Source organism: Bacillus sp. COPE52 (assembly GCF_003355115.1).
GTDB classification, from domain to species: Bacteria; Bacillota; Bacilli; order Bacillales; family Bacillaceae_G; genus Bacillus_A; species Bacillus_A toyonensis.
In genome coordinates this window covers 1272473-1387815 of sequence record NZ_CP031292.1, presented here as the reverse complement: position 1 = coordinate 1387815, position 115343 = coordinate 1272473, and the positions used below count along the sequence as shown (strand labels likewise).

Here is a 115343-nt window from a genome sequence, read left to right as displayed (position 1 = left end):
GTTCAATTTTCTCTTCTGCTTCCAATCTTAACGTTTGATTAAAAGAACGCACAGTTCCCATTAAAGTTGCCGTATTGGGAATAATATTGTCAGCCTTTCCCCCATGAAATTGCGTAACTGAAACTACCCTCTGCATAAAAGCACTTGTATTTCTTGATACGATATGTTGTAAATTTGTAATAATCTGCGCTCCAATAGCAATAGGGTCTATCGTTTCTTCTGGCCGCGCTGCATGCCCTCCTTTACCGTGAATTTCAACTGTAAATACGTCTGGTGCTGCCATCATCGGCCCATATACAATTCCTATCTTCCCGCTTTCCAATCCAGACATAACATGTAAACCTATTACATAATCAACACCGTCCATCACACCCGCCTCAACCATTTCCCTAGCACCACCAGGATATACCTCTTCTGCATGCTGAAAGAATAGACGAATTTCCCCTACAAACTCTTCCTTCATATTTGACAGCGCCTCTGCTGTACTTAACAAAATAGCCGCATGTGCATCATGCCCACACGCATGCATCCTTCCTTTATGAACAGATGTATAAGATTTACTTGTCTCCTCTTGAATTGGTAAAGCATCAATATCAGCTCGAATCGCAACTACTTTACCTTGTTCCACACCCCTTTTAATTGCTAATACACTGTATTTCGTTGGCCTTGTTACTTCAAAAGAAGAAAATGAACATAACGTATCATATATAAATTGCGAAGTTTCTTTTTCATGAAACGATAATTCCGGATACTTATGAAAATGCCGTCTCCATTTCATAATATTTTCTTCTGAAATAAGACTCTTCCACACTCTATTCATGATAATTTCCTCCTTTTAAAAAAGAGCTAGAAATTTAAAGTTTACTCAGCCTTTGTTGATTGCATGAAAAAACAAATATTATATTTTTCACGCCTTCTCACAATCCACTTTTATGTATTCATACAATCCACTTTCTATTTACATGTCAAACCCATTACAAATTCATGCCGAATGTAATATAATTGCTAAGTTAGGGATTTTCTTTTTTAGTATTTAGTGCTAATATCAGAAAAGAGCCTTTTGTCTTATTTTTACCTAAAATGTGGAATTTTGTTTTTTTCACAATAATGTAGGACATGATACCTACAAAGAGCTATTATTTCATTAAGAGAGGGAAAGACATGGAAAGATTAAAAGAGATATGGTCTCGACCACTCACACAATGGGTTGCAAAGACGGTTTATTATCTTGCAATTTTATTTGCATTACTTTGGTTGTATGGATTCCATGATACAAACACAAGTACATTTATTTACAATGAATTCTAGGGTGGGAACGTTATGAAGTTATTAGAACAAATTGAAAAGTGGGCTGCAGAAACGCCTGATCAAACCGCTTTTGTTTGGCGAGATGCGAAAATTACGTACAAACAATTAAAGAAAGATTCTGATGCGTTAGCACATTGGATTTCTTCTGAATATCCAGATGATCGTTCACCAATTATGGTGTATGGCCATATGCAACCTGAAATGATTATAAACTTTTTAGGGTGTGTAAAAGCTGGACATGCTTACATTCCTGTAGATTTATCTATCCCAGCTGATCGCGTACAACGTATCGCTGAAAATTCTGGTGCGAAATTACTTTTATCAGCTGCAGAAGTAACTGTAACTGATTTACCAGTTCGCATCGTAAGTGAAGACAACTTAAAAGATATTTTCTTTACTCATAAAGGGAACATTCCAAATCCTGAACATGCGGTAAAAGGTGATGAGAACTTCTACATTATTTACACATCAGGAAGTACAGGTAATCCGAAAGGGGTTCAGATTACTTATAACTGCCTTGTTAGCTTTACAAAATGGGCTGTAGAAGATTTCAACTTACAAACAGGGCAAGTATTCTTAAACCAAGCACCTTTCTCATTCGATTTATCTGTAATGGATATTTACCCATCATTAGTAACAGGCGGTACACTTTGGGCAATCGATAAAGATATGATTGCACGTCCAAAAGACTTGTTTACTTCTCTAGAGCAATCGGATACTCAAGTATGGACTTCAACACCATCTTTCGCTGAAATGTGTTTAATGGAAGCATCTTTCTCTGAGAGTATGCTACCAAACATGAAAACATTCTTATTCTGCGGTGAAGTGTTACCAAATGAAGTGGCTAGAAAACTAATTGAGCGTTTCCCGAAAGCAACAATTATGAATACGTACGGTCCAACAGAAGCTACTGTTGCTGTAACAGGTATTCACGTTACAGAAGAAGTGCTTGATCAATACAAATCACTTCCAGTTGGCTACTGTAAATCAGACTGTCGCCTTCTTATTATGAAAGAAGATGGTACAATTGCACCTGATGGTGAAAAAGGTGAAATCGTAATTGTCGGTCCAAGTGTAAGCGTTGGATATTTAGGAAGCCCTGAATTAACAGAAAAAGCATTTACTATGATTGACGGTGAGCGCGCCTATAAAACAGGCGATGCTGGCTATGTAGAAAATGGTCTTCTATTCTATAATGGTCGTCTTGATTTCCAAATTAAGCTTCATGGTTATCGAATGGAATTAGAAGAAATTGAGCATCATCTTCGTGCGTGTTCTTACGTAGAAGGAGCAGTTATTGTTCCGATTAAAAAAGGTGAGAAATACGATTATTTATTAGCGGTTGTTGTTCCTGGAGAACATTCGTTTGAAAAAGAATTCAAATTAACATCTGCAATTAAAAAAGAACTCAATGAGCGATTACCAAACTACATGATTCCACGTAAATTCATGTATCAATCTTCTATTCCAATGACACCAAATGGAAAGGTAGATCGCAAAAAATTATTGAGTGAGGTTACAGCATGACCGCATATGGATCATTTTATTTTTTCGCTATAGTGGGCATTTTATTAATACCTACTATCATAGCTGGATTAAAAGGTAAAATGTTGCGTAAATATAATGCCGTTTTAACATTAGTCATGATTGCTATTATCTTCTCGGATAAACCGAAGCAAGCAATGATGTTAGCTGCATTTATTATTTGGCAATATGTCCTTATTAAAGGCTATTTAATTTTAAGAAAACAAAATAATAGTACATTCACGTTTTGTATAGCTGTTATTTTATCGATTTTGCCTCTTATTTTGGCAAAAATCGCACCGTTTGCATCGTTTTTACCTGAGTTAAAACTTGTTGTTTTTCTAGGTATATCTTACGTAACATTTAGAGCAGTTCAAATGGTATTTGAAGTTCGTGATGGTTTAATTAAAGAACTTTCTTTCTTTAACTTCTGGGAATTCGTTCTATTCTTCCCTGCGATTTCAACAGGACCTATCGATCGTTACCGAAGATTCCAAAAAGATATTCAAAAACCACCTAGTGCAGAAGAATATCAAAATTTACTATATACAGGGTTAAACCGTATTTTCCAAGGTTTCTTGTATAAATTTATTATTGCTTACTTAGTAAAGCAATACTTTATGGATCCAGCATTTGCTCAACAAGATACAATCCTTTCAAATATGATTTACATGTATAGCTATAGCTTATATTTATTCTTCGACTTTGCTGGTTATAGCTCATTTGTAATTGGTGTAAGTTATATGATGGGAATTAAAACGCCAGAAAACTTTAATAAGCCGTTTATTAGTCGTAACATTAAAGACTTCTGGAACCGCTGGCACATGAGCTTATCATTCTGGTTCCGTGACTTTATTTACATGCGTTTCGTCTTTTTTGCAACGAAGAAAAAGTTAATTAAGAACCGTTACACTATTTCGTATATCGGTGCATTTTTAAACTTCTTCATTATGGGAATTTGGCACATCCAAGGAAGCGCTGTTGCGCAGTATGTTATTTATGGTCTATATCATGCTGCACTGTTTATTCTATTCGATATTTTCGAACGAAAAAACAAGAAGCATAAGTTTTGGCCAAACAATAAATTTACACACGTCCTTGCGATTGTAATTACGTTCCACGTTGTATGTTTCGGTTTCCTTATTTTCTCTGGACACCTTAACAGATACTTTTAATGCACCCTTCTTATTCTATTAAGAAGTTGCACATATAATATATTCGGATATAAAGGAGATTTTAAAAATGGCAGAATTCAAAGAGCAAGTATTAGATATTTTAGAAGAAGTATGTGAGAACGATATTGTGAAAGAAAACTTAGATGTTCAATTATTTGAAGAAGGTATTCTTGATTCTTTCGCTGTAGTATCTTTATTAGTTGAATTCCAAGAGCGTTTAGATATTGAAGTTTCTATTTCTGATTTTGACCGTGACGAGTGGGCTACACCAAACATGGTTATTAAGAAGTTGGAAGAAATCCGATGAACAAAGCAAAATTTGGTCCGATGCTTTTAGCATTGGCCCTTTTTGCTGTATTCTTACTTATTCCGACGCGCTTCCTACTTCCACTTTTAAGTGATGAAAAAGTAGAACAAGCTGCAACTTCTTTGAAAGAAGAAAAGATTCAAAGTATGATTTTACAGCAAAAGATGTTAGCAGATCCGAAATATCTTCCGATGTACGGTTCATCGGAATTCGCACGTATGGATGCTTTCCATCCATCAAATTATTTCAAAGTAAAGCCTGAAGGGTTCACACCATTCCTTCTTGGACGCGGCGGAACACAAGACCTTGTACACGTATTAAACTTTGCATCTACAATGGATCAATTGAAAGACAAGAAAATGGTATTCGTTCTTTCTCCGCAATGGTTTGTGCCACAAGGTATTGATGAAACACACTTTGCACCTAACTTTTCAAAACAACAAGGCTATCATTTCCTTTTCAATGATGACTTAAAGCCTGAAATGAAAAAACAAATTGCAAAGCGTTTATTAAACTTTGAGATCGTTAAGAAAGAAACTTTACTTAAAGTTTCGCTTGAAGGTATCGCTTATGATGATACAAAGCATAAAGTAAAAGCACTTGCTGCTAAACCTTTCGCTTATGTGTATCGTAACATTTTAGATCGTAAAGATTTATTTACAGCAATGTTTGATATTAAACCGCATAAAGAAAAACTTGACCCTTCATTAAAACAAATGAACTGGGATGAAGCTCGTAAACATGCGGATCAAACAGGTGCAGCAGAATCAGGGTCTAATGAATACGGTATTGAAGACGATTACTTCAATAGCAAAATTAAGAAGAAATTAAAGCAGCGTGAAGGCTACTTAAAAAATGATGCTTATGACCAATCACCAGAGTATGAAGACTTACAACTTGTACTTGATTTATTAAAACAATCTGGTGCAAAACCACTCTTCATTTCTGTTCCTGTAAAAGGTCCTTGGTACGATTACGCTGGATTCCCGAAAGAACGCCGCGAAGCGTACTATAAGAAAGTTCATGAGCAAATTGAGAAAGCTGGTTATCCAATTGCCGACTTCTCAAACCATGAATATGATAAATACTTCTTAAAAGATCATATGCACTTAGGTTGGAAAGGCTGGGTTTACATCGACGAGGCCATCCAACAATTTTATAAAGCAAACTAATGAAAAGACCGCTTGAACTATTCAAGTGGTCTTTTTCTATATACATTTTGTAATTGTTCCATTACATCCTCTGCTTCTTTCACGACCCGCTCCACTACGTGCTGAGCTGGCTCAATTCTTGCTAATGCCGATGCTTGTCCCGCCCAAAGTGACATATATTCTCCCTTGTTTTGCGTCGCTGCTTCTTGGCGTATTTTAGAAGTTAATACGTTTTGCACTGGATACATCGGAAGCCCTTCTTCTTTTCCTTCGTGTCTCTCTATAAATTCATTACGAATACCCCGTGCATATTTCCCGGAAAACGCACGAGTTACAATTGTACTGGTATCTGTACTTTTTAATACAGCCTCTTTATATACGTCATGTGTAATACTTTCTTCACTCGTTAAAAAAGCTGATCCCATTTGAACAGCTTCTGCCCCTAACGCAAATGCTGCAACAAGCCCTTGTCCGTTCATTACACCACCTGCTGCAACAATTGGGATATGCGGAACTGCCGCTACTAACTGCGGAATTAACGCAAACGTACCAATCATTGCATCTTGTTCTTTCCCAATAAACGTTCCTCTATGACCTCCTGCTTCGCTACCTTGCCCGGCGATAATATCTACCCCTAGCTCGGCAAGTGCTCTCGCTTCTGCTACATGAGTCGCTGTTCCGATGACTTTTATTCCTCTTCTTTTTAATTCATCTATTTCTTCTTGTTCTAACGTTTGGAATGCAAAGCTAACGACCGGTACCTTTTCTTCTACTAACACTTGTAATTGTTCTTTATAACTTTTGGGAAGGTTTACTACATCCTCTTCCTCAATACCTAACTCTCTATTCACTCCATTAAGTAAGACTTTCGCCTCATTTATCTTCTCTTTTTCTATCTGCACCTCTTTCGTTAACAGTAAATTAACACCGAAAGGCTTATTTGTTAGTTCCCTTATTTTATAAATCGCTTTACGAATTTGTTCTGGGCTCATATAGCCTGCTCCAAGCGTTCCTAATCCTCCGCTATTACTTACAGCTGCAACAAGTTCTGGCGTTGTAATGGCACCCGCCATACCTGCTTGAATAATGGGATACTTAATTTGCAATATGTCTATTACTCGACTTGTAAACATCATTTCCCCTCCTATCCCCCTTATATCTTCTTTATTTGACAAGCTTTCCCCTTCTTTTACAAGGGTTGAACTTCATATGAAGCGAATATATTGAAAGAGAAGGAGGCTGAAAACAATGATTTATCCAAATGCGTTAAAACATGGTGATACAGTAATGATTATTGCACCGTCTGGTCCACCTACAATTGAAAGTGTATTAAAAGGTGTAAATGTATTACAAGAGATGGGATTATCCGTAATAATTGGGAAGAGTATTTATGAAAAGTATGGGTATTTAGCTGGAAGTGACCAAGTTCGTCTTGATGATATACATGAAGCCTTTACAAATAATGAAGTAAAAGCAATTTTCTGTGCACGAGGTGGTTACGGAAGCGCTCGTCTTCTCCCTCACATTCAATATGAAATCATTCAACAAAATCCAAAAATTTTTTGGGGATACAGCGATATTACAGCTTTACATACTGCTTTTTCACGTTATGCAAAGCTTGTTACGTTTCATGGTCCGATGATTGAAGAAGTAGGCAAAGGTATAGATTCTCTCTCTTTATCTTCTTTCAATCAGCTCTTCCACCCGTATTCTTCTATCTTATCTGCATCAGAATGTATCGTACCTAGCTCAGCCTGTACAGCTACCGGTACATTAGTTGGAGGGAATTTAGCTGTTTTAACGAGTGTAATTGGTTCACCCTATGAAATAAGTACAGCCAATACACTTTTATTGCTTGAAGATATCGGGGAAGAACCATACCGCATCGATCGTATGTTAAATCAACTACTTTTATCTGGAAAGTTTAATGAATGCAATGGCGTTATTTTTTCAAGTTGTCATGATTGCACCCCTTCTAAACCATCTCAATCATTGCAAACAATATTATATGAATATTTCATGCCATATGATATACCTGTCCTATTCGGTTTACCGATTGGACATATAAATCCAAATATCGGTATTCCCCTTGGAGCTACAGCAACAATAAATACAAATAATAAAACACTCTCTATTTCTTCAGGCGTAGCACTCCATGTTTAAATTAAAAAGGAAAAGCAATTAAGCTTTTCCTTTTACTTATAATAATTAAAAATTCGTCCAGATGCGATATCTGCAATTTCTTCCGGAATAAATGTTTTACTTATATCAGTACCAACATTTAATACAGCTGTTGCATCCTTCTCAATGCCACCAAATAATTCTTTTCCACGTATCGTAATAAGGGGTGTACCTTCTGGCAACACATCTTTTACAAATTTCAATTGTGTAAAGAACGGAACGATCCATCTACCCTCTCCTTGGAAATGACGCAAACGAAGTGTTCCTTCCGTTGCCCCGTCTTCTGCTTCAAGTGAACCAGCAACATAAAACTCCGTTGATAAGAGCAATTCATAAAATTCCTTTTGCTTTTGTTTATCCTCACCTGCTAAAACGAGTACTTTTTCTATTTTCTTTACTGAAATTTGCTCCATATGATGCCACCCCTATTTTCAAAATGATTATACTTAGATTATACGAAATATTCTTATTTTTTTCTACATAATTCCGTAATTATTTTCTTAAAATAATTTTAAGATATCTTCAGTCGTAACGATTTTAGCAAATTCATCATGTAAGTTTACAAGTGTCATATTGTGAATGTCCTCTGCACTATACTCTGCCCCGTCCAGACCTTTCCGATTGAATGTAGCCGTCGCATCGCTCACTAAATACGTTGTAAATCCTAAATTACCTGCCATTCGTGTTGTAGTCTCCACACAATGATTTGTTGTTAATCCTACAATCACTACCGTATTACATTTTTTCTCTCTTAATTGTTCTTCTAAATTTGTCCCAATGAACGCGCTATTAACGGATTTCTGGATAAGTATTTCATCTCGCAGTGGTTTCACTTCTTCTTTAAAGTTTACTGTTTCTGCTTGTTGATAAAACATCGACTGAACATTTTCTTTATTTACATGTTGAATATGAAAAACTGGTCGCTTCCTTCTTCTCCATTCTTCTAATAAACTTTTCATATTTTCTTCAGCAAAAAGATTATTTCTCTCCCCCCAGTATGGTAATTGAAACGCCTTTTGTACATCAATTATGATAAGTGCTATTTGATTAATCATCATTTTCTCCTTAATTTGGTTGTAGTTGAAATACAAAACCAAATTGCTGCGACGCAGTAATAAAACAAATATAAGCACACAGTTCTACAATTTCTTTTTCCGTCCAATATTGTTTTAATACATGAAACATATTATCATCTATCGCCTTTCGATCATGAACAAATGTATGCGCAAAAGTAACGGCTACACTAATCTCCTCTGCCTTTTGCACATCATCAGGTCTTCCCTTTGCCATGCAATACGGACATTCATTCCCATACGCTAATGTTCTTCTCACTTGCTCCTTCAACTCTGCTGAAAGTGTTCCTTTATTGTACAGTGTATCCTCTAACGTACTCCACGAATGTAATATGTCTGGATTATGGCCTAATAACTTTTGAAACTTTGTATCTCCTACATTTGATAATGAAATTCTCTCCATCATTTCCCCTCCTATTTCCTTCTATTTTATTGTAAAATAAATGAAGTTCACTTTACATTTCATATGAATCTTAATTCATATTTTTTCTTTACAAAAATTATCATTTTGCTGGAGGTATATTTACAAATGCAACTAGACCGTGTTGATCGAAAGATTTTAAATGAATTATATAATGATAGTCGCCTTTCCATGCGCGAATTAGCAAAGCGAGTAAACTTATCCGCTCCGTCTACTACAGAACGTGTTCGTAAACTTGAAAGTGAAGGAATTATTCAAAAATACACAATCGATATTGATTATAAAAAAGCAGGACTTGTTTTAGATTGTATTTTAGAAATCACTTTAAAAAATGGTGATACAACACGTATGCAACAGTTTATCCAATCTTATCCATCTGCAAGTTTTTGTTACCGGGTAACAGGAAGCTTATGCTACATTGTAAAAATTTCTGTTCCTTCACTCGTTGAACTTGAAGAATTTATCAATGATGTTTCTTCATATGCAACGACAGTTTCTCATATCGTATTATCAGAAGTATCTCTTACTCCAGACATTGAGCATATCTTCCCAGAAAATTAATTTATTTTTATCACGCTATTTGTTGGCAGTAAAACTCCCACCTCAAAATTCAGTTGTAGCCAAAAAGTTAATAGGGAGTCTGGCTACCCGTAAACGCCCAATTGGTGAAGGTTAATAATCGGTGAGGATGAATAAAACTCCAACTCATTAAAGTTTCACTTTATTCACAAAAAATCTAAAAACCCCTTACAAAAAGAATAAAAATAATATATTATGTATTAAAATACATAAAGTTCGAGAAAGGGGCTTTACATTGAAAATCTGGTTTTATGAAAAAACAGCACAATTAGATGACTTGCTTGGTATTTGGGACAATGTTCCGACGATCCCTCGAATTGGTGAAAAAGTGGAGCTTTTAAAAACTGTCCGCACTGTTACAGATATTAAATATGTAAAGAACGGTAATAATTTTCGTGTAGAAATTATTACGAATTAAAAAACATCTCTCCTTTTATACAGGAGAGATGTTTTTTAATTATCTATCATGTGCTTTTTTTATAACGATTTTATCTTCTTCTACAGAAACTGTTACATAATCATTTTCTTCTAACCGAAGCTTATTTACCGCTTCATCTGGTAGTTCTACAGCCATCAATCTATCTGTTACGATCACTTGACTATACAATTCATTTTCTTGTGATGCATTCACTACCTTTTCTTCATTTATGAAGCGCACTGGTGGCACACCCACTTCTTTTACTGTACGCCATTGTTTCCAAACATAAGGAATTAACCAAAGTAACCCAACAACTGTAAGACCGATACCAATCCATAAATTACTTTGTGCTTGTAATTCAGGAATTGAGATTGCAGTACCTTCTTCTCCACCGACAAATTGCATACTTGTCGCAATTAAATTATTAAGAGCATGCACAGCAATATTCGTCCATATATTTTTCGTTTTTATGTATAAAAGGCACATAACAACACCAAACATGAAAGCACCAATAACATCAAAGTGTCCTAAACCAAAAATAAGTGAAGATATAATTACAGCTTTTTTAATTCCCCATTTATAAGCCATTCGCTGTAAAAAGAATCCCCTAAAAATAATCTCTTCCATAATAGGTGCTAATACACATGCTGAAATGAAAGTAAATATCGTCATATATATGTTACTCGTATTAATAACAGTTCCATCTTCTAACATGGTAACTAAGAAATTCGGTAACGTATGTGCTAATATGTAAAATTGAATATGAGATATACCGACTGAAAAAATCATTCCCATTATCGTTGCTAATAAAATGAGTCCCCACGGTAAACGTCCTGGCTTATCAAAGAAACTTTTAAAAACAACATTATTTTTATTTGCTTTTACGTACAACCAAAATAACGGAAATACAAAAAATACAGTTATTTGTGAAATAACCTCTAACGTGCTATCAGAAACATTTGATAAACCTAATGGAATCATCGTAAGAAACAACCCTATCATCATCCATCCAAAAAAGCTACGTAGTCTTATACGTGAAAATGCATATTGCAATATTGCACACCTCCAAAGATTGTTAAAGTAAAACTTTAATCAGTTATAGGGAATCCTTCTCCTACAAATAGCAGGATAACTATATTATAATATGAATATAGTTGAAAATCTTCCTATTTTTCTCAAATACTTTCGAGCAACGTATCTCTTAACATATATAATAACGAATTTATTGGATATACCATATCACAGTTCTTCAACTTCGTTACAACTTACATTTGCTGTACTTAAATAGCTGGAGAAGATCCGGTATTCTATCGCTAACAGCATCTCAAATTAACAATACAGAATACTAGAAATGTAAAAAACTATGTAATAAAAATCCCCGTTTTTACAAACGGGGATTTCTTTTATTATAATACGTCACGTTTTTGGAATAATACACTTGATGCTACAAGTAATACAGCAAAATATGCAGCTAAAAGTAATAATGAAGTTGTAAACGTAAATTCTGCAAATGGTGGCTCCATTCCATCGCTTACCAATTTATTACTGTCGTAAGCTCTTAAATCTAAATGGAAGAATACTACAAACTTCGCTACACCTTTTGCAAACATCATTAGTGCAATAGTAATTGCTCCTTGCAAGAAATATAAGAACAACGTAATAATTAATGGCAATACGGATTTTCTAAATACATTTGCTAAGAAAAAGGCAAGTGTTGCAAAGAAAAATGGTGATACAAACTGATATAACATCGTTTTTAAAACAATTCCTAACGTTAAATCTGTTTTACTACCATCCATTACAATACCACCAATAATCGTTGCAATGAACATACCAGCAAATATGATAAATAGCATCGCTAATAACACAGTAATATATTTAGAAAATAAAACTGTAAGTCGTTTTCTTGGACGAATTAACAATTGTTTAATTGTACCTTTTTGGAACTCATCAGTAAGAGTACGGGCTGCAAGTGTGATCCCAAAAATTGTTGCGAATAAAACGATTAAACCAATCTCTGAGTTTGCATAATCTAAATACGACCCCTTAAACTCATCACCTTTTCCCCACTTCATCATTGCTAAATTCCCTAAAATTTCGAGTGCCGCAATGACACCGATTAAAATATACATACCTTTTTTCGCATGTAACTTTAAAAATTCATTTTGAATTAATTTAAACATTACGCTTTCACTCCCCCAGTAATCGCTAAGAATTCATCCTCTAACGTTTTATTTTGAACGGTAACACCATATACAAGCACATCAGCATGCACAAGTTTTTTTACAAGCTGTGGAATGCTCTCTTTTGTTACAGATGCCACAATTACATTCTCCTGTGCTTTACCCTTAATAATTTCATTCGCTTTCTGAACTTCATCTACTTCAAACGCTACTACTACTGTCTCATCATGTTTCGCTTGTTCATGTAAGTTGTACTCTTGTACAAACTCACCTTGTTTAATAATTACGACGCGATCACACATTAATTCAATTTCACTTAATAAGTGACTCGATACGATTACCGCGATATTCTCTTCTTTCGCTAGTCGTTGTAAATAATCACGAATTTGGCGAATACCAGCTGGATCTAATCCATTTGTCGGTTCATCTAAAATTAATATTTTCGGCTGATGAAGTAACGCCTGCGCAATTCCTAAACGTTGTTTCATACCAAGTGAGTATGTTTTTACCTTTTTATGAATTGCATGCTCTAATTCAACAAGCTTTACAATTTCAGCGATGCGCTCTTTATTAATAGGTGTAATTGCCATGTTCGCAAAATGCTTTAAGTTTTGCATACCAGTCATATAATCATATAGTTCGGGATTTTCTACAATCGCTCCAATTTGCTCTAACGCCTTTTCACGTTCCGTGCGAATGCTATGACCACAAATTGTAATATCGCCTTCTGTCATAGAAATAAGACCTGTCATCATACGAATTGTCGTCGTCTTACCACTACCGTTCGGTCCAAGGAATCCGTACACTTCCCCTTCTCGAACCTCAAATGATAAACCTCGAATAATTTCTGTTCTACCAATCTTTTTTCGAACATTTTCTAATTTTACTACTACATTTCCCAATGCTGATTCCTCCTTTAGACTTCTAGTTTTTTGTCGATAATATAAGCAATTACATATATTATTAGAGCACTAACAATTACCATAAAACTTATATTAAAAATATTAAATCCATTTTCTTGAAACATCTCAATAAAAAGACTTTTACTTTCACTACGATATTCTACTCTTCGCAATCCTTGGAAAGCTGGAGCTAATTTTCCTAGCAAGGTTACCGCTAAAGTAATCGTTATATTTACTACTAGAGAAATAATAACGATCAGTATATTTTGTGCTTTTTTCTTTTTAGTGAGCAACTTAACTAGAGTAATTACTAATAAGATTTGTAACGTCACAAACAAAAAATCAAACAAATCGCTTATTGCATATATTAAATTATTCATTATGCCCACTTGCATTATTTCTTTTGCCTCTACATATACAGAAGTCGTAGGAAAAGCTAATACATAACTTACGTAGAAAAGAACTCCACATACCCCATACCATATAGCCATTGCAATATATGAGAAAATAAGCATAGAAAACACATATTGTTTCCCAGATATTGCTGTAATCCGTAACATTGGATTGGTTAGTAAGCGAGAATATGACTTCATTGTTTGCAAAAACATATAAATTACATAAAAAAGAAAGATAACCATAATAATCCCAAATATGCCCTCTTGTCTATTGATGGCCGCATCACTCTTTCTTACAATCATTTGCGAAAATAAAACCGCTTCAATTAGCACAAAAAGTAAAAAAGTAACAATGTATCTTTTCTTATTTACATTCCACAAATAGGATAGTATTGACTTCACTTACTAAACACCTCCTTAAACAGTTCATGAATTGCTTTTCCTCTCTGAAAACGAAGTTCTTCTGTATTTTCATATAGAACAATTTCCCCATCTTTTAAAAAGATTACTTCATCAAAAATATTTTCAATTTCATTTATTAAGTGAGTTGAAATTAATATAGTACAATCTTCTCTATAAAACTGTAAAATTAAATCCAATACGTGTTCTCTAGAAAGAGGATCAATCCCGCCCAGCGGTTCATCCAGTACGTATAACTTCGCTTTTCGAGAAAATGTTAAAATGATTTGTAGCTTCTCAATCATCCCTTTTGACAATGCTTTAATTTTTTCTTCTAACGGTATTTTAAATTCCGCAATCGTATCTACCGCTTTTTGAATATCGAAGTCTTTATAAAAATCTCGATAGAAAAATAAAGCATCTTTTACAGTCATCCAATCATCAAAGACTGGCTTATCGGACATAAATGAAACAATTTCTTTCGTCTCTAACCCAACTTTTTTACCGTTAATTGTAATGCTACCTTCAGAAGGGTGCTGCAAACCTGCAATCATTTTCAATAACGTCGTTTTCCCGCTCCCATTATCTCCAACAAGCCCTATAATTTTCCCTTCCGTAATCTCTATGTTCAATTCACGAATCACTGCTTTTAACCCGTATCTCTTCCATAAGTTTTCTATTTTTAATAGTTCTGTCATTTGCTCTCCTCCCTCTTCTCATGTAAGGAAGAACGAAGAATTGAAAGGATTTCGTCTTCTGAAAACCCTAAGTTATCCATTCCATCTATAAAAGAATGAAGTAATTCTTTCGCCATATCTTTGCGCAGCTCCATAATTTTCTCCCCTTCATTCGTTACATATCGTCCCATTCCTCTACGCGTTACAACAACACCATCACGTTCCAATTCTTGAAATGTTCGTTGAATTGTATTTGGATTTACTTGTAATTCACTCGCTAATTCACGTACAGAGGGAATTTTATCACCAGGCGATAAATGCCCAACTACAATTTCTTTTTTTATGTATTCCATTACCTGAATGTAAATGGGTGTATTTGGAGAAAATTCTATTTTCATTTCTTCCCTCCTTCCGTCTTAGTGTACTAGTTAAATAGTACACTAAGACAGAATATATGTAAATACTTACAAATAAAATGTAATAAAAAGGCAGTGCAACTTTCGTTACACTGCCTCCTTGCAATCAAAACTAGTACAGTAAACAATATGATAGTTTTACTAGTTTGAATCCGTATATAATTTTATACAAAAATTACTTTCCTTTTACTTGCGCTAGTACAGATTTAAACGTATTAATAACTGTATCTACCTCTTCATAACTAATTGTAAGAGATGGTTCGATACGAATTGTTTTTGAGTTAATTAACGTTCCAGCAACGAGAATACCTTGATCAAACATTGCCTTTGACACTTCGTAACCAATCTCGTCTTTATGGAATTCAATACCAATCATTAAACCTTGACCACGAATTTCAAAGATTTTATCCTCGTGCCCTTCTGCTGCTTGTTTCAATCCATTTAAGAAATACGCCCCAACTTCAGCAGCACGTTCTGGTAATTTCTCTTCCAATAATACATGGATTGTTGCAATTGCAGCCGCACATGCCAGCGGATTCCCTCCAAATGTTGTTGTATGCATAAATGGATTTTCAAACCAACTTTGGAATACTTTCTCTTTCGCAACGATAGCTCCTGCTGGCATAACGCCTCCACCAAATGCCTTCGCCAGACAAATAATATCCGGCACAACATCATATAATTCCGCTGCAAACATTTTCCCTGTACGTCCCATTCCAGTTTGTACTTCATCGAAAATAAGGAGTGATCCAAACTCATCACAAAGCTCTCGTACTTGTTTCAAATAATTTTCTGGAGGTAAAATAATACCGCCCTCTCCTTGAATTGGTTCTAAAATAACTGCTGCAACATCTTCTCCCACTAATGCGCATGTCTCAAATGTTTTTCTCATCATATCAATATCGCCAAATGGGACATGACGGAAACCCGGAATTAATGGTAAAAATGGCTTGCGGAACATTCCTTTTGCCGTCCCAGATAAAGCACCAAGGCTCTTACCATGGAAAGCACGAGTTGTAGAAATGAAAGTTGTTCGTTCACTATACATTTTTGCTAGTTTTAATGCTGCCTCTACACTTTCTGTTCCACTATTTGTGAAGAAGGCATATTTCAAATCACCAGGTGTAATATCCGCTAAAATCTTTGCAAGAATCGCTCGAAGTGGATCTAGTAAATCTTGACTGTGTAATGCTTGACGCTTTAGTTGATCTGTCACAGCTTTTACTACTTTCGGATTACGGTGACCAACATTGTAAATTCCGAATCCACCTAAACAGTCAATGTATTTTTTACCATTAATATCCATAAAACAAGATCCTTCATCAGACCATTCTACTGCCGCAAATTGTCCATCCTTTGTTACTGTTTTTCTATATGCTAGAAAACCAGGATTCACATGCTCTCTAAATCCATCTACTGTTTCTTTTTGAATCCAGTTTGCTTCTTCTTCAGGAACTTTTTCTTTTTCAATTAACTGTAGTACTTTCGTAATATACTCATTTACATTTGAACCTTTTACATCTTGTTCATTCAATTTATTTTCCACGTTCGTTCCCATTTATTTCACTCCTATATTCTTTTTATTTGCAAACCAACCAATAGGTTCTACTTCTAGATTTATATTAATCTGCTTAATTTCTTGAAATTCCTCTAAACCAAACGTTCCTAGACTACGACCTATACCACTTTGCTTATATCCACCCCAAGGTGCTTCATTGTATGTTGGATGATAGCTGTTAATCCACGTAATTCCTGCGCGAAGCTTGCGAATTACACGCATTGCTTTCGCACCATCAACTGTAAATACCCCTCCAGCTAAGCCATAATCTGTACCATTTGCTAACTCAATTGCTTCTTGTTCATTTTTAAACTTTTGAATTACTACAACAGGACCGAAAATTTCTTCCTGTACAATGCGCATATCGGGTTTTACATTGACAAAGACCGTTGGTTCAATAAAGAAACCCTCACCTTTTCCATCTGTCAGTATTCGCTTACCTCCACAAGCAATGTCTGCGCCTTCGTCTTTCCCAATTTCAATGTAGCGTAATACTTTTTCCATATGTTCTTGACTTACAAGTGGTCCCATTTCTGATTCAGGATTATCACCAGGCCCAACGTTAATTTGCTGCGCTCGCTCCACAAAACTATTAATAAATTTATCGTAAACGCTTTCTTCAACAAGGATTCTCGATCCTGCTGAACATACTTGTCCGCTACCTGCATAAATACCAAATAGTGCATAATCAATAGCTGTTTCAAAATCTGCATCTGCAAAAATAATATTCGGTGATTTGCCTCCAAGTTCTAGCGAAATCTTTTTCATATTATCTGCTGCAGTTCTCATAATGTGCTTGCCTGTTTTTGTTCCACCTGTAAAGGAAATCATATCCACCTTACTACTCGCTGCAATTTCATTCCCTACTATTGGACCGGCCCCCATTACCATATTAGCAACACCTTTTGGTAGCCCTATTTTTTCAAGGATTTCGAATAGCTTTGTCGCAGTAATTGGTGTCACTTCAGAAGGTTTAAACACAATTGTATTTCCAGCTGCTAAAGCAGGTGCAATTTTCCATACACTCATCAATAGCGGATAATTCCATGGAACAATTAATCCACAAACACCAACTGGCTCTCTTACAACCATTGCTTGCATTGGATCGGCTACATGATATGTTTGCCCATCTGGCTTTGTAATCAATCCAGCATAATAGCGAAAACAAGCCGCTGCATCTCCAATATCTCCTTCTGCCTCACGGTATGTTTTTCCATTATCCATTGTTTCAAGATACACTAACTCTTCCATATTTTTATCAATTTCATCTGCTATTTTAAATAAATATGATGCCCTTTCAGCAGTGGATGTTTCTGACCAAATTCCACTATCGAAAGTCGCTCTTGCCACTTCGATCGCGTATTTTGTATCCTCAATTGTTCCCTCAGGTGCATATGCTATACCCTTGCCATTCGCAGGGTTAATTATTGTTCTTTTTTCTTGATTACTAGACTCTCTCCATTCACCGTTTACATACATTTTTAAATCTAGCACTATATTGAATCCTCCTTTATTGATCGTTTATATATTTATAAGCAAGTTTCATGCCAACATTTAAAGCACAAAGGAATCCTATAAAAACTAACTATATTCTTACGTGTAATAAAAAAGAAGTATGCGTTGTTGCATACACTATTCCACTTTGCATAAAACAAAACATAGATCAGTACCATTACCATCTTTCATTTTGCTGAAATGTGAGATGATAGTACTTGCCAACCACGAATAGCGGAAAACTCGCTAAACTAACAAAAAAGGAGAAGTCTATGTGACCTTCTCCTTTTTTAGGAATACGAGATTATATCAGTTGGCATTCCTTTTTCACTGACAATCCTTTGATATTTTCGACTCACTGAAGATTGGCTAATGCCAAGAGCTTTTGCTGCCTTAGTCGTTGTTTTATACTGCTTCATTGCAAGTAAAATCAATTGTTCTTCTACAGAATGTAGTGCTTCTTGTAACGGTAATACTCTCGTAATAACTGGTTTTGATTTTTTAAAGTCATAACCGGGGGTTAAAAACTTACTAACAAACTCAGCTTCAATTACTGGATCGTCTGCTGATACTACTAAACGTTCAATCATATTTTGTAATTCACGTACATTTCCTGGCCATGAATAAAACTCTAGTAAGTTAAGTGCATCCGGAGTTAAATGATAGTTTTTATTATATTTTTCATTTAACTGTTGTAAAAAATGAAAAGCGAGTACTGGGACATCTTCCATTCGCTCTCGTAGAGGAGGCACTTGCAATGGAATTACATTTAAACGATAAAATAAATCTTCACGGAACGTTCCTGCCTCTACCATCTTTTCCAGACTTTTATTTGTAGCGGCAATAATTTGTACATTTATTTTCGTAGGTATTGTACTTCCAATAGGAATTACTTCTTGTTCCTGCAGGACCCTAAGCAATTTCACCTGCAAATGTAGAGGCATTTCTCCAATTTCATCTAAAAATAAAATACCTTGATCAGCTCGCTTGAAATATCCTTCTTTTCCATTTTTATCTGCTCCTGTAAAAGCACCTTTCGTATAACCAAATAGTTCACTTTCTAACAAAGTTTCTGGAATTGCACCACAATTTAATTTTAAAAATGGCTTTGCAGATCGCTTTCCAAGTTGATGAATTGCTTGAGCAATTACTTCCTTCCCGACGCCCGATTCTCCGGAAATAAGAACATTGGAAGAGAAATCTGCTATTTTTTTAGCTTGGTTTATAATTTGCTCCATTTTCGGACTACAGTAAATAAGTTTCTTAAGAAAACGATCTTTATTTTTAAAATCATCTAATTCCTTCTTATATTGCTCTGATATTCTCTTTATTTCATGTAATTCCGTCTTTAATCTCGTAGCTTCTGTAATATCCCTTGAAGCAATAATAATACGATGAAGCTCTCCGTTTTCATCAAATACAGGATTTCCAACTGCCAATATTTTTCTTCCACTTTTTGTTTCTTGTACAACTGATACCTTTTTTTGTTGCTCCAATACTAATCGCGTAACAGATGGACTAAATAACCCTTTCTGTTCTAAGTCTAAAAGGTTTTTACCTAAAAGATCCTTCAAATTACTCCCCCAAAAATCATTAATAACGGTTTCACTGTAACGAATTAATTCCCCTTTATGATTAACAACTAATATTTCATCATAAATACTAGACAAAATTGCATGCAAATCTTTGTTTAAATCCTTTATATATTCAATTTCCATTGCCATGTCCTCAACCATCGGCAAATCTTGTACGATAATAACCATTCCTTCAATATTTCCATCAAAGTTTGGAATGGGACTGTAGTCAACTAATACACCCATCTCATTTGTGATTTGTAATTGATTCAAAATTGTCTTTCCCGTTGCAAATACGTTATTAATATGTCCTTCGTTAAAAATTTGTTCTGCTGGTACATTCATTACTCTTTCAGGTGTAGATTTAATCATCTTCAAACCAGATTCATTGCAATTTACAATTTTCTTTTCACGATCCACTACAAAAATCCCCATTGGAATAGACGTTAAAATAATTTTTAATATATCAACACTCTGATTTTCTTGTTTAAATAGTTCTGCAAAAACATCTTCTCTTCTTATATATCCTATTAACTCATCCATTTCATTTTTCACTATCGCAATCGGCGCTCCAATAATTTGAAACAGAGCTGTTAAAGAAATATTTTTACTAAGATAACATATTGTATCTAGCGAAACTGCATTTGCAAGCAATGCCTTGGAATGTAAGTCCTTACTGTTTGATAGCAGATCCTTGACATGAACGTATGCAAATAATTTCTCTCCCCTTTTTAAAAATAGAAAAGGTTCTTTTATATTTTCAACGTCTATATTCCATTCCTTTTCGGATTGATCGATAGGTAGAGAAACAATAGGTCTAATTTTATTACGAGCAATGGAAAACATTCTGCTATTCCTCCTTTGGGCTACTTAATTTGTATTGTATCATTAAATACAGATTTTTTTAATTAATCTGAAAATAAAACATTCTTTCCTTTACTTAATAAAAAAAGGAAGATGAGCACCTCCATCTTCCTCATTGTTCTATCATTAATCACTACCACTAACGAAAAGGTCTTCTTGAATATAAGCTAATACCATACCTGGAATTACTTTATCTCCTGCCTCTACTTCTAAAGAGTGAACTTCTCCGCTACATCCCATCTTAATTACTTCCAGTTTACCATTCATATCTTTAATCGAAAATAATGGCTCCCATTCATAAACTCGAGAATCCTTAACAATAGAAACTTTTTCAATTGTTCCATAGCATGGACTCGTAATAATATCATAGTACATAATCAATCATCCCCTTCTTTTATTCTATTAATATTGCTCTTCTAACCTTTGTGACTGAAGAATCATATAAAAAAAGCTTTGAAACTCTTCTATGTCTTCAATCTCAATTCCTAACCTCGGTGCCCAATATTGTTCCTCTACAATATCTTCTTGACTTAACAAAATCATTCTCCCATTTTGAATAGAGGTAACCATTGCTTTTCCAAGAAACTGTTGTGAATACGTAACAGCTATATCGTAACGATGACTTTTCGACAAAACACAATAATAACCGATTGGTTGTCTCTCCACTTCTTCTAATAAAATATCCAGTTTCATTTGAGCCCTCCTTTAGGTTAAAAATGCAACCAACCTCTTAGGCGCGATGCTTCTACAATCTTACGAACTCCTTCAATATAAGCAGCAATTTTCATATTTACTCCAAAGTGTTTTGAAGTGTCAAGTACGTTAGAAAAACTAGATGTAATTTTCTCTTTTAAACATTGATCAACATATTGCTCTGTCCAATAATATCCTTGATTATTTTGACACCATTCAAAATAAGAAACAATAACCCCACCCGAGTTTGCTAAAATATCTGGAACAACCAAAACTCCCTTTTCTTCTAACATCGTTATCGCCTCTTTTGTTGTTGGACCATTTGCAGCCTCAATGATAATCTTACATCCAAGCTTTCCTGCATTATGTTTCGTAATGACTCCCCCAATTGCCGCTGGAATGAGTACATCACATTCTTTTTCTAACAACTCCTGATTAGAAATTGTTTTACTAAAAAGATTCGATACTACACCGAAAGAATCTCTGTTTTCTAATAAATAAGGAACATCTAAGCCGTCTGGATTATAAATTCCTCCTATAGCATCTGATACCCCAACTACTTTCACACCAATATCATATAAATATTTCGCCAAATACCCTCCAACATTCCCAAATCCTTGAATAATAACTCTCATATTTTGTAATGGAATTTGTTTTAACTCACTTACTAACTGAAGCGTATACAATACACCTTTAGAAGTTGCTGTTTCCCGTCCTTGTGATCCTCCTAGCATTAATGGTTTCCCGGTTATAAAGCCTGGAGAGTCAAACTCCCTAATATGGTCATATTCATCTAGCATCCAAGCCATAATTTGCGCATTTGTGTACATATCAGGAGCCGGAATATCTTTCGTCGGTCCCACAATTTGACTTACTGCCCTTACATACCCACGACTCAATAACTCTAATTCTCTAAAACTCATCTCCTGTGGATTACAAATAATCCCGCCCTTTGCGCCTCCATATGGCAGTCCTGTCACTCCACATTTCAAGCTCATCCAGCCAGCAAGTGCTTTTACTTCTTCTGCCGTAACATCTGGATGGAATCTAATACCACCTTTCGTTGGCCCAGCTGCGTCATTATGCTGAGCACGATACCCTTGAAATACCTTTGTTGTTCCATCATCCATACGAACAGGAATACTTACTTCTAAAAAACGCATTGGTTTTTTCAGAAATTCAAATACTTCGTCTGGATAATGTAAAAAATGAAGCGCCTCTTTTAATATAGCTTGAAATTCCTCTAAAGGATTTTCAACCTCACCTGTATGTTTTTCTGACTGAATCGGCACGATAACACCCCGCTTTTTATTTTTACTAATTATACAAAGCAATAATCGTGCCAAGTGAAAATGCTACGATAATCATATTGTGTCACCCTCCTACTTATGACGCTTTGAATGACTTATGCAATACTGCATGATTATTAAATATAAAAAGCAAAAGACATCGGGATTTATCCGATGTCTTTTGCTTTTTACATTTCCTGCACTTCTTCAAAATGCATTTGCGGAGGAGCTAAGCGGAACATATTTGTAATATATAAAAGGTATCCCATTCCAATAGCAGCCCAGCAAATACCGAGAATAAGTGAATGAACATTGAGATTAAACCATAGTACTGCTACAGTACCAGCACCTAAAATAGGCATCACTAAAAAATTTAAACAGTCTTTTATCGTTTTATATCTTTTTTTCTTAATTACATAGTAGGAAATTACAGATAAATTAACAAATGTAAATGCAATAAGCGCTCCAAAATTAATAAGTGATGCTGCCGTTTCTAAATCAATGAATATCGCAGAGAGTGAAATAACTCCTACAATAATAATGTTATATACTGGCGTTCGCCAACGAGGATGAATGTATCCGAATATTTTTTTCGGAATGACATTATCTCGCCCCATTACGTACAATAATCTAGACACACTTGTATGAGAAGCTAAACCAGACGCGAGTGTCCCCATAAGCGTTCCTACTAAAAAGAAAGCTTGAAATAGTTTTCCACCAACATATAGCGCAATTTCTGGAGACGCTGATTCTTTATCTTTAAATACAGATGTATCTGGAAAGAAAGATTGTGTAAAATACGTAGTTGTAATGAATAAAACTCCACCGATTAAAGCAGTAAGAAAAATAGCCCGAGGTATTGTCTTCCTCGCGTTTGGTGTCTCTTCCGAAAATGTAGTTACTGCATCAAAACCTAAAAATGAAAAACAAAGAATTGTTGCACCTGCAACTAACGGTGATATTTGTATATCTGATTGAAAAAACGGCTGAATGGAAAAAACTTCTCCTGTTCCCTCTCCCGCTAATAAACCTTTTATAACTAGAAAAACAAACACGGCCATTACTAGCACTTGAAATATTACTAAAAACGTATTGAAGTTAGCAGTAACATTTACGCTAATAACATTTATAAGTGTAATCAGTAGAATAAAACCAATGACCCATATCCAATTAGGAACACTTGGAAAAAATGCTGACAAATAAATTCTCGTTAATAGTGCGTTCACCATCGGCAGAAACAAATAATCCAATAATGCGGACCATCCAACAAGAAACCCAAGTCTTGCACTAATTGTTTTCTGTGTATACGTATAAGCTGATCCTGCGGTAGGAAAAACCTTTACCATTTTGCCGTAGCTTGCAGCGGTAAACAACATCCCTGCTAATGCAATCAAATAAGCTCCTGGAACATGTCCACCCGTTTTTTCCGAAACGATTCCAAACGTATCAAATCCAACCATCGGTGTCATATACCCGACCCCTAGCATAACAATTGACCAAAGTCCTAATGAACGTTTTAAACCAACTACTTTTCCCACCTATCATTCCCCCTACTTTCTCTATCTCATTTTCATTTGAAAATTGACAGCAAAAAGGAAACGCTTTCAAATAGCTGTATACATCACACCAACTATTACAGTTCCCTTTTGTTTTTAAATATCATGCAATTTTCGAGCCAAAATGTATGTAATTAAAAAATTCAATTCGAAAGAAAACATATAGGTGGAATGAGGCCTCACTTCTTCTCATTTTTTATTCATTTTGACATAAGTTATTCAATCTCTCATACTGCTAAATATAAAAAATAAAACTTTAATTCGTGTTTTTTATTTTCACTCCCTTACAAATTTGGCTTTTATGAGATAGGAATATTTCCATGAAATAATAACATTATGTAAACTATCCATAGAAAAAAGCTGTCTTTTCTATAAAGACAGCTTTTTCTATGACACGATATTAAAAATTGAATGCGAAGTCATCGTCAGATAACTTTTCAACGTTCGTTGCTTTTACGTAACCATTTCCTTTTACAGAGAAGAAATCATGGTTTTTCGTATCTGTACGTAGACCATTTAAAACGATTGGGTTAATTTCTTCTTCTTCAAACTTCGGCTCAAGTCCTAAATTCATAAGTCCTTTATTCGCATTGTAGCGAACGAAACGATTTACATCATCTACAAGACCGATTGAAGTGTAAATTTCTTCTGTGTATGCCATTTCAATTTCATATAGTTCCATTAATAACTCTTGCGTTTCTTTTTGCACTTCTTGTTGATCTTCTGCAGAAAGCTCTGCGAAAAGTTGTTGTGCTAAAATACCGACGAATACGCCGTGAATGGACTCATCACGAATGATTAGATTAATAATTTCACCACTTGCCGTCAATTTACCTTGACCTGCTAAGTAAAGTGGATAGAAGAATCCACTATAGAATAAGTAACTTTCTAAGAACACACTTGCTACCATTGCCATGTATAACTCTTTTTTCGTTACTTGAGGCTTTAATAAACGACGATAGTAACGAGTAATAATACCAGCCTTTTTCTCAAGTAATGGATGATTGTCTACCCATTCAAAAATATCATCAATTTCTTCTTCCGTAGCTAACGTTGTAAAAATATGACTGTAACTCTTCGCATGTACTTCTTCCATAGCTCCCATGAAAGCTAATACACTTTTTGCTTGTAAATTTTCAAGATGAACAAGTACAAGTGGCATCCCTTCGCCACCTTGTTTCGTATCTAAAAGTGTTAAACCACCTAATACACGCTTATAAGCAATTTGCTCTTCTTTTGATAATTGTGCCCAAGTATTTTTGTCAGAAGACACCGCGATTTCTTCTTCTGTCCAAAACTGAGCGATGTTTTGCTTCCAAAACATTAAACTAAAATCATCTTCCTTTTTGTTCCAGTTTACCGCACGCATTCAATCGCCCCTTCTCTAAATAAACATGAAAAATTGATAACTAAGCATGAGCAGGGTTCAGAAAACCCTGCTCATAATGTCTCACTTTTTTATATTAAACGGTACAAGCTACGCACTCTTCCACGCTTAATTTACGTGTTCTCGTATAATACAGACTCTTTAAGCCTTTTTTATGTGCATAGATGTAGTAACGTGCTAACTCACGTGTTGAAATATCACTATTAACATAAAGAATTGTACTAATTCCTTGGTCAATATGCTCTTGAATTTCTGCAATTAAATCAATTAATTTAAACTGATTCATATCGTAAGAAGATTTATAATACCAGAACGTATCTTTTGATAAATACGGCATTGGATAATATGTTGTCGCATTCGCATACGTTCTTGATTCGATTTGACTTACGATCGGCATTACGCTTGAAGTTGCATTTTGAACGTAACTGATAGATTGTGTTGGAGCGATAGCAAGACGGTATGAATTATATAATCCATTCTTCTGCACTTGCTCTTTTAAACTTGTCCAATCTTCTTTTGTTGGAATATGAATTCCTTCAAATAGTTGCTGAACTTTTTCAGTTACTGGGCTGTAATCTGTCGTTTCATACTTCTCAAAGTATGTGCCGTTCGCATAATCAGACTTATCGAAGTCTTTAAATGTTTCGCCTTTTTCTTTAGCGATTTCCATACTTTTCTCAATAGAGTAGTAATTTAACATCATAAAGAATGTACGTGCGAACTCTTTCGCTTCTGCACTTTCATAACCGATTTTATTTTTTGCTAAATATCCATGTAAGTTCATTGCTCCAAGTCCAACTGAATGAAGCTCATCATTTGCTTTTTTCACAGTTGGTGCATTCGGAATGATTGTCATATCAGAAACAGCTGTTAAAGCTTCCATTCCTGCATGAACTGCTTCACGAATTTCTTTATTTTCCATTACATTTACGATATTTAGTGATCCTAAGTTACAGTTAATATCGCGGCGGATAATGTCATCTGTACCGTAATCATTTATTTCAGAAGTTTCTTGTAGCTGGAAGATTTCTGTCTCGAATGTTCAACCGAGTTCGCTACTCCTCAGTCCGTTGCTCATGCAACTGCTGTATGTCACCATACAGGACAGACTATATCATCACCTACAGCATTACCTGATTAGGTGCTCCGCTTTTCGAACGCCAATCACTTGCGCTCTACTCCCATAAGGGATAGTCGTTAGGCTTTTACTTATCTTAATCTTTCAGAAAGTCTCTTATTACTTTATGTTGTCCGATCACTCTGCTATACAAAATAATAAGATACATTCTGAACTTTTCTATTTTCATTCTAAGATAAGATTTAGCACGGTAGGTTACCTCAAACTTGAGGCTTTCCCCGTTTAACGGAGTTTTCGACTAGCATTTCTACTAGAAGGTGCTACATATTTAACACAAGTTCGACATCTTCACAGTTCCAATATCCTTCAGTGGATGCTGATTATTTGCATTTGATTTAAACATTAAGTATGGATAACCAGACTCAAGCTGAATCATTGCGATTTTAATAAGCATATCACGTGCACTAATATCTAGCGGCTTCTTCTTCACTTTCGGATTGCTCATTAATTCATCGTACATTTCATCAATGTCAATATCATCTAAATGCTTGCCATATTCTTTAAACACCGTATAAGGCGCGAAAACATGGAAAGGTTCGTTTTTTTCAGCAAGCTCAAAGAACTTACTTGGAACGATAATTCCGATTGATAGAGACTGAATACGGCTCTTCTCGTCGGCATTTATTTTCTTTGTATCAAGGAATTCGATAATATCCCAATGGAAGATGTTTAAGTATACTGCACCAGCACCTTTTCGTTGGCCAAGTTGATTCGCATATGAAAACGAATCTTCAAGCAATTTCATAACAGGTACTACACCACTTGCAGCGTTATCAATACCTTTAATTTGCTCACCACGTGCACGTAGCTTAGATAAGTTTAAAGCTACTCCCCCGCCAATTTTTGATAATTGCATTGCAGTATTAATGTTAAAGCCGATTGAATTTAAGCTATCGTCCATCTCTAACAAGAAACAAGACACCATCTCTCCTCTTCTGCTTCTTCCCGCATTTAAAAAGGTTGGTGTCGCTGGTTGGTAGTTTTGTTTTACAATCATGCTTGCGAATTGTTTTGCCTTCGCAACATCACCGCGTCCTAAGTATAATGACACAATTGCTACACGATCTTCATAGCTTTCTAAGTATTGTTTTTGATCATTCGTTTTTAACGCATAATCTTTGTAGAACTTAGATGCTGCCATATAAGATTGGAATTCGAAGTTTTCACCATAAGCGATGTTATATACTTCTTCTACTTCCTCCAAGCTATACTCGTCCAGAACGTTGTAATAGTAATCATGTTCTTTCATATACTCCATTCGCTCTGCCACGCTATTAAAAGGAACGGTATTCTCTCTAGCTTCTTCCATAAAGACTTCTAATGCCTCTTTATCTTTATGAAGCTGATAAAAACCGTCCTGCATTTGCGTGATTTCATTATTCAGTTCAATGTGTCGCAATCTCCCGCACCCTTTCCTTAAAATATTCTACATCGTTATTTGTTCCTGATAACTCAAATTTTGATACAATAGGCACTTCATATTTAGCAGAAATTTTGTCAGCACTTGCACCGAACATGTCTCCCCAGTTACGATTGCCGCTTGCAGATACGCCTTTTAATTTGTCATTATTGCGCTCTAAAAATTCTAAAACACGTTCTGGTACATTGCCAAAACCTGTTGTATACGTAATAAGAATAAAGTCTTCATCTATTACTAGATCTTCACCAATTTGAACGGCCGGCATATTTAATTTGTGAATGAAACGCTTCACGTTTCCTGTCATAGAATCATATGCAACTAACATTTCCGACCCTCCCTCTCCAATCTATACTCTTTGTATGTCGTTTCTTGATTTCTCTATATATTGTATTACGTTTCAAAACAAGACACAAGATATATGTATAAATTCTTTCTTTTTTTAACTTTTACTTTTCGACAAGACCGCCGATTTTTTTCAATACAATGACTATGAAACAACATTCTAAAACTCATGTCAATAAAGTGCTTTTCAAAAAAGTTGTCAACGAATTTAACCTCATTTTAAAAAAAGTTAACAATATATTTTGTCATAAAACGGCAAATGCTGGAGGAATATATTTCTCCAGCATCACGCAAAAAAGAACAGACATGAAACGATAATCTGTTCTAACAAACGATTACATTTATCAATTTTACTTTATTAAATATTATACATATACTTTCGTTGCTCGTTACATAATAAAAGATAACTATTATAGAAAAAGATTATTATTATGGCGTTTCAATTTATGTATGAAAAGTTTATTCAGAGTGCTCAATACGCAAAATATCTTTTACAAATATGTGATGCGGATTCTCATCTTTATCAAGCATTGTACATACAGGAGCTTCTTCATCAAAGTATACGATCATTCCTTCTACGTACTCATATGTCTGTTGAACTTGTACAGTTACTTTAATTTCTGCCGCTTGCTCATGCGCCCTTTTTATTTTCTGAAGCATTTTTGTTGAACATTTTCGTTTCTCTGGATACATAACCATTCCCATACATCTATTTCCGGCTCTATCTTTCCACATATAATCCCAATGCGGTAAAATGCCTTGTTTAAAATCGCCCATAATTCTCCTCCCCTTTATCTTCTATTTATGAACGTGGCGTTTTTGAATATGTATAAATTACCTGTCCGCCGCGTTGTGCGTTCCCAATAATATGTTTAAAATCTTCTCGACTTACTACAACTTTCCTAAACGTATAAAATACATCTTTCGTTACAACATACTCCTTTATCTCACCATTTTTCAGCTGATCCAAAATTGTATTTGCTAATTGTTCATCCATGTATTTCACCTCTATGCAATATTTTATTTTATCGTATCTTTTATCGGTCAACAACTGTAAATTTTTCCTGTTGCTATGCCTTCATTTCATTTTCATTATTTTACAAGCAGTATTGCTTTATTATATGTCCACTAAATATCATATACTAACATAGCTACTTCTCTATATCAAACATTTTGGCATTCAATCATACAAAGTTCCATACCACTATGTTACAATATATAAATAGAACTAGGAGGGATACTATGATTCGGAAAGCAACAAAGACAGATGCAAAGGCAATATCTCCTTTATTGTATAATGCTCTGCATGAAATTGCTGAAAAAATCACTGGTAGCACAGTTGAAGCAAATGTATTACTAGGACTTGAAAAATGGTTCGTAAAAGAAAATAATCGATTGAGCTATGAAAACTGTTTAGTGGCGGAACAAGATGGTAAGGTAGTTGGGGTTATTGTCGCTTATCACGGTAGTGACGTTGAACAACTTGATGCACCAATCATACGCCACTTAAGAGAACTACATGAAGATGAATCCATTACGTTAGAAAAAGAAGCTGAACTTGATGAGTATTATATTGACACGTTGTCAGTTTCAAATATGTACGGCGGACGTGGCATTGGCTCTAAGTTAATCGATGCAGCTGAACTTCATGCAGCTGAAACAGGTTATGAAAAAATCGCCTTACTTGTTAATTTAGAAAACAAGCGTGCTTTTTCACTGTATGAAAAACTAGGTTACAACAAAGATAAAACCGTAATGCTCGTTGGCGAACCTTATGCTCATCTAATAAAACCATTACGTACATTGGTTTCTATATCTTAAAAAAAAGCACACGATTTTATATAAAATCGTGTGCTTTTAAGTTAATTTTGTATTTAATACACTTCCACTCATCGCCTCATGGAACGTATACTTTGTATATCCCCACGGCTTTCGATGAAAAATAGGAGGTCCAGACCATCCCATCGCCCTCAGTTCCGCACCAATCATGGCATTAAAATAGCTATGTCCTACTATCGCGATTTTCCCGTGCACCATTGCATAGTGATGTAACATGTTAGCAGCTTCTTTTGCCCTTCCCCTTGCTTCCTTATACGACTCAACATCTTTATGATACCCAACCATCCATAAAGCACGTCCAATAAAAAACCAAGTCCCCGGCTTACATTTAAACCATTCTGGTGCAAAAAAACTTGACGGTACTTCTACTTCCCTAAACAGAGAATTTTGCACAAAGGACAAAGAATTCATTAACTCCGCTGCTGACTGTACAGCACGTCTTTGATCACTCGATACAATTAAATTTGCCGATTCTACTGCCTCAATTGTTTCAATCGGTATGTTACATTCCCTACTCATACTATCTACATCATATCTCTTCAGCCATTCATGAAATGAAGTAATTGTCATCGGTTCTATAGTACTATTCAAGCGACCATGACGAATAAAAGATATCCACATTCTTTTCACTCTCCATTCATCACTTACGAACTATATTATGTACTATTTCTTACATTCATCATAACATGCTGAAAATAAAAGTTACATATTGTTACATATCTCCGCCACTACTATGAGTAACTGAAGCATCTATTCCATCAAAATATGTATTCGTTTCATGTTGACGAATTTTCTTCAACTGTGTATAAGAAAATAAATATAAGAACAAAGCTATAAAGATCCCCATAATTTCAAACATTATTTTACCGCTCCTATTTCCCCATATTAAACAGACCAACATCCATTTTCATTATAAAGATATAAACACTTTTTCTCCAGCATCATATGAAATATGGATATTATCTTACAAAATATGAATATTTTTCGACTTTTTCCTTTGAAAACATTTACAAAACAGGAAACATAGTTCAAAATAAAGGAAAATAAAAAATCCCAAATTATTCTTTTTTGGAAAAACTGTAACAAGGAGAGTTGCTTATGCAGATCGCAGAAACTGGAGATATCATCGAATTTAAAGGTGGAATGCAAGGCCGTGTTCAAAAGGTAAATCAAAACTCTGTTATTGTTGATATAACAATTATGGAGAATTTTAGAGAACTAGATATGGAACCTCTTACAGTTGTAAGTCATAAAAACTATACTGTCATTAATCAAAATGCATAATATAATAGAAAGAAAAGTCCTGTATACTATACAGGACTTTTCTTTCTATTAACGATTATCAATCGTTTCCGGATATAGATCGTGGTTCATCATACGGTAATCTGCCATTTGTTCATACTTCGTTCCTGGTCGACCGTAGTTGCAATATGGATCAATTGAAATACCACCACGTGGTGTGAATTTACCCCATACTTCAATGTAACGCGGATCCATTAATTTAATTAAATCATTCATAATTACATTCATACAATCTTCGTGGAAGTCACCGTGATTGCGGAAGCTAAATAAATATAACTTTAAAGATTTACTCTCTACCATTCTTTGTTCAGGAATGTAGCTAATATAAATTGTTGCAAAGTCTGGTTGTCCTGTTTTCGGACATAAGCTTGTAAATTCAGGACAATTGAATTTTACAAAGTAATCACGGTTTGGATGGTTATTATCAAATACCTCTAAAATTTCTGGGCTATATTCAAATAAATATTTTGTATTTTGATTTCCTAATAATGTTACATCTTTTAAATCTTCATCTAATCTTCCTGCCATTTTAAACATCCCTTCTCTTTATACGCCTCGTTTATTTCCCCATACTAACGCATGAAGCTGCGGCAATACTTTCGCATCATTCATTTTTTTACAATTAACAGCTTTTTCAATAAGCCACTCATACTTATCTAATAATTTTTTAATAAGCATTGCATCATCCACTGTTTTCGTATCATCGTTCCCTACTTGTAAGAAAAATGGTACAGATGGATAACGTTCGTGCATCTTAACTGCATATTCAAAGTCGCGATCATCGAATACTACTACTTTTAAACTAATATCTTTTCCTGCTAGTTTCTGAATTACAGCATCTAACTTTTGATAATCTGTTTTCATTCCCGAACTTGGTGGTTTTGGCGAAATGGTTATCTCATCAATTTGAAGTAACCAATCTTGCCATTTACTCCCTTGTGTTTCTATCGCCGTTCGCATCCCATTCTCTTTTAATATAGAAAGAAGCGACTCAATATTTTTCAATAAAACAGGATTCCCACCCGAAATCGTAACATGAGAGAAATTTTCTCCTCCAATTTCAACAAGCTCATTCCAAATGTCTTCCGCTGGCATTTGTCTAATTTGATCTTTTGCCGATCCATCCCATGTAAAAGCAGAATCACACCAAGAACAGCTATAGTCACAGCCAGCAGTTCGAATAAACATAGTCTTTTGCCCGACAACCATGCCTTCTCCTTGAATAGTCGGACCGAATATTTCTAAGACAGGGATTTTACTCATCGAGCATCCACTCCCGTCTTACTTCCGCATAACTAGTTGGCGTCTCAAATAGACGAACAAATTCAACACGAGCTCCTTTATATTCGTTCACACGATTATCTTTCGTTAATGCTTCTGCCATTTTTTCATAAATCCAAACGACCATATTCTCAGCAGTCGTATTCATCGCTGGTAATGTTTCGTTTAAATAACGATGATCTAAATATATTTCAATTTCGTTTTTCCAAATTTCTTTTATATCTCCAAAGTCAATTGCAAGGCCTATTTCATTTACATATCCACTAATCCCAAATACAACTTTATATGTGTGACCATGTAAGTTTTTACATTTCCCTTCATAACAGTGTAAATGGTGTGCTGCATCAAATGTAAATTCCTTGCTGACCATTACTCTTTTATTATGATATTTGAGTTGTTTACGTTGAATATCCTTGTCCATTTTTTGCAAATTTTCTACGATGCGAAATCCAAAGAAATTATCCATTAGTTGTTCGCTCCTTCGCGTTCTTGTAAGTACGTATCTAATCCTGCTTTACGAAGTTGACATGCTGGACATTCACCGCAACCATCACCAATGATTCCGTTATAACATGTTAATGTTTTTTCTCTAACAAACTCGAATGCGCCAAGTTCATCAGATAATTTCCACGTGTCTGCTTTATCAATCCACATAAGTGGTGTATGAATGACAAATGGATAATCCATAGATAAATTTAATGTAACGTTTAACGATTTCACAAACACGTCACGGCAATCTGGGTAACCACTAAAATCAGTTTCACATACACCCGTTACAATATGACGTGCCTCAACTTGTTTTGCTAATACAGCAGCAAATGATAAGAATAGTAAATTTCGTCCATCTACAAATGTCGATGGCAATTCACCTTCTTCATGTGTAATCTCCATATCCGTTCTCGTTAACGCATTTGGAGCAAGTTGATTTAATAGACTCATATCTAGTACCGTATGTTTAATTCCTAGCTCTTTCGCAATTTCCACTGCACAATCAATTTCTAATTTATGACGTTGATTGTAATTAAACGTTACAGCTTCTACTTCTGCAAACTGCTCTATTGCCCAAAATAAACATGTTGTACTATCTTGTCCACCACTAAAAACAACAACTGCTTTTTCTTTTTTCATTTCACTCATTCTCCTTCTCTACTACGAATAAGAAGAAAGAACGTTCTTGAACTGTCACAATAAAAAAACAAAACAATACCTAAGGATATTGTTGTTTCCATAGTTTTTTATAGAGGGAGTTCGCGAACCTCTCCCATGCGATGCATGGAATTTCTTCTTTCATTGACAAAACATATTGTAACATATTGTATACTACCAGAAAAAATTTCTGATTTTTCCGCTATTTTATATTCCATTTCTTTCATTTTATAGTATGATTAGTTTACTATTCGGAGAGAGGAGGCATCCCACTGAAACACTTTATTATTTACCTCTTTTTAAATATTTTATCTATTCTCGTTACAATGCTTATTTATCACTTATTTTGGAATCAAAAAGGGAAACGGTCTCCTAAATTAAATTCAGCTATATTTATTGTGCTGTGTTGCCTCGCTACAATACTATGTATCACTTTTGCAGCAAAAACAAATAATGGTTTTCAATTTGATATGCGTCATATCGTATTAATTGTCGGTACATTGACAGGAGGACCTATTGCTGGTGGTTCTATTTTAGCTGTATTAAACATATATCGCTTCTTATTAGGAGGAATAGGTGTTTTCCCATCCCTTATCGCTTCTATTGTTCTATTTATTGTTCTACTATTAACGTACAAATTTTTCAATCGAACTTCTAATCGTATAAAAATAGCACTTGCTATTATTTACAGTCTCACATATGGATTTAGCTGGATACCCTTCTTCCTTTCAGAAGTTACAAATAAGGTAGATTATATACCCCATATTATTGTGTATGAGTTATGTACGATGCTTGGTACGATCCTTATTTTATATTTACTACACATATTACAAACTCAGGTTCGTCTCCAAAATGAGCTTATGAACGCTGAGAAATTTCATTTAATTGGTGAAATGGCAGCTTCCATCTCGCACGAAATTCGCAATCCTTTAACTTCAACGAAAGGATTTTTACAACTATTGCAGTCTGATACATGTACCGAGCAAGAACGGAAATTATATATCGATATAGCCATTAATGGTATCGAGCAAGCAAATCATGTTCTCACAGACTATTTAACCTTTGCAAAACCGAGTATTGAAAAAGAACAAACACTACAACTCGAGGAAGAATTACTGCATGCACTATCTTTAATTACACCACTTGCCAATTTAACAAATGTCCGTACTCATTACATAAAGCAAAGTACTTCTTTCTTTATCGCTGGAGAGAAGCAAAAACTAAACCAATGCTTATTAAATATTTTAAAAAACTGCATTGAAGCTATGCCAAAAGGTGGCGATCTTTATTTCACATTAGTTCCTGATCATAAGCATATCCAGCTATATATAAAAGATACAGGAGTTGGCATGGATCAAGAGCAGGTGAAGCGCCTCGGTTCTCCTTTCTATTCAACGAAAGAAAAAGGGACTGGTCTTGGAATGATGGTTGTATTCAGTGTTGTTCAAGCTATGAATGGAAAAATTGATATTATAAGTGAAAAAGGAATCGGTACAACCTTCTTATTAACCTTTCCACTCATACAAAAAACGTGATGAAATAATCATCACGTTTTTTCTGTTCCTTCAACTAATTCAGCAAAAGCTTTCACTTTTCCATGTGGTTTTTGATTCTCTTTACGTGCTTTCCAAGCACGCTCTTCTTCTCTCTTTTTCTTGGACATACTTTTCAACTCCTTCTTTTCTTTCTCCATGTAGTATTCCAAAGTAAGAAAGAAAACTATGCATGTATCAAAAAAGAAGTGGTTTCCCACTTCTTCCACTTTATCGCTGCAAAATTGCGTATTTCGCCTCTTTTAACTGTGTAAGATGTCTTTGTTCATGTAAATCAAGAAATTGAACCCACTGATACAAATTCAAATCATTAAAAACAGGATGCTTTAATCCATTTTCAACTAATTCTTTTTCATCTATGATACTATGAAGCGCATGTAATAGTTCTTGTCGTGAATGTTCTAGCAATTGAATTCCTTGCTGTTTTTTCATTAAAGTTTCTGTTGGTTGCATTTGCTGAGGAGCTTCTCTTTTATGTGTGCGATCAAGCGTAAGTTGGAGGTCTTTAAATGGAGTCGCATTTCTTTCATTTTTGTGTAGAGCATATACAAGGGCAGATGTGACAGATTGTTCAACTAAATGTAAGTGATGTAAAATTTGAATAATACTCCATTTATCACGGCGTGGCTTTACATTCACTTCTGTATCATTTAACATTTCAATTTCTGATAATAGCGTGCTTCGGGTAGACTGCAATGAGTTCACCAAACTTTCTAAACTCACATCCATATTAGATTGAAGCATACTTCTTTCCCCCCTTTTTGTTGGTGAAAAGAGGTGCTCCTTATTAGAAACACCTCTTTAGTATTCTGAATTTTCTTTTATTATCTCATCATTTTCCCATTATGTCGATGTTAAACATGTGAAAAAAAGCGCATGTTTTTTACAATTTTGTGTCGTCAATTGCATGTAACCATGCTTCAATTTCTGTAATGACACTTTTCACACAACCTTCAGCAAATGGTGATGTTAAATTTGCCACTTCTACTAATTCTAAGAATGATTTACTTCCACCTTGTTGGCAAAGGTTCACATAATCTTCCCACGCCTCTTGTCTATTATCTCTTGCACGCTTCCAAAATTGCAGTGCACAAATTTGAGCTAACGTGTAGTCAATATAGTAGAACGGCGAGCTATAAATATGTCCCTGACGTTGCCAGAAGCCACCGCGCTCTAAATAATCATTATCTTCATAATCACGATGCGGTAAATATTTCTTCTCTATGTTACGCCATGCTGTCTTACGCTCTGCTGGTGATGCTTCTGGATTTTCATATACATAATGTTGGTATTCGTCGACAGATACACCATATGGTAAAAATAGAAGTGCTGAACTTAAGTGTGAGAAATAATATTTATCTGCATCTTCTTCAAAGAATAGTTTCATCCATGGCCATGTAAAGAATTCCATACTCATAGAATGAATCTCACACGCTTCATATGTTGGCCAATTATATTCTGGAATTTCAAATTTACGACTTTCATATACTTGGAAAGCATGACCAGCTTCATGTGTTAATACATCAATGTCACCAGATGTTCCATTGAAGTTTGAGAAAATAAATGGCGCTTTATAATTTTCGATATATGTACAATATCCGCCACCAGCTTTTCCTTTTTTCGCAACTAAGTCTAATAAATCATTATCTAACATGAAATTGAAAAATTCATCTGTTTCAGCTGATAACTCTTTATACATCGTTTTCCCATGATTAATAATCCAATCTGCATCTCCTTTTGGAGTTGGATTACCTGTAGCAAATTCAAAGTTTTCATCGTAATATGCTAGCTTTTCTACACCGATACGTGCTTTTTGTCTCTTTCTTAATTCCGTTGTAACTGGAACGATATAATCAAGTACTTGCTGACGATAATTCGCAACCATCTCCGCATTGTAATCTGTACGATACATTCTTGCATATCCTAGTTCAACAAAGTTTTTGAAACCTAAAGATTTCGCAATTTTCGTTCTTACTTTAACAAGCTCATCATAAATACGATCTAGTTCTTCCTCATTTCCAGCTAAAAATCCGTAGTATGCTTCACTTGCTGATTTACGTTCACTTCTTTCTTTTCCTTGCATAAATGGAATCAGTTGCGACAATGTTCTTTCTTCTCCTGCAAAGTCAATTTTTGCAGATGCTAACAACTGTGTATATTGTGAAGACAATTTATTCTCTAATTGTAAATCTTTCACGATTTCATCTGAATATGTTTTTAAATCACATTCTGCTAGAGCGAATAATTGCTTTCCGTAATAGGATTCTAATTCTTCACGAAATGGAGAACTAATTAACGCCTTATAATATTTTGTTCCATATCCTTGTACAACTGGAGAGTATTCATCAAAGAAATCTTGCTCCTCCTTATAAAAAGCATCTGTCGTATCAACAGAATGACGAATGTAACAAAGATTCCCCATTGTACCAAAATCATTACGAATTTCATTAATTGAATTGATAACTTGTTTTTGTTCTTCTACAGTTTTTGTGTTATCAAATTTCTCTAAAGCAACAGTAAATTTCTCTTTTAATTCTTCAATATTTGGCCGTTTATATTCATAGTCTTTAAATGACATGAACGAGCCTCCTCTCCATTATGTATACCTTTACTATAATTCAATACTTATTCCCAAATTCCCTCTTAGTTTTCAACAAAATTCGGCAGCTGCCATCTTACTTATATGCAAAAAAGCCTTGGATTTTTTTATCCAAAGCTCCTTTGGAACATAGTATCACTTTTCATACTTTCCAATTTTTTTCAACAGATCAAGTAATTCATCCTTTTCATCCTTCGTTAACATTTCAAAAGACTGATGTATAACTTGCTCATGACCTGGAAAAATAGAAGCAATGAAGCTCTCCCCAGACTCCGTTAATTGCGCATAAATAACACGTCTGTCATTCGGACATGGGATTCTCTTTACTAATCCCTTTTTTTCCAATTTATCTACAACATATGTAATGCTGCCACTAGCTATTAAAATACGCTCACCAATTTGCTGAAGTGGTTGACCACCTTTATGATATAGCAGTTCTAATACAGCAAATTCAGTTGGATTTAACCCGTTACTTTGTATAGATTTATTTGTAGTATCCATAACAGAACGGTGTACACGAGATAATGCAATAAATACTTTTAAAGATTGAGAAATATCTTCTCGTTCATTATTTGATGTCATACAACTTTCAACCCTTCACTTAAATTCTCAGCAATAAAAAGAAAATACAGCTTAATACTTCATGTGAGTTCCGAATGAGCATTCACTCATCCATTTCTTCTCCCCTAATATATTACGAATGATTCTTCAATAAAAACATGACAATTTTAACATAGTTTATATATAATGATAATAAAAAAAGAAGGAGTACCACATTTGAAAGTCAAATTCCAAAGCATAGTTTTATATATATTGCTTGTTATCCTACCAACGATAGTGATTGGTGCTACATTTTATTCCTATCATACGTATAAAATGAAGCAGGAAAACAAAACATCTGCTCATACGGTTCTCTTTTTATATAGAGACTATTTAGATCATCACCTTGGTGAAGCAATTTCTGCCTTAGAAATGCTTGCAAAAGTCGTAGGTACCGAAACTGGTAACATAAATGGGATTAAACAAATTGTGCATGATACAGATGGAAACGATGCGCGCTTTTCTGGTCTATATTACGTTACACCAGAAGGAATCATTACCATCGCATCAGAAAGCGAATCAAGACCTGTAGACGTCTCAGACCGCAAGTATATTCAAGACGCATTACAAACTAAGAAAACAACTGTATCATCCGTCATTACAGACCGCGTCCTTGGACATCAAGCTATTATAATCGCTTCCCCAATATTTAACAAACAGAAGGAACTCTCAGGCTTATTGTTAGCAAGTTTACGCTTTGACTACATTTCATCTTCTTTAAATGCTATTAAACCACAATACCATTTCGAAGTAACTGATAAACATGATGTAGTTTTTCTAACTGATGACAATAATGAAACAAGCGATGCGCATTCTAATATGCTCACTACCCCACTCCAAAGGTTAAATTGGAAGGTCTCTGTTTCTCCATTACCTATCCACAAGCAAACTTTATACCAATGGGTTGCAATAGAATGTATAGCTACTTTATTTTTAATGTCTATCTTATTTTTACTCGCTCAATATATGTTATTAAAACGGCAAACAAAACTGGAAAGACAACAAAATGAACTGCAAAAAATTGAATTGGTTGGAACTTTTGCAGCGAGTACAGCCCACGAAATCCGCAATCCTCTTACGGGAATTAAAGGACTCGTTGCGCTATTAAAAGAAAAATATAAAGATGAACAGGATCAGTTTTACTTTTCCATCATCGAACAAGAAATAGAGAGAATTAATGAAATTGTAAGTGAATTCCTTATTCTTGGAAAGCCAACTGCTATCATTGAACAAACATATGATGTGAGAACTATTCTAAATGAGGTAGCATTGATTATTCAATCTGAGGCGAATCTACATAACATTGTATTCCATCTACATTTGCCAGACCATCCTGTTCATATCCGTTGCTCAAAAGACCATATGAAACAAGTGGTTTTAAACATTACAAAAAATGCAATTGAAGCCATGACTTCTAGTGACACACTAACCATTGTCGTAACAGACAATGAAACACACGCACAATTGCAAATTATTGATACTGGAAAAGGTATTCCAAAACATATTCAAAAACACCTCTTTCATCCGTTCTTTACTAATAAAGATACTGGAACAGGTCTTGGACTTGTCATATGTAAACGAATTGTAGAGATGTACGATGGGCATATTTTTATTGACAGTAAAGAAAACGAAGGAACGACAGTTCATATCGAGATACCGTTACATAAAGTATAATTATCCTTATCACAAAAGGGTAATTATACTTATTTCATAAAACCCGCCACAAGCATTCGCCAAAAATTATTCGATTTTCCTTCATATCCGATTTGGAAAATAGGTACCTTTATAATGGAAAACCATTTTGGTGTTTGTTTTTCTTTATAGCGCTGGTATTGTAAAATAAGCTTGTCCAATTCTTGACTAACTTGAATTGTTTCCCTACTAGTTAACCCGCTTGTTAATCCTAGTTGAATCATTTCTTCACGCTTCATATGAATATCACGTGAAAGCTTTTCTAATGTGTACTTCCTTTTTACAGTAAACATCCATATCCCCCTTATTATTCTTCCATGCTCTCAACTTCACTATTGACCTTTTACCTGCTTAATCATATTCAAATTTGAAGAATCAGAAAATTAAACATTTTCTCCCTGTAATTTACAAATCTTTACCCTCACTTTGAGAATTATTACAAATTATTCTATCTTTGTAAATACATTCGCAATAATAGACATTTTTTTCATCTTCTTTTTTTACAAATACCAATTAAATAGCGGTTTCTCTATTTAACATATACTTTTCTTCGACATTTTTTGTTTAATTTATATAAAAACGCAAAACATAATGATGATTGATAAAGTGAAACTTTAATCAGTGGGGGGTGTTCATCCCCCACTGATTATTAGCACTCACCAATCGGGTGTTTACGAGCAGTGGATCTCCCCCTAACTTCTTTGCTCCAGCCGAATTTTGAGGTGGGAATCTTACTGCCCGCAAATAGCGGGATAAAATAGAAAGGAAATATTTATATGCGCAAATATACGATTGCATTGCTCATTTTTACTATGTTCTTACCATCCTTCTTGTTTCCGATTCAAGCCAATGCCCATACAAATAAAGTAGCTATTGTCATTGACGACTTCGGAAATAATATGAAGGGAACTGATAAAATGTTATCACTTCCCATTCCACTGACTGTTGCTGTTATGCCTTTCCTTCCTTCTACAAAAGAAGATGCAATAGCAGCCCATAAAAAAGGCCATGAAGTTATTATACATATGCCAATGGAACCTATTAAAGGTAAAAAAGAATGGCTTGGACCAAAAGCACTTACAACTGATTTAAGCGATGAAGAAATAAACAACCGACTCGAACAAGCGATTAAAGAAGTACCACATGCAATTGGAATGAATAATCATATGGGATCAAAAGTAACAGCTGACGAAAGAATTGTACGTCTTATACTTACAGCTTGTAAAAAACACGGTTTATTTTATTTAGATAGCAAAACAAACCCTAATAGTGTCGTCCCACAAATCGGAAAAGAATTAGGGGTGCCTATTATTGAAAACCAACTATTTTTTGATGATGTTTATACAGCAGGACATATTTCAAAACAAGCTCAATTACTTATCAAAAAAATTCAAGAAAAACCAATTATGGTAGCTATCGGACACGTTGGGCCTCCAGGTGAAATTACATCACGTGTTATAGAAACCTCTATTCCCAAAATTCGCGAGCATGCAGACTTTATTTTTTTATCTGATTTAGCATTATCTCCACCTGCTGTTTCAAAATAAAGTGAAACTTTAATTAGTGGGGCACTCACCACTAATTATTAGCCCTCACCAATCGGGCGTTTACGGGCGGCGGTGCTCCCAAAAATAGTGGGAGACAATTCATCACTTACACGAAAAAAAGGTACCACTCTACATATAGCAGATTGGTACCTTACCTTTTCACTTAAATATAATCTACATGACTCACTCTGAATCCTTTTTTTTCTATTTTTTCGATTAATTTCTTTAATCTTTTTTCATCTAACTCATCTGATATATTTACGATAATACGGCGAATATATTGATCACCGTTATCTAGCGTAAACAACCCACCGATATTATATGCTTTTAACAATGTCCCAAGCTCTTTAATCGTTCCCTTACAATCTTGTGTTGCAATTGTTAATATATAACCACCCGTCCGCATACCGAATGAGTCTTCAATAACATCAAATACATTGGAATGTGTTAAGATACCAACAAATTCATTATAATCATTTAGCACCGCTAAAAATGGGAGACGACGAATCACATAAAAAGCTCTGAAGAAAGAATCCTTTTCAAAAATAAATGCAGAGGAATTTTCTAACATATCTCCTGCACTTACATGCTCTAATCCGCTATTACACTTCTTTTCTAATAAATCTACTTTATAAATAATCCCCATGAATAGCTTCTCATCTTCTGCTAATACAGGGATTGCTCGAAATCCCGTTTCATTCATAATTTGTAATGCTTTTTCACCAGTATCATTTATCTTGCAATAAGTCACCTGCTGTTTTGGCAGAAAATGATATTTAACTCGCAAAATATGTTCCTCCTTACATGTCAACATGTAATCTATATATAATAAGGAGACCTATATTTTATGAGTAAAATTATTTTTAAAACGCTTTCATTTATTTATGGAATTGTAACAACATCTCAAACATTTTTATATAACAGAGCTCTTCGCACCTTTTATCATTAACAACTTTACATGATAGTTCATTAAATATTCTATACCCTCTAGCCATTTTTTCGCTTCTTCTGGCGTTTTCCCCCACACAATCATGCCGTAATTATGAACGAGAACTACTCCTCCACCTTCAATAAAATTCGGAACATTACTTTCTAACAAATCAGCAAATTTCTTTTCATCTTCTACAATTGGAATTGTCATTTCTGTTATACCTTCTTTTCCAAAAACACGTTCCACGCTACGTTTATCGAATGTTACTTCTCTTTCTTCTCCGTATAACTCTGATATTAAATGGCTATCTACAGTCTGTACTTGTAAAATACATTCCGCACTGCTTTTTTTATAAATATCCGCATGCATGAATGACTCTACCGCTGGTTTTTCCTCGTTTTCAAACACTGGCTCACACATGCAATTGACAACAATAAAATCCTCTTCTGAAAACAATCCTTTATCTCTTCCCTCGACATTCACTAAAAATGTTAATGGCTCTTTTGACGTACATAACGATAAACTAATTTTTGTACCATAAAACCAATCACGAAGTGCCAATTCAGATTTCACATCTTTTAATTCATTCCATTTCTTCAGAAAAAATAACATTTCGTCACCCCCGTCGTAATATTTATATAATGTTCGAATCCTTTCTATGTAAAAGGAGTATTTTTTGATTATTCTAAAAATTTAATTGAATTATCACATGAGAATGCTTTTTTGTCAATATGATTTCAACGCTCCTCGTAAAAATAGGCTACTCACATACCAATCCCGCCGTCCATGTCCTACTTCATTTTACAATAAAAAATACGTTATTCTTCTAATGAAAGAATAACGTATTTTTCTCATTTGCTTTAAGTTCGTAAAGAATGACGGATCTTTTATCTTCGCATTCACAACTGTTAAAAATTTAAAATTCGGCATATATTTCAATGCACGATAATCAATAATCTCATTCGTATTTAAAAACAAGTCCTTTACTTGCAATAACTCTTCTTTCGTAATTGGTGTATTTAAATCTTTTCTATTACATACTTTTTTATTAACAAATTCTCTTAATTATTTATCTGTTATCATATTTTGGCTATCTACTTGATTCTTTGTTTCCGTATGGCATGAATTAGAGTTATCATCTGCTTTCTCTGTTTCTTTGTCGCCTAATGTTACTACTACTAGCGCCTTAATATAATTTTTTCAAAATAAAATTCCCTTATATTGATAACTGCAATATTACATGTAAAATATGTTTCTAGCGATACACAATAAAAATCCCTTTATTCAAAGGGATTTTTTACCTATCGTATGAAGAATTTCACTTTTTTCTTTCTCATTAATAAAACCAATTTTTTGTAAAATATTTGCATACAATACAAGTTTATTATATATGCGTTCTGACATATTCTCCCTTCTTTCCTTCAGCCAACTTTTTTTATATTGGTAAATTATATGAAGGAAATGAGAAAATGTGTCCACTTTTTGCATGAATGCAAACCTTTTATTTCATTACTGCTTTCACTTTATTTAACACACTGTCCATTGAATATTATGCTTCTTAACTTCTTCTTCAAAACTATATGGCATTTTCTTATCACAAATAACATGTTGAATACGAGAAAATCCTGCTATTCTATAATTCCCTTTTACACCTACTTTTGTATGGTCGCATAAAATATATGTTTTCTCAGCTAATTTCATCATCGCTTCCGACAGTTTTGCTTTTTCTAATTCAAAACTGGAAACGCCAAAACTAGGTAATAACCCATCAATCGAAACAAACGCTTTATGAAAATGAAATTGATGAATCACTTGCTGGGAAATAGATCCTGATACACGCGAATGCTTTGGGGATACTTTTCCACCAATAAATAAAACTTCACCGTGAAACATCTTTTTATTAATAGAAGAGATTAATTGTGTCGCTACTGGAAAAGAACTCGTAACAATCGTTAAATTTTTTCGATGAACAAGATATGGAACCATCTGAAGTGGTGTACTTCCGTCATCAATTGCAATGACATCACCATCTTCTACAAATGTTGCTGCTTTATAACCAATTCTTTTCTTCTCTTCTATATGTAGCATTTCTCTTTCTAACATCGGCGCCTCTATCCCGGCACCTGGAAGTTGAACAGCTCCACCATACACTTTCTTCAACTTTTTTTCACGATCTAACTCTTCTAAATATCGACGAATTGTTTCTGTTGATACAGCGAATTCTCTCGCTAATTCTGAAACCTTTACTTTTCCTTTAAACTCTACTTTTTCAAGAATAGTCCGCTTTCTTTCTTCTCCTACTACAGACATAGCTTCACCCCATTTGTATCTACCTCATAAAGTTCCTTGCTTATACAAAATTATAATTTTCTTTGTAAGTAGAAACCTCTTCATGAATATAAATGCCGCGCTTTTCTAGTTCATCAAAAACAAGTTGTGGATTTTCGAAAGCTTCTTCAGGCGTAACAACACCCATTTTATTTACATTCCCATTTGCAATTAACTCGGTAGCAATTCCAAATGGAATACCGACGTTTCTCGTATAAGCTCTTAAATTTTCCCATCCTACAATAGATCCATCAGATAACGGATGTGTATGATATAATACATGTCTCTGTTTCTCATTATTTTTCATACCTACTACTTCTACATGAAGTGCATAACCGTATACTTCCGTCTCTTGACCTTCTTTCGATTGTAATAAATACTGCGAAATACAATCCATAATGCCAATTTCTTTCCCGTTTATTTCAATTTGATCATTACGCAATATGCCGTAATCATATAAAGCACGTACGAGCTGCATATTTTTCTTTGGCCAAGTTCCTCTTGTCTCTATCAGTTTGACACCTTTATTTTCTAGTGCCTTTGCTAACGTAATCGTTTCAGAATGCGGAATGATATACTGCATTGTTTTACCATAAGGCGCTGGCAATTCAATTTCTCTTGGTCGCGCAAAAGGAGGTACTTGCTTAAATTTACCATCTTCATATACTGTACGCGATGGTAAATTTGGATCATATTCATATGTCGTTGTTTCTGTAATTGATGCAGAAAAAGCAATTGGACGATACGAACCGTGACTTACACGAACAGACTCTACAGTATCTAGCTGATTTGCTGCATGCATGGCCATCATTTGCGTTACACCTGGTGTCATACCAAATCCGGGTAAACATGTTTTTTCATTTTGAACAAATATAGCATGTGATTCATTTTCTTCACCAAATCCATTCAAATTGACACCGTGACACCCAGCTTCCGCAATACAACGAGTAGACAATCCATTTAACTTTATCGTCGTACCATCCATTACAATGTCATAGCCTTTCATTTTTGCAACTATATCCTCATGATTTGTCACATCGACTTTCACAAAATCAACACGAGGATCGTTGAGCCATTCTACTACTTTACGGCCTTCTTCTTCGTTAAAATCGGCTACTGTAATCGTCTCAAAAGATGAAAATTGAACTAAATCCAAAATCGCTTCACGACAAATTTTACCTGCTCCACCTAAGCAAAATACTTTCAACCTATAACAGCTCCTTTGGCGATACTATCAACTAAACGATTTATATCTTCCTCATGTACATCACCAATATTTCCAATACGGAACGTATCTACTTTCGAAATTTTCCCTGGATAAATTACAAATCCATACCTCTTTAACTCGTTATATAACTCCTGAAATTCAAATCCCTCTGGGTAAATAAACGATGTAATAATAGGAGATTGATATTTTTCATCTACTAATGATTCGAATCCAATTTCTTCCATTCTGTTCACCAATAATTTTTGATTGTTATAATATCGATTGCAACGTGCTCTTACTCCGCCCTCTTTTTCTAGTTCAAGCAAGGCTTGATAAAAAGCGTGTACAACATGCGTAGGTGAAGTAAAACGCCATTTCCCATTTTGCTCTTCCATCGTTTCCCATTGATCATATAAATCAAGAGATAAAGAGCGTGCTTGCCCTTTACACTTTAATAATTCATCACGATTTGCGATAACAAAACCAAATCCAGGAACACCTTGAATACATTTATTCGCACTACTAATTAAAAAATCAATTTGCAAATCAGCAATGTCTATTTCAATCCCGCCGAAACTACTCATTGCATCAACAATTGTAACCTTCTCGTATCGCTTTCCTAATTTACATACATCTACAATTGGATTAATAATACCTGTAGTTGTTTCACAATGAACTACTGCAATATGAGTAATCTCTTTATCTTCTTGCAATAACTTTTCTACTTCTGCAATATTAGTAGGTTCCCACTCTTCTGTTTGACTCACGACCACATTTATATGTAACATCTCTGCCATTTGCACAATCCTCTTACCGTATGCACCATTTGTACAAACAAGAAGCTTTCCGTTTTTAGGAACGACAGAACCAATCACTGCTTCAACTGAAAACGTACCGCTTCCTTGCATTAAAACCGTTGTATATTTCTCTTCTTCTTTCGTTGCTAACGATACAAGTTTAGCTCTTACATCTTGCACCATTGTGTTATATTCAACATCCCATGTACACCAATCGTATAGCATAACTTCTTTTACCGTTTTTGTTGTCGTCAATGGTCCTGGCGTTAATAATAAGTAGTGATTTCCATTCATGATCCTTTGCCCCTTTTATGAAATAATAAGTTCTTGTTTCTCGATATGTTCAATTACGTTCTCGAGTTCTTGCATCGTTTCAATCGTAAAATGAGCTCCGTTTTCAACGAAACGATTACGAACTATTTCCATCTTTTCATGAAGTTCTACCGGATCCATAGTTTCAACTTCCCACTCGCTTAAGCCGAGCTCGCTACTACCGAGAATTACGCCAACAGTCCACATCCCAGCATTTCTGCCCTCGTTCATATCTGACACCGTGTCTCCCACTTTTATCATATGATTCATCGGATACACACCAAGTTCCATCGCATTTTTATAGCACATCCACGGGTACGGACGACCTGCTGGAACATCATCTGGCGTCACAAGAAAATCAGGTTTATACCCTTGTAATTTTGCTTCTTTTGCAACAATATCCATCATTTCTCTCGTATAGCCAGTTGTTGAGCCAATTTTAATGCCGCTTTTACGTAATGAAGCCATCACTTCTCTTATCCCATCAATTGGCGTGGCATAGTTTGGCAGAATAGCAAAGAGAATTTCTTCAAATTCTTTATACATCTCTTGAATGTCTGCTTCTGTTGGTAATTGTCCGAAAACACGCTTCCACTCATTCGCAATACGAGGCATTTCTGTTAGTGCTCTTACATGATCTATTTTTAATAATCCCATTGGCTTACGTGCTTCTTCTGCTGTAACTTCAACACCACGTTTATGAAAAATTTTCATGAATACTTCCAGTGGTGCAAAACATCCGTAATCAACTGTCGTACCTGCCCAATCAAAAATAACTGCTTCTATTTTCATTCTATCCATCACCCTTCTTATTTATCTCGCTGTTCGCCAGGCAGTAAGACTCCCCCTCGCAAAGAAGTTATGCGGGGATCATACTGCCTTAAAAGTCCGATTGGTTCAACTATTAATCAGCGGGGGATGCCCCCCACTGATTAAAGTTTCACTTTATCTTTGTTGCCATTTTGACGTTCGGTTATGAAGTGCTTTCGTTCCCCATTCATATACAACTCTTACTACAATATTAGTAACAACAATAAGTACACTCATCGCAGCTGCTGGTGCCACATTTCCTGCATCATCCATATTTACAATTGACACAGCAGCTAGTTTAAAATCAGCTGCGTATAAGAATACAACTGCCGAGACAGTCACCATGGAATTTACGAAATAGTACATTACCATTTCTAAAATGGCTGGTAGACACATCGGTACCGTAACTCGAAAGAATGTTTTATAAAACGGGATCCCCATCGACTGTGAAACTAGTTCAAACTCTCGATCTAATTTCTTTAAAGCTGTCGTTGCCGTAACAAATGTTACAGAATAAAAATGAATGATATTAACTAGTACTAACACAGCAATTGTTCCGTATAGAGAATGAAACGGGTTCGTTACGGAAAGTCCAAATATTTGTATTGTTGGTTGACTAAAGAAGAAAACGTAGCCTAACCCAAGTACTAAACCTGGTATTGCTAAAGGTACGATAGAGAAAAAGTAACCTGTTTTTCGGAAAAATTGTAGCTGGTCTATTTTCTCAATTGCATACGCGAATACAAATGTTAAAATTGCCCCAATAACCGCTGTAACCGCTGAAACAATTACACTATTTTTAAACGCTTCAAGTCCATCTCCCGTTAAACTTGAAAAATTAAAATGCTCAAATGTAAAACTCATATTATACGGCCATACTTTTACACTTGCAGCAATACCAACTGCAACGAATAAAAGAATAATCATAAGCGTTATTACGCTACAATATACGAACGAAATAACATCTCTTTTCTTATTATTTATTATTCTGTAAGGTACTGCTTTTGAAGATAAAAAATTCGCCTGTTTTCTTTGCGTAATACGATCAACTGCAAAAGCAAAGATAGCTGGGATTAATAAAATCATTCCGACAGTTGCCCCCATTGGCATATTTTGCTGTCCAATTACTTGTTTATATACGTCAGTAGCAAGCACATTATATTGTCCTCCTACAATTTTTGGCGCCCCAAAATCAGTGAAACTAAGTGTAAATACAACGAACATTGCACTAATTAATCCGTACTTTACACTAGGTAAAGTAACAGTAAGAAACTGCTTTGTTTTACTCGCTCCTAACATATTAGAAGCTTCATATAAACGATAGTCAGATCCTTGAAAAGCAATTAATAAAATAAGGAATGCTTGCGGAAATGTATACATAACTTCAGCCATTACAATTCCTACCGGTCCATATAACGGTATTTGGATTCCTTCAAATAAACCAAACATCCCTTTCGTTATTAATCCTTGATTACCAAATAAATATGTAAGTGCTATACCGTGCATCATCGTTGGCGCGAATAATGGTAATAACGCTACGTACTGAAATATGCGCTTTCCAAAAACATTCGTACGAGCGATCGCATATGCGTAAACGAAAGCGAGTGTAACGGAAATAATTGTTGTCGCGCCCGAAATCCATATCGTATTTTGTAATGATTGAACTAAAGTTGATGTTGTGAAATATTTACTGAAATTCGCAACACCAACGAAAGCTCCATCTTTATCGTAAAAGGCTTGTGTAAACAATTGTAATAAAGGCAATACAAGTATGATAAGAAATGAAAGAAGCATACCGATAATTACTAGTCTCTGTATCCACTCTTCTTTACCGATACGTCTCTTAATCTTTTTTTTCGTATTTTCTACCTGATAATTTTCTAACATCTCCATCTATACAATGACCTTCTTTCCATATGACAACATATGATTTTCTGAGAAAGAGATTTGAATTTGCTTTCCTTTCCTAATAGAAGTTGCTTCTACTTCTGATGCCAATATATCCACTACGATTTTCTCGTTATAAAGGTGTGTTTTCTCTTCTATGACCCGCACTTCCGTCCGGTATACAGCCCCCCGGAATTCCATGCTTTCTACAACAGTTTTCATACCATTATTGTGCACAACTGTTACATGTTCAGGACGAATTGCATGTTCTTCATTATTTTTTGAAAAGAAATTAATAGAACCAATAAAATCTGCCACAAACGGATTGGCTGGTCTTTGGTAAATCTCCTCTGGTGTTCCAATCTGCATAATTTCCGCATGATTCATTACAATAATTTTATCAGCCATCGTTAATGCCTCTTCTTGATCATGCGTTACCATAATAGTTGTTACTCCGACTTTTTCTTGCAAATCACGCATTTCTCTACGTAACTTTTCACGCACTTTTGCATCTAAAGCAGATAACGGCTCATCTAGTAACAAAATATCGGGAGACAGAGCGAGCGCACGTGCAAGTGCTACTCGCTGCTGTTGTCCACCAGATATTTGAGCAGGATATTTATCTTTTACATTCAGTAAGTCAACAAGTTCTAACGCCAATAGCGCTTTCTCTTTTACTTCTGCTTTTCCATATTTTTTTGTCTTTAAGCCGTATTCAATGTTTTCAAGCGCCGTTAAATTCGGAAATAATGCATACGATTGAAAAACCATTCCGAAGTTCCGCTTACCAGGCGGCAATGCTGTAATATCTTTCCCATTCACAGCTATACTACCTGTTGTCGCTTCTTCTAACCCTGCTAAAATGCGAAGCAACGTCGTTTTCCCACAACCACTCGGGCCTAATAAACAAACAAACTCATTTTTTTTCACTGTAAAAGAAATATCTTTTAACGCTGTAAATGCATCAAACTGTTTTTGAATGTGTTGAATTGATAAATATTCGCTCATTTTTCTCTCTCCCACTCACTTACTTTTTCGGTTCTGCTTTTTGACCAAACTCTTTTTCCCAACGCTCTAAAATTTTGTCACGATTTTCTGCTGCCCATTTAAAGTCATTCTTTTTGTATAACTTTTCTGTCACATCTTTCGGGAATCCATCTGGAAGTTTATAGTCATTTTTAATTGTCGCAAATCCATTTTTCTCGAAGTATAACTTCATTACATCATCTGTAATTGCCCAGTCTAAAAACGCTTGTGCTAATTTATCATTTTTCGCATTATCTTTCTTAATAAGTGCATTCGCTTCTACTTCCCAGCCTAGTCCTTCTTTCGGCAGTACAACTTCAACTGGTGCACCTTTTTGTTTCTCTTTTAAAGCGCTATAAACCATTGACACACCAACTGGATATTCACCTGCACCTGCTAATTTCGCTGGTTTTGAACCGGAATGCGTATAAGATGCCATATTATCATGAAGTTTTTTCATGTAATCCCAGCCCTTATCTTCACCCATAATTTGCAACCATGCAGAAACTGTTAAAAATCCTGTTCCAGAAGAAGCTGGATGTGGCATAACAAGTGTTCCTTTATATTCTGGTTTCGTTAAATCTTCATATGATTCTGGCATCGGTAAATTTTTCTTCTTTAATTCTTCTTTATTTACAGCAATCCCCGTCATAAACGCAGTATTACCTACCCATTTTTCAGGTTTCTTATCATCTTTAAATTGCGGAAGGACACGATCCGCTCCTTTTGGAGAGTATTCTTTTAACATATCTTTTTTCTCTAAAGCTAATAGACTAGACGCCGCAGTTCCCCACACAACATCTGCTTGTGTATTTTTTCCTTCAGCTAGCAATTTCGCTGTAATAACTCCTGTTGAATCACGAACAATGTTCAACTTCACATCCGGGTATTTCTTTTTGAAGGAATCAAGATAAATCGGTACAAGCTCTTCTTCAATCGCTGTGTAAACAGTTAACGATCCAGATAATTTATCATCTTTCACTTTTGCTCCAGCACTTTCTTCTTTCTTTGCACCACACCCCATTAATAACGAAAATACCATTCCAGTTGCTACAGCTTTAAAGATTGTTTTTTTCACTGTCTCTCTCTCCTTTTACAAATCTTATGTACAACTCAAATATAAACAATTAGTGTAAAAGCAGTATTAAACCAACATTAATCTTTTGTTTGTTGTTTGTTTTTGTGTAATACGTTGCTACTTCTATGTTTTTTCACATTTTTCTGCTAATAGAAAATGTGAAATTTACAAATAATTAAAAAAACCTTTATAATCCCACAAAAAAATGAGGCGTTTGTAAAAAACGCCTCATTTTTGTTTACCTTTTTTTGAATTTCGATTTGCATACTTTGCACTGTTTTCTCCTTCATACTCTAATGCAAATTCTGCATCTGGTAAGCTTTCTTTCGGAGTTTTATTATTGTTAATTGCCGCATTTTGTTTTACTTTTCTTTTTACCAATACGTTCACCTGCTTTCAAGAAATTACTTTCTACTCTAGTTTGGAGCAATCTGAAATAACTATTACTGGCAAGTGTTAACAAGTACATAAGAGCTTATAGATGGAAATACTACATACGAACAAACCATTACAAAAAGGAGCGATTACTTTGAAAGAGAAAGAAACAATCCAATCGCCAATTTTAGACGAGACGCTCCCTCATCAAATGAACTTCCCTTCTTTTAAAGGAACAGGAAAAAAGATGCAACAACCTTTTGTAAATCAATATGATGTTGTAATTGGAGACAGTAAATACAATTCCGAGAACAGCCCCTTAAACAATTGGAGTGATGAGGTAGACCCTGCCATTATGGCTGGGGATGAATGGATCCATCCTACAAATGATATCGGGTGGATTGCAGAAGAAAATCAAGAATTACTTAAAAAAGAAGTTGATAATAAAAATGACGCTTTTATGCATCCCCAATTCGGAATTAACGATTAAAAAAACCATTCTACCTAACGCAGGTAGAATGGCTTCATGCTATCCAATAATAATTCTTTCTTTCGGATATTTATAGCGAGGTGGTTGTTCTCTTCCACCACTAGCTAATATAAATGTTAAAATACCGACGCGTCCGATAAACATGAGTACAATAAGTACAAGTTTACCAACAGTTGTTAAATCTGGCGTAATACCTGTCGATAAACCTGTCGTCCCGAAAGCAGAACAAACTTCAACAATCAAACTCATAAGCGGTACATTTTCCGTAATGGATAAAATAAATAGTGCCGTGGCACATAATAATATTCCCATTGTCATAACGACAGATGCTTTTAATACATCCTCTTCATGTAGCTGTCTTTTAAAGACTCGAACCGTTCTACCGCCCCTTGCAAATGTATATAACGATAATATACTAACCGCAAATGTTGTCGTACGTATCCCGCCCCCAACCGAACTTGGAGATGCTCCAATAAACATTAATATACTCATAAATAAAAGCGTTGGTTGTGACAATTCACGTATATCCATTGTAGCGAGTCCACCGCTTCGCGTTGTCACAGATTGGAATAACGTATAGAAAACCGTTTCATGCCATGACTTTCCTACTAAAAAATGATTTCGTTCTAGTAAAAAAATCATGATGGTTCCAACAACAACAAGTGCAAAAAATGTTGTTGTCGTCAATTTTGTAAATAACGAAAAACGAAAAAGTTGTTCTCTCTTCTTACTAAGAAATTGCTTCACTTCCATTAACACAGGGAAGCCAATCGCTCCTAAAATAATGAGTAACATATGAATCATTTGAACGATATAATCTTTTTTGTACGGGATTAGCGATTGTCCTGTTAAATCGAATCCACCGTTCGTCGTTGCACTAACAGCGGCAAAGAAACCGTGAAAATAAGCTTCTTGCCAAGTCGGAAAGTACAGTAAAAATCTTGTACCTAACAGGATCGCTCCAATGATTTCTATCGAAATAATTACAATTAAAATAGAACGCATTAATTCTACAAGACCCGATAAATTTCCTTGATTATGGTCTGCCATAATTAATCTTCTTCGCTGCAAACCAATCTTTTTACCCGTTATAATCCAAACGAATGTGCCAAGTGCCATGATGCCTAATCCGCCTAATTGTAAAATTAGAGCTAATACAATAATTCCTGCTGTTGTAAACGTATCTGAAATCGTAACAACTGAAAGTCCTGTAACACTTACCGCACTAACAGATGTAAATAGGGCATCGATAAATGTCCATTTCACATCAGCCTTCGTAACAAACGGTAAACTAAGTAATATTACCGATACGACTACTGCTAATAAATAAAACAAAACAATAAGTTGTACGGGACGTAATTTTTGTAAAAACTTTTTTATATCTCTCATTCCATCACTTCGCTACCTTTTTTCTATCGATTAAATAAAGAAAAATCATCACTTTCTTTATTTGTAAATAACTGCTGAAATAGTTTTGCAAATACCATTCCGTATACAGTTCCATTTCCCCCATATGGCAGTGCGTAATATAAATTATGTATCTTTTTATCTTCTTTTAAAATAGGAAGACCATCATGACTACCACCAAATGCTGCTGCCCAATAGTACTCTGCCTCTATATTATTAAATTGCGGGAACATTTCTTTTACAATATTAATAAGGATATCACGCTTATGCAATAATTTCGAATCGCCGATATTTTGAATTTTCAGCACCTCATCTAACCCGCCTACAATAATGCGGTTTTGATACGTTCGAAAATATAGGTAAGGCCGTGCCGTTTCCCAAATTAATGATTGCTCATGCCAACCTTCGAACTGATCTATCTTATTTGTAACAACTGCATAAGACGTTTCTACTATTGTATTTTTTTCTTTCTTTCCAAAAAGCGCTTCATAACCTGTCGCCATAATAATATTCTTTGCTGCTATTTTATTTCCTGTCTTCGTGTAACAAATTAGATCATTTTGCATTCGTTTAATATGTATTGCCTCTGTATGTTCATATATAGTAGCACCCATTTGCTTTGCTTTATGCAAAAGACTATGTGCTAACAAATATGGATTCACTTCTGCGTCACCGCTTGTATATAATGCTGCTTGTTTTGCAAATGAATAACGTTTCTTAATATCAGACTCTGTAAAATATTCAACCGGAAATTCATAATAGCGTAACGTATTATATTCTTCTTGTAAAAATGAAATATCCTCATCTCTACTCGCATAATACAAACTATTTCGCGGAATAAAATGGGGATTAATATCGAGAGTCGGTACAACCTTCTCCATTGTTCTAAGGGCTTCATAACAAAGCCTATATGCTCGTACCCCTTTTACTTTCCCAAATGTATGAATAAGAGAGGTTAACGATTTATCATGAAGAAATTGTAATAAACCTGTATTGGCAGCTGTGCTACCACATGCAATTGCTCTTTTTTCAATGAGCGTAACACGCATTCCTATCTTCGCTAATGAATACGCTATATGAGCACCCGCTTCGCCACTTCCGACTACGAGCACATCACATATCATATCATTTTCTAACGTTGGATAACAAGGTACAGAAACTCCTCTATTCCAAAACAACTTACCAGTCATAAGCTTCATAATTATACTCCTAAAATGTAAATTTCTCCTTTCTATGTTTTGTTATTTTCCATAAAAAAATCCAACTAACACAACGCTAGTTGGATTTTTTATTTTTAATTGGAACGCTCTTCAAGCCAATTTCCAATCGTCGGATATGTTTGTTTTACAGCTGTTCCACCGTAAACGATAGACATATGTCCTGTTGGTAAACATACATATTGTTTATCTGTGCTAGAAATATGATCTAGTAAAGCTTCCACTTGACATGGCAGAGCGATATGATCACGTTTCCCGGAAATATTTAAGACATTCGCCTTAATATTTGCAAGGTCTACCTTTTGTCCACGAATAACGAGTTCACCTTTAACCAATTTATTATTTTGATAAAAATCACGAATCCACTGTCTGTATGATTCACCCGGGAACGGAATGCCATCGCCAACCCACTTTTGAACTAATTTCCAGCTTTCGACGAAGCGCTCATTTTCTGAACGATCAACTAAAGCAACGTATGGACCAACAAAATTCGTAATTGGCTTTAACATCTTATTTCCGAAATCAATCATTTCTGGCGGAATATTTCCGAATGTATCAACCGCCTTATCTAAATTGAAATATTTCTCATCTAATAAAGGACCATATAATCCTGTTTCAGAGAAATCGAAAGGACTTGTCATAAAAATTAAGTTCCGAATTGGCATATGCGGATGAAGTGCCGCATAAATAGACGTTAGCGTTCCACCCATGCAATAACCAAGTAAAGAAATCTCGTCCGATTTTGCAGTTCGCATTACTTTTTTCACTGCTTTTGCAATATAATCGAACACGAAATCATCAAATTTCAAATGACTATCTTCTAAACCAAATGTGCCCCAATCAAGCATATACACATCAAAACCACGATCTACTAAATATTCCACTAAACTATTTCCAGGAGTTAAATCCATAATATATGGCTTATTAATAAGAGCATATATTAATAAGATTGGGACTCTCTGTGTTTTTTCTTGTTTTGGAATGTAACGATAAAGCTTCGTTTTATTCTTCGTCCAAATAACCTCTTTCGGTGTTAAACCAACTTGTGGTTCTGGTTCGCGTAATAAAATTTCGCTCGCTCTTTTCACACGGCGATATGCTTTGCGATATTCTTCTGGGTACAACTCCAATTGCTTTTCCCATTCTGTTACGAATGTAGTCATTTTTCTATCTCCTTTTCGGTCGATTTCTTTCTAAAAAAAGAAGTGCATTCCTGATATGGATATGCACTTTTTTCTTACTTCATTACATGTATAATCCACCGTTAATGTTTAATTGCTGACCAGTGATATACGCACCGTCACGGCATAGGTATACTACACCTTTTGCAATTTCATCAGCTTGTCCAAAACGTTTTTTCGGGATTTTCGCAACGATTTTTTGACGCACTTCTTCTGGTACCTCTGCTACCATTTCAGTATCGATAAATCCTGGGCAAATTGCGTTTACAGTTACATTTGTTTTTGCAAGTTCTAACGCTAATGATTTTGTAAATCCTAGCATACCTGCTTTTGCTGCTGAGTAGTTTGTTTGTCCAAATCCACCAGCTTGACCAATAATAGAAGAAATACTAATGATTCTTCCTTCTTCTGCTTCCGATATGTATGGAAGTACCGCACTTGTCGTATTAAATACACTACTTAAGTTCACGTCAATTACGCGTTCCCAATCTTCACGATTTAATTTTTTGAATGTACGATCTCTTGTAATACCAGCATTATTAACAAGAATATCCACTTTACCAAAATGATTCACAGCTTCTTCTACAAGTCGGTTTGCATCTTCTACTTTAGAAACATCCGCTTGAACTGCATAAACGTCATGCCCTTCTTTTCCTAGTTCATTTACTAAGTTTTCAGCTGCTTCTTTACTGCTGTTATAGTTAATAACTACTTTTGCTCCCTCTTGTGCTAATGCTACTGTAATTGCTTTTCCAATTCCTTTTGCCCCACCTGTTACGATTGCTACTTTGCCATTTAATTGAACCATTTCTTTTCCCCCTTAAATGAATTTGTGAACGATTATTATGAATCATTTTGGTACTCATACTAATAGAGTCCATATATTAATTATGTTTCGTTGTTTATACGTGAAAAAGAGATTCTCCCTCTCTCTTTTACACGTTGTAAACAAACGCTATTATCATTTTTTATTTTCTGGCTTATTCGCCGGCTTTACTTCTTCTTTTACAGGTACTTGTAGTTTAGCTAGTACTGCATTTTGCTTTTCTAGCAATTCTAAAATTTGATCAACTTTTGCTTCTAACGTGCGAATATCTTGTTTTACTTTCGTAACATCACGCTTTAATGTAGGAGCTTGTCCTAACAAATCCACTTTCTCTTCTAGAACTTCCTCAATATTATCAACTTTATTTTCTAAGTTAATAACAAGCGTAGCTACTCTAGCGATATCCTCTTTCGTTGGCACGTTCACTTGTTCTAAATAACTTTTTGTCGTATCATTTAATGCTTTTTGATAAAACAAATTCAAGTCTAGAACGCTGCCCATCCAAGCAGAATATTCTTCTGTTTTAATTGTTTCATTGAGCGCTTTTCCCCAAAATGTTTCGGTTTGTTCATAAGCATTTTTCCATGCTTGCAATGGATCGAATTTTTGATCAATCACTTCGCCTACACTCCCTTTTTTGTTTTTGAAACAATTCAACCTATTCACTATTTTCTAATATTCTGAATAAAACTTCAAGTCTATATTTTATTTTTCTTTATTTTCCAACAAATGTATTGACATTAAAAACAGATAGGTGTAAATTGCACTTATAAGCAAAAAATTCCATCTAACTGATTCATGAGGTGATGCACAATCATGCTACATAATGAACCAGAACACCCAGAAAGTTTGGAAAAAAACCAAGCGAAACAACCAAACTCCATGCCAAAAAACTTCTTAGTTCCTTTCTTACTTCTCTGTCTAAAAGACTGGAGTCTTCATGGTTACAAACTCATTCAAATGCTAATGGACATCGGCTTTTCTTCTGTTGACCAAGGTAATGTTTATAGAACACTACGCAAGTTAGAAAAAGAAAACCTTATTTCTTCTACTTGGGATACAAGCGATGGAGGGCCAGCAAAAAGAATTTATTCTTTAACTGAATATGGAGAGCAATATTTATCAACATGTGCGACTTCTTTTGAACATTATCAAAATATGTTGCGGACGTTTTTCACGTTATACACCAATGCATTCTTTCCATTTTCTACTTCTCCAGAAAAGGATGAAAAGGATTCTTCATCTTCACCTGGTGGTACAGCAGAGTAATCTGCGTTCACAATATGCAAAAAAACATTTGGAGGTCAAACAATGGAAACTAAACCATACGAATTAGTCGATGCATTTTGGAAAAACTGGTCTCAATCTCTTTCCCTCTTCTCTTCAGCTGGAAAACAATTAGAGCAACTTACTTTAGAAACGTTAAAACAACAACAAGACGCTTTGCATAAATTAACATCAGGAGTAAATGAACTAGAAAAAGAACTACAACAATTCACAGCTCAGTTCAATAACCAATATACAGATTATGTGAAGCAATTAACTGGAAACTCCTTAAATGATCAAATTAACGAGTGGCAAGGGAAATGGAATGAGCTTTCTACTCAAATGCATCAACTTACTGTTTCTCCTACAAAAACATCTTTGTCTATTCTTACTCAAACTAGCGGTCAATTTGAAGAAACAACAAAACACTTTATAGAACAACAACAATCGCAACGCGAAGAGGTTCAAAAACAGTTAGAAGTTTTTTTGGGAGAGTTCAAGTCCAAACAACTAGAACTCGCAAAGCAGTTCGAGGAAAACTCAAAAAATCTATTTACTTCCATCAAGTAAGAAAAATGTGGCAACTAACTGCAGCACAAACAAAACTCTTTCTTCCTCCTACTACATCAAGATGGCTTACATTTTTCGATATGGAAAAGAAGGAGGACAAAATGAATCCATTCCAAGAAGCACAAACTGTTCCGGAGCTTCGTTATGATGAGATTCAAGTCGGTGATCAAGCATCTCTAACAAAAACAATTACGGATGAGGACGTTATCAATTTTGCAAAATTGACTGGAGATGTAAATCCTATTCATATTTTAGACTCTTTTGCAAAAACGACAATGTTTAAAGAACGTATTGCTCACGGTATGCTCGTTTCAAGTTTTATTTCTACCGTTCTTGGAACGAAACTCCCAGGCAAAAATACGATTTATTTGTCCCAAAACGTTTCATTCCGTGCTCCTGTCAAAATCGGCGATACACTTCGTGTAGTGGCAGAAGTCATAAAAAAACGGGATGATAAAAAAATCATTACATTACAAACAAACATCTACAATCAATCCGATGATATTGTCGTGGAAGGTACAGCGACAATACTGAAAAAAGAGTAGCAATTTTGCTACTCTTTTTTCTATCCAAGAACTTCTAATCACACCGATTACTTCCGGGTATGAGTACATCGTTTCCACATAAAATAACGTTACCAGTTTAGATAGTACTTAACTTAGCTGAACTGGACTACTCAAAAGGATGTGTGTCAACATGGTAAAAACAAACAAATTACTAGTTCCAGGTGCAGAACAAGCACTTGAACAATTTAAATATGAAATTGCACAAGAATTCGGTGTTAGCTTAGGCTCAGATACAGCATCTCGTTCTAACGGTTCAGTTGGCGGCGAAGTAACAAAACGTCTTGTTGCTTTAGCTCAACAACAATTACGCGGATAATACTATAACATATGGCTTAGAGGCAGATATTCTCTGCCTCTTTCTATTTGCAACATACATAATAGTGCTTTTTCACATACTAGTAAGAACAAACTGAAAGGAACGATATGTGAGATGAAACGGATTAATATTAGCATGAGCCCTCCTCGTGTTCTTACTCTATCTTTTATTGTATTATCACTTGTCGGCACATGCTTATTAAAACTACCAATTGCTACAACAACATCTATTTCATGGCTCGATGCCTTATTTACAACGGTTTCTGCTTGTACAGTTACAGGGCTTGGTGTTGTGGACACTGGAAAAGTATTTACCTTATTTGGCCAATGTGTAATTTTAACACTTATACAAGTTGGCGGTCTTGGCATTATGAGCTTTGCTGTTTTAATTGCAATTATGCTTGGCAGAAAAATCGGTCTTCAGAACCGAATTTTGTTACAACAAGCACTAAATCAAACGAATATTGGCGGTGTCATTCGTCTTGCCAAAGCATTATTTCTATTCTCTTTTACAGTAGAATGTATTGCTACTTTGCTCCTCTCTTTTGAATGGATACCAAAATACGGAATTGCTAAAGGGTTCTATTATAGTTTTTTTCATTCGATCTCTGCCTTTAACAACGCCGGTTTTTCTGTGTGGAGCGATAATTTAATATCCCATTCTCATAGTATTCTCGTCAATCTCGTTATTTCTTCTCTCATTATTTTAGGTGGAATCGGTTTTACAGTGATCATAGATATAAAACGAAAAAAGAACTTTAAAAACCTTACATTACATTCAAAACTCATGCTCTCTTCTACTCTAATCGTCAATATTATTGCTACCGTTTTTATTTTCATATTCGAGTTTCATAATTCTCTTTCGATGAGAGGTTTTACCCCATTTGAAGAAGGAATGGCTGCTTATTTCCAAGCAATTTCAACGCGCACTGCCGGATTTAACACCGTTGATATTTCTGCATTAACAAAACCTTCCCTTTTATTAATGATGCTTCTTATGTTTATTGGTGCTGGTAGTGCTTCAACTGGTGGTGGAATTAAGTTAACAACATTTTTAATTATGTTTTTTGGCGTATTTAAATTTTTACAAGAACAAGATGATATTGTTGTGTTTAAAAAATCCATTAAAGATACGCTCATTGTCAAATCATTGACCATTACTATTATTTCTATTTCATTTATCTTCGCTGCTATTTTAATTTTAAGTATTACTGAGCGAGTTCCTCTATTGATGAGTGCTTTCGAAGTATTTTCAGCATTTGGAACAGTCGGTCTCAGTATGAATTTAACGCCACACTTAACGATAATTGGAAAGGCTATTATTATCTTTATGATGTTTTTTGGAAAAATGGGACCATTAACATTGGCTTTTTCATTTGCACGTAAAAAGAACCGGAAAATAAAATATCCGAACGAAGATATTTTAACAGGTTGACAACCGTATAAATTATCCATATAATGAGAGTACAATAGCATATCTCCAAAGGGGAGTAGCGTCCAAGAATATTTCTTGGAAACAAAGTCGTCATTACGTAGAACTTAGTTCTTCCGGCTTTGTTGGCATTTTTATTACATATGTCTAGCAAGACCTTTGCCTATTAACGGCAGAGGTCTTTTTTGTATTAATTTCCAAATTCTTCCAAAGTTAATAGGCAGGAGTATGGGGAAACTAAATAGTGGGGAACTTCTTCACTTATTTAGTACTTATAGAAATGAGAGGAGAATGTACATGGATGTATCATTATTATTGGAGTATGGTTGGGTATTACTCATCCTGATTGCACTAGAGGGGATTTTAGCGGCTGATAACGCTCTTGTTCTTGCAATTATGGTAAAACATTTACCAGAAGAAAAACGTAAAAAAGCACTATTTTACGGATTAGCGGGGGCATTTGTTTTCCGATTTGGATCGTTATTTATGATTTCGTTCTTAGTCGATGTATGGCAAGTGCAAGCAATCGGTGCTATTTACCTTATGTTTATCGCTGGTAATCACTTATTTAAAACGTATGTTAAAAAGAATACGGATGAAGACACAGAAGAAAAAGAAGCAAAGAAAAAACAAGAGAATTTTTGGTGGACTGTATTTAAAGTCGAGGTTGCTGATATCGCCTTTGCAGTTGATTCAATTTTAGCTGCTGTTGCATTAGCAATGACTTTACCGAAAACAGGACTAGGTACAATTGGTAGTCTTGATACTGGGCAATTCGTTGTTATCTTTGTAGGTGGACTTATTGGATTAATCATTATGCGATTTGCAGCAACTGCTTTCGTACAAATATTAAAACGTAAACCAGGACTTGAAACTGCAGCATTCTTAATTGTAGGTTGGGTTGGTGTGAAGTTAGCAATCTATACATTAGCACACCCTGCATTAAATGTAATTCCGCATTCATTCCCAGAATCTACTCCGTGGAAACTTACATTCTGGATTGTATTAGTTGGAATCGCAGTTGGCGGTTGGTTCTTCTCGAAAGAAGTAGAAGTAAAAGTAGAAAAGAATTTAGACGAAAAAGCGCTGTAATTACAGCGCTTTTTCTTTTTTATTTCAATTCCCTCTCTATTTTTAGAAAAAATTCCATTATACTACCTTTTGTAATCGCTTTCTTATTTTATGTATGTCCTTTTTGTGAAACATTGCACAAACTTATTGAAACTGTGAACGAATCCATGTACTTTATTCATATAAGGAGTATTTATAGAAGATTTACTAAAGGAGCGTATGACTCATGCTAGAACAAGGATTAGATTATGTTGTCAAACTGGCTAAGAGCAAAAAGAAAATGCTAGATATAAATCCGATGCAATATTTCGTTCGTGCTGCACTTGCGGGCATTTATATCGGTTTTATTATTGTACTATGTTTTAAATTAGGTAACTTTTTTCACATTGCAGATTCACCAGCAACTTATTTAGCTGCTTCCATGTTTTTCGGGATTGCCCTCGTACTTATTATATATGGTGGTGCTGAATTGTTTACTGGAAATACAATGTACTTCACAGTAGCAACTTTAAGAAAAGAAACAACGATTTCTGATACACTTCGCAACTGGGTTGCATGTTATGCAGGTAACTTAGCGGGCGCTCTATTCTTTGCCTTACTATTTTACGCAACTGGCATTTTCGAAGCGATTGATCACGGTCATTTAATGAATAAAGTAGTTGAGGGAAAGATGAATACACCTACAATGCAATTATTCTTTAAAGCAATTTTATGTAACTGGCTTGTCTGTCTTGCCTGCTTCTTACCTTCTCAAGTGAAAGGTGACACAGCCAAAATATTAATGATGATGATGCTCGTTTTCACTTTCTTTTTATCTGGTTATGAGCATAGCATTGCAAACTTATCACTGTTTGCTTTATCTTTAGTATCACCACATCCTGAGACAATTTCTTTTGCAGGCGCTATTCATAACTTAATTCCAGTTACAATCGGTAACATTATTGGTGGGTCCGTATTTGTCGGTATGGTATACCACTACTTAACAAAGAAAACACCTGATGTTAAACAGGAAGAGACTGTAATCGCAGCAGCTCAACAAGAAGAGATTATTCCTTTACAAGCACATATGAAACATTAAAAACTCCAAAGTTAGACTTTGGAGTTTTTAGCTCCCCACATATTTCACAATAATACTTGCTTCAATCTCTCCTTGTTCTTTTCCACCCTCTATTCTTTGTTTCATCTTATCCATACCAATGACATCATTTGTGTGAAAGTGGATTTCCTTAACATATAATCCCTCTTTACAAAAAATATTTACGAAATCAAATCCATTACTCTGCCGCCATCCCATATTAAAGTCGAGAGAAATAATATTTACCTCATTCTCCCTAACAAATTGCAAGGCAGTTTCTACTGTAGTTGCGGGCACATATCCGAACGGACAACTTCTTTGATCATCCATATATATATTCATTCTCTATCCCCCTCTATTTTGAATACACAATTAATACATAACATATTGCTCCAAGACTAATAAAAGGGCCAAATGGAATTGGTTTACTTGCTTCTATACGCTTTAATAAAATACCCATCCCGAAAAAACAAAGACTAAAATAAGATGCTAAAAATAAAATAATAAAAACCCCTTTCAATCCCACTATAAATCCAAGTAGCGAGAGTAATTTTATATCCCCTCCACCAAGCCCTTCTGGATATATCTTTTGCATACAATATAACAAAATGAGTATAACCCCACTACCAACTATACTATCTATCCACGTAACTAACGGTACAAAAATACATTCTAAAATAAGCAGAAAAGCAAACGAAATTAAAATACGATCAGGAATTAACATATATATATAATCTGTAACGGAAATAATAAGAAGTAACGAAAAAAGCGATAAAATGATGAGAAGCTCTCGTTCTACTCCAATCATATATACAGTAAGAAAAAATATTGTACCGGTTACAAATTCAAATACTACGTACAGAATCGGAATTCCCCTCTTACAATTCGTACAGCGCCCTCTTTGTATACAAAATGAAATGATTGGAATTAGTTCTTTTGGCTTTAGTACATACTTACAATAATGACAATGCGAACGCGGTATAATAATAGACTCGCCTAAAGGAACCCTTATTGCGATTAGCATAAAAAAAGAACCAAACACCATACCCACTAACAATGCATATATATAAGTGAACATCCCTTCCTCTCCTTTCCAAAAGAACATAACAAAAAAAGGAGAGAACTTCTACTTCATATTATCCTTTATTCTACTAAAAAAGCAGGCCATTTTCTGGCCTGCTTTCCCCTCTTTTATACGATGAAATATACCGCTTTTAATGGTCCGTGTACTCCGACAACAAGATTCATTTCAATGTCAGCAGAGTTACTAGGTCCTGTAATAAAGTTAATACAAGATGCCGCTGTCTCGCCATTTTCTACACGTGAGTTCATATCCTGAACTGCTTGCGTAATACGAGGCACAAGTGTTTCACGTGGAATAATAGCAAAGTATACAGTCGGTAAAAAGTGTAAAGAACGTCCTTGCCCTTTATGACTTTGTACAACAATTGTACCAGATTCAGCTAATGTATAATCACTAAATGCAATACCGATATTCGCTTTTTCAGCTATACGCATATTTTCGTCTTTTCTCTCTGGATCCCATAAGTTTACTTCAATATCTCGCTTTGGAAGTTCTTCTTTAAATAAAGATGTTAAACCATATGCATCAAAGCGTTCATCTGCTGATAATAAAATAGGTCCCCCGCCGTTTTCCATGATTACTTTTTGAAGGTCTTCATACAAACGGTCATTTGTCGTTTCTACTACAGTTGTATGAATGTTTGTACATTGCTTTTTAAATACTTCTAGTAATTCTTCTTGTGAATAATCTTTTAACGTTTCTATATTCACATTACTTTTCCATACTGGACGCTCGACACCTTCTCTTTTACGCGCACGCCCAAGTTCTTTTGCAATGTTATCTAGAAAGGAATCACGGTTTTGAATTAATCCTGCCATTATTTATTCCCGCCTTTCTTATGATCTTTATACCAATCACGGAATCTTTCTTTACTTGGCGCTGGGAATTCACGAATATCCGTCCAGTTTTTAAGTGGTCCAACACCTTTGGATACACGGTTACCAGATGTGAATGGACTCATTGCTGCTGGTGCCATTTTTGATCCCATTTTGTATAATGCAGCTGAAGAAGCACCCATACTAAACATTTTCATCGCTAATTTTTCTGCAAGTGGCGCACGTCCTTCTTGTTCAACGATTACTTGGCGATGCTTTAATAATAAATCATGTAATGGAATTTTTACTGGACAAGCCTCTGTACATGCTCCGCATAAACTAGATGCATAAGGAAGCTCTTTGTAATCATCATATCCACCTAAAAGTGGTGTTAATACCGCACCGATTGGTCCTGAGTAAATCGATCCATATGAATGTCCACCAACGTGACGATATACAGGACATACATTTACACAAGCTGCGCAACGAATACATTGCAATACTGAACGGAATTCAGATCCAAGAATTTGAGAACGACCATTATCAACAACAACTAAATGGAACTCTTCAGGTCCATCAACTTCCTCTTCTTGAATTGGTCCTGCTACTGTTACATAACTTGTTAACTTTTGACCTACCGCACTACGGCATAGTAAACCAACTAAAACATCTAACTCTTCCATCGTCGGAACCATACGTTCCATACCCATTACTGCTATTTGTGTTTTCGGAATCGACATAACAAGATCCGCATTACCTTCGTTCGTTACTAAACAAAGAGATCCCGTATTTGCAACAGCGAAGTTACAACCCGTCACACCAATTTCTGCATCCATAAATTTCTCACGAAGTTGTTTACGAACAAACTTTGTCATCTCATATGGATCATCAGAATTTTCATAGCCAAGTTTTTCTTTAAATACATCGCGAATTTGCGTTCTATTTTTATGAAGTGCAGGCGCAATAATATGTGAAGGTGGATCGTTATCTACTTGCAAGATATACTCTCCTAAGTCACTTTCTAACACTTCACAACCAATTTCTTCAAGCGCATGGTTCATACTAATTTCTTCTGTTACCATCGACTTTGATTTCACTACTTTTTTCGCTTGTTTCTTTTTCGCGACGTCTTGAATATACTTTGCTGCTTCTTCTTTCGTTTTCGCAAAGTACACATGGCCGCCTCTTTTTGATACATTTTCACTTAACTGCATTAAGTAATAATCAAGATTTTCTAACGTATGTTGACGAATTTGTTCACCTAGTTCACGCCACTCTTCCCAGTTTCCCAATTCGTCCGCTGCTTTTAATCGATTCGTATATAAACGCGTTTGTGCAGAAGATACTGCTCCGCGCATAAACGAATCTTGAATTCCATCGCCTACGCGATCATTAAATTTTTTCTCACTGATTTTCATAGACATAGCTTATGTTCCCCCTTCATGAGCGACTATTCAGTACCTCAGCAATATGCATTACTTTTACTTCTTTTCCTAAACGCTCAATTCGTCCGCCAATGTTTAACAAACACCCACAATCTGCACCGATTAAATAATCAGCACCTGTTTCCATTACACTATCTACTTTTTCATCTACCATTTGCTCAGAAATCGGAGTCATCTTAACTGAAAACGTTCCCCCAAACCCACAACAATTTTGCACGTTTGGCAGTTCTCTCACAGTTAATCCTTTTACATTAGACAATAAAATTCCTGGTGCCTCTTTTACTCCAAGCAGGCGTGTCATATGACAAGACTTATGAATAGTAGCTATTCCTGGTAAACTTGCACCCACATCTGTCACTTTTAAAACATCTACAATAAATTGTGTAAATTCATATGTTTTATCAGCAACCTTTTGTGCACGTTTAGCCCATTTCGGGTCATCTTTAAAAACATGCGGATACTCATGAAACATTGTCGCACAAGAGCCAGATGGCGTAACGATATATTCTGCATCTTCGAAAGTCTCAATCATATGTTTCATCGCTTCTTTTGCTGCTTCTACATGGCCGCTATTATAAGCAGGCTGACCACAACAAACTTGTGCTTCCGGAAATTCAATTTCACAACCTAAACGCTCCAACACTTCAACTGTTGCTTTACCGACATTTGTTTCAAACATATCGACTAAACAAGTAACAAATAAAGTAACTTTCATAATTATTACTCCCCCTCTTTACAACTTCGCCAACAAACATATGGTCATCAGATGACTTAAGAGAAAAGAAATAGGCTCAACCATGACCTATCCTCTCCCTTTTCTAAAGAAAACGCTTACTTAATCTTTCTCTATTTTATCAGAAAATTAGATTTTTTAAAGATTAAATTACGAATTTATATCGTTTCTACCTGTGACAATATGTTCTACATTTGTTAAATGATCTAGCATTGCTTGCTGCGCTAATTCTACATCTTGTTTTAAAACCGCATCATATATAACTTGATGCTCTTCTATAAGTCGTTCTGATGTCGTTTGTTCACCATATAAAATAATGCGTCTTGATTCACCAATCGTTTCAGCAATCATCTCTGAAACATGATTCATGAGTTCAAGCAAAATGCTATTATGCGAAGACTCTGCAATTCCCATATGGAACTGAAAATCTGCTTTTTCGCCAGCCTTTTCATCTCCAATGCTCTTTGCCATTTCATCTAACCAATGTTTCATATTTTGCAAATTATCTTCCGTACGTTTTGCCGCTGCTGCTCGAACTGCCCCCACTTCAAGCACCTTTCGCACTTCTAATAAATTCAAAATATCTTCTTTCTTCATTAATAATCTATTGTTTAATGATTTTGTTAATGAAGAAGAATCAAAGTTCTTCACATATGTGCCTTCTCCTTGCTTCATTTCAATTAAGCCCATCGCTCTTAGCGCACTTAACGCTTCACGAACAGCAGATCTGCCAACTTGAAACTGCTCAGCTAATTGATGCACAGGAAGTAGCTTGTCACCAGGTTTTAACGTACCATTTTTAATCATTGTTAAAATAGCTTCAGATACTTCTTCGTAAATTTTTTTCGGTTTAATAGATTTGTACTCCAGTTAAATCACCTCAGTATCTTCCAAACAACAATTGAAACGATTTATAAGAACTTAGCATCCATACCTATTTTAGAACGAATTGGTAAGAAGTACAAATGTTTTGTTCATAAAATAGTCAAATTTTTAATATTTATTTGCTATTAATTTATATCTATTCCTATATTCATTTACATTCAATTGAAAAAACATGTCCTTCACATTAGAACATGCTTTCTTCATCTTGTATGTTTAATTTAATAAATACTGTTGTTCCCTTACCTTTTTCACTTTCTATTTTCCACTCACCATCATGTATATGAACAATTTGCCTTACAATCGCAAGACCTAAACCTGTTCCACCATGTTGGCGACTTCTCGCTTTATCAACTCGGTAAAAACGCTCACCAAGATTCTCTAAATGCTCTGCATCAATACCTATTCCTGTATCCTTTATTTTCAACTTACAGTAATCGTCTATTTGCTCTAGCGTTATTATGATATTCCCATTTTGATTTGTATACCGTATCGCATTATCTAACACGTTATGAAGAACTTGTTGCATACGATCTTCATCAATCATTACGATAATTTCAGGATTTAAATTCGTTGAAATACGAAGTTTTTTTTCTATAAACTTTAGTTCATACGTATCTAACACATCTTCAATAAGCTGCGAGAACACAATAGGTTGCTTCTTTAGAGGAAAATGTTCACCTTCTAGTTGCGCTAAATCTAATAAATCATGAACGAGACGCTGCATACGATCCGCTTCTTTATGAATAAGCTGCGTCACTTTTTCTTGCTGCGGTCCCTTTGCTACACCATCTAAGATAGCCTCACTATATCCTTTTATATAACTAAGCGGTGTTCTAAGTTCATGCGAAACGTTAGCCAAAAATTCCTTACGCTTTACATCTTCTGTTTCTAAAGAATGCGCCATTTTATTAAATGCTTTTCCTAATCGTCCAATTTCATCTTCTGAAGAAATGGTAATCCGCTCCGAGAAATCTCCAGTAGCGAAATGATTGGCAACCCGCTCCATTTGCGAAAGCGGCTTCGTAATCGCTATAATAATTTTTCTCCCAATCCATATCGTAATTAAAATCATAGCAATTGCTAGCGGGGCTAAAATAAGACCCATATCATATATTAAGTCTTTTATACTTTTTAAAGGAATATAAGAATATACAATTCCAACTAACTTTTTATTATCTAAAACAGGGATAACAACACCCATAATATTCCGATCAAAATGTTCTTCATATCCTACCTTTGTCACCGTTTTACCATCTAGTAGTGTTTGTCTATCCCCTTCACTTATAAGAGAATGATGATGCACATCAAAAGGCAAACATGCGCTTAGATCACGTGGATTGGAAACGAAAAGAACGTCTGAACTAGATATTTGATCAAATGCTCTTACTTTCTCTTCAAAAGTTGACATTCCTTCATTCTTATCATATTGCGTTGCAAGACGCTTTCCTTCCATTACTAATGAGTCTTTTAAATTATCAACATATAACTTTTCATACGAGTATAAAGATACAAAATAAAGAAAGGAAACTGTTACACATACTGCACATACTACTGTAAGCCAAAGCTTTTGTACCATCGTAAACATACGTTACACCTCAAATTTATAGCCTACACCCCAAACAGTTTGAATGTAGTTTCCACTTTCTCCAAGTTTCAAACGCATCGTTTTCACATGTGTGTCTACTGTTCTTGTACTTCCCGCATAATCATACCCCCACACCTTTTCAAGCAATTGTTCCCGGCTAAATACTTGTCCTGTATGTTGGCAAAGGAAATATAGTAAATCAAACTCCTTTACTGTAAGAGAAATCGGATCGCCATCTGCCTCAATCCTCCTACTTTTTTCATTAATAAGAATGGGACCAAATTGAATCTCCTCTTGCTGTTCTTGCTTTGTATAACGTCTTAGTACAGCTTCCATACGAGCAATTAATTCACCTGGACTAAACGGCTTTACAATATAATCATCTGCTCCCATGCGTAAACCGTTCACCCTATTCCACTCTTCACCTTTTGCCGTTAAAAATATAATTGGCACATCTGACGTTTTTCGAATCTCTTTGCAAACTGAAAGTCCATCCATCTCTGGCATCATAATATCTAATACAACGAAATCATAATGATCTGACTCTAATTTTTTAAGAGCCTCTTTTCCATTTTCAGCTTCTCCCCACTCGTATCCGAAGTTATCTAAGTACATTCCGACAAGTTGCCTCATGTCACTTTCATCATCTACAACTAGCACTCTATATTTACCCATTGTCCTTCCCTTCCCTCTCTATGAGTTGAAATGGTCCTTTTCCGACTTTAATTGTTTGTTTTATTTTCATACTCTTCATATCCATGACGCACACTTCATCACTATCATAACTTGCTACATATCCTTCTGCCCCGCTTTTCAAAAATGCAAATGGATTCGAGCCTACTTCAACGGAAGCTACCTCTTTATACGTACTAATATCAAATTTTCTAAGCGTATTCGAACCATGGCTTAATGCATATACGTACTTATTATCTTTCGTTATGTTCACAGGCATAAACGGAGCGTGTAAAGAACGTACCATTTCGCCGCTCTGTAAAGAATACACTAATACTTTCTCATTCACTTGATTTCCATCACCATGTCCGCCAATCCATATCTCTTTTCCATCCGGACTAATCGTTGCTCCTGTTGATGCTGGTGGAATCATAAAGGATTGTATAACCTCTTTTTTCTTTGTATCAATTGTCGTTAGCTTCGTATCATAAAAGTTTAGTACAGATAACTGGTTATGATACTCTACCAGGGTTATCGGTCCTTTTCCTGTTGAAACACTTCCTGTCTCTTTCCCTTCTATCGTAAAGAACCTAACCTTTTGTGCATTTTGATCGGCGGCAAACAATTGTTTTTTATCTTCTGATACAACCACATTTACAATGCCTTTTCCAGTTTTATATTTTTCCACTTGCCTTCCTTCTGCTAGTGAATATACATACATGTATTCTAACTGCTTACCATATACAAGTATGTCCTCGCCGTTTGGAAGTAGTGCAATTCCTGCCATCGGTTCATTTAATTCCCATGTCGTAATTAATCTATTAGTTTTTTTATCAATAAAACTAATACTGCCTTCTTTTATATTCGTTGTTATAATAATACTCTTATCTTCAGTAATTGGTGTATATGAACTTCCTTGACACCCTACTAATAGAAATAAAAAACAGAGAAGAAAAACATACTTTCTCAAAAGATTCCCTCCATTTTCGAATGATTTCGTTATAATTGTAAAATAACAAATAAATGTGTGGAAAGTGTGAAATCTTACTTTCTTATTCAACTTACATATATAATGTACAACAAATAGAATTTGAGGTGTGCAAATTATGCTTTTTCCTGATTTAGCGAATAAAATTGTACGGGAAGTACGTAGACTAATTACAGAAAATATTATTATCATTAATATACAAGGTGTTATTATCGCCAGTACAGATGCAAAAAGAATCGGTCAATTTCATGAGGGAGCACTCCGCTGCGCGAAACAAAAGAAAACCGTCATCATTACAAAAGAAGATGAACGACGGTTGCAAGGTGTAAAAGCCGGGATGAATCTTCCTTTACTATTTCATGACGAAGTAATTGGTGTTATTGGAATTACAGGAGAACCCGACAATATTTCACAATACGGAGAAATATTACGGAAGATGACCGAATTATTAATTCATGAAAACTACTTTTTAGAGCAATTAGAACTTGAACACCGTTCTTATGAAGCATTTGTCTTTGATTGGCTTCAAAATACAGACTGGTCTTCAAGTTTTCTCGATCGTGCAAAAACACTTGGCGTTGATTTATATAAGAAGAAACAACTTATTTTGTTTTCGATTGATCAAAATGATACGATGCTCCAGCGTAAAGTTTGGCAACATATTCGCAATCTATTAGCAAAAGACCATCTATTTGTTCGCTGGGGAAATGATCGATTTATTTTATTTTCAGCGATGAGCTCTAAAGAACAAACTTACCTATTTTTAAAACGGTTAAAACATGACTGTGAAACTTTATTTTCTATCCCTTTATATATCGGGATTGGGCAAACCGTTACGCCAAGCAAGATGCACATATCATATGAACAAGCACTACGAGCGCTTTCTGTGTCACTTGAAACGAAAAAAATTGTATTTAATGAAGATTTACGTTTAGAAATGTGCTTACAAGATATTTCTATCGAAACGCGAGAACAGTTTCTAGAGCGTACCATTGAAAACTTAGTACAATCTCCTGAGCTCATGCACACTTTACGTTTATTTATCGATTATAACCAATCTTATAAACAGACAGCTGAGCAATTACATATACACATTAATACATTGCATTACCGACTAAAAAAAATTGAAGAACATACCGGACTTGATCCGAAACAATTCAAAGATTTAAATGTTTTATACTTCGCACTCCTTTTATTAGATAATCATACAAAAAAGAACGATAAAACAGATTAATCTTCAGATGATTATACATAGAAAGAATCCTCCAACTTTTTTATCATTATAATGAAAGCACTGTTACAACGTTTTTATTATGACTAAACACGTTAACAGTTTGAGGGGGATTTCCAATGTTAGAAAAGCAAATTATTCATTCATTCGTATCCATTGTTGGCGAAGATAATGTAGATACATCCAATATGGGGCGCTTAACTTATAGTTATGATGCCACTCCAAACTTCCAAGCAATGCCTGATGCAGTCATTGCCCCTCGTAATACAAATGAAGTAGCTGAAGTGTTAAAAGTATGTAACTCTCACAAAATCCCTGTGTATGTTCGTGGTTCTGGAACAAACCTTTGTGCAGGAACTTGTCCACTAGAAGGCGGTATCGTCCTTATTTTCCGCCATATGAACAATATTTTAGAGATTGATGAAGAAAATTTAACAATTACCGTACAAGCTGGTGTCATTACACTTGATATTATTAAAGCAGTAGAAGAAAAGGGATTATTTTATCCGCCAGATCCAAGCTCGATGAAAATTTCTACAATCGGCGGTAATATTAATGAAAACTCAGGCGGATTACGTGGGTTAAAATATGGTGTAACACGTGATTATGTAATGGGTCTTGAACTTGTCTTACCAAATGGTGATATCATTCGTACTGGTGGTAAATTAGCAAAAGATGTTGCTGGTTACGATTTAACTCGTCTATTTATCGGTTCTGAAGGAACACTTGGAGTAGTAACAGAAGCGATATTAAAACTTGTTCCTATGCCTGAAACGAAGAAAACAATGCTGGCACTCTACGAAGATATTAATGAAGCTGCACGTGCTGTTTCTTCTATTATTGCAAATAAAATTATTCCAGCGACACTTGAGTTTTTAGACCAACCGACAATTGAAGTTGTAGAAGAGTTTGCACAAATCGGTTTACCAACTGACGTAAAAGCAATTTTATTAATTGAACAAGATGGTCCACCCGAAGTGGTCGATCGAGATATTGAAAAAATGGCTAACGTTTGCCACTCTATGAATGCAGTTGATGTTCGCGTTGCAAAAGATGAAGCGGAAGCAGATGCACTTCGTACAGCACGCCGTAGCGCACTATCAGCACTTGCAAGATTAAAACCGACGACAATATTAGAAGATGCAACAGTACCTCGTTCACAAATTGCTCCGATGGTTGAAGCTATTAATGCCATCGCAAAAAAATTTAATATTCCTATTTGTACGTTTGGACACGCTGGTGATGGAAACCTACATCCAACTTGTATGACAGATGCCCGTAATGAAGAAGAAATGCACCGTGCTGAACAAGCTTTTGCTGAAATATTTGCGAAAGCAATTGAGCTTGGTGGTACGATTACTGGTGAACATGGTGTTGGTGCGATGAAAGCTCCCTATTTAGAAATGAAATTAGGTAAAGAAGGTATTGCCGCTATGCAAGGGATTAAACAAGCCTTCGATCCAAATAACATTATGAATCCTGGAAAGATGTTCGCGAAAGACACTCGTAAAAGAGTGGTGGTTGAGCGATGACAACATTAAATAAAGAAAACATTCAAAAGGAATTTAAAGAACGATTAAGTGAAGATGAGCTACTAAACTGTATGCGCTGCGGGTTCTGCTTACCTACTTGCCCTACTTACATTCAATCTGGGTATAAAGAATCACATTCGCCGCGCGGACGTATCGCATTAATGAAAGCTGTCGTTGATGGTTTAATCGAGCCAGATGAAGATGTTGAAAATACTTTAAACGTTTGCCTTGGCTGTCGTGCTTGTGAACCTGTTTGTCCATCTGGTGTGAATTATGGACATTTATTAGAAGAAGCCCGTGATATTATTAATCAAAATAAAAAATTCTCTATGCCAGTGAAAGCCGTTCGTAAAATCGTTTTTGAAGGATTATTCCCACATCAAAATCGAATGAGAACTTTAACTGGACTTATCGGATTTTACCAACGTTCCGGCTTACAAACGTTAACTCATAAAACAGGTATTATGAAGTTATTCCCTGAAACACTTGCAACGATGGATCTCGTTTTACCAAAAGTCCCTAAAATGAAAGCAATGAAAGATCGTCCTACATTTTTATCTGCTGAAAGTACAAAGAAAAAACAAGTTGCATTCTTCACAGGCTGTTTAATGGATACGATGTTTTTAGAAACAAATAACGCAACGATGAAACTTCTTCAATTAGCCGGTTGTGATATCGTTATCCCGCAAACACAAAGTTGCTGCGGTGCATTACATGGACATGCTGGTGAAAAGAGTGGAGCAAAAGTATTAGCGAAACGAAATATAAAAGCATTCGAAGACTTAAACATCGACTATATTATTACGAATGCAGGTGGTTGCGGGGCTTACCTCGTAGACTATGATTATCTTCTAAAAGATGATCCAGAATGGGCTGAACGTGCAAAGCAGTTTGTTTCTAAAATTAAAGATATTACCGCTATTCTAGTAGAACTAGATTTCCATAAACGAACTGACTTACGACTCACGCCGCAAATTATTACGTATCAAGATTCTTGCCATTTACGTAACGTTATGCGAACATCTTCTGAACCTCGTATGCTACTAGAAGCCATTCAAGGCGCAACATACCGTGAAATGAAAGATGCGGATCGCTGCTGTGGTTCGGCTGGTATATACAACATTGTACACTCAGAATTATCAATGGAATTTCTAGATTATAAAATGGACCGTGTACATGAAACAGATGCAGCAACAATTGTCACTGCAAATCCAGGGTGCCTATTACAAATGAAACTAGGTATTGAACGTGAAGGTCTTTCTCAAAAAATGAGAGGAATTCACATTGTAGATTTATTATTAGAAGCAATTGAAACTAACTCGTAATAACTCGTAACATACGTAATAATAGGAAAACGGCTATCTCCTTCGTCTATGTAAAGAGATAGCCGCTTTTTTGTCTGCTACAACATTAAAAATATGTTACTTTATTATAAAAAAGAACAACAGAAACATTACAGTTTTGTAAAAAACAATCCATTATATTCCTTAAAAAAACGTTCAAACCATTGATACAATAGGATTCTTCATTTTCAATATAGGTACATTTATCCAAAAACCTCCTATTAAAACGAAGTATAAAAATGCTGAAAATTCCTTTTACACTCTACGTTTCTCTTATTTCTCTCCTTTTCTCTCCTTAGGATAAATTAGGTAAATTTTAAGTCTATGAATTTTTTTCCATCTTTTTTCTCGTAAATTGTATGCTACGATGGATTTGTCAGTCAGACAGGCTGTCAAAAACAAATCGTGTGAAAACAAATTAAAACTTTATATAGGGGGACACACATCATGAAAAAGCGTGTTTTATTATCTGTAGCTGCTGCAACAGCTCTTACTTTAGGAGTATCTTCTTTAGATGCACAAGCTGCAACAGTACAACCATCTAACATAAAGGTTCAAAATATTCAGCATTCAAAAGTGATGATGAAGCAAATGAACCAACAAGAGTTACAAGCATTCTTACAATCTATGGGAGTTGAATCATTAGCACAATGGCAACAAGGAAACTTCCAACCAAATTGCTTCGTTCCTGGTCAACAACCTACTGAAAATGTTGTAACTGAGCAACCAACAGCTAAGCCAGAAACTCAAAAGCCTGTTGAACAAAAACCAGCTGAGCAAAAGCCTGCTGAACAAAAGCCAGAAGCTCAAAAGCCTGCTGAAAACAATAATACGCAAAAACCTACAGAACAAAAACCAGCTGAGCAAAAGCCTGCTGAAGAAGCAAAATCTTTAAGCGAGTTCGAACAACGTGTTGTTGAATTAACAAACGCTGAGCGTACAAAACAAGGCTTACCAGCACTAAAAATCGATACTGAATTAAGCAAAGTAGCGCGTGTTAAATCTGAAGATATGCAAAAAAATAACTACTTTGATCATAACAGCCCTACATACGGGTCTCCGTTTGACATGATGAAGAAATTTGGTATTTCTTATACATCTGCAGGTGAAAACATCGCTCAAGGCCAACGTACACCTGAAGAGGTAGTACAAGCTTGGATGAACAGTGCTGGACACCGTGCAAACATCTTAAATAACGGCTTCACTCACATCGGTGTTGGTTATGTAGAAAGCGGTAACTACTGGACACAACAATTTATTACGAAGTAAATAGATAAAAAGAGTCTTCTCATAATGAGAAGACTCTTTTTAAGTTTCGTAACTTTCTATTATGTATGAATATAAAATGTAGGACATAAACAAAATAGATCCGCAACTTATTACGCTAAGCAATACATAAAATCCCCACTTCAAGTTCAAAAACAAGGAAAACAGTATACCACATGCCATCACTTGAAAAATTCGTCTACTCACTAAACGAATTTTTTGTAATTTAATTGGATCTTTTTCTTTACCCTTTATCTTTTTAAAATCTTTGCTAAGCATAAAAAGAAACATACTAATCCCGATCGTTAATCCTGTCTGAAAGGATATAAAACTTCCAAAATTAATAACGAGAATAAGCATATGAATAAACAACATAAATAAAGTAATCGTCTTTATAAATCCGCCTATAATGAAATGCTCTCCTCCATTAAACTTATATATATTATGTGAAATAATATACACAAATCCATGTAAAAAAATAATAAGAACCGGAATAAATGCAACAACAACTTGTTTACTCATAAATTCGTTCGGCCCACCATTTTCGTTCCAATGTACTGCCAAACGTTCTGGTAAATATGGATAGATGCATAGGGTAAATAAAAGACAAGCGAAAAATATTCCTAGTATATATTTATATTTGACCAAGTAATTCTCACCTCTCTTTTCTCTTTACGGCTTCGCTTCTTTTAGAGAAATTCCTGCAAAAATTTACTTTTCTCAAATTAAAACTTACACTTTACACATTTTCCCTTTGAAATTCTTTCATTATATTGTTTAATTTTGTAGGAAACGGTACATCAATTTCGATCTCTTCTTTCGTAATTGGATGCAAGAAATTAATTTTCATTGCATGTAACGCTTGCCCTGACATATATGTTGTTTGTCCACCATATAACACATCCCCAACTAGCGGATTACCATTATGGCTCATATGCACACGAATTTGATGCGTTCTACCTGTTTCTAATTGTAAGGTTACAAAGGTTGTATTGTGCTTTTTAAAATACTTTTCTACTTTATAGTATGTAATAGCTTCATCACCCTTTGGGGAAACACGACGTCTCGTAGCATGATGTCGATCCCTTCCAATAGCAGCGTCAATTGTACCCTTCTTCTTTTTCACTTTCCCTTCAACAAGCGCAGCATACGTTCTTTTTATTTTTCGTTCCATTAATAAACGATCCATAATCGCGCCAGCAATTCTATGTTTAGCAAACACGACACCACCTGTCGTATCTTTATCTAAACGATGAATATGGCGAACCTTCGTCTCTAAACCTTGCATTTGAAAATGAAAAGCAACAAGGTTTGCAAGTGTTCCCGTTCCACCTTTTTCGGCAGGGTGCGTGTCCATTTTCTCTGGTTTATTTACGATAAGTACGTGATCATCTTCATATACTACATGTAGCTCACCATATTCTGGCTCTACACCGTACTCTTCCTCCATAAACATGTGAACTTGGAATTTATCGCCCTCTTTTAAAAGCTCATTCCATCTTCTCTGTTCACCGTTAACAGTAACACCTTTTTCCATACGAAGCTGATGTAATAACTTTTTCGGTAGTTCCCATTCTACTTTTAATAACGATTCGATACTTATACCATTCCATTTAGCCGGTACAGTAATTTCGCACCATTCGCCCTTCTTCTTTGTTTCCATACTATATCACCTTATTTCTATTGATTCTCTCATTGTAACGGAAAACACGCTTTGATGCATCGTCAAAAATAGAGGACAGCCTTATAATCGACTGCCCCTCACGCTCTAAGCCTTTTCATTTCCTGCAATACTTCTTCAGCTTTTTGCTCATACGATAAATCTTTGAAGAAATCCGCCAATCGTTTATAGTCGTTGTATGTATCTAATAAGTCGTCTATTTTCTCTCCTTTCATAACTTGCTGCTTTTGCTTCATTTTTACTGGATACCGATAGCCCGATAGCTCTTGTATTTTGTAATACTCATCCTCTACTTGAATAACCTTTACAAGTTCCTCCTCTTCTGCGTCCATCGTATATCCATCAAACTCTCTAAGCAGTTCATAAATGATATGAGTCCATTCATCTTTTGGATAAAATCCTTTTTCTAATCGATAACCGACAATGCGATACATATGCCCATCGTTTTCTGAAAATTGTACTGTATCATTTAGCTTAAATTTGAAATAACGAAACATTGCCTTCACCTACTTATATGTAATGTTCTTATCACATACTATTTGCAAAATGTAGGCCTTGCTATTCATAAAAAAATACTCATCTATAAGATGAGTATTTTTTATGATGATTTTTCTCGTTTTTTCCGAAATGGCAGCCACCAATTCCAGTCTCCAAACAACTTCATTAAGCTTGGTACAAGCATAAGACGAATAACGGTTGCATCAAGGAATATCGCTAATGCCACGCCAAGACCCATTTGCTTTACTGGTAAAATATCAGTAAATGCGAACGCACCCGTTACAACGATCATAATTAAAGCAGCTGACGTTATAATTCTACTCGTTGAAACGAGCCCTTCTAACGTTGCTTGATCATTATCTCCTGTTTCTTCATAAAGCTCATGAATACGTGAAATAAGAAATACTTCATAATCCATGCTAAGCCCAAATACAAGGCCGAAAATGAAGATTGGTAATACAAATAAAACAGGACTCGCTTCTAAACCAAAATGACCACCCTCAAATAACCAAACGACAATTCCAATTGTTGCACTTAAACTAAGTACGTTCATAATAATTGCCTTAATTGGAATGAGTATAGAACGGAATGCAAATAATAAAATGACAAAGGTTGATCCGAATATAACTGACATACCAATTGCAACTTTATCTTTAATTTCATCTTCTAACTCTTTTTGGAACGTCGTCATTCCGCCTAGGTAGTACGTAACATCATTTTCTTTATAATTACTTTTGAAATCACGAACCCACTGTTTCGCAGTTTCTGTACGAGGCTTCGTATCCAAAAAGACTTCTATTATTGTCTTATTTCCTTTTGAGTACGCTTCAAATACAGGAGCTATTTTTGCCGCTTCTGGCGACTGCAATATACCAGCAACTTGATCTGCTTTCATTCCGGTTAACCCATCGTATAAACTTCTTACCTCATATACTTTCTCATCATCTTTTAACTTTTGAACAACTTCTTCTATCTTTTGTAAACTCTCTTTTTCTTTTATATTTTTTTTCGTCTCTACTACTAATGTAACATCAGCATGTGTTTGAACCGTTTTATTAAATGCTTCTTCATATTTCTCATAAGCAACTCTAGTGTCACTCTTTTCAGGTAACGCTTCAACACCAGGAAACTGCAAATTAGCTGTACGTAGCGGTAATAAACAAATAACAATAAATGTTGTAACAGCAATAATCATTATGATTGGATGTTTCATTACAAATTGTGCAAATTTACGCCATGCCTTTGCCGGTGTATGTGCTACTTGATTCTTTTTTAATATTCGTTTTCCAATTAAAGATAACAGTGCTGGAAGAAGTGTAAGTGAGAATAAAATACTCATAATCACAACAATCATCCCGCTTATGGCAACAGACTGAATATAATCAATTTTAAAGAAAAATAAGCCTGATAAACCAACGAATACGCATAATCCTGAAAATACGATCGCACGTCCTGCCGTTTGATACGTAATCGCTATCGCTTCTTTCACCGTTCTCTTCGCAACTTCCTCTCGAAAACGATTCACAAATAACAGTGCAAAATCAATGGATAGTGCAAGTCCAATCATCGGTGCAACATTTAATACGAAAATAGATAACTCTTTGTCGCTACCTATAAAATATAAAATCCCCATCGTACTAATGACACTAAGCGCGCCATTTACAATCGGTAAAATAGATGCCAAAAGGCTACCAAATGAAAATAGTAATACGAGAAATGCAATTGGTAAACCAATCATCTCTGCTACTTTTAAATCATTTTGTGTTCTTTCATTAATCTCTTGATTAATTTTTGGAAATCCTGTAGGTGTTACTTTTAATGCTGTATTACTTTCCTTCTCAATAGTATCAGCGAACTGTAATGTCTTTTCCATACGTTCTTTAGTTGTTTTCCCGGAAAATAATATTGTCGCATAACCGATATTATCTTGTAACATTTCTTTATTTTGCACTGGATGATGGAAAGATTCATATTTCTCGTTCTCTTCAACCTTCTTTACAATGCTCTCTATTTGCTTTTTAAAATCCTCATGTGAAGCATCCTTATTCCTTTCAAAAACAAGTAGGAGCGTATCTTGAGACCTCTTAAAATCTTTATCTAAAATTTCTTTCGTCTTTTGATAGTCCCCTTCCGTTTGAAAACCATCACCACCTAATACTCCCGGTAGCTTTGGAGCAAAAATACCGAGTGCTATCGCAAGCAATAGTAGCGCTACAATTACTGTATAACGAAACTGATACAAGAAAGTTCCTAACTTCCCCCACTTATCCACTTTATGTACATTTGTCTTCACACATTTTCACCTACTTTAAATAATTCAATTATCACTTATACTGTATCACATCTTCATACAAACAAAAAACGTCTGGAAAAACTATCATTATAGTGTTTCCAGACGTTTTTTATCTCTCTTTATTGAGCTGAAGCCTCTTAGTAAGTAAACGATGATAATAAATCGCGATAATTAACAAAATACCACCTACGCAATAACCTGCTAAAATATCAGTTGGATAATGTACATTTAAAATAACTCTACTTAATCCAATCGATACAATTAATATACCCATCGAAATGGTTATAACATATTTCCCAGTTACACTCTTCAAATTTGCCGCAATGATATAAGTAAGAAAACCGAATGTCATAATAGATAACATTGCATGCCCACTAGGGAAGCTATACCCAAGTGCATCTAATGCTTCATTTAACGACGGACGCTCCCTTTTCACAATTTCTTTTATTCCTTTATTAACGAGATGTGTGATCAAAATCCCCATTGGATACACGATCATTGCAGCATAATAACGTTTCTGCAAAAAAACAAGCAAACTTATAATAAGTATAGTTACAATTCCAATTGCTGATCCTAACTTTGTAAAGTATGAGAAAAAAGTAAGTGAGCTCTCCGTTTGTAACCCCTTTACTAATCCGCGGACATATGTATCCATCACTGTAACGCCACCTGCATGTACGCGCCAAGCAATAATACTAAATACCGTAAGTAATAAAATAACACATATTACCTCATACTGATGTAACTTCTTCTTCAAACGATTTCCTCCTACTATGAAAAAATGCGATTTCTACTTTAGAAACCGCATTTCCTTACTTATTTACCTTTTGTTTTTAATTCTGTCCAGTAACGATCATAGTCTTTTAACTTATCGTCTACATCAACAAGCCATTCTGTGCGATCTAATTCTTCTTTCGTTAAGAAGATCATATGGTTCTCACGATATTCTTTACTATGAAGAGGGTGAGCTTTTTCATTTGGATTACTGTACCCAATTGACTCGTAGTTTTTCACACTTACTTTCTCATCTAATAAATAGTTCATAAACTTCTCTGCAAGCTCTTTGTTTTTTGCACCTTTTGGAATTGCTAACGTGTCGGCCCAAATTGTGCCGCCTTCTTTTGGTACAACGTACTCTACATCTTTATTATCTTTTGCGATAAATGCTGCATCTCCAGACCAAACTGTTCCGATCCAAGCATCTTCTGTAATGAACTTTTGTTTAATGTTATCTGTATCAAATGCTAATAAATTTGGAAGTAGCTTCTGTAAATCAGTAGCTGCTGTCTTTAACTCTGCATCGTCTTTCGTGCTGTTTGAGAATCCATGCTTCTTAAGACCCATTCCTAATACTTCACGAGAATCATTTAGTAATGTTACATGTCCTTTATATTTCTCGTTCCATAAGTCAGCCCAGCTTGTAGGTGCTTCTTTCACATACTTTTTATTGTATGCAATCCCTGTTACGCCCCAAGTGTATACTAAAGAATATTTATTCTCTGGGTCAAATGCTGGCGTTTTGAAATTAGAAATCATATTTTCGATGTTCGGGATATTCTTCTTATCTAACGGCGCTAATAAATCCATTTTCGCCATTGTCTTAACCATGTAATCAGACGGCTGAATTAAGTCATACTTTGCGCCACCGGCTTGTAATTTCGCAAGCATTTCTTCGTTACTTGCATACTTATCATAGTTAATTTTTACGTTATATTTCTTTTCAAAATCTCTTAGCACTTGCTCATCAAAATTGTCAGCCCAGCTATAAATGTTTAACTCTTCTTTCTTTTCACCACAACCGGCAAGTACACCAGCAACAAGGCTAAAGCTAATTGCTGCGCCAGCTATTCTTTTCATTAATTTCATCGGTTTTACCCCCTCGTACTTTTTATATCGTTCGTATTATAAAGGAAGGTGTCCTCCAGAGTTTTCTTCACCATCTGCACCTTTGTTACGGAAGATTTCCGATAGCACCATTAATCCTACAATAACAACAATTAAAATTGTAGAAAGGGCATTAATTTCAGGTGATACTCCGCGCTTAACCATACTGTAAATGTATAATGGCAATGTTGTTGATCCTGGTCCTGATACGAAGAAACTAATTACAAAATCATCAATTGATAATGTGAATGTTAATAACGCTGCTGAAACAACTCCCGGTGCAATTGCCGGAAACGTCACATGGCGAAACGTTTGCCATGGCGTTGCTCCTAAATCATTTGCAGCCTCTTCTAAATCACGTCCCATGCTAGAAAGACGGGCCGCTAAAATAACAACAACAAATGAAATACTAAATGTAATATGTGCGATAATAATTGTTGTTTGTCCAAGTTCCATACCTAATTGACTAAATAGGATAAGTAAAGATAATCCCATTAATATATCAGGAATTAAAATAGGTAAATATACAAGACCATTAATGGCCTCTTCAAAACGATATTTGTAACGATGTAATGCTATCGCAAAAAACATACCAAGTATCGTTGTTACAACTGTTGTTATAACTGCAATCGTCATACTATTTACAAACGCATCAATAACATCTTGTTTTTGAAATAAATCTGTATACCAATGGAATGTAAAGCCTTCCCATTCCGCATTAATTCGAGAATCATTGAAGGAATATACCATTAAAACCATCATTGGAAAATACAAGAACAATAAAATTAACCAAGAATAAGAAACTAAAAACTTTTTCATTTTTGCCTATTCCCCTCCGTTCCCATCATATTTATATACTTTCGTTGCACGATAATATAAGTAAATTAACAGAACAGAGAATAGAACAACAATCATAGATAACGCAGATCCAAACGGCCAGTCACGCGCACCTAAGAATTGGTTTTGAATTACGTTTCCGATTAATGCTACTTTCGATCCACCCATCACGTCTGATACTACAAACATTCCGATAGAAGAAACGAATACTAAAATAGAACCAGTAGCAATTCCTGACATCGTCATTGGTACTGTTACATTCCAAAATGCTTTTACTGGTGTTGCACCTAAATCATAAGCTGCTTCTAGCTTACGCTTATCCAGCTGCTCAATTGCTGCATACACTGGTAAAATCATAAATGGTAATAAAGAATATACCATTCCAAGTATTACAGAAGGCGTATTATATAGTAAATTTAACGGTTCACTAATAATACCTAATTTTAATAACAGTGTGTTCACAAGACCTTGTGAACGTAAAATAACAATCCACGCATATGAACGAACAAGGAAGTTAATCCAAAACGGTATCGTTGCCAATAATAAAAGAATAGAACGATATTTACGATCAACAATTGTAATTGTATACGCAAATGGATAACCAATTAATAAACAAAGTACTGTTGTAATAACAGCAATCTTTACTGTTTCCCATAATGTTCCCATATACAATGGGTCAAACACACGTACTATATTATCTAACGTAAATTGCATTTCCACTGTTCCGTATGCTCCGCGCTGCATGAAGGCAAAACCCAATACGAATACAAGTGGAACTAGGAAGAAGATTAACAGCCACGCGACTGTAGGTAGTGCGAGTAATTTCCCTTTTTTCAATTTAAGGTCACCTCGTCCTCTTGCTCCCATCCTACATATACATTATCTCCAATGCTCCACTGTGCTGCTTCTTCAGCTGTTTGATACGCCATCAATAATTCTGCTGTTTTCTCATCACGTACATAAAGCTTTTCCATATTTCCAACAAACTCAATGTCTTCAATATGTCCAAGATGGTAATCTTCTAAAATTGGTTCTTCAACCGAACGTACCTTTACATTTTCAGGGCGAATTGCTACGTAGTCTTCCCCGTTTTTCACAATATTATTTTCACCGATAAATGTCGCAACGAACAACGTTTTCGGCTTATTATAAATTTCTTTCGGTGTTCCGATTTGTTCAATATGTCCTTTATTCATAACGACAATACGGTCACTCATGCTCATCGCTTCTTCTTGATCATGCGTTACGTATATGAACGTAATTCCTAAATTGCGTTGTAAGTTTTTCAATTCACGTTGCAAATCTTTTCTTAGCTTAAAGTCAAGCGCTCCAAGTGGCTCATCCAATAGTAATACACGTGGGTTATTTACAATCGCTCTCGCAATTGCTACACGCTGCTGCTGCCCACCAGACAGCTTCATAGGTTTACGATTACGGAACTCTAGTAACTGCGTTAAACGCATTGCCTCTTCAGCACGTTCTTTCTGTTCTGCCGCTGGTACTTTTTGCATTTTCATACCGAAACAAATATTTTTCTCCACATTCATATGCGGGAATAGTGCATAATGTTGGAACACTAAGTTCATATGACGCTTATATGGCGGCAAATCGTTAATCTTTTCATCATCTAATAAAAGATTCCCTTTAGTTGGAGTTTCAAATCCTGCGATCATACGAAGTAACGTCGTTTTCCCGCAACCACTCGGCCCTAAAATTGTTAAAAACTCTCCTTCTTTAATATCTAAAGAAAGCGGTGGGATAATCACTTGATTTCCAAAATGTTTTTCTACTGCTTCAACTTTAATAATTTTTTTCATTTTCCCGTCCTATCTACCTTAAATTTTAATTTTTATATTGATGAATAAATATTTATGTTTTATAGACTATTTTTTGTTTCGATCCAAACAAAATGGTTATTTAGCAAGCGTTCACTTCTATTCTTTATGTAGTATGTTTGATTCATTTTTTCATGATACATAATGTCGAACAGAAAAACCCCTTCCATTGCGAAGGGGCTATTATCATACGGCTACGCCTACTGATAAACACCATCATCATTTTAACAACTTTCGTATGAATTTTAAAGCACTTTTTGTAGAAGAGTAACGAATTTTCATATCGAATGCCGTAGATTGGGCTAAAATGCTTTTATAATGTGAAAAAGTCCGAAAACTTTCTTCCCCATGATAACTACCTAATCCACTACTTCCAACGCCCCCAAAAGGTAAATATGGCGTTGCAAGATGATAGACAACATCATTAATACACCCTCCGCCATATGAAATATTACTCGTCACTTTCTTTTGCACTTCTTTATTTTCAGAAAATACATATAGCGCTAACGGCTTCGGATGTTGCTGAATTGTGCCAATAACATCTTCTATTTTGTCATACTCTATAATCGGTAAAATCGGACCAAAAATTTCATCTTCCATAACAGCATCTTGCCACGTGATATCTGTTACTATTGTCGGCTCAATATGTAATGTATCTTTTTTATAGTTCCCGCCAATTACGACTTGACCATCTTGTAAGAATCGACATAATCGTTCAAAGTGACGCTCGCTCACAATTTTTACGTAATTATCATTGTTCAGTGGCTCTTTTCCATACTGCTCCGTAATTTCATGTCTTAACGCCTCGATTAACTGTTCTTTCACGGAAGAATGAACGTACATATAATCCGGTGCTACACATGTCTGCCCTGCATTTAAAAACTTACCCCAAACAATCCGCCTTGCTGTCACATCTATTTTTGCATCTTTATGTACAATACATGGGCTTTTTCCGCCAAGTTCTAACGTAAGCGGCGTTAACTCTTTGGCTGCTGCTTCCATCACAACTTTTCCAACACCAACACTACCTGTAAAGAAAATATAATCAAACCTTTCCTTTAACAATGCCGTACTCTCTTCTATACCGCCTTCTATTACCGCTACAAGCTCTTCTTGGAATAATTCCTCTAACATTCTCGTAAGCACTTTTGAAACGTTAGGCGTTAACTCTGACGGCTTTAAAACAACTGTATTCCCAGCTGCCAGCGCTCCTACTAGAGGTGCAATTGCTAACTGAAACGGATAGTTCCATGGCGCAATAATAAGCGTCACACCATACGGTTCTGGTACTACCTTCCCCTTCGATCCGAAATGAGTTAATGCTGTTCGAACTCGCTTCGGTTTACTCCACGATGACATATGTTTCAATTGAAAAGAAATTTCTTTTAATACATATCCCACTTCCGTTGTAAACGACTCATGAACTGACTTATTTAAATCTAATTTCAATGCTTGAAATATCTCTTCTTCAAAACGCTGAATTCCATCATAAAGCTTTTTTAAATTATTTTTTCTTGTTTCTATACTTCTCGTATATCCATTATAAAAATATTGCTTTTGTTTATTTACAATAGAAGAAATGCTCATCTATTCACCTTCTCCCACTATTTTTATCCAATTCTTTCATTATTTATATAGAACTTTTCTACTCGTAAAATTACATTATATATAATTTTTTCTTTTATATAAAATTCATTGCTCACAAAAAAACTACCGAAAGAAAATCTCTCGGTAGTTTTACGGTATTAACGGTATAAACGAACAGCACCTGCAGAATTATCATCAGCTTGTCCTACTACTTCAAACTTCAGACCAAGCTTCGGTAAAATACGTCCTGCATCTGGAATCTGTTGATTAATATACGTTTTCGAATCATCAAACTTCGGTACACCAGCTAAGCCATTGTACGTATACGTTCCACGCGTTGGAGATACAACTTGCCAAGCTGGCGTTTTGTCGAATGAGAACGCCGCATCAGCGATTTGGAATCGTGTACTACTTTCAACTGTTGGCTTACCATTTAAAGTTCCTACAATTGCTTCTGGATGAGAATCAACTACACCAAGGAAACCGTGTCCTGGATGTACACCAACCCAGTTATCTGTGTAAGCTGAATCTGCATACCATACAACCATACCAGTGTTATATTCTGGACCGCGAGCAAATTTCAAAGCGTTATCTGAACCAGCATAGTTTCTCCACTCTACATAGTAATTATGGTTTTTCTTCTCTGTTCCGTTAGAAACAGCAAAACCATCTAATTTGAATTGTGGTGTACCTTCTGCATCATCAGAGAATACTACTTTACCATCTACTGTTAATGAAGCATTATCAAGTAGGAAACCATTTAATGCTAAACCACCATCAGTAATGTAATCAAATGTTAATTTTACTTTCTTACCTTTGAATTGACTTAAATCATATGATTTGTCAATCCATTTTCCATTTGTCGAGTCTGCATTTCCACTATTTGCTTTCTCGCCAAGTCTTTCAAGTAACGTTTGTTGTCCATCTTCTGTTACAGCGTGTACTTCAAGGAAATCATACTCTGCCTCGATTTCATATAGTGACTTGAAATCGAATTTCGCATTCGTTGCATTCGTTAAATCGAACAGCGGCGTTTCCAACTTCGTATGAAGATCGTCACCTTTTGTGCTGTAATAGTATTGTTTACCAAATGCTGGCGCAATTGTTTTTATATCTTTATCTGGTAAGTTAACACGAATCATACCTGGTCGGTTAGATTTCGTAACACTTTGGTCTAAATATGTTGCTAGACCAATACCTTTATTTAATTTCTCGTAATCTACTTCTACGATATTTGCCCAGTTACCACCGATTGTTTTTTGGAAAAACTCTTTATTTTGTGGTGATAAACTTGTTGGCGTTGTTCCAGCGATTTTACCCGCCCAGCTTCCGCCACTCATAATAGACCAAGCTTGAATTGGCTCACCAGCACCGCTATATTGCGTATCATACTCATCTGGAAGACCTAAATCATGACCATATTCATGTGCGAATACACCAACCGCGCCGTCTTCTGGTTCAATTGTGTAGTCGAATGCTGCCATCTTTCCGCCCCAATATGGAACTTTCGCTTGCGTACCTTCAATTGCGAACGGCTTTGGTCCAACTGTCCAGCGATGTGACCAAATTGCATCATCACCTAATTTACCACCGCCAGCTTCTTGTCCAACACCCGCATGAATAATCATTAAGTGATCGATTAAACCATCCGGTTGATTTTGATTTCCATCACCATTTACATCGTATTGATCGAACTGATCAAACTGTGATAAATCAAGACCGCTATCTACAGCTGCTTTTAATGCATCTTTTACTAGATCACGTGGTCCTTTTGGTCCTTTATTATCATGACCTGTAGCAGCATCTGCACCGTAATCAGCAGCTTTACCAGGAACTGTTAACCATTTTGTAACTGTTCCGTCCACTGTGTAACTACCACCGGATTGCTCTTCGTAATATTGTTTAAACGTTTCGATTTTGCTTCCATCCTCTAATGCGAATGGCTCATCACCGAATAACATTTTTTCATAGTGTTCTTTGTTAAAGTCTTCCGAATACATATAACCAGGTTCTTTATCAATGTTGTTATGTTTAAAGTCAGCGTACTCTACAAGTAAAACAAGTACCTTATCTTTACGAACATCGCCGTTATATGCTTTTTGTTTTGCTGGAGAAGTTGGTACTTTACCATTTAATCCGCCTTTAACTGGGCCTGTCGCTGCAGGTGTCCCTGTTGCTGGCTGATTTAGTTTTTCTTTCGTGTCTGCTTTCGCATCTTTCACTTTCTTTAAAAAGTCTGATGCTTCTTTCGTAAGTTGATCCCCATTCGTTGCTTCTTTCCCAGGATTTTCACCCTTTTTGTTCTCTACATACTTTTCGACAGCTTTCTTTGTTTCTTTCTCTGAAGCTGACGAATCAATTACCCCACGCTTTTTCAGTGCATCTGCTAAACGCTCTTCTGGAATTAAATGGTCATCAACTGGGCTCGTAGCTGCTTTATTCCCAGGCGTTTCAGCGTACACAGACTGAGTGCCCGCGCTAAATGAAAGACCTAATACAGCTGTCAAAGCAATTGATGATAATACTTTGAATGGTTTCTTGTTCATCCCTTATTTCCTCCCCTAATAAATAATATGTATTACAATTTGAATTTTATTAAAAATTCAATATTTTTTCAATATTTAGTTATATTATGTAATTTTTTTAATATATTTGTAAAAATTTCATAGTTAGTATACGGATATATCACAATTCAACAATGTTTTCTGAAAATATTGAAAGTTTTTATCGAACAATTTATAATTATTTCCATCGAGGGAGTTTAATGGGGATTTTATCTTTGTTTTACCTACACAATATTTGATAATTCGATACATAAAATAAAAAATTCGGTTTTATTATCATTTATTCTGTAGCAGCAGTTATGACCGATAATTAGGGAGGAATTACAATTGTACAAAGATAAGACGGACACACTGGATCAAGAATGGATTGATTTAATACTTGAAGCTCTAGATGCTGGTATCGCCCTACAAGATATCGAACACTTTTTCCAACGTATGAAGCCATCAAGTCAAGCTCAATAGCCTTGTTCTTTTTAACGAAGTTTATGTTATAATAATGACATCATAAGACGACGACATATTGATAGAAAGGTGCGCAAACATGATTGGAGAACGTATAAAACGCCTTCGTTTACAAAAAGGTATTTCATTAACTGAACTTGCCGAAAAAGCTGGTGTTGCTAAATCTTACATTAGTTCTATAGAACGAAATTTACAAAAAAACCCTTCCATTCAGTTTCTTGAAAAAATCGCAGCAGTTCTACAAATTCCAGTTGATACTTTACTTCATGACGAAACAGAAAAGGAAGCTCGCCTAGACTCCGAATGGACACAGCTCGTTAAAGACGCAATGAACTCTGGTGTCTCTAAAGAACAGTTTCGTGAATTTCTTGAATTTACACAGTGGAAGAAAAATCAAAAATAATATATAAAAAGGAGTGCTTAAAAACTGGCACTTCTTTTTCTTTATAAAAAAAAGCGGGGGATACCCGCTTTTTTTTATTTTTCTTCCCCAGCTTCTTGGTTAGCATTGAATGTCCACTCTAAATTCAATGTATCACCTTGGAATTTATTTTGGTCTTGACCATTATCTTCGAATACAAATTGTACCCATAGATAATCCTCTGTACCAGCTTCTAATCCACCTTTTTCTCCCCACTCAGGAGCAAAGATGTCTTTAGCTAAAAGATCTGGATCCGCATTTTGTAAGTCTGCTAAAGTTGTTTCATATACAGGCTCACTTTGTTTATCCCAGTTCCAAATAAATTTTACTTTAATGTGCTTGCCAAAGTCTTCCCCAGCATTATCATTTTTTGCATCTTTCACAGTATACTTTGTTGCTAATTTAACGTCTTTAATTGTTAACGAACCATCGTTCTTTAGTAAGAACTCTTTCTTAACAGAATCCCCTGGTTTTAAATCTTTAATATCCACAAGCGTTTTAGGGTTTAATGTAAGATCTAACGTCCCAGCTGCAAATGTATTATTTGATACTTCTTTATCGCTAAAGAATGCAAACGTTCCTCCACCAATTAAAGATAACCCCAATGCTGCTGATGCAACTCCCATACCTAATTTCTTTTTCAGACTCACAATCAATTCCCCCTAGCTGTTTTTTGTATTTTTACATTGCTATCTCTTATATAAATTAAGAGATGTAAATAAAACTATATTAGCGATGCTAATATTTGTTCTTTTTCAAAAACCTTAAGTTCATTATAACGAACAAACTTATGTAAATACAACAACATTTTTTAGTATTTTCAATTATTTTTATTTCTCAATATTGTTTTGATTTTTCAGAAAATAATATATGCTACTTTATACTAATTTATAACTTTTTTCACACGCAAATACATTTCATATTATAAGAAAAAAGAAAGACAAAGAGGTGAGGGCTAACGTCCCCTCACACTCATATAAACATTAATCGTTTTGCTTATTCGCTCGTTATCTCTTGCACCACATTCTTGTTTTCCAGCTGTTTCACTAAAGCAGTTACCCCGCTTTTATCTGTTTCTATTTTTTCTGTTCCTCTGCTTTCTTCTGTTCTTCTACTTTCTTCTGTTCTTCTACTTTCTTTTGTTCTTCTGCTTTCTTCTGTTCTTCTACTTTCTTTTGTTCTTCTACTTTCTTCTGTTCTTCTACTTTCTTTTGTTCTTCTGCTTTCTTCTGTTCTTCTACTTTCTTTTGTTCTTCTACTTTCTTCTGTTCTTCTACTTTCTTTTGTCCTTCCGCTTCAAGTGCAACGTTTAATTGTTGCTGTAGAGCCTGAATTTGCTCATCAATAGCTTTCAAACTAACTTCTTTCTCAATATAATCTCGCTTCTCTTTTATAATCTGAAAGCCTTCATTCACATATAAGGCTACTTTTTGAATCGACTCATCTTTAGTTACTTTTAATTCTTCCTGTATTTGGTTGTAAGGAGCTTCTATTTCAGTATATACATTTTGCAAGGCTTCCTTCTCAGAAACAATTTTCTCACGACCTTGTTGCCATACAGAAATTGCCTGTTTTATTTCTTCAATAGAAGTTACTTTCAGTTTCCCCTTCATTGTTCCATACTCATGCTCAATAAACTTTTTATGTTGCTCAGCCTGTTCTTTTAATGTAGTAACTGTTTTCGGAAATATAATTGCTGTAGAAATACTCGCTTCTACTTTCGTTTCATGAATGAATGCCGCTTCTGTATGCGTCATAACTTGAGATCCTAAATAAAACGTAATAGAGCACATACACGGCAATATAAGCATCTTTTTTAAATTACGTGGTCTTTTCAGCATCTTAATCTCTCCCATCGAACATTCCGTTCTTTATACAGAACATTATCTTTATTATAATAAAGAACTATATAAAATGATAGCTATATACTAGAAAAATAGAAAAAGGGCTATCCATATGATAGCCCTTTTTTATTATTATCTTTCTTCACCTGCTGTTTGTTGTGCATCAAACGTCCAATTTAATTGTAACTTATCGCCTTGGAATTGATTTTGATCTTTTCCATTATCAACGAACTCAAATTTCACTTTGAATTTATCAGATTTACCTGCAGAAATACCTTTTTCATCCCAGAACCAAGCAGCTAAATCATTATCTACGGCTGTAAGTGTGTCACCTTTCAATTTATCTAATGTAGTTTGTTTCACAATTGTCTCATGCTTATCTATATTTTTTAAGAATGTTACTTTAATATGTTTACCAAAATCATCTTTATTATCTTTCTTTACATCTTCTACATTATAATCTGTTTTCAGTAGAACCTTTTTAATATCTAAAGAGCCTTTATTTTCTAGTTTAAATTCTTTTTCAATTGTATCGCCAGGTTTTAAATTCGATACATTAACAACTGTTGATGGATTTAATGCTAAATCAAGTGTACCAGCCGCAAATGTATTGTTTGACACTTCTTTATCACTGAAAAACGCAAATGTTCCTCCACCAACTAATGCTGCTCCTAGTACTGCTGATGTGATACCCATTCCTAACTTTTTCTTTAAAGTCATGTCCATATCCCCTTAATATATATATATTTGTTAACTTCCTAAACGGAAAGTATAACCAAACGAACTAGACGGATTGTTCTACTTTTTTATCTTTCTTTTCTCCGTCAATGCTACGAATAGCGCCAAAAATAGAAATCGCGGAATAACCAAGTAAAAAGACGCCTGGAATAATAAGAAGTAATGCTGCTCCCGCTTTTGAATTCGCATAATTCAGTAAATAACCAACGTACGGAACTGTAATATCTGCATATTTCCCAACTACATTTTCTGCAAGTACTGGTTCTAAATCTGGTCCGTTGTTGTTATCCCCTTTTGTTTCATACATTACTTTTCCATTTGTATCTTTCACACCGATAATACGGTGAGTGATAATTTTTTGATCTTTCTCTTTAAAGGTAATAACATCACCTTTTTCATATTTAGAACCATCTTTCTTTGGTTCTATTGCAATGATTGATCCTGTTAAAAACGTCGGTTCCATCGATCCTGAAAGAACGCTCTTAAACTGATATCCCATCACTGTCGGATCCCCACCGCTCGCTTTTGAAGAAATGACTACAAAAGCTAAGAAAACCATCAATGCAAATAAAACAAATGAGATCGCGTTGCTAATTATCTTCCAAATTAATTTCATCGTCTCTCTCCCTCTCCGTTGTTTTATATTATTTGAAGTATGCAATGCTTCTTTTGTTCTTTAACAAGAACACAAGTAAATGATATAACGAACTTCGAGTTATTGCAATAAGAAAATTTACAATTATTAGTTAAACTTCTTTTCCGCATATAAAAAAGACTGTGACAAAATCTCTTCACAGCCCTCATGCTTTTTTTACTTTTCTTCTGATTTTATTCCTTGTCTATTATGGCGCACCACAGCATATATAATGACTCCAACTAATACAATCGCACCTATCCCAATACTTATCACTTTCACATTTGACTCTTTTATTTCAGGCTCAATTGTATCTTTTTTAGGCATCGCAAAAGTAACATCTTCTTTTGAAAGAACATTTATCGTCGCAATTGTTTGATTATTTTTCGTAATATCAACTGCACCAACTACCTCACCACGATGGATTCCCTTATGATACAAAGAGTCTTTATCTAATGAAGCGGCCCGAAAAATAGTTTTCACATTTTTCCCTTCATCTTTCTTAAGCACAAGCTCTGCACTTTTTTCAAGTTCGCTATCAATATCTTTATTTAAATACGTTGTCTTTTGATGCCAACTATGTTTATCTAGCACCGTTTGTTTCGTAAATTGCCCAAAAGAATATTCCGCCATCTGCTTTAAATCCTCATAGATTTCAGGTCTTTGAGAAGCCATTACTACATTTATAATACGATTTCCATCTTTCTCATTTAATAAAACGAGCGTATTACGTGCCTCATTCGTAAACCCCGTCTTACCGCCGATACTATATGGGTTCTCAAAATAAATAGATTTATTAAAAATAGACACCGTCTGCCTAGATGTAGTAACTGTCGTTCTTTTCGTATTCATCGCTTGCAAAATTTCAGGATACTTTTGCACACCCCTCGTAATCATAGCGATATCATACGGCGTCGTATAATGGTTCGGATCATGCAGTCCATTTGGTGTTACAAAGTGACTATCTGTAGCACCTAACTGTTTTGCCTTTTCATTCATCATATTAGCAAAATTCTCAACACTTCCACCAATATGCTCTGCAATCGCATACGACACATCATTCGCACTTAACACCATTAAAATCATAAGCGCGGTATTTCTATTCACCGTCTCACCGGGTTGAAACTCAATTTGATAATTGCTCTTCTCTTGATCTAATGCTAATTGCGAAAATGTAAACTGATCCTCTGGCTTCGTATGCTCCATTAACAAAATCGCTGTTAACACTTTCGTCACACTAGCTGGATACGCACGATGATGTGCATTTTTGTCATACAACAAATCACCTGTTTTCGCATCAATCGTAGCTGCAAACTGACTAAAAACATTTGGCCCTTCCTTAGGTGGTGGTGCCACTTGCTCCGGATTCACTCCAATATTCGTCTCAGCACGCAACGTCATAGGTGTCAATAAAAACAAACTAATAACTGTAATAAAAACCAAAATCTTCTTAAAATTTACCATATGACTCTCCCTTTTCACTTTACTCCTACAAATAAAAAATGAATCTACCAATCTATATGTAATTTGTATTAAATTGGAAGAAAAATCACTATTTTTTACTATATCATATTTTTACGATAAAGGACATAATTATACAATAAAAATAAGAAGGAATTACTCTTTCTTATCCTTCTCATCAATCAACGAATCTATTAACTTCTGACTTGCTTCCTCAGGCGTAATCTCATCCGTCATCCCCATAAATGACCAACCTTTAGAATCGACCCACTCAACAAGCTCTTGCAAAAACTCATCATGCGTAACATCTACATCAAGAATCGAGCCATTAATCGAAATCGTTCTATTTCTAGAAACGCGCATCTTGAACGTTTTTCTTACCATTACAATAATTCTCCCTCTACTCTTGAATATTTATAAAGTTAAACTTTAATCCGTGGGGGTTTTCTTCATCCCCCACGGATTATTAGCCTTCACCAATCGGGCTTTTACGGGCAGTTGATCTCCCACCTAACTTCTTTGCTTTCGCTGAATTTTGAGCGGGGATCTTACTGCCCGTTAATGCGGGGTAAAAAAATCTTGTATCTCTGTTATACATGATTTTAAGTAAATTGTAAAAAGGATATATTGGCCAATTTGAATATCGAAAGTGAAAATCCCTTATTCTACATAGCCATCACACGTTATACAATTTGTCATACATTACTAAATACATCCGTATAAAAACAACACAACTTACATTTTATCACATCAAATACACTTTGCTTTCGTACAATTAAATGGAATATATTAAAAAACACTAAAAATGAGGAGGAACTCTATGACACGTTGTACATATTGTAAGACGAAGTGGAAAATAAAAGATGTATGGTCGTTACTCATGACATTTGAAAAAGATTGTCCGTATTGTTTTGGAAGGCAATATCTTTCTAACGATACCTTTCATCATGCTAATGCTGCTTTACCTTTGCTATTCTTATGTCCTTTACTTGTTGATTTAAGCGATGAAAACCCTTTAGATAAATATCGTAAATAATATAACCTCTACATTTAAAACCTACTTTCTATTCAGTTTCCTTCTTATTAATTATTCCTTTATTCACTTCTAGCATGATTGTACAAGATCCATCTTTAAAAACTTCCTGTATAAATATTGTAAAATTTCAGTTAATTATATATAATTGCTTTAGCATTATTATTAAAGATGCTATTACATAAGTATTTTTGAAGATCCCGTAGCTCAGCAGGGAGAGCGCCACCTTGACAGGGTGGAGGTCGTGAGTTCGAGCCTCTCCGGGGTCATATCCTTTTGTATCAACTGTTGATAATTTCATATTTTGAGCAAAACTAACGGTGAGTACCGCTCAAGTTTTGATCGAAACTCCTCCTTTAACTCTAAATGGGAATGCAGGAGTTTTTTTTATGTCTTTAACATACTTCACAGAAAAAGAAATCGTAAAAAAAATGACAACCCCACAAACGGAAAACTAGCAAAATTTCAAAAGAATATTCTGTTGAACGCGTATTCGAAAGATTTATTGATAGTAAAGTAAAACAGAATTCACGCCCCAAAATCATTGAATCAATTCCTTCTTATGTTTAATAGTATAAAAGCATTTCATGGAACACAAAATGCTCAAATATTCTATATGACCGATATTACAACAAATTTTATTTATGACTGGGTTTATTGATTAAAAAATGAATGTGTATGCTTTGATGGCCATATTTACGTGCATCAAGATACAGAAATAGGAATCAGAACAATGGAGCGCTATGTAGAAATGGGCTGTTAGAAGATGCAAGTTTGGTAGCGGAAATTCTCAAGGAAACGAGATGCTGTGATTTACTGCATGTAATAAAATTGTTTGATTTTCAATCCGCTGAGCAAATTGAACATATCTCACGAGGTAACCCAAGCACTTACTCAGCACAATGGTATACAACGGTCTATGTTTAACATAGGCCCATTTTTTATAAGGAGTAATTGCTATGATCGACGTATATATAATGCAACCATTCGATAAAAGGGAATTTGTCAAAACAGAAATTTTATTGACTTCGGAAGTGACTGAAATATTGAGGATTTCAATGGCTCGTATGAATGCGCTATTGAAAAAGGGACAAATCAAACCCTTCAGACGGACGAAAGGCACGAGTATATTTCTACGTGAAGAATGGTTAAAGGATATGGAATGAGGGTACAAATCTATAATTGAAGATGTTAAAAAATCGTATCATCAAAAAATTAAAGAAAATGTTAATGAGACTTTATCAGGCTTAGCATGATGAAAAACGAACTATAGTATTGGTTCGTTTTTTATTATGCACTTTTGCATACAGGATTATTTTCTCTTGTAAATAGGTAATAGTAGTATATAATAAAAATAACATTTTACCAATAAAAGGTAACAAAGAAGGTGGGATAAGTAAATACCCAAAACGTATTAACAGATTTATTCTATGTAAATCATGATACATATATGGAATCAAAACTATGGAATTTTATGTAGAGATTAGATTACTACACGACACAAGATTACTAGCGAATACATTCGAGGAAAAACAGCGTTCGATTAGATTCATGTTATAAAACTACTTAATGTGATATCTATTGAACGAATTGAGAATATACTTAGGAGGAATTTCAAGTGAAAACATTTGGTAAAGTATTATTAACAGGAGCTTTAGCTTTGGGCGGTTTCACGGTTATGAACATTGATACAACTAAAGCACATGCTGACGGAGCAAGCGAGTTCTGTCGTTATATCTGTGGACCTAGCGAAACGGTGAATGGTGTTACAGTTCAAGTACACGCTACGGAATACCGATTTGGGCAAAACGTAATTGCAAGAATTACAAATGACCGAACTGAGGACATTCATTACAATGTCAGCATCGAAAAGAAATATGGGGATAGCTGGGGAGAATATGATACTTTCTTCAATTGGAAAAAACAATGGGTTCCAGCTGGAAGTAATGATGAAATTTCTACTTTCACAGGATATGGCGAAGATATTGGAGATAATGGAACATACCGTTACAAAGTTGAAATTGTAAGCGCTAATGGTTCTGTAGATACAATTTACACAGCAGGAATGACAGTTATAGGAAGAGGAGAATAATCATGAAAAAATAAGCTTTTCGGAGCTTATTTTTTTATATATAAAATTGAATATTAATATTCAGAAATGGATAGGTAGGGAACGAAACAGTCCCTACCTATTTTATAAATTCCACGTATTTACCTAATGGTGCATATGTGTTTATGATCCTACCTCTTCTTTTTCTATCGTTTGCAACATAAGGTTTTCTAAATTATCAACGCTTTCTAAATTGACAATACATTCTTTTATATTTATTTATATACATTTTACAACAATAAAGAACTACATAGATTAACCATGTAGTTCTTTGTAAATATAAGTCCCAAAAATGAATGGGCTAATCTTATTTCTTCCCTAACTTAATTGCCTTTTTTATATTACTAAATGCACCTTTACCATATAATAATACACCACCTCGGTAAACACGGCTCGTTAAACCAATCATCATACATATTGTTGCTAATAGAATCGCTAATGTAAGAGCAATCTCCCATACTGGGATATTGAGGAATCCAATTCGTACGAGCATAACAATAGGAGTAAAGAAAGGTATATAACTAGTAATGGTAACAACCGTACTGCTTGGATTTGACATTCCATAAAGTGCGATATACAAAGCAGCAATTAACATAAACATCAGTGGCATAACAGCTTGAGAAGATTCCTCTATACGACTAATAATAGAGCCGAGTAGACAAGATAATGAGCCATATAATAAGAATCCTAATGTGAAGAATAGAATCCCATACACCACTAGAGTAGGAGCAACAGAATTTAAATCAATACTATTTAAAATATCATTTTTCGATTCATTAATTGCTATTTTATACCCAACAGTTGCGACCAAGCCCCAAATTATCATTTGTGTAATACCTGCCAATAATGTTGAGAATAGCTTCGCATATAAATGTTTTGTAGGCGAAATACTTGAAACAACTAACTCCATTACACGAGAAGATTTTTCTGTTGCAACATCTGTAGCTAATTGTGCAGCATACAATAATATCATTAAATAATTTAGCATGATAAAGGTATTAATTAAAATTCCTACACCCTCTGTATGTTCTCCATCTTTAACCTTATCTGAAACAGTTTTGGTATGAATTTCTACTGGCGTCGTTAACACCTTTAATTCATCTTGCGATAGATTCAATTGCTGAGCGAAATTAGAAGATTGTATTTGAGATAAAATCGTTTGGACCTTGCTAACATCTTGCTGATTTACATCTGTCTCAGTTATATACGTAGCCTTTAGTTGTTTATTACCCAATTCCTCTACAACAATTGCATATGTATAATCACCATGTTTAACGCCCGATTCTGCTTTTTGTTTATCCATACTATATTTAACATGTAATTTACTATCTACGTTTTTAAACACTTGATGAATAGTTGTATATAATTCTTCTTTTTCTGTAACAATGACAACTTGCTCTTCCTCGTTACCTGCAAAATAGTCATAAATCTTGTCAAAATTCATCATTCCTATAATTAACATAGAAATTATGATTGTAATAGCAATATATGATTTAGCTTTTACCTTAGATTTATAGTTTTGTAAAAAAATCGTCCAGAAACTATTCATGCTGTGCACCTACTTTCTCAATAAAGATGTCATTTAATGTAGGTTCTTCTACTGCGAACTTTTTAACATACCCTAATTTCGTTATCTCTTTAAATAAAACATGCGAAACTTCTTCATATGAAATTTTAAGAGTAACTGCATTCTTACGTTTCTTCATACTTTCTACACCTTTTATTTCTTTCAAATGGTCAAAGTCATGATCGCCAACGATTACAACATTCTTTTTACCAAAGTCACTTTTAATTTTGGCAATGTCTCCTTGAACAACAGGTACTCCTTTGTGCATGATACAAATGTGTTGGCATAATTCTTCCACATGTTCCATACGATGTGAACTAAAAAGAATCGAAGACCCTTGTTTTTGCATATCAAGAACAGCTTCTTTTAACATTTCAACATTTACTGGATCTAAACCACTAAATGGTTCATCTAAAATTAAGAGTTCAGGCTTATGTATAATCGCTGTTATCAGCTGAATTTTTTGCTGATTCCCTTTTGAAAGTTCTCCTACCTTTTTGTTCAGATACTCAGTTATATTAAAACGCTCCAGCCAATAGTGCAGTTCTTTTTCTGCATCTTTACTTTTCATATTCTTTAATTTTGCAAAAAAGTTAACTTGTTCTTTGACAGTCATTTTCGCATAAAGACCACGTTCTTCTGGTAAATACCCAATCTTATCTGTAACATCATAATTTATAGGTTTACCATTCCATGAAATGGTTCCGCTTGATTTCGATAAAAGTCCAAGTATCATTCGAAATGTAGTCGTTTTGCCTGCTCCATTCCCGCCCAAGAATCCAAATATTTCACCTTTCGGTATCTCGATATTCAAATTATTCACTGCAACATGCTCGTCAAATTTCTTTGTTAAATCTTTAATTAGTAAACTCATTCTCCACAACCTTAATTCCCAAGATGATTTATTTATACAATTGTATATCCATAGTCAACCACAATATTTTGCCCTCTAATGGCATCACTTTTATCAGACATTAAAAATAAGATGACATTTGTAACATCTAAAATTCCGACAAATCTTCTATATGGTATCTTCTTTAATAACTTATTTCCCTCAAAGGACCTCAAATAGCTTTCGTTATTATCGTTTATAATATAGGACGATGGCACACAATTCACTGTAATATCTCATTTTTTATGCTTCAAAAATGAATCATTACCAACAAATGTTATATTTCGCATTATAAGGTTAGCATAAGATTTAAAATAATTAATATGCAATTTTGCATATTTTAGCACTCCTAATTATTTACATAGTGTTGACCACCTTTATTTAGAGAAGTCCTCACATTCACTGCAAACACGAATTTGTTCATCAATACTTTTTCTTTAATTTTTCATGGGAGAACTGAAATTAATTAGTAACCCTGTTAAACACCTAAATATTATAATTAAACTAACTAATCTTCCTCTAATAAATTGTTGTCTTATTTAACTTCACAATTCAGCAGGCATAGTCACAACATCTTCGTACACTTCCTCATTAAAACTGAAAAAAAACTAATTAAAATCTGGTCCAAAAATTTTACTTTTCTACATTACAGGATCTGCCTAAGAAAACATAGAATACAGTATCTCCCCTGTTACAACTAGCTTTATGTTATATATTTATAAAAATTTTTAGAATGGATATCGTGAGTTCAAACCTCTCCAGGTTCATAAAAAAAGAGACATCATATCACCCTACTACGTGATATGATGTCTCTTTTTTATGTAAGTCAATCACTTCCCACCAAACATCTTCTCCAAAGCCTTAGCATTCGCAAACAATACTTCTTTCAAGTTATCGTCAGCAACGATTTTGTAATCACCATCTTTGTTTTTCTTTAAGTTCAATGTAACTTCGCGTGTTGCCATTATTGCATCTTTATCTGATAAGTGTTTAATGACAGCTGATGTCATTGTTTTTTCGATTGCTTTTTCAGATTGCTCTTTATCTTCGCTAAAGGCACTAGCGAAGGCCATTGGCATAACTTCTCCCATTGCTTTCGTTACGGCAACAGATAGATCAGCAGATGTAATTTTCACTTTCACTTCTGCTTTGTCATCTGTTTTTGATACTTCTTCTAGTTTTTCAAATCTAAAGTTTTTCGTAATTGCGCTTAGCATTTCTTTTGCTTCAGCATCATCTGTTTTTTCATTTAGTTTATTAAATTCCTTGTCACTTTCAACGAATGTACGAGCCTTCTCTACATCCCCTTTTTGTATTGCTGTTAAAAATTCTTCAGCAGTATCTCTCGGATTTGCACATCCTGCTAGAACACCAACTATTAACCCTATTACCATCATTAGTAGCAATAATTTCTTTACCTTTTTCACGTTCATTCTCCTCTTACCTTTTCTTTTCTAGTAAGCCATCACTATACAACAGTATAAAACTTACATTACAAATATTTTTTAATATAACATTTATACGATTTGTTTTCTATTCTTTCCCAAAAGATGAAGAGCCTTGTAGCATTTCTACAAGGCTCTTTATCTTTTAATCCGTATCCGTAGCACAAATTAACCACATTTTATGCTCCTTACTATCTAATACCATCCAAGTAGCATCCCATGCAACATCGTAAAACCAGTCTGTCCAAGGGCGGTAACTTTCAAACACTTTAATATCTTCGTATCGATCTTGGAACATATATTGGCATACATTAATCGCTAATTGCTTCGCAGCAACCGGTCGTTCTTGAAATGCTTCATACGCTCCGCCCCACAAAATTTGAGCGGCAATGCTACCATCAAGCATGACTGCCTGATGCTCTTTAAAACGAAACTTATATTTATCTGATGTATGTATTTTTAATTCTTCTAAGTTATTGATTATATCTAAAGATTTGCAGATTCTTCTGAAAAAGTGCTCGTGTCCATCTTCTCCATGTGGTATTTCTTTGAAAAAGTTTTCGTTATGTACTTTAAAACAGCTTATAACCGCTCCACCATTTAAGTTTTGTTTCTTATATGTATTTATAATTTGTTCAATAGATACATGGTTTGTTTCTATTTTTTCAAACGTTCCTGCTCTCCATCTCATAACGCCACTACTCTCTATTAAAGATTTGTTACTTCATTATAAATATCAAAATAAAACCCAGCAACTTTAAAATTGCTGGGTTATCCCTTATTCATATTCGAAACAATAATAACAATTACGCTAAGCACATCATGCCCCGCTACCATCCACATACTCCTATCAAAAATCATCAATGATAACCAAAGCGATATATTAATAGCAGCAAATAATACATATAAAATGAAATCTCTCTTTTGTAGTGCTTCTCTATTCATCAAAATATAAATGAAACCGATAGGAGGCAGAATAAAGCAAAGGAAAAAGACAAATATTTTTCTTAACGACCACGGATATGAAGCCATTGTCTGCATATGAGTCTCCTTTTCTATTATAGTACTTGCTTTAACATCGGCCTTACTAGTCTATATTCGTCACCATAAGGTTCCTTTATGATTAAAGGCGATTGATCATCTTTTTTTTCTTCAATCATTGTGAATACTTCTGTTTTTTCTTGTAATGTATTAGATTCACTATTTTTAGTAGGTGCTTTACTTGCTTCAATTTTCTTTGTCACTTCTCCGAGCCTTTGCCCGACTTCTTCTGCTTGAGCAGGTTCATCCGTAACGTAGTATTCTTGGTCCTCCCATACTAATATAGGTGGTACTTGTTCTCCTTTGTTACATATTATATAAGTAATACTAGCTATAAGTAGTAGACTTGTTAATAAAAAGAAGATAGCTTTTTTATTCATATACTATTCTCCTTTTCTATTATTTTATTGGATTATACAATATAGTTTCCATGTAGTAAATGGTTTTTATGGTAATTTTTAGGTTTTTACACAAAAAGAAAAACCTTACAAAAAGTAAGGTTTCATTTTTAAAATTTATAATGATTGAGTAATTAATACAATCATTACGATGATCGCTATAAACATAACAACTAAACAGCCAATCATTTTATAAAATCCTCGTTTCGTTAACGTCCCGCCTTGAACGTCTTTACGAATGAATAGGAACACCGCTAAAAATAAAACGATCCCCATACCAAAAGCATACATCATTTGCATATGTTAATCTTCCTTTCTCTCTTCCATCTTAATATCTTTTTGCCAAAACAACAAATGAGATAAAGACGGTACTCATTGTAAGTGCCATAAGTATATTTAATAGTTCAACCGCAGATAGTGTCATTACTTTTAAATTTAAGCCGATAGAGAAAAGGAGATAATACGCTGTTAATGCAAAAAAACTGAAGAACATCCCTTTATAACGAATGAGTTTCATTCGCTCATCTTTTTCTTTAAATTGCGGGTGTAAGTAACTTAAGCAGAAACACATAATCATCATTGCTAGTAACGTATAAGTAGGACTTGGTGGTGCTGAATGTGTCATTATACCTGCTAGTATCATAAATCCACTCATAATTAAAAAGATAATTCCCATAATAACAAAGTACTTTTGTGAATCATTCATCCTTTCTCCCCCTCTTCTTTTCCTTCATAAATAAATACATGTTCTATCGTTGTTTGAAATGTTTTCGCTATTTCAAATGCTAATGGAAGTGATGGATCATATTTCCCTTTTTCAATTGAAATGATGGTTTGTCTGGAAACTCCAAGTTTCTCAGCCAATTTTTCTTGAGATAGTCCAAATTTTTTTCGATATTCGACCATTTTATTTTCCAAGGAAATTTCTCCCTCCTCCCTTATATCGAGTATATATGTAAAGGAAACTTTACGTCAAGTTTCCTTTACATATATTTCAGTTTGTTTCACGCTATTTATCCCGTATTAGCAGGCAGTAAGACTCCCACCTCAAAATTCAGTGAATGCGAGGAATTTAGGTGGGAAATAACTGCCCGATTGGTGAAGACTAATAATCAGTGGTGGATGGACAAACCCCACACTGATTAAAGTTTCACTTTATTATAGAAGAAACTTTTTCAATTTCAGCACGTCTATTTTGTAATGCAACATGGAACAATGTATATATCCGTTACTATATCCCTTCTCCATTTTTATAAAAATTTAATATCTCCATATTTGTTTTATCCTTTTAAAATATTTCATTTGCCGCTTTATTGGATGAAATGCGTTATTTGTTTTACGGTATTTTTCGGCATATTAATAGAAACTAACGGTTTATGAAGCATTTTTTATGTTTAGCCACTTTTTTTGTAGAAATCCTTCGTTTTCCTTTCAATATTTAACACTACCGAAATAAAGTTTACTCTAAATTCATAATTTTTTATTTTTTATACTATATTCCGTTATATTGTTGTATAATATCAATGAAAGCGCTTATTATTTCAATATACATAATTCGAACTTTATTTTATCGAAACATTCTAACTATTATACCTATATGTAAATGCAACAATTATAGTTGTTAGTGTAGGTATACCAAATATATCCACTCCATTTTTCTGTAAAATTACTTTATAACATGAAAGATTAACTTGGGTGATAAGTTATTGTGAATGTTTTTTTACAAAACAGATAAGTAATAGTGTTTGGTATTATGTAAATTATTGTAATAACATAAGAGTAAAGACAACATTTACATTAATTATTAGTTCATCAATTATTGAAAAAGAGCAAAATGCACCTTTTGTATAGGAAAAGGATTATATGCATTGGGAGGTTTAAACAAATGACGAGGAAGAATACAACGACAAACCCTTGGGCCAAGTTCCATGGTCCGAACCTTGGTTATGTTATTGAACAGTATGATCTTTACGTAACTGGAGCAGGTTCTGTTGATCCGGAATTACAAGAGCTTTTTGAAATTTTTGGAGCTCCTTCGTTTCAAGATGATGTCGTAACAGGGGACAACACAGCAACACATTTTTCTCCTCAAAACACAGGTAACATTGAAAAAATTCTTAAAGTCGTTCAACTTGTTGAACAGATTCGTTCTTTCGGGCATACGTTGGCTCACATCAACCCGATGGAAGATGCTGCAAACGGACAATCTCTTCTTGAGAAAGCAATGAACGAATTGAGCGATGCTGACTTGAAAGCGATTCCAGCTAAAACAGTATGGCAAGATGCACCAGAGGGTATTCACACTGCACTTGATGTAATTCATAGATTAAAAGACGTTTATACAAAATCTTTAGCTTATGAATTCTCACATATACAAGATAGTGAAGAACGCGCGTGGTTGCATCAAATGGTGGAATCAAATTCATTGCGTCAACCATTATCAAATAAAAAACGAACTGCTCTTTTAAAACGTTTAACAGCTGTTGAAGGTTTCGAGCAATTCTTGCATAAAACATTCGTTGGGCAAAAGCGTTTCTCTATCGAGGGCGTTGATATGCTTGTACCAGTTCTAGATGAAATTGTGCTAGAAGGTGCTAAGGGCGGCGTTGAAGATGTCATGATTGGTATGGCTCACCGCGGTCGTCTAAGCGTACTTGCTCACGTATTAGAAAAACCATATACTCACATGTTTGCTGAATTCAAACATGCAAAAATAGAAGGCGCAGTGGCAAATGCTGGCTGGACTGGCGACGTGAAATACCATTTAGGTAGAGAACAAGTCGTTGGGAATGAAGAAGTTAGCACTCGCGTTACATTAGCAAATAACCCGAGTCACCTTGAGTTCGTTAATCCTGTTGTGGAAGGTTTCGCACGTGCGGCTCAAGAAAATCGTAAAAAGTCTGGTCTTCCAGAACAAGATACTTCTAAATCATTCGTAGTTTTAGTTCATGGTGACGCTGCATTCCCTGGTCAAGGTATTGTATCTGAGACACTAAACTTAAGCAGATTGAACGCGTATCAAACGGGCGGAACAATTCATGTTATCGCAAACAATGCAGTTGGTTTTACGACTGATAGCTATGATTCTCGTTCTACGAAATATTCAAGCGACCTTGCAAAAGGTTTTGATATTCCGATTGTTCACGTGAACGCTGATGATCCAGAAGCTTGTCTTGCTGCTGCTAACCTGGCGATTCAATATCGTACGTTGTTCAAAAAAGACTTCTTAATCGATTTAATTGGTTACCGTCGCTACGGTCATAACGAAATGGATGACCCAGCAGTTACGCAACCACAAGTGTACAAAAAAATTAAAAATCACCCAACTGTAAGAGCAATTTATGCAGATCAATTACAAGCTGCTGGTGTTCTAAATGCAGATGAGGTTGAAACAATTACTCAATTTATACAAGAACAATTAAAATCTGATTATGCACAAGTACCACCAGCTGATACGAGCGATGCAACAATTCACGTTAAAGTACCAGATGTTGTTGCAAAAGGCATTCAGCCAATTGATACTGGTGTTGAACTTGACTCACTTCGTGCAATGAATGAAGGTCTATTATCTTGGCCAGAAGGCTTTAACGTATATCCGAAGGTGAAGAAAATTCTTGAACGCCGTAAAGATGCTCTTGAAGAGAACGGTAAAATTGAATGGGCACTTGCTGAGTCATTAGCATTCGCTTCTATTTTACAAGAAGGTACGCCAATTCGTTTAACTGGTCAAGATTCACAGCGTGGTACATTCGCGCATCGTCACATCGTATTACACGATACTGATACAAATGAAACATATTCACCATTACATCGCTTACTAAACATTAACGCTTCATTCTCTGTTCATAACAGTCCGTTATCAGAAGCTGCTGTTGTTGGTTACGAGTATGGTTATAACGTATTTGCTCCAGAAACTCTTGTTATGTGGGAAGCGCAATATGGTGACTTCTCAAATACTGCGCAAGCATTATTTGATCAATACGTTTCAGCTGGAAGAGCAAAATGGGGTCAAAAATCTGGTTTAGTTCTTCTATTACCACACGGTTATGAAGGTCAAGGACCAGAGCATTCTAGTGCACGTCCAGAGCGTTTCTTACAGTTAGCTGCTGAAAACAACTGGACAGTTGCAAACTTAACGAGCGCAGCACAGTACTTCCATATCTTGCGTCGTCAAGCATCTATTTTAGGAACAGAAGCTGTTCGACCTTTAGTACTTATGACGCCGAAGAGTTTATTACGTCACCCACTTACGCTTTCAACTGCTAGTCAGTTAAGCGAAGGACGTTTCCAACCTGCTTTAGAACAAGAAAACCTTGGCATGAAACCAAATAAAGTTAAACGTCTTGTTTTAAGTACAGGTAAAATGGCGATTGACTTAGCAGCGGAAATCGAGTCTGGTAAACATGAATACAACTTAGATGAAGTTCATGTCGTTCGCATTGAACAGTTGTATCCATTCCCTGCTGAAAAAGTTCAATCTATTATGAAACGCTTTAAAAACTTAGAAGAAATTATTTGGGTTCAAGAAGAACCTCGTAATATGGGTGCATGGCATTACATGGCTCCAATTCTGTTCGAACTAGCTGGAGATACAGTGAAAACAGGTTACATTGGACGCCCAGATCGTTCTAGCCCATCTGGTGGCGATCCGTTCGCTCACAAAGCTGAGCAAGAACTAATTGTGGCGCACGCTTTAGATGTGAAGTATAACTTCCGTCAAGATAAACAAGAAATTGAAGTTTATAGCAACTAAAAGTAACAATGAATTTTTCCCAGCTCGACTTGGGCAGATATTCTGCCCAAGTCGAGCTAACAAATGGAGATTACCGAAGATTAAAGAAGACAAAACACACCGTTAGGCAAATAAGGGGAGGACATTTAAAATGATCGAAATTAAAGTACCTGAGCTTGCAGAATCTATTACAGAAGGAACTATTTCACAATGGCTTATCAACGTAGGTGACAAAGTTGAGAAAGGTGGCAGCGTTGTTGAGCTTGAAACTGATAAAGTCAATGTAGAAATCATTGCAGAAGATTCAGGTATTGTATCAAAGTTACTAGGCGAGCCTGGGGATACAGTTGAAGTTGGCGCAACTATCGCAATTTTAGATGCAAATGGCGCACAAGTGGCAGTAAGTACACCTGCACCAGTGGCTGAGCAACCAAAACAAGAAACAGCTGAAGCACCGAAAGCTGCTACTCCAACTGCTGAACAAGCTACGGCTCTACAAGGTTTACCAAATACGAACCGTCCTATCGCATCACCAGCTGCTAGAAAAATGGCTCGTGAATTAGGAATCGACTTAAACGACGTACGTAGCACAGATCCACTTGGACGTGTGAGACCACATGATGTACAAGCTCATGCTGCAGCACCAAAAGAAGCACCAGCTGCTCCAAAAAGTCCAGCTCCTGCTCCAGTTGCAAAAACGGAATTTGAAAAACCAGTTGAGCGCGTGAAAATGTCCCGCCGCCGTCAAACAATTGCAAAACGTCTTGTAGAAGTACAACAAACATCTGCAATGTTAACAACATTTAACGAAGTTGATATGAGTGCAATCATGGAATTACGTAAAGAGCGTAAAGATGCTTTCGAGAAAAAACATGATGTACGTCTTGGCTTTATGTCATTCTTCACAAAAGCAGTTGTTGCAGCATTAAAACAATTCCCATTATTAAATGCTGAAATTCAAGGCGACGAGCTTATCATTAAAAAATTCTATGATATCGGTATTGCAGTAGCAGCTCCAGATGGATTAGTTGTTCCAGTTGTACGCGATGCTAACCAATTAAACTTCGCTGAAATCGAAAGCGAAATTCGTAATTTAGGTATGAAAGCACGTGATAATAAACTTTCATTAAAAGAGCTACAAGGTGGTACATTTACAATTACAAACGGTGGTGTATTCGGTTCTCTAATGTCAACACCAATCCTAAACAGCCCACAAGTAGGTATTTTAGGAATGCACAAAATCCAAGTAAGACCAGTTGCAATTGATGCAGAGCGTATGGAAAACCGTCCGATGATGTACCTTGCACTATCCTACGATCACCGTATTGTTGATGGTAAAGAAGCAGTTAGCTTCCTTGTTGCTGTTAAAGATATGCTTGAAGATCCAAAATCATTATTATTAGAAGGTTGATAGACTAATAGTCTATTAGAGGCTGTAGAATAAATCATTCTACAGCCTTTTTTTATTGCGTTCATACGGGACAAATTTCATGACATAAGCTAATAATGTATGCTTAAAACGTAAGGAGGATTAAAATGAATAACCTTCCAGCTCATGCAAAGCTTAAAGCAAATAAGGATACTTTCTTCCTCCCCGACTCAAACGGGGGTGTCTATTTTCGAAATAACGCCAGTTCATTCCGCATGGACGGTGATGGAATTTATAACTGGATTGAAAAATTAATGCCTATGTTTAATGGTGATCATTCTTTAGCAGAAATAACCGATGGTCTTCCTCTCCCCTATCAACATCGTGTATTTGAAATTGGAGAGATTTTATATGAAAATGGTTTTGTTCGTGATGTAAGTCAAGATGCACCTCATGAATTAAACAGTGCATTACTCGATAGGTATGCTTCGCAAATTGAATTTCTAGAAGCTGATTCTCATTCAGGTGCTTTAAAATTCCAGACGTACCGCGCAGCAAATGTCCTTATACTTGGTTCTGGGGATATGCTTACTTCCTTAGTTTCTTCTTTACTAGAATCCGGATTACCTACATTTCATTACCTTGTCACAGATTATATGGAAACAAATTACGACCGAATTCATGAACTAGTAGAACGTGCATATGAAGTTGATGACAATGTACTTGTTCAAGAAATAGATACTACAATTGACCGCCCCCTGCATGAAGTGTTCGAACCCTTTGACTGGATTTTATACGTTTCTCAAAATGGAGACATTGAAGGCTTAAGAACAGTTCACACGATTTGCAAGGAAGTAGGAAAGAACTTCATACCCGCCATTTGTTTATCAACATTCGGTTTGGCTGGTCCTGTCGTAACAGCTGATCGTGAAGAATGCTGGGAATCAGCTTGGCATCGGCTACATGAAACTACTTTGCAAAATGAAAATGCATCAGCTCCTTTTTCACCAATTACTGGCGCAATGTTAGCAAATATAATTGTTTTTGAATTATTTAAACACGTCGCTGATGATTCATATCGAGAAAAAGAGCCACAATTCTTTTTATTAAACTGTGAAACACTCGAAGGGACATGGCATCCTTTTATAAAACATCCTCTCGCAACTGATGAAAGTTTTACAATTGATACAATAGAAAATCTTACGGAAAAACTTGCGCAGCGGTCCAACCAACGTACTTCAACTGAATTGTTCCGTTTTTTCGACTCATTAACTTCTAAAGAAGCTGGTATATTCCATGTGTGGGATGAACAAAATTCATATCAACTACCGTTATCACAATGCAATATTCAAGTAGCTACACCACTATCCGATGGTCCCGCTTCCCTCCTGCCTCTTATGACTTGCGCTAGTTTGACTCATAATGAAGCTCGCCGTGAAGCTGGTTTAACAGGAATTGAAACATATGTAGCTGAAATCATTCATCGCCTTATTCCTGAACATAACGATATCGGTATTGGTGCTGGGGAAACGATGACAGAAGGTGTATACCGGGCACTACAACAACATTTAAACAATAAACTATATGAGCGGCAATCACATATGCTAGAAGAAATTACAACGATCGACCTAGCTGAAATTCATGATACACATTGTAAGTTTTATTACGATGCTCTCTCTACAATTCATGAAGCACCTAAAATAGCAATGAGTGAAGAGATTCTTAGTTTTCCAGTCGTTTGGGTCGGTGTAAATGATAGATGGTATGGCGCATCCAGTATTAATATGACGTTAGCGTTACGTAACGCACTACAACTATCTCTTCTTCACATTCAAAATGAAGAAACTCCATACAGAGCTACTGTTTTGCCTGAATCATCTATTATTTTATATGACACTGATTCTTTTCGAATAGAAATACAAGCGGACGAAGAGATTCCAGATGTGCAATCTTTACAGCTTGCCTTGCAGCATTTAGGAGAACATAATTTTTATCCATTCGTGTTTGATTTAGCGATTGAATCATTTTTGAAAGAAAATTTAGATGGTGTGTACGGGGTATTAATTGCAAAGGAGGACGGTCTATGACTCAACATATATTGCTTATAGGAGATGGCCTACTTGCAGACTATGTACATGATCAATTACGCAAACAATATTCCATCATTCGCCAACATACAATTACAGATGAACTCCCTGAAAATATCAACCTCGCTCTCGTATTACATGACGGCTCTCCTTCTACTATTCATCATGATGCTGAGCTTGTTTTTCGTTCCAATCATATTCCGTGGCTACGTGCGTTTACTTCATTTGGTGAAGGTGTTATCGGACCTTATATTCGTCCTCTTGCAACGGGATGCACCCATTGTGCCGATGGACGACGCTTTATCGCCGGATTTGATCAACAAGAAATGTGGGAATTACAGCGGAAATATGCATTGAAATCAGAGCACGTAACGAGGCGTGATGTACGCGCCACCCAAAATGGCATTCTGCAAATGTGCCAGCTCATTCATGCTGAAACGGAGAAAATATTAGCTCACGGACATTCTTCTTTAGAAAATGAACTCATTTTACTAAACTTACAAACACTGCAATGTACGCGGCATTCTTTTCTTCCAGATCCTCTCTGTCCTATATGTAGTAATTTACCTGCTGATACTGCGGATGCGGCACAGATTTCTTTACAACCGAGCTTAAAAACAAGTGCTGAAACGTATCGCTGTCGTTCTATTCATGAACTAAATACATTTTTAACGAGAGACTATTTAGATTACCGGGTTGGTATGTTGAATGGAAAAATGCAGCATTCTTTATTACCATTCGCTGACGTCATTATAAACATGCCGTTAATGTTTGGGAATGAAGGTGTTGCAGGTCGAACCCATTCATTTGCACTGAGTGAAGCAACTGCTATTTTAGAAGGTTTAGAACGATATTGTGGTATGTCACCTCGAGGAAAAAAGACAAATGTGCATAGTAGTTTTCATGATTTAGAGGATCATGCACTGAATCCCCTCACACTCGGTGTACATGCAAATGAACATTATAATCGTGATAGTTTTCCGTTTAAGCCGTTTGATCCCAACTATGAACAAAACTGGGTATGGGGCTATTCTTTATCACAAAACAAGCCACTTTTAGTTCCAGAATCAATCGCTTATTATAGCCTCGGTCATCGGGATGCTTTCGTATATGAAACATCCAATGGTTGTGCAATTGGTGGTAGTTTAGAAGAAGCAATTTTTCACGGCATTTTAGAAATTGTAGAGCGTGATGCCTTCTTGCTCACTTGGTATGCTGAATTACCTCTGTCCCGCCTTGATCTTAGCTCAGCAAACGATACGGAATTACAATTAATGATTCAGCGGTTACGCACGATTACCGGGTATAAATTACACGTTTTTAACGCGACGATGGAACACGGCATCCCGAGTTTATGGGTAATTGCGAAAAATACGCGTGCAAATGGAATGAACGTTGTTTGTGCAGGGGGCTCTCATTTAGATCCTATTCGAGCTATAAAAAGTGCAATTCACGAAATAGCAGGCATGTTACTAATAGCAGATGATGAGCTCGAGCAAAAAAGAGAGTACTACGAAAAATGCTTACAAGATCCTTATCTCGTTAATAAAATGGAAGACCATAGTATGCTGTACGGATTAAAAGAAACGGAAGAACGTCTTCATTTCCTTTTACGTGAAGATGCTCCGGTGCAATCGTTCCAAGAAATGAATGCATTACAATCGTTTGATATGGATTTGACATCTGATCTTCATCAACTTTTAAATCGTTTGCATCAATCTGGGCTCGAAGTAATCGTTGTAGATCAAACCGTCCCCCTTATAGAGCAGAACGGATTACATTGTGTAAAAGTCATGATCCCAGGCATGCTACCGATGACGTTCGGTCACCATCTCACTCGTGTTACCGGACTGGATAGAGTGTACACTGTACCGATGACACTTGGATATAGGGCTGAGCCTTTAACAAACGAACAATTAAATCCACATCCTCATCCATTTCCATAGTAAAGGGGGGATTTCATGCAGCTAGATACTTTTTTACATCATCTCCATTTCACTATTGATGAAATTATGCCGAATCATGAGGTGAACTGGGAAGACGCACCGCTTCCTTATAAGTTATATCGAAATGTACCTGTCATCCCTCTCTCTTCAGAAATCCCAATATCTTTGCCGAACTCTTCTACTACACCTACTTTGGATGAGATTGGTGCTTACCTTTTGTATTCATTTGGTATAACCCAATTATGTCAGCTCAAT

General features: G+C 35.3%; 120 protein-coding genes, 1 tRNA gene, 3 pseudogenes and 2 riboswitches (2 of these 126 running past the window's edge). Of the genes and pseudogenes, 37 read left to right on the top strand and 87 right to left on the bottom strand.

Annotated features, from left to right (window positions below):
• Positions 1 to 820 carry the 5' portion of a M20 metallopeptidase family protein gene (locus DPQ31_RS06975; RefSeq protein WP_001082805.1) on the bottom strand. The gene continues 350 nt to the left of window position 1, outside the view, so the window shows 820 of its 1170 coding nt (coding positions 1-820); it begins with the start codon at positions 818 to 820; the stop codon falls past the left edge of the window.
• A gap of 341 nt (positions 821 to 1161) precedes the next feature.
• Here DPQ31_RS06975 and DPQ31_RS06970 point away from each other — a divergent pair, with 341 nt between their 5' ends.
• The 5 genes from DPQ31_RS06970 (at position 1162) to dltD (ending at position 5486) form a co-directional block, all read left to right on the top strand.
• Positions 1162 to 1308: a teichoic acid D-Ala incorporation-associated protein DltX gene (locus DPQ31_RS06970; RefSeq protein ID WP_000440293.1), complete on the top strand. Its 147-nt coding sequence runs from the start codon at positions 1162 to 1164 to the stop codon at positions 1306 to 1308.
• A gap of 12 nt (positions 1309 to 1320) precedes the next feature.
• On the top strand, positions 1321 to 2835 hold the full coding sequence (gene dltA / locus DPQ31_RS06965) for a D-alanine--poly(phosphoribitol) ligase subunit DltA (RefSeq protein WP_208731718.1): 1515 nt from the start codon (positions 1321 to 1323) through the stop codon (positions 2833 to 2835).
• Positions 2832 to 4007 carry a D-alanyl-lipoteichoic acid biosynthesis protein DltB gene (dltB, locus tag DPQ31_RS06960; protein WP_000127935.1) on the top strand — a complete coding sequence of 392 codons (1176 nt, stop codon included), beginning with the start codon at positions 2832 to 2834 and terminating at the stop codon, positions 4005 to 4007. The genes dltA and dltB overlap by 4 nt, the downstream gene beginning before the upstream one ends.
• 67 nt (positions 4008 to 4074) lie before the next feature.
• Positions 4075 to 4314: a D-alanine--poly(phosphoribitol) ligase subunit DltC gene (gene dltC / locus DPQ31_RS06955; RefSeq protein WP_000807310.1), complete on the top strand. Its 240-nt coding sequence runs from the start codon at positions 4075 to 4077 to the stop codon at positions 4312 to 4314.
• The gene (gene dltD / locus DPQ31_RS06950; protein WP_001030274.1) at positions 4311 to 5486 is read left to right on the top strand and encodes a D-alanyl-lipoteichoic acid biosynthesis protein DltD; all 1176 of its coding nucleotides are present in this window, start codon (positions 4311 to 4313) and stop codon (positions 5484 to 5486) included. Before dltC ends, dltD begins: the two co-directional genes overlap by 4 nt.
• 17 nt (positions 5487 to 5503) lie before the next feature.
• Here dltD and DPQ31_RS06945 read toward each other — a convergent pair whose 3' ends face one another.
• Positions 5504 to 6598, bottom strand: coding sequence for an NAD(P)H-dependent flavin oxidoreductase (locus DPQ31_RS06945; RefSeq protein ID WP_000495238.1), 1095 nt, complete (start codon positions 6596 to 6598; stop codon positions 5504 to 5506).
• 115 nt (positions 6599 to 6713) lie between these two features.
• Here DPQ31_RS06945 and DPQ31_RS06940 point away from each other — a divergent pair, with 115 nt between their 5' ends.
• Entirely contained in the window at positions 6714 to 7628 is a 915-nt protein-coding gene (locus DPQ31_RS06940) for a S66 peptidase family protein (RefSeq protein WP_002038221.1), read from the top strand.
• 32 nt (positions 7629 to 7660) lie between these two features.
• Here DPQ31_RS06940 and DPQ31_RS06935 read toward each other — a convergent pair whose 3' ends face one another.
• The 3 genes from DPQ31_RS06935 to DPQ31_RS06925 all read right to left on the bottom strand — a co-directional run bounded on the left by DPQ31_RS06935 (position 7661) and on the right by DPQ31_RS06925 (position 9122).
• Positions 7661 to 8059, bottom strand: a complete 399-nt coding sequence (locus DPQ31_RS06935; protein WP_000435260.1) for an SseB family protein — start codon at positions 8057 to 8059, stop codon at positions 7661 to 7663.
• 87 nt (positions 8060 to 8146) lie between these two features.
• A complete protein-coding gene (locus DPQ31_RS06930; RefSeq protein ID WP_000609834.1) occupies positions 8147 to 8701 on the bottom strand; it encodes a cysteine hydrolase family protein in 555 nt (184 codons plus the stop codon).
• Positions 8702 to 8711: 10 nt separating this feature from the next.
• A complete protein-coding gene (locus DPQ31_RS06925) occupies positions 8712 to 9122 on the bottom strand; it encodes a carboxymuconolactone decarboxylase family protein (protein WP_000439731.1) in 411 nt (136 codons plus the stop codon).
• 126 nt (positions 9123 to 9248) lie between these two features.
• Here DPQ31_RS06925 and DPQ31_RS06920 point away from each other — a divergent pair, with 126 nt between their 5' ends.
• Positions 9249 to 9701, top strand: a complete 453-nt coding sequence (locus DPQ31_RS06920) for an Lrp/AsnC family transcriptional regulator (RefSeq protein WP_001175506.1) — start codon at positions 9249 to 9251, stop codon at positions 9699 to 9701.
• Between the two features lie 253 nt (positions 9702 to 9954).
• Positions 9955 to 10137, top strand: a complete 183-nt coding sequence (locus DPQ31_RS06915) for a DUF3913 family protein (RefSeq protein ID WP_000707110.1) — start codon at positions 9955 to 9957, stop codon at positions 10135 to 10137.
• A gap of 39 nt (positions 10138 to 10176) precedes the next feature.
• Here DPQ31_RS06915 and DPQ31_RS06910 read toward each other — a convergent pair whose 3' ends face one another.
• From DPQ31_RS06910 to DPQ31_RS06820, 19 genes and pseudogenes are all read right to left on the bottom strand, one after another.
• Positions 10177 to 11190, bottom strand: a complete 1014-nt coding sequence (locus tag DPQ31_RS06910) for a CPBP family intramembrane glutamic endopeptidase (protein ID WP_001198834.1) — start codon at positions 11188 to 11190, stop codon at positions 10177 to 10179.
• A 353-nt stretch (positions 11191 to 11543) separates the two neighbouring features.
• On the bottom strand, positions 11544 to 12320 hold the full coding sequence (locus DPQ31_RS06905) for an ABC transporter permease (RefSeq protein WP_208731717.1): 777 nt from the start codon (positions 12318 to 12320) through the stop codon (positions 11544 to 11546).
• Complete coding sequence (locus DPQ31_RS06900; protein ID WP_087970669.1) at positions 12320 to 13222, bottom strand: ABC transporter ATP-binding protein; 903 nt, start codon at positions 13220 to 13222, stop codon at positions 12320 to 12322. Before DPQ31_RS06900 ends, DPQ31_RS06905 begins: the two co-directional genes overlap by 1 nt.
• A gap of 14 nt (positions 13223 to 13236) precedes the next feature.
• Positions 13237 to 14019: an ABC transporter permease gene (locus DPQ31_RS06895; RefSeq protein ID WP_087970670.1), complete on the bottom strand. Its 783-nt coding sequence runs from the start codon at positions 14017 to 14019 to the stop codon at positions 13237 to 13239.
• On the bottom strand, positions 14016 to 14714 hold the full coding sequence (locus DPQ31_RS06890; RefSeq protein WP_087970671.1) for an ABC transporter ATP-binding protein: 699 nt from the start codon (positions 14712 to 14714) through the stop codon (positions 14016 to 14018). Before DPQ31_RS06890 ends, DPQ31_RS06895 begins: the two co-directional genes overlap by 4 nt.
• Entirely contained in the window at positions 14711 to 15091 is a 381-nt protein-coding gene (locus DPQ31_RS06885; RefSeq protein ID WP_000687521.1) for a GntR family transcriptional regulator, read from the bottom strand. The genes DPQ31_RS06890 and DPQ31_RS06885 overlap by 4 nt, the downstream gene beginning before the upstream one ends.
• Before the next feature lie 193 nt (positions 15092 to 15284).
• Complete coding sequence (locus tag DPQ31_RS06880) at positions 15285 to 16667, bottom strand: putrescine aminotransferase (RefSeq protein WP_208731716.1); 1383 nt, start codon at positions 16665 to 16667, stop codon at positions 15285 to 15287.
• Complete coding sequence (locus DPQ31_RS06875) at positions 16668 to 18161, bottom strand: aldehyde dehydrogenase family protein (RefSeq protein ID WP_098138258.1); 1494 nt, start codon at positions 18159 to 18161, stop codon at positions 16668 to 16670.
• A gap of 290 nt (positions 18162 to 18451) precedes the next feature.
• On the bottom strand, positions 18452 to 20581 hold the full coding sequence (locus tag DPQ31_RS06870; RefSeq protein WP_000491359.1) for a sigma 54-interacting transcriptional regulator: 2130 nt from the start codon (positions 20579 to 20581) through the stop codon (positions 18452 to 18454).
• Between the two features lie 144 nt (positions 20582 to 20725).
• Positions 20726 to 20974 carry a biotin/lipoyl attachment domain-containing protein gene (locus DPQ31_RS06865; RefSeq protein ID WP_000291046.1) on the bottom strand — a complete coding sequence of 83 codons (249 nt, stop codon included), beginning with the start codon at positions 20972 to 20974 and terminating at the stop codon, positions 20726 to 20728.
• A 27-nt stretch (positions 20975 to 21001) separates the two neighbouring features.
• Positions 21002 to 21292, bottom strand: coding sequence for an SAV0927 family protein (locus DPQ31_RS06860; RefSeq protein WP_000762558.1), 291 nt, complete (start codon positions 21290 to 21292; stop codon positions 21002 to 21004).
• A 17-nt stretch (positions 21293 to 21309) separates the two neighbouring features.
• Positions 21310 to 22584, bottom strand: coding sequence for a Glu/Leu/Phe/Val family dehydrogenase (locus tag DPQ31_RS06855; protein ID WP_015000270.1), 1275 nt, complete (start codon positions 22582 to 22584; stop codon positions 21310 to 21312).
• A gap of 185 nt (positions 22585 to 22769) precedes the next feature.
• Positions 22770 to 24119 carry an APC family permease gene (locus tag DPQ31_RS06850; protein ID WP_000521244.1) on the bottom strand — a complete coding sequence of 450 codons (1350 nt, stop codon included), beginning with the start codon at positions 24117 to 24119 and terminating at the stop codon, positions 22770 to 22772.
• A 418-nt stretch (positions 24120 to 24537) separates the two neighbouring features.
• Positions 24538 to 25506, bottom strand: coding sequence for a class 1b ribonucleoside-diphosphate reductase subunit beta (gene nrdF / locus DPQ31_RS06845; protein WP_001203010.1), 969 nt, complete (start codon positions 25504 to 25506; stop codon positions 24538 to 24540).
• 94 nt (positions 25507 to 25600) lie between these two features.
• Positions 25601 to 26551 (bottom strand): ribonucleotide reductase large subunit, encoded by a 951-nt coding sequence (locus DPQ31_RS06840; protein ID WP_073990709.1) that lies wholly within the window; start codon positions 26549 to 26551, stop codon positions 25601 to 25603.
• A gap of 382 nt (positions 26552 to 26933) precedes the next feature.
• A pseudogene (locus tag DPQ31_RS06835) lies at positions 26934 to 28061 on the bottom strand (ribonucleotide reductase N-terminal alpha domain-containing protein); the annotation flags it as partial.
• Entirely contained in the window at positions 28048 to 28407 is a 360-nt protein-coding gene (gene nrdI, locus DPQ31_RS06830) for a class Ib ribonucleoside-diphosphate reductase assembly flavoprotein NrdI (protein ID WP_000959449.1), read from the bottom strand. The pseudogene DPQ31_RS06835 and the gene nrdI, both read right to left, overlap by 14 nt.
• Before the next feature lie 476 nt (positions 28408 to 28883).
• On the bottom strand, positions 28884 to 29201 hold the full coding sequence (locus tag DPQ31_RS06825) for a hypothetical protein (protein WP_000502191.1): 318 nt from the start codon (positions 29199 to 29201) through the stop codon (positions 28884 to 28886).
• Between the two features lie 25 nt (positions 29202 to 29226).
• Positions 29227 to 29421 (bottom strand): hypothetical protein, encoded by a 195-nt coding sequence (locus DPQ31_RS06820; protein ID WP_000344286.1) that lies wholly within the window; start codon positions 29419 to 29421, stop codon positions 29227 to 29229.
• A 245-nt stretch (positions 29422 to 29666) separates the two neighbouring features.
• Between DPQ31_RS06820 and DPQ31_RS06815 the strand changes: the two genes are divergently transcribed.
• Positions 29667 to 30245 (top strand): GNAT family N-acetyltransferase, encoded by a 579-nt coding sequence (locus DPQ31_RS06815; protein ID WP_000619578.1) that lies wholly within the window; start codon positions 29667 to 29669, stop codon positions 30243 to 30245.
• Between the two features lie 36 nt (positions 30246 to 30281).
• Here DPQ31_RS06815 and DPQ31_RS06810 read toward each other — a convergent pair whose 3' ends face one another.
• Positions 30282 to 30884 (bottom strand): histidine phosphatase family protein, encoded by a 603-nt coding sequence (locus DPQ31_RS06810; protein WP_000264990.1) that lies wholly within the window; start codon positions 30882 to 30884, stop codon positions 30282 to 30284.
• A 91-nt stretch (positions 30885 to 30975) separates the two neighbouring features.
• A complete protein-coding gene (locus tag DPQ31_RS06805) occupies positions 30976 to 31122 on the bottom strand; it encodes a hypothetical protein (protein WP_000461687.1) in 147 nt (48 codons plus the stop codon).
• 239 nt (positions 31123 to 31361) lie between these two features.
• On the opposite strand from DPQ31_RS06805, the gene DPQ31_RS06800 reads away from it, so the two are divergent.
• Positions 31362 to 31547, top strand: coding sequence for a YkvS family protein (locus tag DPQ31_RS06800; protein WP_001165081.1), 186 nt, complete (start codon positions 31362 to 31364; stop codon positions 31545 to 31547).
• Positions 31548 to 31595: 48 nt separating this feature from the next.
• On the opposite strand, the gene queF is transcribed toward DPQ31_RS06800, so the two are convergent.
• From queF to queC, 4 genes are read right to left on the bottom strand one after another with little or no spacing between them, the layout of a single operon-like run.
• Positions 31596 to 32093 (bottom strand): preQ(1) synthase, encoded by a 498-nt coding sequence (queF, locus tag DPQ31_RS06795; protein WP_000918895.1) that lies wholly within the window; start codon positions 32091 to 32093, stop codon positions 31596 to 31598.
• Positions 32094 to 32111: 18 nt separating this feature from the next.
• A complete protein-coding gene (gene queE / locus DPQ31_RS06790; RefSeq protein ID WP_000036310.1) occupies positions 32112 to 32828 on the bottom strand; it encodes a 7-carboxy-7-deazaguanine synthase QueE in 717 nt (238 codons plus the stop codon).
• The gene (queD, locus tag DPQ31_RS06785; RefSeq protein WP_000368413.1) at positions 32821 to 33312 is read right to left on the bottom strand and encodes a 6-carboxytetrahydropterin synthase QueD; all 492 of its coding nucleotides are present in this window, start codon (positions 33310 to 33312) and stop codon (positions 32821 to 32823) included. The genes queE and queD overlap by 8 nt, the downstream gene beginning before the upstream one ends.
• The gene (gene queC, locus DPQ31_RS06780) at positions 33312 to 33974 is read right to left on the bottom strand and encodes a 7-cyano-7-deazaguanine synthase QueC (RefSeq protein WP_000711602.1); all 663 of its coding nucleotides are present in this window, start codon (positions 33972 to 33974) and stop codon (positions 33312 to 33314) included. The genes queD and queC overlap by 1 nt, the downstream gene beginning before the upstream one ends.
• Positions 33975 to 34067: 93 nt before the next feature.
• Positions 34068 to 34111, bottom strand: a riboswitch (PreQ1 riboswitch).
• 207 nt (positions 34112 to 34318) lie between these two features.
• Between queC and kinB the strand changes: the two genes are divergently transcribed.
• The gene (gene kinB, locus DPQ31_RS06775; protein ID WP_002038243.1) at positions 34319 to 35527 is read left to right on the top strand and encodes a sporulation sensor histidine kinase KinB; all 1209 of its coding nucleotides are present in this window, start codon (positions 34319 to 34321) and stop codon (positions 35525 to 35527) included.
• Between the two features lie 11 nt (positions 35528 to 35538).
• Here the strand turns inward: kinB and DPQ31_RS29110 are convergent, their stop codons facing one another.
• The 4 genes from DPQ31_RS29110 to DPQ31_RS06760 all read right to left on the bottom strand — a co-directional run bounded on the left by DPQ31_RS29110 (position 35539) and on the right by DPQ31_RS06760 (position 38726).
• The gene (locus DPQ31_RS29110; RefSeq protein ID WP_000038354.1) at positions 35539 to 35655 is read right to left on the bottom strand and encodes a DUF6254 family protein; all 117 of its coding nucleotides are present in this window, start codon (positions 35653 to 35655) and stop codon (positions 35539 to 35541) included.
• A 100-nt stretch (positions 35656 to 35755) separates the two neighbouring features.
• Positions 35756 to 36289 carry a DinB family protein gene (locus DPQ31_RS06770; RefSeq protein ID WP_000941967.1) on the bottom strand — a complete coding sequence of 178 codons (534 nt, stop codon included), beginning with the start codon at positions 36287 to 36289 and terminating at the stop codon, positions 35756 to 35758.
• 139 nt (positions 36290 to 36428) lie between these two features.
• On the bottom strand, positions 36429 to 38123 hold the full coding sequence (locus tag DPQ31_RS06765; RefSeq protein ID WP_208731715.1) for a M3 family oligoendopeptidase: 1695 nt from the start codon (positions 38121 to 38123) through the stop codon (positions 36429 to 36431).
• Positions 38124 to 38279: 156 nt separating this feature from the next.
• Positions 38280 to 38726, bottom strand: coding sequence for a MarR family winged helix-turn-helix transcriptional regulator (locus tag DPQ31_RS06760; RefSeq protein WP_000203343.1), 447 nt, complete (start codon positions 38724 to 38726; stop codon positions 38280 to 38282).
• 195 nt (positions 38727 to 38921) lie between these two features.
• On the opposite strand from DPQ31_RS06760, the gene DPQ31_RS06755 reads away from it, so the two are divergent.
• Positions 38922 to 40418 (top strand): DUF3149 domain-containing protein, encoded by a 1497-nt coding sequence (locus tag DPQ31_RS06755; RefSeq protein WP_000865076.1) that lies wholly within the window; start codon positions 38922 to 38924, stop codon positions 40416 to 40418.
• A 29-nt stretch (positions 40419 to 40447) separates the two neighbouring features.
• Here DPQ31_RS06755 and DPQ31_RS06750 read toward each other — a convergent pair whose 3' ends face one another.
• Positions 40448 to 40729: an aspartyl-phosphate phosphatase Spo0E family protein gene (locus DPQ31_RS06750; RefSeq protein WP_000495542.1), complete on the bottom strand. Its 282-nt coding sequence runs from the start codon at positions 40727 to 40729 to the stop codon at positions 40448 to 40450.
• A gap of 483 nt (positions 40730 to 41212) precedes the next feature.
• Between DPQ31_RS06750 and DPQ31_RS06745 the strand changes: the two genes are divergently transcribed.
• Positions 41213 to 41983, top strand: a complete 771-nt coding sequence (locus DPQ31_RS06745; protein WP_001234113.1) for a divergent polysaccharide deacetylase family protein — start codon at positions 41213 to 41215, stop codon at positions 41981 to 41983.
• A 163-nt stretch (positions 41984 to 42146) separates the two neighbouring features.
• Here DPQ31_RS06745 and cbpA read toward each other — a convergent pair whose 3' ends face one another.
• The 11 genes and pseudogenes from cbpA to DPQ31_RS06690 all read right to left on the bottom strand — a co-directional run bounded on the left by cbpA (position 42147) and on the right by DPQ31_RS06690 (position 52740).
• The gene (cbpA, locus tag DPQ31_RS06740) at positions 42147 to 42770 is read right to left on the bottom strand and encodes a cyclic di-AMP binding protein CbpA (RefSeq protein ID WP_001264225.1); all 624 of its coding nucleotides are present in this window, start codon (positions 42768 to 42770) and stop codon (positions 42147 to 42149) included.
• A 126-nt stretch (positions 42771 to 42896) separates the two neighbouring features.
• Positions 42897 to 43526 (bottom strand): class II aldolase/adducin family protein, encoded by a 630-nt coding sequence (locus DPQ31_RS06735; protein ID WP_000896003.1) that lies wholly within the window; start codon positions 43524 to 43526, stop codon positions 42897 to 42899.
• Between the two features lie 231 nt (positions 43527 to 43757).
• Positions 43758 to 44084 (bottom strand): annotated as a pseudogene (locus tag DPQ31_RS06730) (NEAT domain-containing leucine-rich repeat protein); the annotation flags it as partial.
• Positions 44085 to 44441: 357 nt separating this feature from the next.
• Positions 44442 to 45224 carry a DeoR/GlpR family DNA-binding transcription regulator gene (locus DPQ31_RS06725; protein ID WP_000117656.1) on the bottom strand — a complete coding sequence of 261 codons (783 nt, stop codon included), beginning with the start codon at positions 45222 to 45224 and terminating at the stop codon, positions 44442 to 44444.
• Positions 45225 to 45264: 40 nt separating this feature from the next.
• On the bottom strand, positions 45265 to 46449 hold the full coding sequence (locus DPQ31_RS06720; protein WP_208731714.1) for a saccharopine dehydrogenase family protein: 1185 nt from the start codon (positions 46447 to 46449) through the stop codon (positions 45265 to 45267).
• Entirely contained in the window at positions 46446 to 47540 is a 1095-nt protein-coding gene (gene phnW / locus DPQ31_RS06715; RefSeq protein WP_208731713.1) for a 2-aminoethylphosphonate--pyruvate transaminase, read from the bottom strand. The genes DPQ31_RS06720 and phnW overlap by 4 nt, the downstream gene beginning before the upstream one ends.
• A gap of 15 nt (positions 47541 to 47555) precedes the next feature.
• Positions 47556 to 48350, bottom strand: coding sequence for a phosphonoacetaldehyde hydrolase (gene phnX, locus DPQ31_RS06710; RefSeq protein ID WP_087970680.1), 795 nt, complete (start codon positions 48348 to 48350; stop codon positions 47556 to 47558).
• A 153-nt stretch (positions 48351 to 48503) separates the two neighbouring features.
• Positions 48504 to 50261, bottom strand: a complete 1758-nt coding sequence (locus DPQ31_RS06705; RefSeq protein WP_140158587.1) for a putative 2-aminoethylphosphonate ABC transporter permease subunit — start codon at positions 50259 to 50261, stop codon at positions 48504 to 48506.
• Positions 50262 to 51263 carry a putative 2-aminoethylphosphonate ABC transporter ATP-binding protein gene (locus DPQ31_RS06700; protein ID WP_208731712.1) on the bottom strand — a complete coding sequence of 334 codons (1002 nt, stop codon included), beginning with the start codon at positions 51261 to 51263 and terminating at the stop codon, positions 50262 to 50264.
• A gap of 19 nt (positions 51264 to 51282) precedes the next feature.
• On the bottom strand, positions 51283 to 52359 hold the full coding sequence (locus tag DPQ31_RS06695) for a putative 2-aminoethylphosphonate ABC transporter substrate-binding protein (protein WP_000750902.1): 1077 nt from the start codon (positions 52357 to 52359) through the stop codon (positions 51283 to 51285).
• A 228-nt stretch (positions 52360 to 52587) separates the two neighbouring features.
• On the bottom strand, positions 52588 to 52740 hold the full coding sequence (locus DPQ31_RS06690; protein ID WP_000240799.1) for a hypothetical protein: 153 nt from the start codon (positions 52738 to 52740) through the stop codon (positions 52588 to 52590).
• 100 nt (positions 52741 to 52840) lie between these two features.
• Here DPQ31_RS06690 and DPQ31_RS06685 point away from each other — a divergent pair, with 100 nt between their 5' ends.
• Entirely contained in the window at positions 52841 to 53224 is a 384-nt protein-coding gene (locus tag DPQ31_RS06685; RefSeq protein ID WP_000404293.1) for a DUF3905 domain-containing protein, read from the top strand.
• A gap of 39 nt (positions 53225 to 53263) precedes the next feature.
• On the opposite strand, the gene DPQ31_RS06680 is transcribed toward DPQ31_RS06685, so the two are convergent.
• The 5 genes from DPQ31_RS06680 to phaR all read right to left on the bottom strand — a co-directional run bounded on the left by DPQ31_RS06680 (position 53264) and on the right by phaR (position 58473).
• Positions 53264 to 54613, bottom strand: coding sequence for a TrkH family potassium uptake protein (locus DPQ31_RS06680; protein WP_001204697.1), 1350 nt, complete (start codon positions 54611 to 54613; stop codon positions 53264 to 53266).
• Between the two features lie 23 nt (positions 54614 to 54636).
• Positions 54637 to 55830 (bottom strand): NAD(P)/FAD-dependent oxidoreductase, encoded by a 1194-nt coding sequence (locus DPQ31_RS06675; protein ID WP_087970684.1) that lies wholly within the window; start codon positions 55828 to 55830, stop codon positions 54637 to 54639.
• Positions 55831 to 55925: 95 nt separating this feature from the next.
• Positions 55926 to 57011, bottom strand: coding sequence for a class III poly(R)-hydroxyalkanoic acid synthase subunit PhaC (gene phaC / locus DPQ31_RS06670; protein ID WP_000206839.1), 1086 nt, complete (start codon positions 57009 to 57011; stop codon positions 55926 to 55928).
• An 82-nt stretch (positions 57012 to 57093) separates the two neighbouring features.
• Positions 57094 to 57837 carry an acetoacetyl-CoA reductase gene (locus DPQ31_RS06665; RefSeq protein ID WP_000250411.1) on the bottom strand — a complete coding sequence of 248 codons (744 nt, stop codon included), beginning with the start codon at positions 57835 to 57837 and terminating at the stop codon, positions 57094 to 57096.
• A gap of 153 nt (positions 57838 to 57990) precedes the next feature.
• On the bottom strand, positions 57991 to 58473 hold the full coding sequence (gene phaR / locus DPQ31_RS06660; protein ID WP_208731711.1) for a polyhydroxyalkanoic acid synthase subunit PhaR: 483 nt from the start codon (positions 58471 to 58473) through the stop codon (positions 57991 to 57993).
• Between the two features lie 198 nt (positions 58474 to 58671).
• Here phaR and phaQ point away from each other — a divergent pair, with 198 nt between their 5' ends.
• The 7 genes from phaQ to DPQ31_RS06625 all read left to right on the top strand — a co-directional run bounded on the left by phaQ (position 58672) and on the right by DPQ31_RS06625 (position 64153).
• Positions 58672 to 59124 carry a poly-beta-hydroxybutyrate-responsive repressor gene (gene phaQ, locus DPQ31_RS06655; protein ID WP_000903016.1) on the top strand — a complete coding sequence of 151 codons (453 nt, stop codon included), beginning with the start codon at positions 58672 to 58674 and terminating at the stop codon, positions 59122 to 59124.
• Between the two features lie 42 nt (positions 59125 to 59166).
• Positions 59167 to 59691: a polyhydroxyalkanoic acid inclusion protein PhaP gene (phaP, locus tag DPQ31_RS06650; RefSeq protein WP_000448600.1), complete on the top strand. Its 525-nt coding sequence runs from the start codon at positions 59167 to 59169 to the stop codon at positions 59689 to 59691.
• A 101-nt stretch (positions 59692 to 59792) separates the two neighbouring features.
• Positions 59793 to 60236, top strand: a complete 444-nt coding sequence (locus DPQ31_RS06645; protein WP_001067920.1) for a MaoC family dehydratase — start codon at positions 59793 to 59795, stop codon at positions 60234 to 60236.
• Positions 60237 to 60387: 151 nt separating this feature from the next.
• The gene (locus DPQ31_RS06640) at positions 60388 to 60573 is read left to right on the top strand and encodes an alpha/beta-type small acid-soluble spore protein (RefSeq protein WP_000241211.1); all 186 of its coding nucleotides are present in this window, start codon (positions 60388 to 60390) and stop codon (positions 60571 to 60573) included.
• Positions 60574 to 60687: 114 nt separating this feature from the next.
• Entirely contained in the window at positions 60688 to 62007 is a 1320-nt protein-coding gene (locus DPQ31_RS06635) for a TrkH family potassium uptake protein (RefSeq protein WP_087970686.1), read from the top strand.
• 38 nt (positions 62008 to 62045) lie between these two features.
• A riboswitch (yybP-ykoY riboswitch) is annotated at positions 62046 to 62210 on the top strand.
• Between the two features lie 91 nt (positions 62211 to 62301).
• Positions 62302 to 63096: a TerC family protein gene (locus DPQ31_RS06630; RefSeq protein ID WP_000383309.1), complete on the top strand. Its 795-nt coding sequence runs from the start codon at positions 62302 to 62304 to the stop codon at positions 63094 to 63096.
• A gap of 205 nt (positions 63097 to 63301) precedes the next feature.
• The gene (locus DPQ31_RS06625; RefSeq protein ID WP_087970687.1) at positions 63302 to 64153 is read left to right on the top strand and encodes a formate/nitrite transporter family protein; all 852 of its coding nucleotides are present in this window, start codon (positions 63302 to 63304) and stop codon (positions 64151 to 64153) included.
• Between the two features lie 27 nt (positions 64154 to 64180).
• Here DPQ31_RS06625 and DPQ31_RS06620 read toward each other — a convergent pair whose 3' ends face one another.
• The 9 genes from DPQ31_RS06620 to DPQ31_RS06580 all read right to left on the bottom strand — a co-directional run bounded on the left by DPQ31_RS06620 (position 64181) and on the right by DPQ31_RS06580 (position 72339).
• Positions 64181 to 64492, bottom strand: a complete 312-nt coding sequence (locus tag DPQ31_RS06620; RefSeq protein ID WP_001028944.1) for a cyclic-phosphate processing receiver domain-containing protein — start codon at positions 64490 to 64492, stop codon at positions 64181 to 64183.
• Positions 64493 to 64505: 13 nt separating this feature from the next.
• Positions 64506 to 65255, bottom strand: a complete 750-nt coding sequence (locus DPQ31_RS06615; protein ID WP_208731710.1) for a prepilin peptidase — start codon at positions 65253 to 65255, stop codon at positions 64506 to 64508.
• A gap of 86 nt (positions 65256 to 65341) precedes the next feature.
• A complete protein-coding gene (locus DPQ31_RS06610) occupies positions 65342 to 66052 on the bottom strand; it encodes a LutC/YkgG family protein (protein WP_208731709.1) in 711 nt (236 codons plus the stop codon).
• Positions 66052 to 67473, bottom strand: a complete 1422-nt coding sequence (locus DPQ31_RS06605) for a LutB/LldF family L-lactate oxidation iron-sulfur protein (RefSeq protein ID WP_000061931.1) — start codon at positions 67471 to 67473, stop codon at positions 66052 to 66054. Before DPQ31_RS06605 ends, DPQ31_RS06610 begins: the two co-directional genes overlap by 1 nt.
• Positions 67474 to 67489: 16 nt before the next feature.
• On the bottom strand, positions 67490 to 68209 hold the full coding sequence (locus tag DPQ31_RS06600; RefSeq protein ID WP_000869145.1) for a (Fe-S)-binding protein: 720 nt from the start codon (positions 68207 to 68209) through the stop codon (positions 67490 to 67492).
• A gap of 168 nt (positions 68210 to 68377) precedes the next feature.
• On the bottom strand, positions 68378 to 69067 hold the full coding sequence (locus DPQ31_RS06595; RefSeq protein WP_254903113.1) for a FadR/GntR family transcriptional regulator: 690 nt from the start codon (positions 69065 to 69067) through the stop codon (positions 68378 to 68380).
• Positions 69068 to 69296: 229 nt separating this feature from the next.
• The gene (locus tag DPQ31_RS06590) at positions 69297 to 70697 is read right to left on the bottom strand and encodes a sensor histidine kinase (protein WP_000494807.1); all 1401 of its coding nucleotides are present in this window, start codon (positions 70695 to 70697) and stop codon (positions 69297 to 69299) included.
• Between the two features lie 3 nt (positions 70698 to 70700).
• Positions 70701 to 71372, bottom strand: a complete 672-nt coding sequence (locus DPQ31_RS06585; RefSeq protein WP_000521658.1) for a response regulator transcription factor — start codon at positions 71370 to 71372, stop codon at positions 70701 to 70703.
• Positions 71365 to 72339, bottom strand: a complete 975-nt coding sequence (locus tag DPQ31_RS06580; RefSeq protein WP_208731708.1) for a YncE family protein — start codon at positions 72337 to 72339, stop codon at positions 71365 to 71367. Before DPQ31_RS06580 ends, DPQ31_RS06585 begins: the two co-directional genes overlap by 8 nt.
• Before the next feature lie 136 nt (positions 72340 to 72475).
• On the opposite strand from DPQ31_RS06580, the gene DPQ31_RS06575 reads away from it, so the two are divergent.
• From DPQ31_RS06575 to DPQ31_RS06560, 4 genes are all read left to right on the top strand, one after another.
• A complete protein-coding gene (locus tag DPQ31_RS06575) occupies positions 72476 to 73591 on the top strand; it encodes a CdaR family transcriptional regulator (protein ID WP_000898653.1) in 1116 nt (371 codons plus the stop codon).
• Positions 73592 to 73707: 116 nt separating this feature from the next.
• A complete protein-coding gene (gene glcD, locus DPQ31_RS06570) occupies positions 73708 to 75120 on the top strand; it encodes a glycolate oxidase subunit GlcD (RefSeq protein WP_000890749.1) in 1413 nt (470 codons plus the stop codon).
• The gene (locus DPQ31_RS06565; protein ID WP_208731707.1) at positions 75117 to 76445 is read left to right on the top strand and encodes a (Fe-S)-binding protein; all 1329 of its coding nucleotides are present in this window, start codon (positions 75117 to 75119) and stop codon (positions 76443 to 76445) included. Before glcD ends, DPQ31_RS06565 begins: the two co-directional genes overlap by 4 nt.
• 465 nt (positions 76446 to 76910) lie before the next feature.
• The gene (locus DPQ31_RS06560; RefSeq protein ID WP_000747570.1) at positions 76911 to 77732 is read left to right on the top strand and encodes a CAP domain-containing protein; all 822 of its coding nucleotides are present in this window, start codon (positions 76911 to 76913) and stop codon (positions 77730 to 77732) included.
• Between the two features lie 39 nt (positions 77733 to 77771).
• Here the strand turns inward: DPQ31_RS06560 and DPQ31_RS06555 are convergent, their stop codons facing one another.
• The 11 genes from DPQ31_RS06555 to inhA1 all read right to left on the bottom strand — a co-directional run bounded on the left by DPQ31_RS06555 (position 77772) and on the right by inhA1 (position 90890).
• The gene (locus DPQ31_RS06555) at positions 77772 to 78377 is read right to left on the bottom strand and encodes a DUF1648 domain-containing protein (protein ID WP_000241828.1); all 606 of its coding nucleotides are present in this window, start codon (positions 78375 to 78377) and stop codon (positions 77772 to 77774) included.
• Positions 78378 to 78468: 91 nt separating this feature from the next.
• Positions 78469 to 79392 (bottom strand): RluA family pseudouridine synthase, encoded by a 924-nt coding sequence (locus DPQ31_RS06550; protein ID WP_000448340.1) that lies wholly within the window; start codon positions 79390 to 79392, stop codon positions 78469 to 78471.
• A gap of 98 nt (positions 79393 to 79490) precedes the next feature.
• Complete coding sequence (locus tag DPQ31_RS06545) at positions 79491 to 79907, bottom strand: hypothetical protein (RefSeq protein WP_000490306.1); 417 nt, start codon at positions 79905 to 79907, stop codon at positions 79491 to 79493.
• A 101-nt stretch (positions 79908 to 80008) separates the two neighbouring features.
• Positions 80009 to 82201, bottom strand: a complete 2193-nt coding sequence (locus DPQ31_RS06540; RefSeq protein ID WP_000856447.1) for an MMPL family transporter — start codon at positions 82199 to 82201, stop codon at positions 80009 to 80011.
• 109 nt (positions 82202 to 82310) lie between these two features.
• Positions 82311 to 82958, bottom strand: a complete 648-nt coding sequence (locus tag DPQ31_RS06535) for a phosphatase PAP2 family protein (RefSeq protein WP_141559829.1) — start codon at positions 82956 to 82958, stop codon at positions 82311 to 82313.
• Positions 82959 to 83017: 59 nt separating this feature from the next.
• Positions 83018 to 84067, bottom strand: a complete 1050-nt coding sequence (gene potD, locus DPQ31_RS06530; RefSeq protein ID WP_000772488.1) for a spermidine/putrescine ABC transporter substrate-binding protein PotD — start codon at positions 84065 to 84067, stop codon at positions 83018 to 83020.
• A 36-nt stretch (positions 84068 to 84103) separates the two neighbouring features.
• Positions 84104 to 84904 (bottom strand): spermidine/putrescine ABC transporter permease PotC, encoded by an 801-nt coding sequence (potC, locus tag DPQ31_RS06525; RefSeq protein WP_208731706.1) that lies wholly within the window; start codon positions 84902 to 84904, stop codon positions 84104 to 84106.
• Between the two features lie 6 nt (positions 84905 to 84910).
• Positions 84911 to 85759 (bottom strand): spermidine/putrescine ABC transporter permease PotB, encoded by an 849-nt coding sequence (potB, locus tag DPQ31_RS06520; protein WP_000715502.1) that lies wholly within the window; start codon positions 85757 to 85759, stop codon positions 84911 to 84913.
• Positions 85756 to 86739: a spermidine/putrescine ABC transporter ATP-binding protein PotA gene (gene potA, locus DPQ31_RS06515; protein ID WP_000720326.1), complete on the bottom strand. Its 984-nt coding sequence runs from the start codon at positions 86737 to 86739 to the stop codon at positions 85756 to 85758. The genes potB and potA overlap by 4 nt, the downstream gene beginning before the upstream one ends.
• A 237-nt stretch (positions 86740 to 86976) precedes the next feature.
• On the bottom strand, positions 86977 to 88344 hold the full coding sequence (locus DPQ31_RS06510; RefSeq protein ID WP_000028367.1) for an aldehyde dehydrogenase: 1368 nt from the start codon (positions 88342 to 88344) through the stop codon (positions 86977 to 86979).
• Positions 88345 to 88502: 158 nt separating this feature from the next.
• A complete protein-coding gene (inhA1, locus tag DPQ31_RS06505) occupies positions 88503 to 90890 on the bottom strand; it encodes a M6 family metalloprotease immune inhibitor InhA1 (RefSeq protein WP_097957223.1) in 2388 nt (795 codons plus the stop codon).
• Between the two features lie 345 nt (positions 90891 to 91235).
• On the opposite strand from inhA1, the gene DPQ31_RS06500 reads away from it, so the two are divergent.
• A complete protein-coding gene (locus tag DPQ31_RS06500; RefSeq protein WP_000276222.1) occupies positions 91236 to 91370 on the top strand; it encodes an anti-repressor SinI family protein in 135 nt (44 codons plus the stop codon).
• 79 nt (positions 91371 to 91449) lie between these two features.
• Positions 91450 to 91773 (top strand): helix-turn-helix domain-containing protein, encoded by a 324-nt coding sequence (locus DPQ31_RS06495; protein ID WP_000578873.1) that lies wholly within the window; start codon positions 91450 to 91452, stop codon positions 91771 to 91773.
• A 74-nt stretch (positions 91774 to 91847) separates the two neighbouring features.
• Here DPQ31_RS06495 and calY read toward each other — a convergent pair whose 3' ends face one another.
• The 6 genes from calY to DPQ31_RS06465 all read right to left on the bottom strand — a co-directional run bounded on the left by calY (position 91848) and on the right by DPQ31_RS06465 (position 96852).
• Positions 91848 to 92441, bottom strand: coding sequence for a biofilm matrix protein CalY (calY, locus tag DPQ31_RS06490; RefSeq protein ID WP_000053720.1), 594 nt, complete (start codon positions 92439 to 92441; stop codon positions 91848 to 91850).
• A gap of 426 nt (positions 92442 to 92867) precedes the next feature.
• Complete coding sequence (locus DPQ31_RS06485; protein ID WP_208731705.1) at positions 92868 to 93647, bottom strand: DUF4047 domain-containing protein; 780 nt, start codon at positions 93645 to 93647, stop codon at positions 92868 to 92870.
• Positions 93648 to 93767: 120 nt separating this feature from the next.
• Positions 93768 to 94355: a CalY family protein gene (locus DPQ31_RS06480; RefSeq protein WP_199631465.1), complete on the bottom strand. Its 588-nt coding sequence runs from the start codon at positions 94353 to 94355 to the stop codon at positions 93768 to 93770.
• A gap of 64 nt (positions 94356 to 94419) precedes the next feature.
• Positions 94420 to 94989 (bottom strand): signal peptidase I SipW, encoded by a 570-nt coding sequence (gene sipW, locus DPQ31_RS06475; RefSeq protein WP_000767788.1) that lies wholly within the window; start codon positions 94987 to 94989, stop codon positions 94420 to 94422.
• Between the two features lie 195 nt (positions 94990 to 95184).
• Positions 95185 to 96471 (bottom strand): D-alanyl-D-alanine carboxypeptidase family protein, encoded by a 1287-nt coding sequence (locus DPQ31_RS06470; protein ID WP_087970699.1) that lies wholly within the window; start codon positions 96469 to 96471, stop codon positions 95185 to 95187.
• Between the two features lie 153 nt (positions 96472 to 96624).
• Complete coding sequence (locus DPQ31_RS06465) at positions 96625 to 96852, bottom strand: hypothetical protein (protein ID WP_000251867.1); 228 nt, start codon at positions 96850 to 96852, stop codon at positions 96625 to 96627.
• A gap of 436 nt (positions 96853 to 97288) precedes the next feature.
• Between DPQ31_RS06465 and DPQ31_RS06460 the strand changes: the two genes are divergently transcribed.
• The 5 genes and pseudogenes from DPQ31_RS06460 to DPQ31_RS06445 all read left to right on the top strand — a co-directional run bounded on the left by DPQ31_RS06460 (position 97289) and on the right by DPQ31_RS06445 (position 99593).
• Positions 97289 to 97504, top strand: coding sequence for a hypothetical protein (locus DPQ31_RS06460; protein ID WP_000196285.1), 216 nt, complete (start codon positions 97289 to 97291; stop codon positions 97502 to 97504).
• 193 nt (positions 97505 to 97697) lie between these two features.
• Positions 97698 to 97770, top strand: a tRNA-Val gene (locus tag DPQ31_RS06455).
• A 464-nt stretch (positions 97771 to 98234) separates the two neighbouring features.
• Positions 98235 to 98428, top strand: a pseudogene (locus tag DPQ31_RS29255) (hypothetical protein).
• A gap of 32 nt (positions 98429 to 98460) precedes the next feature.
• Positions 98461 to 98667 (top strand): hypothetical protein, encoded by a 207-nt coding sequence (locus DPQ31_RS06450; RefSeq protein ID WP_208731704.1) that lies wholly within the window; start codon positions 98461 to 98463, stop codon positions 98665 to 98667.
• 452 nt (positions 98668 to 99119) lie between these two features.
• Entirely contained in the window at positions 99120 to 99593 is a 474-nt protein-coding gene (locus DPQ31_RS06445) for a hypothetical protein (RefSeq protein ID WP_199631468.1), read from the top strand.
• Positions 99594 to 99918: 325 nt separating this feature from the next.
• Here the strand turns inward: DPQ31_RS06445 and DPQ31_RS06440 are convergent, their stop codons facing one another.
• The 10 genes from DPQ31_RS06440 to DPQ31_RS06395 all read right to left on the bottom strand — a co-directional run bounded on the left by DPQ31_RS06440 (position 99919) and on the right by DPQ31_RS06395 (position 105872).
• A complete protein-coding gene (locus DPQ31_RS06440; protein ID WP_001084158.1) occupies positions 99919 to 101160 on the bottom strand; it encodes an ABC transporter permease in 1242 nt (413 codons plus the stop codon).
• Complete coding sequence (locus DPQ31_RS06435; protein WP_000054717.1) at positions 101153 to 102052, bottom strand: ABC transporter ATP-binding protein; 900 nt, start codon at positions 102050 to 102052, stop codon at positions 101153 to 101155. The genes DPQ31_RS06440 and DPQ31_RS06435 overlap by 8 nt, the downstream gene beginning before the upstream one ends.
• Before the next feature lie 32 nt (positions 102053 to 102084).
• Complete coding sequence (locus DPQ31_RS06430) at positions 102085 to 102297, bottom strand: SDR family oxidoreductase (RefSeq protein WP_261797509.1); 213 nt, start codon at positions 102295 to 102297, stop codon at positions 102085 to 102087.
• Positions 102298 to 102900: 603 nt separating this feature from the next.
• Positions 102901 to 103497 (bottom strand): DUF4878 domain-containing protein, encoded by a 597-nt coding sequence (locus DPQ31_RS06425; protein WP_208731703.1) that lies wholly within the window; start codon positions 103495 to 103497, stop codon positions 102901 to 102903.
• Between the two features lie 163 nt (positions 103498 to 103660).
• Entirely contained in the window at positions 103661 to 104206 is a 546-nt protein-coding gene (locus tag DPQ31_RS06420) for a hypothetical protein (protein WP_208731702.1), read from the bottom strand.
• 80 nt (positions 104207 to 104286) lie between these two features.
• Positions 104287 to 104556 (bottom strand): hypothetical protein, encoded by a 270-nt coding sequence (locus DPQ31_RS06415; RefSeq protein WP_142313956.1) that lies wholly within the window; start codon positions 104554 to 104556, stop codon positions 104287 to 104289.
• Between the two features lie 17 nt (positions 104557 to 104573).
• Positions 104574 to 104936, bottom strand: a complete 363-nt coding sequence (locus tag DPQ31_RS06410) for a hypothetical protein (protein ID WP_208731701.1) — start codon at positions 104934 to 104936, stop codon at positions 104574 to 104576.
• Positions 104937 to 105071: 135 nt separating this feature from the next.
• On the bottom strand, positions 105072 to 105254 hold the full coding sequence (locus DPQ31_RS06405; protein WP_001178305.1) for a DUF3976 domain-containing protein: 183 nt from the start codon (positions 105252 to 105254) through the stop codon (positions 105072 to 105074).
• A 28-nt stretch (positions 105255 to 105282) separates the two neighbouring features.
• On the bottom strand, positions 105283 to 105660 hold the full coding sequence (locus tag DPQ31_RS06400; RefSeq protein ID WP_001000065.1) for a hypothetical protein: 378 nt from the start codon (positions 105658 to 105660) through the stop codon (positions 105283 to 105285).
• Positions 105657 to 105872: a helix-turn-helix transcriptional regulator gene (locus tag DPQ31_RS06395; protein ID WP_000428507.1), complete on the bottom strand. Its 216-nt coding sequence runs from the start codon at positions 105870 to 105872 to the stop codon at positions 105657 to 105659. Before DPQ31_RS06395 ends, DPQ31_RS06400 begins: the two co-directional genes overlap by 4 nt.
• Before the next feature lie 967 nt (positions 105873 to 106839).
• Between DPQ31_RS06395 and odhA the strand changes: the two genes are divergently transcribed.
• From odhA to DPQ31_RS06370, 5 genes are all read left to right on the top strand, one after another.
• Entirely contained in the window at positions 106840 to 109707 is a 2868-nt protein-coding gene (gene odhA, locus DPQ31_RS06390; RefSeq protein ID WP_208731700.1) for a 2-oxoglutarate dehydrogenase E1 component, read from the top strand.
• Positions 109708 to 109837: 130 nt separating this feature from the next.
• Entirely contained in the window at positions 109838 to 111097 is a 1260-nt protein-coding gene (odhB, locus tag DPQ31_RS06385; RefSeq protein WP_052943557.1) for a 2-oxoglutarate dehydrogenase complex dihydrolipoyllysine-residue succinyltransferase, read from the top strand.
• Between the two features lie 125 nt (positions 111098 to 111222).
• The gene (locus DPQ31_RS06380; protein ID WP_087970705.1) at positions 111223 to 113142 is read left to right on the top strand and encodes a putative thiazole-containing bacteriocin maturation protein; all 1920 of its coding nucleotides are present in this window, start codon (positions 111223 to 111225) and stop codon (positions 113140 to 113142) included.
• Entirely contained in the window at positions 113139 to 115088 is a 1950-nt protein-coding gene (locus tag DPQ31_RS06375; protein WP_208731699.1) for a TOMM precursor leader peptide-binding protein, read from the top strand. The genes DPQ31_RS06380 and DPQ31_RS06375 overlap by 4 nt, the downstream gene beginning before the upstream one ends.
• Before the next feature lie 15 nt (positions 115089 to 115103).
• Positions 115104 to 115343: the 5' end (the start) of a SagB family peptide dehydrogenase gene (locus tag DPQ31_RS06370; protein WP_097957208.1), read on the top strand. The gene runs 1302 nt beyond the window's last position; only the first 240 of its 1542 coding nucleotides appear in the window; it begins with the start codon at positions 115104 to 115106; the stop codon falls past the right edge of the window.

Coding starts and splice junctions, on each gene's coding strand:
- potC (WP_208731706.1), bottom strand. CDS start 84,904: ATGAAAAAGTTTTTAGTTTCTTATTCTTGGTTAATTTTATTGTTCTTG.
- DPQ31_RS06585 (WP_000521658.1), bottom strand. CDS start 71,372: ATGGGTAAATATAGAGTGCTAGTTGTAGATGATGAAAGTGACATGAGG.
- DPQ31_RS06495 (WP_000578873.1), top strand. CDS start 91,450: ATGATTGGAGAACGTATAAAACGCCTTCGTTTACAAAAAGGTATTTCA.
- DPQ31_RS06510 (WP_000028367.1), bottom strand. CDS start 88,344: ATGAGCATTTCTTCTATTGTAAATAAACAAAAGCAATATTTTTATAAT.
- dltD (WP_001030274.1), top strand. CDS start 4,311: ATGAACAAAGCAAAATTTGGTCCGATGCTTTTAGCATTGGCCCTTTTT.
- phnW (WP_208731713.1), bottom strand. CDS start 47,540: ATGAATGGAAATCACTACTTATTATTAACGCCAGGACCATTGACGACA.
- potA (WP_000720326.1), bottom strand. CDS start 86,739: ATGAAAAAAATTATTAAAGTTGAAGCAGTAGAAAAACATTTTGGAAAT.
- DPQ31_RS06925 (WP_000439731.1), bottom strand. CDS start 9,122: ATGGAGAGAATTTCATTATCAAATGTAGGAGATACAAAGTTTCAAAAG.
- DPQ31_RS06435 (WP_000054717.1), bottom strand. CDS start 102,052: ATGAGTTTACTAATTAAAGATTTAACAAAGAAATTTGACGAGCATGTT.
- DPQ31_RS06815 (WP_000619578.1), top strand. CDS start 29,667: ATGATTCGGAAAGCAACAAAGACAGATGCAAAGGCAATATCTCCTTTA.
- DPQ31_RS06485 (WP_208731705.1), bottom strand. CDS start 93,647: ATGGGAGAGATTAAGATGCTGAAAAGACCACGTAATTTAAAAAAGATG.
- nrdI (WP_000959449.1), bottom strand. CDS start 28,407: ATGTTAGTTGCATATGATTCTATGACAGGAAACGTGAAGCGTTTCATT.
- DPQ31_RS06465 (WP_000251867.1), bottom strand. CDS start 96,852: ATGGTAAGAAAAACGTTCAAGATGCGCGTTTCTAGAAATAGAACGATT.
- DPQ31_RS06940 (WP_002038221.1), top strand. CDS start 6,714: ATGATTTATCCAAATGCGTTAAAACATGGTGATACAGTAATGATTATT.
- DPQ31_RS06725 (WP_000117656.1), bottom strand. CDS start 45,224: ATGTCTGTAGTAGGAGAAGAAAGAAAGCGGACTATTCTTGAAAAAGTA.
- DPQ31_RS06610 (WP_208731709.1), bottom strand. CDS start 66,052: ATGGCAGGATTAATTCAAAACCGTGATTCCTTTCTAGATAACATTGCA.
- DPQ31_RS06805 (WP_000461687.1), bottom strand. CDS start 31,122: ATGTTTGAAATTATGGGGATCTTTATAGCTTTGTTCTTATATTTATTT.
- glcD (WP_000890749.1), top strand. CDS start 73,708: ATGTTAGAAAAGCAAATTATTCATTCATTCGTATCCATTGTTGGCGAA.
- DPQ31_RS06765 (WP_208731715.1), bottom strand. CDS start 38,123: ATGTCATTTAAAGACTATGAATATAAACGGCCAAATATTGAAGAATTA.
- nrdF (WP_001203010.1), bottom strand. CDS start 25,506: ATGCGTGCGGTAAACTGGAACAAAAAGGAAGATGATTTTAGTTTAATG.
- DPQ31_RS06920 (WP_001175506.1), top strand. CDS start 9,249: ATGCAACTAGACCGTGTTGATCGAAAGATTTTAAATGAATTATATAAT.
- DPQ31_RS06745 (WP_001234113.1), top strand. CDS start 41,213: ATGCGCAAATATACGATTGCATTGCTCATTTTTACTATGTTCTTACCA.
- queE (WP_000036310.1), bottom strand. CDS start 32,828: ATGAGTAAAATCCCTGTCTTAGAAATATTCGGTCCGACTATTCAAGGA.
- DPQ31_RS06550 (WP_000448340.1), bottom strand. CDS start 79,392: ATGGAAACAAAGAAGAAGGGCGAATGGTGCGAAATTACTGTACCGGCT.
- DPQ31_RS06460 (WP_000196285.1), top strand. CDS start 97,289: ATGACACGTTGTACATATTGTAAGACGAAGTGGAAAATAAAAGATGTA.
- DPQ31_RS06635 (WP_087970686.1), top strand. CDS start 60,688: ATGAAACGGATTAATATTAGCATGAGCCCTCCTCGTGTTCTTACTCTA.
- DPQ31_RS06750 (WP_000495542.1), bottom strand. CDS start 40,729: ATGTTTACTGTAAAAAGGAAGTACACATTAGAAAAGCTTTCACGTGAT.
- DPQ31_RS06565 (WP_208731707.1), top strand. CDS start 75,117: ATGACAACATTAAATAAAGAAAACATTCAAAAGGAATTTAAAGAACGA.
- queF (WP_000918895.1), bottom strand. CDS start 32,093: ATGGCAGGAAGATTAGATGAAGATTTAAAAGATGTAACATTATTAGGA.
- DPQ31_RS06890 (WP_087970671.1), bottom strand. CDS start 14,714: ATGACAGAACTATTAAAAATAGAAAACTTATGGAAGAGATACGGGTTA.
- DPQ31_RS06880 (WP_208731716.1), bottom strand. CDS start 16,667: ATGGGAACGAACGTGGAAAATAAATTGAATGAACAAGATGTAAAAGGT.
- DPQ31_RS06625 (WP_087970687.1), top strand. CDS start 63,302: ATGCTAGAACAAGGATTAGATTATGTTGTCAAACTGGCTAAGAGCAAA.
- queC (WP_000711602.1), bottom strand. CDS start 33,974: ATGAAAAAAGAAAAAGCAGTTGTTGTTTTTAGTGGTGGACAAGATAGT.
- DPQ31_RS06760 (WP_000203343.1), bottom strand. CDS start 38,726: ATGACATCAAATAATGAACGAGAAGATATTTCTCAATCTTTAAAAGTA.
- DPQ31_RS06685 (WP_000404293.1), top strand. CDS start 52,841: ATGGAAATACTACATACGAACAAACCATTACAAAAAGGAGCGATTACT.
- DPQ31_RS06440 (WP_001084158.1), bottom strand. CDS start 101,160: ATGAATAGTTTCTGGACGATTTTTTTACAAAACTATAAATCTAAGGTA.
- DPQ31_RS06905 (WP_208731717.1), bottom strand. CDS start 12,320: ATGTTTAAATTAATTCAAAATGAATTTTTAAAGTTACATGCGAAAAAA.
- phaQ (WP_000903016.1), top strand. CDS start 58,672: ATGCTACATAATGAACCAGAACACCCAGAAAGTTTGGAAAAAAACCAA.
- DPQ31_RS06770 (WP_000941967.1), bottom strand. CDS start 36,289: ATGCTTCAATCTAATATGGATGTGAGTTTAGAAAGTTTGGTGAACTCA.
- DPQ31_RS06420 (WP_208731702.1), bottom strand. CDS start 104,206: ATGAGATGGAGAGCAGGAACGTTTGAAAAAATAGAAACAAACCATGTA.
- phaC (WP_000206839.1), bottom strand. CDS start 57,011: ATGACTACATTCGTAACAGAATGGGAAAAGCAATTGGAGTTGTACCCA.
- potD (WP_000772488.1), bottom strand. CDS start 84,067: ATGAAATTAATGAAAAGAATAGCTGGCGCAGCAATTAGCTTTAGCCTT.
- dltA (WP_208731718.1), top strand. CDS start 1,321: ATGAAGTTATTAGAACAAATTGAAAAGTGGGCTGCAGAAACGCCTGAT.
- DPQ31_RS06735 (WP_000896003.1), bottom strand. CDS start 43,526: ATGTTATTTTTTCTGAAGAAATGGAATGAATTAAAAGATGTGAAATCT.
- inhA1 (WP_097957223.1), bottom strand. CDS start 90,890: ATGAACAAGAAACCATTCAAAGTATTATCATCAATTGCTTTGACAGCT.
- DPQ31_RS06450 (WP_208731704.1), top strand. CDS start 98,461: ATGATCGACGTATATATAATGCAACCATTCGATAAAAGGGAATTTGTC.
- DPQ31_RS06860 (WP_000762558.1), bottom strand. CDS start 21,292: ATGAAACTGGATATTTTATTAGAAGAAGTGGAGAGACAACCAATCGGT.
- DPQ31_RS06560 (WP_000747570.1), top strand. CDS start 76,911: ATGAAAAAGCGTGTTTTATTATCTGTAGCTGCTGCAACAGCTCTTACT.
- DPQ31_RS06665 (WP_000250411.1), bottom strand. CDS start 57,837: ATGGTTCAATTAAATGGCAAAGTAGCAATCGTAACAGGTGGGGCAAAA.
- DPQ31_RS06825 (WP_000502191.1), bottom strand. CDS start 29,201: ATGGGCGATTTTAAACAAGGCATTTTACCGCATTGGGATTATATGTGG.
- DPQ31_RS06930 (WP_000609834.1), bottom strand. CDS start 8,701: ATGATTAATCAAATAGCACTTATCATAATTGATGTACAAAAGGCGTTT.
- DPQ31_RS06410 (WP_208731701.1), bottom strand. CDS start 104,936: ATGAATAAAAAAGCTATCTTCTTTTTATTAACAAGTCTACTACTTATA.
- odhB (WP_052943557.1), top strand. CDS start 109,838: ATGATCGAAATTAAAGTACCTGAGCTTGCAGAATCTATTACAGAAGGA.
- DPQ31_RS06630 (WP_000383309.1), top strand. CDS start 62,302: ATGGATGTATCATTATTATTGGAGTATGGTTGGGTATTACTCATCCTG.
- DPQ31_RS06870 (WP_000491359.1), bottom strand. CDS start 20,581: ATGTTTTCCATTGCTCGTAATAAAATTAGACCTATTGTTTCTCTACCT.
- DPQ31_RS06865 (WP_000291046.1), bottom strand. CDS start 20,974: ATGTACTATGATATTATTACGAGTCCATGCTATGGAACAATTGAAAAA.
- queD (WP_000368413.1), bottom strand. CDS start 33,312: ATGGATAATTTCTTTGGATTTCGCATCGTAGAAAATTTGCAAAAAATG.
- DPQ31_RS06405 (WP_001178305.1), bottom strand. CDS start 105,254: ATGCAAATGATGTATGCTTTTGGTATGGGGATCGTTTTATTTTTAGCG.
- DPQ31_RS06575 (WP_000898653.1), top strand. CDS start 72,476: ATGCTTTTTCCTGATTTAGCGAATAAAATTGTACGGGAAGTACGTAGA.
- DPQ31_RS06620 (WP_001028944.1), bottom strand. CDS start 64,492: ATGAATATATATATGGATGATCAAAGAAGTTGTCCGTTCGGATATGTG.
- DPQ31_RS06970 (WP_000440293.1), top strand. CDS start 1,162: ATGGAAAGATTAAAAGAGATATGGTCTCGACCACTCACACAATGGGTT.
- sipW (WP_000767788.1), bottom strand. CDS start 94,989: ATGAAATTAATTTGGAAGATAATTAGCAACGCGATCTCATTTGTTTTA.
- kinB (WP_002038243.1), top strand. CDS start 34,319: ATGCTTATTTATCACTTATTTTGGAATCAAAAAGGGAAACGGTCTCCT.
- DPQ31_RS06415 (WP_142313956.1), bottom strand. CDS start 104,556: ATGCAGACAATGGCTTCATATCCGTGGTCGTTAAGAAAAATATTTGTC.
- DPQ31_RS06675 (WP_087970684.1), bottom strand. CDS start 55,830: ATGAAGCTTATGACTGGTAAGTTGTTTTGGAATAGAGGAGTTTCTGTA.
- DPQ31_RS06605 (WP_000061931.1), bottom strand. CDS start 67,473: ATGTCTATGAAAATCAGTGAGAAAAAATTTAATGATCGCGTAGGCGAT.
- odhA (WP_208731700.1), top strand. CDS start 106,840: ATGACGAGGAAGAATACAACGACAAACCCTTGGGCCAAGTTCCATGGT.
- DPQ31_RS06380 (WP_087970705.1), top strand. CDS start 111,223: ATGAATAACCTTCCAGCTCATGCAAAGCTTAAAGCAAATAAGGATACT.
- DPQ31_RS06885 (WP_000687521.1), bottom strand. CDS start 15,091: ATGAAAATAGAATTTTCTCCAAATACACCCATTTACATTCAGGTAATG.
- DPQ31_RS06680 (WP_001204697.1), bottom strand. CDS start 54,613: ATGAGAGATATAAAAAAGTTTTTACAAAAATTACGTCCCGTACAACTT.
- DPQ31_RS06400 (WP_001000065.1), bottom strand. CDS start 105,660: ATGAATGATTCACAAAAGTACTTTGTTATTATGGGAATTATCTTTTTA.
- DPQ31_RS06590 (WP_000494807.1), bottom strand. CDS start 70,697: ATGTTTACGATGGTACAAAAGCTTTGGCTTACAGTAGTATGTGCAGTA.
- DPQ31_RS06645 (WP_001067920.1), top strand. CDS start 59,793: ATGAATCCATTCCAAGAAGCACAAACTGTTCCGGAGCTTCGTTATGAT.
- DPQ31_RS06615 (WP_208731710.1), bottom strand. CDS start 65,255: ATGTTCTTTTGGAAAGGAGAGGAAGGGATGTTCACTTATATATATGCA.
- DPQ31_RS29110 (WP_000038354.1), bottom strand. CDS start 35,655: ATGTCCAAGAAAAAGAGAGAAGAAGAGCGTGCTTGGAAAGCACGTAAA.
- phnX (WP_087970680.1), bottom strand. CDS start 48,350: ATGAAAATAGAAGCAGTTATTTTTGATTGGGCAGGTACGACAGTTGAT.
- DPQ31_RS06470 (WP_087970699.1), bottom strand. CDS start 96,471: ATGGTAAATTTTAAGAAGATTTTGGTTTTTATTACAGTTATTAGTTTG.
- DPQ31_RS06700 (WP_208731712.1), bottom strand. CDS start 51,263: ATGAGCGAATATTTATCAATTCAACACATTCAAAAACAGTTTGATGCA.
- DPQ31_RS06800 (WP_001165081.1), top strand. CDS start 31,362: ATGCAGATCGCAGAAACTGGAGATATCATCGAATTTAAAGGTGGAATG.
- dltB (WP_000127935.1), top strand. CDS start 2,832: ATGACCGCATATGGATCATTTTATTTTTTCGCTATAGTGGGCATTTTA.
- DPQ31_RS06705 (WP_140158587.1), bottom strand. CDS start 50,261: ATGGAGATGTTAGAAAATTATCAGGTAGAAAATACGAAAAAAAAGATT.
- DPQ31_RS06945 (WP_000495238.1), bottom strand. CDS start 6,598: ATGTTTACAAGTCGAGTAATAGACATATTGCAAATTAAGTATCCCATT.
- phaP (WP_000448600.1), top strand. CDS start 59,167: ATGGAAACTAAACCATACGAATTAGTCGATGCATTTTGGAAAAACTGG.
- DPQ31_RS06640 (WP_000241211.1), top strand. CDS start 60,388: ATGGTAAAAACAAACAAATTACTAGTTCCAGGTGCAGAACAAGCACTT.
- DPQ31_RS06375 (WP_208731699.1), top strand. CDS start 113,139: ATGACTCAACATATATTGCTTATAGGAGATGGCCTACTTGCAGACTAT.
- DPQ31_RS06935 (WP_000435260.1), bottom strand. CDS start 8,059: ATGGAGCAAATTTCAGTAAAGAAAATAGAAAAAGTACTCGTTTTAGCA.
- DPQ31_RS06820 (WP_000344286.1), bottom strand. CDS start 29,421: ATGGATGAACAATTAGCAAATACAATTTTGGATCAGCTGAAAAATGGT.
- dltC (WP_000807310.1), top strand. CDS start 4,075: ATGGCAGAATTCAAAGAGCAAGTATTAGATATTTTAGAAGAAGTATGT.
- DPQ31_RS06810 (WP_000264990.1), bottom strand. CDS start 30,884: ATGTGGATATCTTTTATTCGTCATGGTCGCTTGAATAGTACTATAGAA.
- DPQ31_RS06545 (WP_000490306.1), bottom strand. CDS start 79,907: ATGTTTCGTTATTTCAAATTTAAGCTAAATGATACAGTACAATTTTCA.
- DPQ31_RS06600 (WP_000869145.1), bottom strand. CDS start 68,209: ATGAAAGTTACTTTATTTGTTACTTGTTTAGTCGATATGTTTGAAACA.
- DPQ31_RS06480 (WP_199631465.1), bottom strand. CDS start 94,355: ATGACTTTAAAGAAAAAGTTAGGAATGGGTATCACATCAGCAGTACTA.